The sequence below is a fragment of the Kineothrix alysoides genome (genome assembly GCF_000732725.1).
GTDB classification, from domain to species: Bacteria; Bacillota; Clostridia; order Lachnospirales; family Lachnospiraceae; genus Kineothrix; species Kineothrix alysoides.
In genome coordinates, this window is the sequence record NZ_JPNB01000001.1 from 57,672 (window position 1) to 173,014 (window position 115,343).

General features: G+C 44.8%; 98 protein-coding genes and 1 riboswitch (2 of these 99 cut by a window edge). Of the genes, 86 read left to right on the forward strand and 12 right to left on the reverse strand.

Annotation, left to right across the window (positions count from 1 at the left end; translation table 11 throughout):
* A protein-coding gene (locus CC90_RS0100235; protein WP_035315058.1) for a polysaccharide deacetylase family protein crosses the window boundary here: on the forward strand, positions 1 to 450 show its 3' portion. The gene continues 402 nt to the left of window position 1, outside the view; the window shows 450 of its 852 coding nt (coding positions 403-852); the start codon falls outside the window, past its left edge; the stop codon is at positions 448 to 450.
* Positions 451 to 459: 9 nt separating this feature from the next.
* Here CC90_RS0100235 and CC90_RS0100240 read toward each other — a convergent pair whose 3' ends face one another.
* Positions 460 to 2,502 (reverse strand): methyl-accepting chemotaxis protein, encoded by a 2,043-nt coding sequence (locus tag CC90_RS0100240; protein ID WP_081905823.1) that lies wholly within the window; start codon positions 2,500 to 2,502, stop codon positions 460 to 462.
* A 308-nt stretch (positions 2,503 to 2,810) separates the two neighbouring features.
* On the opposite strand from CC90_RS0100240, the gene CC90_RS0100245 reads away from it, so the two are divergent.
* The 14 genes from CC90_RS0100245 (at position 2,811) to CC90_RS0100305 (ending at position 18,913) form a co-directional block, all read left to right on the forward strand.
* Entirely contained in the window at positions 2,811 to 5,036 is a 2,226-nt protein-coding gene (locus CC90_RS0100245) for a bifunctional diguanylate cyclase/phosphodiesterase (protein WP_051869209.1), read from the forward strand.
* A 4-nt stretch (positions 5,037 to 5,040) separates the two neighbouring features.
* Positions 5,041 to 6,162: an acyltransferase family protein gene (locus tag CC90_RS0100250; protein ID WP_051869210.1), complete on the forward strand. Its 1,122-nt coding sequence runs from the start codon at positions 5,041 to 5,043 to the stop codon at positions 6,160 to 6,162.
* A 93-nt stretch (positions 6,163 to 6,255) separates the two neighbouring features.
* Complete coding sequence (locus CC90_RS24130; protein ID WP_157837516.1) at positions 6,256 to 6,411, forward strand: hypothetical protein; 156 nt, start codon at positions 6,256 to 6,258, stop codon at positions 6,409 to 6,411.
* Positions 6,412 to 6,630: 219 nt separating this feature from the next.
* Positions 6,631 to 8,922, forward strand: a complete 2,292-nt coding sequence (locus tag CC90_RS0100255; protein WP_031388838.1) for a hypothetical protein — start codon at positions 6,631 to 6,633, stop codon at positions 8,920 to 8,922.
* A 136-nt stretch (positions 8,923 to 9,058) separates the two neighbouring features.
* A complete protein-coding gene (locus tag CC90_RS0100260) occupies positions 9,059 to 9,916 on the forward strand; it encodes a basic amino acid ABC transporter substrate-binding protein (protein ID WP_031388839.1) in 858 nt (285 codons plus the stop codon).
* Between the two features lie 160 nt (positions 9,917 to 10,076).
* Positions 10,077 to 10,748, forward strand: a complete 672-nt coding sequence (locus tag CC90_RS0100265) for an amino acid ABC transporter permease (protein WP_031388840.1) — start codon at positions 10,077 to 10,079, stop codon at positions 10,746 to 10,748.
* Positions 10,735 to 11,457, forward strand: a complete 723-nt coding sequence (locus tag CC90_RS0100270) for an amino acid ABC transporter ATP-binding protein (RefSeq protein WP_031388841.1) — start codon at positions 10,735 to 10,737, stop codon at positions 11,455 to 11,457. The genes CC90_RS0100265 and CC90_RS0100270 overlap by 14 nt, the downstream gene beginning before the upstream one ends.
* A gap of 146 nt (positions 11,458 to 11,603) precedes the next feature.
* Positions 11,604 to 12,626: a glycosyltransferase family 2 protein gene (locus tag CC90_RS0100275; protein ID WP_031388842.1), complete on the forward strand. Its 1,023-nt coding sequence runs from the start codon at positions 11,604 to 11,606 to the stop codon at positions 12,624 to 12,626.
* A 47-nt stretch (positions 12,627 to 12,673) separates the two neighbouring features.
* The gene (locus CC90_RS0100280; RefSeq protein WP_031388843.1) at positions 12,674 to 13,741 is read left to right on the forward strand and encodes a pyridoxal phosphate-dependent aminotransferase; all 1,068 of its coding nucleotides are present in this window, start codon (positions 12,674 to 12,676) and stop codon (positions 13,739 to 13,741) included.
* The gene (locus CC90_RS0100285; protein WP_031388844.1) at positions 13,725 to 14,549 is read left to right on the forward strand and encodes a class I SAM-dependent DNA methyltransferase; all 825 of its coding nucleotides are present in this window, start codon (positions 13,725 to 13,727) and stop codon (positions 14,547 to 14,549) included. The genes CC90_RS0100280 and CC90_RS0100285 overlap by 17 nt, the downstream gene beginning before the upstream one ends.
* Positions 14,542 to 15,411 carry an Hsp33 family molecular chaperone HslO gene (gene hslO / locus CC90_RS0100290; protein ID WP_031388845.1) on the forward strand — a complete coding sequence of 290 codons (870 nt, stop codon included), beginning with the start codon at positions 14,542 to 14,544 and terminating at the stop codon, positions 15,409 to 15,411. Before CC90_RS0100285 ends, hslO begins: the two co-directional genes overlap by 8 nt.
* A 41-nt stretch (positions 15,412 to 15,452) precedes the next feature.
* A complete protein-coding gene (locus CC90_RS0100295) occupies positions 15,453 to 17,375 on the forward strand; it encodes an NAD(+) synthase (RefSeq protein ID WP_031388846.1) in 1,923 nt (640 codons plus the stop codon).
* A gap of 171 nt (positions 17,376 to 17,546) precedes the next feature.
* A complete protein-coding gene (locus CC90_RS0100300; RefSeq protein ID WP_031388847.1) occupies positions 17,547 to 18,104 on the forward strand; it encodes an RNA polymerase sigma factor in 558 nt (185 codons plus the stop codon).
* Positions 18,105 to 18,106: 2 nt separating this feature from the next.
* Complete coding sequence (locus CC90_RS0100305; protein ID WP_031388848.1) at positions 18,107 to 18,913, forward strand: hypothetical protein; 807 nt, start codon at positions 18,107 to 18,109, stop codon at positions 18,911 to 18,913.
* A gap of 55 nt (positions 18,914 to 18,968) precedes the next feature.
* Here the strand turns inward: CC90_RS0100305 and CC90_RS0100310 are convergent, their stop codons facing one another.
* Positions 18,969 to 19,439 (reverse strand): hypothetical protein, encoded by a 471-nt coding sequence (locus tag CC90_RS0100310; protein WP_031388849.1) that lies wholly within the window; start codon positions 19,437 to 19,439, stop codon positions 18,969 to 18,971.
* A gap of 262 nt (positions 19,440 to 19,701) precedes the next feature.
* Here CC90_RS0100310 and glnA point away from each other — a divergent pair, with 262 nt between their 5' ends.
* From glnA to CC90_RS0100340, 5 genes are all read left to right on the forward strand, one after another.
* Entirely contained in the window at positions 19,702 to 21,033 is a 1,332-nt protein-coding gene (gene glnA / locus CC90_RS0100315) for a type I glutamate--ammonia ligase (protein ID WP_031388850.1), read from the forward strand.
* A 107-nt stretch (positions 21,034 to 21,140) separates the two neighbouring features.
* On the forward strand, positions 21,141 to 21,686 hold the full coding sequence (locus tag CC90_RS0100320) for an ANTAR domain-containing response regulator (protein WP_031388851.1): 546 nt from the start codon (positions 21,141 to 21,143) through the stop codon (positions 21,684 to 21,686).
* Positions 21,687 to 22,129: 443 nt separating this feature from the next.
* Entirely contained in the window at positions 22,130 to 22,969 is an 840-nt protein-coding gene (gene dapF / locus CC90_RS0100330; RefSeq protein WP_031388853.1) for a diaminopimelate epimerase, read from the forward strand.
* Between the two features lie 36 nt (positions 22,970 to 23,005).
* Positions 23,006 to 24,220 carry an LL-diaminopimelate aminotransferase gene (locus CC90_RS0100335; protein WP_031388854.1) on the forward strand — a complete coding sequence of 405 codons (1,215 nt, stop codon included), beginning with the start codon at positions 23,006 to 23,008 and terminating at the stop codon, positions 24,218 to 24,220.
* Between the two features lie 36 nt (positions 24,221 to 24,256).
* Complete coding sequence (locus CC90_RS0100340) at positions 24,257 to 24,838, forward strand: cyclase family protein (RefSeq protein ID WP_031388855.1); 582 nt, start codon at positions 24,257 to 24,259, stop codon at positions 24,836 to 24,838.
* 203 nt (positions 24,839 to 25,041) lie between these two features.
* Here the strand turns inward: CC90_RS0100340 and CC90_RS0100345 are convergent, their stop codons facing one another.
* On the reverse strand, positions 25,042 to 25,434 hold the full coding sequence (locus CC90_RS0100345) for a DUF5684 domain-containing protein (protein ID WP_242843215.1): 393 nt from the start codon (positions 25,432 to 25,434) through the stop codon (positions 25,042 to 25,044).
* A gap of 438 nt (positions 25,435 to 25,872) precedes the next feature.
* Here CC90_RS0100345 and CC90_RS0100350 point away from each other — a divergent pair, with 438 nt between their 5' ends.
* The 9 genes from CC90_RS0100350 (at position 25,873) to xylB (ending at position 36,885) form a co-directional block, all read left to right on the forward strand.
* Positions 25,873 to 26,457 carry a GNAT family N-acetyltransferase gene (locus tag CC90_RS0100350; RefSeq protein ID WP_035315061.1) on the forward strand — a complete coding sequence of 195 codons (585 nt, stop codon included), beginning with the start codon at positions 25,873 to 25,875 and terminating at the stop codon, positions 26,455 to 26,457.
* A 591-nt stretch (positions 26,458 to 27,048) separates the two neighbouring features.
* Positions 27,049 to 28,800 (forward strand): aspartate--tRNA ligase, encoded by a 1,752-nt coding sequence (gene aspS, locus CC90_RS0100360; protein ID WP_031388858.1) that lies wholly within the window; start codon positions 27,049 to 27,051, stop codon positions 28,798 to 28,800.
* 39 nt (positions 28,801 to 28,839) lie between these two features.
* On the forward strand, positions 28,840 to 29,133 hold the full coding sequence (gene gatC / locus CC90_RS0100365) for an Asp-tRNA(Asn)/Glu-tRNA(Gln) amidotransferase subunit GatC (RefSeq protein ID WP_031388859.1): 294 nt from the start codon (positions 28,840 to 28,842) through the stop codon (positions 29,131 to 29,133).
* An 11-nt stretch (positions 29,134 to 29,144) separates the two neighbouring features.
* The gene (gene gatA, locus CC90_RS0100370) at positions 29,145 to 30,614 is read left to right on the forward strand and encodes an Asp-tRNA(Asn)/Glu-tRNA(Gln) amidotransferase subunit GatA (RefSeq protein WP_031388860.1); all 1,470 of its coding nucleotides are present in this window, start codon (positions 29,145 to 29,147) and stop codon (positions 30,612 to 30,614) included.
* A gap of 18 nt (positions 30,615 to 30,632) precedes the next feature.
* The gene (gatB, locus tag CC90_RS0100375; protein WP_031388861.1) at positions 30,633 to 32,063 is read left to right on the forward strand and encodes an Asp-tRNA(Asn)/Glu-tRNA(Gln) amidotransferase subunit GatB; all 1,431 of its coding nucleotides are present in this window, start codon (positions 30,633 to 30,635) and stop codon (positions 32,061 to 32,063) included.
* 193 nt (positions 32,064 to 32,256) lie between these two features.
* Entirely contained in the window at positions 32,257 to 33,108 is an 852-nt protein-coding gene (locus CC90_RS0100380) for an AraC family transcriptional regulator (protein WP_031388862.1), read from the forward strand.
* A gap of 90 nt (positions 33,109 to 33,198) precedes the next feature.
* The gene (locus tag CC90_RS0100385; protein ID WP_031388863.1) at positions 33,199 to 33,816 is read left to right on the forward strand and encodes a DUF4867 family protein; all 618 of its coding nucleotides are present in this window, start codon (positions 33,199 to 33,201) and stop codon (positions 33,814 to 33,816) included.
* A gap of 29 nt (positions 33,817 to 33,845) precedes the next feature.
* Complete coding sequence (locus CC90_RS0100390) at positions 33,846 to 35,333, forward strand: L-fucose/L-arabinose isomerase family protein (protein ID WP_031388864.1); 1,488 nt, start codon at positions 33,846 to 33,848, stop codon at positions 35,331 to 35,333.
* A gap of 85 nt (positions 35,334 to 35,418) precedes the next feature.
* A complete protein-coding gene (xylB, locus tag CC90_RS0100395; protein ID WP_031388865.1) occupies positions 35,419 to 36,885 on the forward strand; it encodes a xylulokinase in 1,467 nt (488 codons plus the stop codon).
* A 250-nt stretch (positions 36,886 to 37,135) separates the two neighbouring features.
* Here the strand turns inward: xylB and aroC are convergent, their stop codons facing one another.
* Positions 37,136 to 38,236 (reverse strand): chorismate synthase, encoded by a 1,101-nt coding sequence (gene aroC, locus CC90_RS0100400; protein ID WP_031388866.1) that lies wholly within the window; start codon positions 38,234 to 38,236, stop codon positions 37,136 to 37,138.
* A 147-nt stretch (positions 38,237 to 38,383) separates the two neighbouring features.
* On the opposite strand from aroC, the gene CC90_RS0100405 reads away from it, so the two are divergent.
* From CC90_RS0100405 to CC90_RS0100455, 11 genes are read left to right on the forward strand one after another with little or no spacing between them, the layout of a single operon-like run.
* Positions 38,384 to 39,862 (forward strand): BglG family transcription antiterminator, encoded by a 1,479-nt coding sequence (locus CC90_RS0100405; protein ID WP_051869211.1) that lies wholly within the window; start codon positions 38,384 to 38,386, stop codon positions 39,860 to 39,862.
* Positions 39,863 to 39,870: 8 nt separating this feature from the next.
* The gene (locus CC90_RS21990) at positions 39,871 to 40,353 is read left to right on the forward strand and encodes a PTS sugar transporter subunit IIA (protein WP_051869212.1); all 483 of its coding nucleotides are present in this window, start codon (positions 39,871 to 39,873) and stop codon (positions 40,351 to 40,353) included.
* Positions 40,354 to 40,378: 25 nt separating this feature from the next.
* Positions 40,379 to 40,789, forward strand: a complete 411-nt coding sequence (locus CC90_RS0100415) for a PTS sugar transporter subunit IIA (RefSeq protein ID WP_031388869.1) — start codon at positions 40,379 to 40,381, stop codon at positions 40,787 to 40,789.
* A 1-nt stretch (position 40,790) separates the two neighbouring features.
* Positions 40,791 to 41,273: a PTS system mannose/fructose/N-acetylgalactosamine-transporter subunit IIB gene (locus CC90_RS0100420; RefSeq protein ID WP_031388870.1), complete on the forward strand. Its 483-nt coding sequence runs from the start codon at positions 40,791 to 40,793 to the stop codon at positions 41,271 to 41,273.
* A 40-nt stretch (positions 41,274 to 41,313) separates the two neighbouring features.
* Positions 41,314 to 42,072: a PTS mannose/fructose/sorbose/N-acetylgalactosamine transporter subunit IIC gene (locus CC90_RS0100425; protein WP_031388871.1), complete on the forward strand. Its 759-nt coding sequence runs from the start codon at positions 41,314 to 41,316 to the stop codon at positions 42,070 to 42,072.
* Positions 42,065 to 42,928 carry a PTS system mannose/fructose/sorbose family transporter subunit IID gene (locus tag CC90_RS0100430; protein WP_242843216.1) on the forward strand — a complete coding sequence of 288 codons (864 nt, stop codon included), beginning with the start codon at positions 42,065 to 42,067 and terminating at the stop codon, positions 42,926 to 42,928. The genes CC90_RS0100425 and CC90_RS0100430 overlap by 8 nt, the downstream gene beginning before the upstream one ends.
* Positions 42,929 to 42,953: 25 nt before the next feature.
* The gene (locus CC90_RS0100435) at positions 42,954 to 44,093 is read left to right on the forward strand and encodes an iron-containing alcohol dehydrogenase (RefSeq protein WP_031388873.1); all 1,140 of its coding nucleotides are present in this window, start codon (positions 42,954 to 42,956) and stop codon (positions 44,091 to 44,093) included.
* A gap of 44 nt (positions 44,094 to 44,137) precedes the next feature.
* Positions 44,138 to 45,184 (forward strand): zinc-dependent alcohol dehydrogenase, encoded by a 1,047-nt coding sequence (locus CC90_RS0100440; protein ID WP_031388874.1) that lies wholly within the window; start codon positions 44,138 to 44,140, stop codon positions 45,182 to 45,184.
* Between the two features lie 15 nt (positions 45,185 to 45,199).
* Positions 45,200 to 45,463, forward strand: a complete 264-nt coding sequence (locus tag CC90_RS0100445) for an HPr family phosphocarrier protein (RefSeq protein WP_031388875.1) — start codon at positions 45,200 to 45,202, stop codon at positions 45,461 to 45,463.
* Between the two features lie 22 nt (positions 45,464 to 45,485).
* Positions 45,486 to 47,192, forward strand: coding sequence for a phosphoenolpyruvate--protein phosphotransferase (gene ptsP / locus CC90_RS0100450; RefSeq protein WP_031388876.1), 1,707 nt, complete (start codon positions 45,486 to 45,488; stop codon positions 47,190 to 47,192).
* Positions 47,193 to 47,210: 18 nt separating this feature from the next.
* Positions 47,211 to 48,098 carry a class II fructose-bisphosphate aldolase gene (locus tag CC90_RS0100455; protein ID WP_031388877.1) on the forward strand — a complete coding sequence of 296 codons (888 nt, stop codon included), beginning with the start codon at positions 47,211 to 47,213 and terminating at the stop codon, positions 48,096 to 48,098.
* A gap of 140 nt (positions 48,099 to 48,238) precedes the next feature.
* On the opposite strand, the gene CC90_RS0100460 is transcribed toward CC90_RS0100455, so the two are convergent.
* Entirely contained in the window at positions 48,239 to 49,420 is a 1,182-nt protein-coding gene (locus CC90_RS0100460) for a DUF5301 domain-containing protein (protein WP_031388878.1), read from the reverse strand.
* A 241-nt stretch (positions 49,421 to 49,661) separates the two neighbouring features.
* On the opposite strand from CC90_RS0100460, the gene CC90_RS22810 reads away from it, so the two are divergent.
* The 13 genes from CC90_RS22810 (at position 49,662) to CC90_RS0100525 (ending at position 62,325) form a co-directional block, all read left to right on the forward strand.
* Positions 49,662 to 50,192 carry a MarR family winged helix-turn-helix transcriptional regulator gene (locus CC90_RS22810; protein ID WP_051869213.1) on the forward strand — a complete coding sequence of 177 codons (531 nt, stop codon included), beginning with the start codon at positions 49,662 to 49,664 and terminating at the stop codon, positions 50,190 to 50,192.
* Complete coding sequence (sufC, locus tag CC90_RS0100470; protein WP_031388880.1) at positions 50,146 to 50,898, forward strand: Fe-S cluster assembly ATPase SufC; 753 nt, start codon at positions 50,146 to 50,148, stop codon at positions 50,896 to 50,898. Before CC90_RS22810 ends, sufC begins: the two co-directional genes overlap by 47 nt.
* A gap of 11 nt (positions 50,899 to 50,909) precedes the next feature.
* Positions 50,910 to 52,316, forward strand: coding sequence for a Fe-S cluster assembly protein SufB (gene sufB, locus CC90_RS0100475; protein WP_031388881.1), 1,407 nt, complete (start codon positions 50,910 to 50,912; stop codon positions 52,314 to 52,316).
* A gap of 13 nt (positions 52,317 to 52,329) precedes the next feature.
* A complete protein-coding gene (locus CC90_RS0100480; protein ID WP_031388882.1) occupies positions 52,330 to 53,409 on the forward strand; it encodes a SufB/SufD family protein in 1,080 nt (359 codons plus the stop codon).
* Entirely contained in the window at positions 53,402 to 54,631 is a 1,230-nt protein-coding gene (locus CC90_RS0100485) for an aminotransferase class V-fold PLP-dependent enzyme (RefSeq protein WP_031388883.1), read from the forward strand. Before CC90_RS0100480 ends, CC90_RS0100485 begins: the two co-directional genes overlap by 8 nt.
* The gene (gene sufU / locus CC90_RS0100490) at positions 54,621 to 55,049 is read left to right on the forward strand and encodes a Fe-S cluster assembly sulfur transfer protein SufU (RefSeq protein WP_031388884.1); all 429 of its coding nucleotides are present in this window, start codon (positions 54,621 to 54,623) and stop codon (positions 55,047 to 55,049) included. Before CC90_RS0100485 ends, sufU begins: the two co-directional genes overlap by 11 nt.
* Positions 55,050 to 55,068: 19 nt before the next feature.
* Positions 55,069 to 56,295: an FprA family A-type flavoprotein gene (locus tag CC90_RS0100495; RefSeq protein WP_031388885.1), complete on the forward strand. Its 1,227-nt coding sequence runs from the start codon at positions 55,069 to 55,071 to the stop codon at positions 56,293 to 56,295.
* Between the two features lie 278 nt (positions 56,296 to 56,573).
* Positions 56,574 to 57,194: a superoxide dismutase gene (locus tag CC90_RS0100500; RefSeq protein ID WP_031388886.1), complete on the forward strand. Its 621-nt coding sequence runs from the start codon at positions 56,574 to 56,576 to the stop codon at positions 57,192 to 57,194.
* Between the two features lie 41 nt (positions 57,195 to 57,235).
* Complete coding sequence (locus CC90_RS0100505) at positions 57,236 to 57,676, forward strand: Dps family protein (protein WP_031388887.1); 441 nt, start codon at positions 57,236 to 57,238, stop codon at positions 57,674 to 57,676.
* A 229-nt stretch (positions 57,677 to 57,905) separates the two neighbouring features.
* On the forward strand, positions 57,906 to 58,349 hold the full coding sequence (locus CC90_RS0100510; RefSeq protein WP_031388888.1) for an ACT domain-containing protein: 444 nt from the start codon (positions 57,906 to 57,908) through the stop codon (positions 58,347 to 58,349).
* 34 nt (positions 58,350 to 58,383) lie between these two features.
* A complete protein-coding gene (locus CC90_RS0100515) occupies positions 58,384 to 59,589 on the forward strand; it encodes a homoserine dehydrogenase (protein WP_031388889.1) in 1,206 nt (401 codons plus the stop codon).
* A gap of 47 nt (positions 59,590 to 59,636) precedes the next feature.
* The gene (locus CC90_RS0100520; protein ID WP_031388890.1) at positions 59,637 to 60,839 is read left to right on the forward strand and encodes a cofactor-independent phosphoglycerate mutase; all 1,203 of its coding nucleotides are present in this window, start codon (positions 59,637 to 59,639) and stop codon (positions 60,837 to 60,839) included.
* A 166-nt stretch (positions 60,840 to 61,005) separates the two neighbouring features.
* Positions 61,006 to 62,325 carry an aspartate kinase gene (locus tag CC90_RS0100525; RefSeq protein ID WP_031388891.1) on the forward strand — a complete coding sequence of 440 codons (1,320 nt, stop codon included), beginning with the start codon at positions 61,006 to 61,008 and terminating at the stop codon, positions 62,323 to 62,325.
* 90 nt (positions 62,326 to 62,415) lie between these two features.
* On the opposite strand, the gene CC90_RS0100530 is transcribed toward CC90_RS0100525, so the two are convergent.
* Positions 62,416 to 63,177 (reverse strand): hypothetical protein, encoded by a 762-nt coding sequence (locus CC90_RS0100530; RefSeq protein WP_031388892.1) that lies wholly within the window; start codon positions 63,175 to 63,177, stop codon positions 62,416 to 62,418.
* A gap of 248 nt (positions 63,178 to 63,425) precedes the next feature.
* On the opposite strand from CC90_RS0100530, the gene CC90_RS0100535 reads away from it, so the two are divergent.
* The 8 genes from CC90_RS0100535 to pdxR all read left to right on the forward strand — a co-directional run bounded on the left by CC90_RS0100535 (position 63,426) and on the right by pdxR (position 75,792).
* Positions 63,426 to 63,923 (forward strand): hypothetical protein, encoded by a 498-nt coding sequence (locus tag CC90_RS0100535; protein ID WP_051869214.1) that lies wholly within the window; start codon positions 63,426 to 63,428, stop codon positions 63,921 to 63,923.
* A gap of 257 nt (positions 63,924 to 64,180) precedes the next feature.
* Positions 64,181 to 65,635, forward strand: coding sequence for an IMP dehydrogenase (guaB, locus tag CC90_RS0100540; RefSeq protein ID WP_031388894.1), 1,455 nt, complete (start codon positions 64,181 to 64,183; stop codon positions 65,633 to 65,635).
* 37 nt (positions 65,636 to 65,672) lie between these two features.
* Positions 65,673 to 68,324 (forward strand): sensor domain-containing phosphodiesterase, encoded by a 2,652-nt coding sequence (locus tag CC90_RS21995; protein ID WP_035315065.1) that lies wholly within the window; start codon positions 65,673 to 65,675, stop codon positions 68,322 to 68,324.
* Positions 68,321 to 69,874: a bifunctional phosphoribosylaminoimidazolecarboxamide formyltransferase/IMP cyclohydrolase gene (gene purH / locus CC90_RS0100550; RefSeq protein ID WP_031388896.1), complete on the forward strand. Its 1,554-nt coding sequence runs from the start codon at positions 68,321 to 68,323 to the stop codon at positions 69,872 to 69,874. Before CC90_RS21995 ends, purH begins: the two co-directional genes overlap by 4 nt.
* A gap of 32 nt (positions 69,875 to 69,906) precedes the next feature.
* Positions 69,907 to 71,418, forward strand: a complete 1,512-nt coding sequence (locus CC90_RS0100555; protein ID WP_031388897.1) for a DHH family phosphoesterase — start codon at positions 69,907 to 69,909, stop codon at positions 71,416 to 71,418.
* A 361-nt stretch (positions 71,419 to 71,779) separates the two neighbouring features.
* Complete coding sequence (locus CC90_RS0100565; RefSeq protein ID WP_031388899.1) at positions 71,780 to 73,468, forward strand: glutamine--tRNA ligase/YqeY domain fusion protein; 1,689 nt, start codon at positions 71,780 to 71,782, stop codon at positions 73,466 to 73,468.
* Positions 73,469 to 73,497: 29 nt separating this feature from the next.
* Complete coding sequence (locus CC90_RS0100570; protein WP_031388900.1) at positions 73,498 to 74,352, forward strand: DUF2225 domain-containing protein; 855 nt, start codon at positions 73,498 to 73,500, stop codon at positions 74,350 to 74,352.
* A gap of 15 nt (positions 74,353 to 74,367) precedes the next feature.
* The gene (gene pdxR, locus CC90_RS0100575) at positions 74,368 to 75,792 is read left to right on the forward strand and encodes a MocR-like pyridoxine biosynthesis transcription factor PdxR (RefSeq protein WP_031388901.1); all 1,425 of its coding nucleotides are present in this window, start codon (positions 74,368 to 74,370) and stop codon (positions 75,790 to 75,792) included.
* A 74-nt stretch (positions 75,793 to 75,866) separates the two neighbouring features.
* On the opposite strand, the gene CC90_RS22815 is transcribed toward pdxR, so the two are convergent.
* The gene (locus tag CC90_RS22815) at positions 75,867 to 76,238 is read right to left on the reverse strand and encodes a hypothetical protein (RefSeq protein ID WP_051869215.1); all 372 of its coding nucleotides are present in this window, start codon (positions 76,236 to 76,238) and stop codon (positions 75,867 to 75,869) included.
* Positions 76,239 to 76,440: 202 nt separating this feature from the next.
* Here CC90_RS22815 and CC90_RS0100585 point away from each other — a divergent pair, with 202 nt between their 5' ends.
* Positions 76,441 to 77,055, forward strand: coding sequence for a TetR/AcrR family transcriptional regulator (locus CC90_RS0100585; protein ID WP_132038488.1), 615 nt, complete (start codon positions 76,441 to 76,443; stop codon positions 77,053 to 77,055).
* Between the two features lie 170 nt (positions 77,056 to 77,225).
* Here CC90_RS0100585 and CC90_RS0100590 read toward each other — a convergent pair whose 3' ends face one another.
* The gene (locus CC90_RS0100590; RefSeq protein ID WP_031388904.1) at positions 77,226 to 77,987 is read right to left on the reverse strand and encodes a DUF6062 family protein; all 762 of its coding nucleotides are present in this window, start codon (positions 77,985 to 77,987) and stop codon (positions 77,226 to 77,228) included.
* A gap of 424 nt (positions 77,988 to 78,411) precedes the next feature.
* Here CC90_RS0100590 and CC90_RS0100595 point away from each other — a divergent pair, with 424 nt between their 5' ends.
* The 17 genes from CC90_RS0100595 to CC90_RS0100675 all read left to right on the forward strand — a co-directional run bounded on the left by CC90_RS0100595 (position 78,412) and on the right by CC90_RS0100675 (position 104,860).
* Positions 78,412 to 79,329 carry a carbohydrate kinase family protein gene (locus CC90_RS0100595; protein WP_031388905.1) on the forward strand — a complete coding sequence of 306 codons (918 nt, stop codon included), beginning with the start codon at positions 78,412 to 78,414 and terminating at the stop codon, positions 79,327 to 79,329.
* A 29-nt stretch (positions 79,330 to 79,358) separates the two neighbouring features.
* Complete coding sequence (locus tag CC90_RS0100600; RefSeq protein WP_031388906.1) at positions 79,359 to 80,375, forward strand: dipeptidase; 1,017 nt, start codon at positions 79,359 to 79,361, stop codon at positions 80,373 to 80,375.
* A 152-nt stretch (positions 80,376 to 80,527) separates the two neighbouring features.
* Positions 80,528 to 82,918 carry a GH36-type glycosyl hydrolase domain-containing protein gene (locus CC90_RS0100605; RefSeq protein ID WP_031388907.1) on the forward strand — a complete coding sequence of 797 codons (2,391 nt, stop codon included), beginning with the start codon at positions 80,528 to 80,530 and terminating at the stop codon, positions 82,916 to 82,918.
* A 21-nt stretch (positions 82,919 to 82,939) separates the two neighbouring features.
* On the forward strand, positions 82,940 to 84,355 hold the full coding sequence (locus CC90_RS0100610; RefSeq protein ID WP_031388908.1) for a phosphoglucomutase/phosphomannomutase family protein: 1,416 nt from the start codon (positions 82,940 to 82,942) through the stop codon (positions 84,353 to 84,355).
* Between the two features lie 347 nt (positions 84,356 to 84,702).
* Positions 84,703 to 86,553, forward strand: a complete 1,851-nt coding sequence (locus CC90_RS0100615) for a sensor histidine kinase (RefSeq protein ID WP_031388909.1) — start codon at positions 84,703 to 84,705, stop codon at positions 86,551 to 86,553.
* Positions 86,554 to 86,676: 123 nt separating this feature from the next.
* On the forward strand, positions 86,677 to 87,990 hold the full coding sequence (locus tag CC90_RS0100620) for an ABC transporter substrate-binding protein (RefSeq protein WP_031388910.1): 1,314 nt from the start codon (positions 86,677 to 86,679) through the stop codon (positions 87,988 to 87,990).
* Between the two features lie 85 nt (positions 87,991 to 88,075).
* Positions 88,076 to 88,870 carry a response regulator transcription factor gene (locus CC90_RS0100625; protein ID WP_031388911.1) on the forward strand — a complete coding sequence of 265 codons (795 nt, stop codon included), beginning with the start codon at positions 88,076 to 88,078 and terminating at the stop codon, positions 88,868 to 88,870.
* Between the two features lie 59 nt (positions 88,871 to 88,929).
* Positions 88,930 to 90,999, forward strand: a complete 2,070-nt coding sequence (locus tag CC90_RS0100630; RefSeq protein ID WP_031388912.1) for a methyl-accepting chemotaxis protein — start codon at positions 88,930 to 88,932, stop codon at positions 90,997 to 90,999.
* Between the two features lie 151 nt (positions 91,000 to 91,150).
* A complete protein-coding gene (locus tag CC90_RS0100635) occupies positions 91,151 to 91,336 on the forward strand; it encodes a hypothetical protein (RefSeq protein ID WP_031388913.1) in 186 nt (61 codons plus the stop codon).
* 190 nt (positions 91,337 to 91,526) lie between these two features.
* Positions 91,527 to 92,351, forward strand: coding sequence for an HAD-IIA family hydrolase (locus CC90_RS0100640; RefSeq protein ID WP_242843217.1), 825 nt, complete (start codon positions 91,527 to 91,529; stop codon positions 92,349 to 92,351).
* Between the two features lie 39 nt (positions 92,352 to 92,390).
* Positions 92,391 to 95,828 (forward strand): helicase-exonuclease AddAB subunit AddB, encoded by a 3,438-nt coding sequence (gene addB, locus CC90_RS0100645; RefSeq protein WP_031388915.1) that lies wholly within the window; start codon positions 92,391 to 92,393, stop codon positions 95,826 to 95,828.
* A 54-nt stretch (positions 95,829 to 95,882) separates the two neighbouring features.
* Positions 95,883 to 99,638, forward strand: coding sequence for a helicase-exonuclease AddAB subunit AddA (gene addA / locus CC90_RS0100650; RefSeq protein WP_031388916.1), 3,756 nt, complete (start codon positions 95,883 to 95,885; stop codon positions 99,636 to 99,638).
* A gap of 63 nt (positions 99,639 to 99,701) precedes the next feature.
* Positions 99,702 to 100,253 (forward strand): ECF-type riboflavin transporter substrate-binding protein, encoded by a 552-nt coding sequence (locus CC90_RS0100655; protein ID WP_031388917.1) that lies wholly within the window; start codon positions 99,702 to 99,704, stop codon positions 100,251 to 100,253.
* A gap of 18 nt (positions 100,254 to 100,271) precedes the next feature.
* Complete coding sequence (locus CC90_RS0100660; protein ID WP_031388918.1) at positions 100,272 to 101,984, forward strand: ABC transporter ATP-binding protein; 1,713 nt, start codon at positions 100,272 to 100,274, stop codon at positions 101,982 to 101,984.
* A gap of 2 nt (positions 101,985 to 101,986) precedes the next feature.
* Complete coding sequence (locus CC90_RS0100665) at positions 101,987 to 102,817, forward strand: energy-coupling factor transporter transmembrane component T family protein (RefSeq protein ID WP_031388919.1); 831 nt, start codon at positions 101,987 to 101,989, stop codon at positions 102,815 to 102,817.
* A 44-nt stretch (positions 102,818 to 102,861) separates the two neighbouring features.
* Positions 102,862 to 103,746 (forward strand): patatin-like phospholipase family protein, encoded by an 885-nt coding sequence (locus tag CC90_RS0100670; RefSeq protein WP_051869217.1) that lies wholly within the window; start codon positions 102,862 to 102,864, stop codon positions 103,744 to 103,746.
* A gap of 237 nt (positions 103,747 to 103,983) precedes the next feature.
* A riboswitch (TPP riboswitch) is annotated at positions 103,984 to 104,094 on the forward strand.
* An 82-nt stretch (positions 104,095 to 104,176) separates the two neighbouring features.
* Positions 104,177 to 104,860: an energy-coupled thiamine transporter ThiT gene (locus CC90_RS0100675; RefSeq protein ID WP_031388921.1), complete on the forward strand. Its 684-nt coding sequence runs from the start codon at positions 104,177 to 104,179 to the stop codon at positions 104,858 to 104,860.
* 374 nt (positions 104,861 to 105,234) lie between these two features.
* Here the strand turns inward: CC90_RS0100675 and CC90_RS23500 are convergent, their stop codons facing one another.
* The 4 genes from CC90_RS23500 to CC90_RS24480 all read right to left on the reverse strand — a co-directional run bounded on the left by CC90_RS23500 (position 105,235) and on the right by CC90_RS24480 (position 107,722).
* Positions 105,235 to 105,861: a LysE family translocator gene (locus tag CC90_RS23500; RefSeq protein WP_081905826.1), complete on the reverse strand. Its 627-nt coding sequence runs from the start codon at positions 105,859 to 105,861 to the stop codon at positions 105,235 to 105,237.
* 12 nt (positions 105,862 to 105,873) lie between these two features.
* Positions 105,874 to 106,314 carry an Lrp/AsnC family transcriptional regulator gene (locus CC90_RS0100695; RefSeq protein ID WP_031388923.1) on the reverse strand — a complete coding sequence of 147 codons (441 nt, stop codon included), beginning with the start codon at positions 106,312 to 106,314 and terminating at the stop codon, positions 105,874 to 105,876.
* Positions 106,315 to 107,027: 713 nt separating this feature from the next.
* Entirely contained in the window at positions 107,028 to 107,528 is a 501-nt protein-coding gene (locus tag CC90_RS0100700) for a cupin domain-containing protein (protein WP_031388924.1), read from the reverse strand.
* A gap of 50 nt (positions 107,529 to 107,578) precedes the next feature.
* Positions 107,579 to 107,722 carry a hypothetical protein gene (locus tag CC90_RS24480; protein WP_242843218.1) on the reverse strand — a complete coding sequence of 48 codons (144 nt, stop codon included), beginning with the start codon at positions 107,720 to 107,722 and terminating at the stop codon, positions 107,579 to 107,581.
* 503 nt (positions 107,723 to 108,225) lie between these two features.
* On the opposite strand from CC90_RS24480, the gene CC90_RS22820 reads away from it, so the two are divergent.
* The 7 genes from CC90_RS22820 to CC90_RS0100740 all read left to right on the forward strand — a co-directional run.
* Positions 108,226 to 109,434, forward strand: coding sequence for a collagen-like domain-containing protein (locus CC90_RS22820; protein WP_031388925.1), 1,209 nt, complete (start codon positions 108,226 to 108,228; stop codon positions 109,432 to 109,434).
* 96 nt (positions 109,435 to 109,530) lie between these two features.
* Positions 109,531 to 109,971, forward strand: a complete 441-nt coding sequence (locus CC90_RS0100715; protein ID WP_031388926.1) for a phage holin family protein — start codon at positions 109,531 to 109,533, stop codon at positions 109,969 to 109,971.
* The gene (locus tag CC90_RS23955) at positions 109,968 to 111,173 is read left to right on the forward strand and encodes an N-acetylmuramoyl-L-alanine amidase (protein WP_051869218.1); all 1,206 of its coding nucleotides are present in this window, start codon (positions 109,968 to 109,970) and stop codon (positions 111,171 to 111,173) included. Before CC90_RS0100715 ends, CC90_RS23955 begins: the two co-directional genes overlap by 4 nt.
* The gene (locus CC90_RS22005) at positions 111,173 to 111,394 is read left to right on the forward strand and encodes a hypothetical protein (RefSeq protein ID WP_035315070.1); all 222 of its coding nucleotides are present in this window, start codon (positions 111,173 to 111,175) and stop codon (positions 111,392 to 111,394) included. Before CC90_RS23955 ends, CC90_RS22005 begins: the two co-directional genes overlap by 1 nt.
* A 125-nt stretch (positions 111,395 to 111,519) precedes the next feature.
* Entirely contained in the window at positions 111,520 to 113,295 is a 1,776-nt protein-coding gene (locus tag CC90_RS0100730; RefSeq protein ID WP_051869219.1) for an ABC transporter ATP-binding protein, read from the forward strand.
* A complete protein-coding gene (locus CC90_RS0100735) occupies positions 113,295 to 115,154 on the forward strand; it encodes an ABC transporter ATP-binding protein (protein WP_031388929.1) in 1,860 nt (619 codons plus the stop codon). Before CC90_RS0100730 ends, CC90_RS0100735 begins: the two co-directional genes overlap by 1 nt.
* A gap of 59 nt (positions 115,155 to 115,213) precedes the next feature.
* Positions 115,214 to 115,343, forward strand: partial view of a MarR family winged helix-turn-helix transcriptional regulator gene (locus CC90_RS0100740; RefSeq protein WP_031388930.1) — the 5' portion only. Its footprint extends 299 nt past the window's final position; 130 of the gene's 429 nt are visible here — the first part of the coding sequence; it begins with the start codon at positions 115,214 to 115,216; the stop codon falls past the right edge of the window.

Consider the following 115,343-nt stretch of genomic DNA (forward strand, 5'->3'; position numbering starts at 1 on the left):
CACGACTTGGGAAATCATAGTGAAAGCCATAAGAATATGTCTCAGCTATCCGAGGCTCAGTGCAAGGAGGAAATCATGGAAGCGCACAGAAAGGTTCAAGAGCTTACCGGCTATGAAATGAATCTGTTCCGCCCGCCCTACGGAGATTACAATAATAACGTTATAAGCTGCGCGGCGAAGTGCGGCTACTATTCCGTTCAATGGGATGTGGATAGCCTCGACTGGAAGGATTACGGTACAGACGCAATTATCAGGGAAGTTACGCAGAACGACCATTTGGGAAACGGCAGCATTATTTTGTTTCATAACGGGGCGAAGTATACTGCGGAATCATTGGACAGATTAATAAAGGAGCTGAAAAACCAGGGTTACGAATTCGTACCGGTTTCTCAGCTCATATACAAGGATCATTATCATATGGATATAGAAGGAAGACAGATCAAAAATTGACGGAAGGCCTTATAAGCGGAAGGATGCGATGGCATCCTCCAGTTCTTTGATGTGAAGTGTCAGGCTGTCCGCAGTATCCGACAGGCGCCTGGAGCAAGCGGCCTGGTCGGAGAGAGACTGTCTGATCTGGGCGCCTGACGAAACCGATTCCTGGGAGGACTCCAAAATGCGGTCCATGGAATGGGCGACGGTATGGCGCTTTTTATCTATGTCTTCCATATGAGAGGACACCTCTTCGATATTAGTGATAAATTTTTCCATGTTGCCGCTGATGCAGTGGAAAAGAGAAAAGGTATCTTGAACGGCATTCTCCTGTAAGGCTACGATATTTTCTGCGGACTGTACTGTCTCTGCCGCCGAGGAGGCGTAGTTTTGCACTTCTGAGATCAGAGTATGGATGTCGGAGGCCGCAATGGCAGATTCGTCGGAAAGCTTGCGTATTTGCTCTGCAACAACGCCAAAGCCTGCGCCTTCCTGCCCTACACGGGCAGCCTCTATAGTGGCGTTTAAAGAGAGCATTCTCGTCTGGCCGGCAATGCCCTTGATGCTGTCCACGAACCCTTCCATATCATTAAGCCTCTTTGCCAGCAAGTCTACCTGCTGTCTCACGTGGGCAGTCACATCATATGTTGATTTCGAATGCTCGATGATCCGGTCCATAGAGTCCAGTCCCTGACGGATGGAATCTCTTGTATCTTCGATATACCCTGATACCTCTCCTGTATTTTTATTTACCGTCTTGATGTGGGAGGACAAGTCGTCCATCTGAGTATGACAAGTGGAGATTTCGCCCGCTTCGCCGTCGATGTTCGTACTGATTTCTTCCATTTCAGATCCCATTTTCTCCGTCATAAAGGAAAATTCGTCTACTGCTTCACCGATTTCTTCCGAGGAGGAGGATACCTGACCGATGGTGGCAAGTACGGCTTCTATCAGTTGTCTGGTATTAGTTACAGTGCCGGCGATGGCGGATTGAATCTTTCCGAACTCATCCCTTCTGCTTTTATGTGAGGCGATGCTTAAGTTGCCGGAAGCGACTTCATTTAACTGCTTTACACTTCTCGTGATATTGGCGGAGATGTTGACGATAATGATAAGACTTATAATAAATGCCACGGCTGAGGCCAGAAGTACCATGAAAACGGTCAGGTTTTTAATGCTGTCTGCTTTTGTTGTAACGGTATCTTTAGGAATCATGACAGAAAGGGTGCTTCCTGTAAGAGAGCTTTTTTTCATGATAAAAAAGAAATCGGTGCTGTTATGATTTACATCTGCGGTAAAGGAACTTCCTGCGTCCATATTGCTTAAGGCTTCTTCATAAAAGGACGCGCTCTCAGTTTCGTACTGAGCACCGAGATTGAGGGAACGTCCGTCGGGGGAACGAAATATGATCTGACTTCCCGGTCCGAAGTCCATCTTCTCCATCAGAGCCAGAATGCTCTTACTGTCTGCGTCGATGAGGAGCAGACCGCTGTTTGTGCCCGTTCCGAGACGAAATCCGCAGTACATGAAGTAACCTTCAGAAGAAAGCTTCAGCTTCTCATCGGTGAGTGCGTGAAGGCCGCCCCAGATAATACCTTGCTCGGCAAGGATGGCACTTTCTGCGTCAGAATCTTCTATCTGGGAGATGAATGGGGTGCGTCCGCTGCCGGATTGCATATTTTCTGTGGTGATAATATTCTGGGAGCCGAAAGGGATGATATGTATATTATGTACGAACTCATCCGTAGCTTGAACAGCGAAGAGTTTAGCAGAAATTTCCTTGGATACGGTATTTACCTGAGAGGTCTTTTTATCATAAGCACCCATTCCATAATTCAGTATCTGCGTATCCCCGCCCAGATTGACCGCTGAGGTAACGAGCGGTTTGAATGCCTGGTCCAGACAAGCCATGGACATCTCTACTGTGGAGAGCGCAGAGGTTTTATAGTTATCGATCATGCCTGAGGAGGCCCTTTGGTAAGAAGTGGCGCCTACGATTATAATGAAGAGGATTGGACATAGGAAGCCGAGAATCAATTGAGATTTGATTGTCATCGTTGTTTTTTTCATTTTATCATCAGTTATCCTTTCAGATTGTAGAATTACAGCTTTTATAATCAGTTTATCTGGAAGGAGATTTGGGAAAAAGTATATAAATTTTAAATAGGTATCTGTTTTTTAGTTATATGCGCTATTCTCTGATTTTATTGATACCTGACTGAAATAATAGGGCTGTTTTGCGTTTCTTATAATTTTTTTTTTGGAAATACTTCTATTTTTGTCTTCTTGTGTGGTGTGATAATGTATGGTAATATTGTAAATATTGCAGCTCAATCTGTAGCAGAGAAAGCCGGCACCGTGCGGAGGAAACACTACATATGAAAAAGTTTACGAAAATTTGGAAAAGGCTGTTTACAGGCATATTCCTTTGCAGTGTTTTGTTCGGTATCTTATTGTTTTATGTAAATATACTGGAAAAAGAGTTAAACGATGAAATTATAGATGTTTTGAAGGAAACCTCCGAGCAGAGCGTGGTTATACTGAATAAGGAGGTAGAGGGAGAATTCATTCTGTTAGAAGAGGTGTCCGACAGGCTCTCGGTAAAGAGCGGCTTCGATCCAGAAGCGGCGGTCATGGAGCTTGATAAGGTGGTTAAGCGCTATCCCGTAAAGAGGATGGGAATCGTTATGCCTGATGGACAAGCTTATACTACGGATAAAAAGAAGCTGAATCTGGGCGACAGAGATTTTTTTAAAGACAGCATACAGGGAAAAAGGGGAATATCGGGAAGGCTTCAGGATAAGGACAACGGAGAGGATATCGTCGTATTCAGCATGCCGATTTATGAGGACGAAAGTGTATGTGCGGTTGTTTTTACTACGCATAGAATTGCGGAGATACAGAATCTGTTCACTGTGTCTATTTTTAATGGAGAAGGATATTCCTATATCATAGAAGAGGGTGGCGATATTGTAATGAACACCTCGAATTCTACAGGATTTAGGGGATACAACAATATATATGAGGCGTTAAGTACGGTCTCCGATACCAATGAGGAAGCCGTAAATAAGATGCACATGGATCTGGATAACGAACAGAGCGGATATATCTGGTTCCATAATAAGATAGATAAATATATGTATTATTCGCCTCTTCAGATTAAGAACTGGTATGTTCTGAACGTGGTTCCGGCCGATGTAATGGATTCCACCAGAGATTTTATCATGTTTCTTACGTATGCGCTTTGCGGGGTGATGGGGGCCACCTTCGCCTTCTTTATATTATACATCATAAAGACGGAGCAGAAGAAGAAAAAGGAACTGTCCAATATTTTGTATGTAGACAACGTGACCGGCGGATATTCCTTCGCGCGCTTCAGTGCAGAAGTCAAGATCCGATTGAAGGAGACGAATGCCAATGCGGCGTATATCGTAATGGATGTGGAGCAGTTCAAGATAATCAACGAATTATTCGGTTATGAGGAAGGGAATGATACCTTGCGTTACATATGGCAGATGTGCAAAAAGTACAGCAAGGAAAAAGAGATTTATGCGAGGCGCATAGCTGACAAGTTCGTGGTGCTTTGGTACTTTGACAGCAGAGAAGAACTGGATGGGCGTATTAAGAATTTTTTGGAGGCTTTGCAGAAGAACCGCCCCGAGACAATAGACGGTTATATATTGAAGGTTTCCTTCGGCATTTATATTGTGAAGGACAAGACAGAGGATTCCCAGCACATGATGAACTATGCGACCATGGCTCACTCTTCCATAAAAGGGCAGGACGATGTGCAGTACGCTTTTTACGATGATGATTTCAGGCAAAGGATGCTGCAGGAGAAGCTGTTGGAGGATCAGATGAAGCTTGCCCTGCAGCATGAGGAATTTATCGTCTATTACCAGCCTAAGTATGGTGTGACGACAGAGAATCTGGTAGGTGCGGAGGCCTTAGTCCGGTGGAGGAAGGCAGACGGTTCTACCGTTATGCCGGGCAAATTCATACCCCTGGCCGAAAAGAACGGTTTTATCAGCTATTTGGATAAATATATATTTGCAGAGGTATGTAAAAAACAAAAGGAATGGTTGGAGGCAGGAAAACAAGTAGTTCCCATTTCCGTTAACCTTTCCAGAAGGCATCTGTACAATGACAGCTTCATCGAGGAATACGCACAGATGGTGGAGGAGGCAAAGGTACCGGCGAAATATATGCAGCTTGAGCTGACGGAAAGCGCTATTTTCGAAAATCAGGAAGCGTTATGCCAGATTATCGACAGACTGCACTCCATGGGCTTCAGCATACTGATGGACGATTTCGGAACGGGCTATTCCTCTCTGATGATGCTCAAATCCATTCCTATCGATGTTCTGAAGCTGGATAAGAGCTTTGTGGATGATTTCGACGACCCTAAGGGGCAGAAGATCATCACCAGCGTTATCGAACTGGCGCAGGCTCTCCATATGGAAGTAACGGCGGAGGGAGTAGAGACTAAGGAGCAGTACGAATTCCTTAGGAAGCTGGGCTGTAACACGATTCAGGGGTTTTATTTCGCTAAGCCGATGCCGGAAGAAGAGTTTGAGAGGTTATTAATAGAGGGGATAGGGTAGAGGGATGGAGAAGAAGAGGGAAAATGATGCGTTTCGTATCTTTTCTGCGATAGGAATCATCTTGATCGTGGCGGGGCACGCGGACTTTCATATATTCGATTTGGGAGGACTGTTCCCGTACTATTCCTTCCATGTAGCAGTATTTCTGTTTATTTCCGGCTACTTTTATGATGAAAATGACGAAGTGCATATCGGAGCATATATAAGGCGGAAGGCCCTGCGGCTGCTTGTGCCTTATTTTTTGTGGAATCTTTTTTACGGCGGTCTGGCAGCGGTGCTTAAGCATTTCGGCTTTATTATCGGAGACGGAATCACCTTTAAGACGCTTTTTCTCGATCCGTTTCTGACCGGACATCAGTTCGGCTATAATTTTCCGGCATGGTTCGTTCCTTCACTGTTTCTCGTGGAGGTCATCAACGTCTGTATGCGCAGGGTTCTTACTGCAATACGCCTTAACAAGGAATATTTGATTATGGCCGCTGTTCTTCTGGCAGGAATACTGACGGTATGGTTTGCCATCGGCGGGCATGTCTGGGGATATTATAAATTTCCGGGAAGAATTCTCTTCATGCTTCCTGCTTTCGAGCTGGGGCAGTTGTATAAGAAAAAACTGGAACGAAAGGATACGCTGTCAAATGGTATTTACTTTTCCATTTTACTTGTTATACAGCTCATTGTGGTGTTCTCCTGCGCGGGATTGGCCTACAGCACAGTATGGTGTGCGAGCTTCGCGAACGGGCCTGTCATTCCCTTTGTGACGATGGCTACGGGGATTGCGTTCTGGCTGCGGGTATCGAAGATGTTGTCGCCTCTGCTGCCGGGGATGAAGGGTACCCGGCAAATCGGGACGAATACTTATGGGATTATGATGCACCATGTTCCGGCATTCTTTCTGGTGAAGGGGACATTCTTCGCGCTATCCGTTTTTACTCCGTGGTGTGCGGATTTTGATAAGCCAGCATTTTTAACGGATGTTAATTACATTTATTTATTGAACGGCATGGATGTGAGCAAATGGATTTACATTGCGGCGGGAGTTGTGATACCGCTAGCGATTGGTAAGATGTCTAAGGCAGGATACGGCGCTTTGACAGAAGGATTAGGCAGACTTCGAAGACAGGCTTAATAGAGCTTGAAGAAGGCGGTGCTGCATTTTAGAAAGATTTTTTGGTCATTGCAGGAGGAAGATGGAAATAAAGTTAGAGAGTAAGGGCTCGTTGTGTATGGCACTGGTGGCAGATACCGTCCGCAGATGCTGCTGTTTTCGAAAGGCTCTCTTCGGGATACGATATGTATCTGTATGCCCTATGTCGTGGTAGCGGCTGGTATTATTTCCTTCAACCTTCGTTTGTGGGAAGTGATTTCCCGTTTTTGAAAGATAACCAGATAGCTTCCCTTTCCTATAAAATATTTATGTATGTTTTAGTGGACGACGAGATGTGCGATATGTTATAGTTGTTATATAACTGTATGCGATATGAATTATAAACATTGTGAACCTATCTATTGGAAAAGTAACTCCCATAGATAGGTTTTTTGCGCCTATTGATTAATGCAGAAATGAGCCGGTGAGGCTCAGGAGGGAATAAGGATTATGAAAGGATATATGAGATTAGGAATCGGTACATGTTTTTTTGCGGCAGTGCTGCTATGCACTTCTCCGGATAAGGTAAGAGCCGAGGAGAAGGAGAGTGTTACGAAGGAGATTCATCACATACATAAAGGCGATGCGAAAGAGGGAACCGGCTGTTACAAGGAGGCAGTGAACCATGTTCATACGGGAAGCGCTGAAACGGAAGGGGGCTGTTATACTGTTCCCATCTTCCATGTGCATACGGGGGACTCTTTAACGGGAGGAGGCTGTTACAAGGAGGAAGTCTGCCACGTTCATAGCGGAAGTCCTCAGACCGGAGGCGCCTGCTATACGATTCCGGTACGGCATGTACATAGCGGAACGGCGGTTACGGGAGGAGGCTGCTACGGAGTTCCCGTCTATCATGTGCATTCCGGCAGCGAAGGAAGCGGAGGCGCCTGTTATGAACCGGTGTATCATCAGCATACCGATGCCTGCTATGTTACGGAGAACTGTATCATAATTTATATGGGAAATCTCCAAATTCTTCGGACGCAGAATGACTATTGCAGTCATCATGGAAATACGCAGTTTGCGCAGATAAGCGGACACTACAGCCATTCTGCCTGCGGAGCGGGAATCACCAGCGAGAACCACTACATGTGCTGGACCTGCCAGCACTTCAATAAGTCTCACAGTTATCAGAGAGTGGTGTGTACCAAGAACGAGGGCACAATAGAAGGGTACCGTCTGGTCTGCACCAAGGGGGCACAGACGGTAGACGCATGGACGTTAGGCTGCGGCAAGACGGAACTGGTTGCAGAAAGTTATCAGAATAGCTGTGGGAAGACGGAAAAAAGCATAGATTCCTACAAAAGAAGTTGTGGAAAAGATGAGAAGAGCATAGATGCCTATGCCCTTGGCTGTAAAAAGACAAAGGACACAATAGAGCATTATGTGAGAAACTGCGGGAGAGAAGAAGAAATGGTCTATGCCCTCCTAACCATTACAAACGGAAACAGCGGCTGGACTGCAAAGCCTAAGGAATTGAAGGCGTCCTGCATAGAGCTGGAAAAAGGAGGCCTTCTCCAGTGGGAGGAGCCTCGATTCTTATGGGAGAAGGACGGAGTGAAGGAGGGAGAGGGTGATTCCATAGCGGCAAGCGAGAATGGCAGCTATACGGTAAAGTTGCAAGTCCGCAATGAGGACATCGATCCTTCAGAGCTTAGTCTGTCCATATATGTAGAAAAAGTAGATACTACAGCTCCTATCATAGAAAGTGCCTATTATGACAGTGAAGATAATATGGTGAGAATAAGTGCTAAGGATTTGCAACCGGATGGAAGTGAAGGCAGCGGCCTGGCGGATAAAGCATATTCTTATGACAGAGGAATCACGTGGGACGTAAAGGGCGAGAAGGAAATAGGTGAAGCGGATGAGAAAGAACTGGGGGAAGAGAAGATACTTACAGTAGCAGTTCGGGATGCCTGCGGGAATATCGCTGAAAAGACACTTATAATCCAAAAGAATAAGGCAGAGGAAATCTTGCCGGAGGAACCGAAGGAAGAAACGCCGGAGGAACCAAAGGAAGAAACGGAGAGGAACGAAAAGGAAGGAAACAACGGGGATAATAAAAATGAAGGAAATAATGGTGGAGGAAGCAGCAAAAACAACAGTGGTGGGGACAGAGAAGATAAGGCAATCAACGTAGAGAATAGAGAAAAAGAAAAGCCGCAAACCGGGTCAAGACCGATTGAAATCCCCAAGAAGAACAGGGCCGGGTCCACTGGAACCGCGATAAAAAAAGAAACACCGCCTCAAGATAAAAATCTTGCAAAGCCTCTGACGAAGAAGCTTCCAAAGCTTCAAAAGGAGGAGGAAACAAAAAACCAAGAGTCCCTTGCGGCTGCTCCCATGGCAGAGGAAATAGAAATACAGACAATAAAGGATAAAAATACCAGCACACCAGTTATAAAGGCAGCGGCTTTCACGGTGGGAAGCGTAATAGGCACCGCAGGAATCCTATGGCTGATGTACCTTCTTTTGGGAACGATCAGGATATATCACAGCGACGGGGAGGAGAAGCTTCGTTATGCAGGGAGCTGTATCGTGAAAAAGAAAGAAGACGGTTTTGAGGTAACCATACCCCGCATGATATTGGAGCAGTCTAATACCGGGCAGTACAGCCTCAGACCGGGACGCCTGTTTACCGGCAGGAATAAAGGCAAAGAGCTGCTCGTTACGGCAGGTGGACAGAAGATTTCTGTATGGATAGATGAGGAAATGCCTCTCAGGCTGCCAACCTATGTATAAAGATGCAAAAAAATCATGAAATACGTATATTAATTATTGATTTTAAGGGATGAACATGCTATGCTGACGTATAGTTAAAGTGAAATTGTAGTCGCAGTGAGGAGTCTGCGGTTTACAGGAAAGGTGAGTTTATATTATGAAAAAATGGTTAGCAGCAATGATGGCAGCAGTACTTTGTATGTCCCTTCTGACCGCATGCGGAAGCACAGTAAAGGAAGAAGTTACTGAGGAAACGGCACAGACCGAGCAGGCAGAGACAGAAGAAACGACGCAGGAGGAGACTTCTGCAGAGGATACAGCAGCAGTATCAGAGGCTTTAGCGGATGGAGTACTAAATGTAGGCACGAACGCAGAGTTCCCGCCCTTCGAATATGTGAATGACGCCGGAGAACCGGATGGCTTCGATATCGCGTTGATCAAGGCAATCGGCGAGAAGCTGGGCGTTGAGGTTCAGGTGGACAATATGGAATTCGCATCCCTTGTTTCTTCTATCGGAAGCAAGATAGATGCATCTATCGCAGGTATGACGGTAACAGACGAGAGAAAAGCCAGTGTGGATTTCTCCAATTCTTATTATACGGCTGTTCAGTATGTGATTTTGCCGGAAGGCTCAGCAATTGCAACTGCAGACGATTTAAAGGGCAAAGCTATTGGAGTACAGCTTGGAACTACCGGCGATTTTATTGCGGAGGAAATTGAGGACGCTACGGTTTCCCAGTATAACAAGGCAGTGGACGCTGTTAACGATTTAGTCAACGGAAGACTTGACTGCGTTATTATTGACAAGAATCCCGCCATGGTATTCGAATCCAAATTCGAAGGTAAGGTAACGGCAGTGGACGGAGCGCAGTTTAACTTTGAACCGGAGGATTATGCGATCGCTATGCCGAAGGGAGATACCGTTTTAGTAGAGCAAGTCAATACTGCATTGCAGGAATTGATTGACGACGGTACATTTGATGCCTTAGTAAGTCAGTACATAGAAGAGAATTAATGTACCGGACAGGATGGCAGATGTTATGTGATTTGGAGGATAGCGGATATTCCGCTATCCTCATTAAAATATAAAGTGGGTTACGGGTTACTGGGGAAAAATATCCGATAGGAAAGGATAAAGAGAAGATATGCATGAATGGTTCCAGAAGGTTTCAGTAATGTTTGAAGCCGCATTTATCACCGGAGACCGGTGGAAATTATATTTGAATGGATTGGGAGTTACGTTGGAAATCGCTTTTTTTGCAGCGATATTGGGTATGGTCATCGGTACGCTTCTAGCTTTTATGAAGCTGTCGGTTAGAAGAAATGGGAAGAAATCGATATTGGTAGTGCTTGCCAATGTTTATATAGATGTCATCAGGGGAACACCCTCGGTGCTCCAATTGATGATTATGTGGTTTATCATAATGGCAAATAGTAAAAACGGCGTATTAGTTGCAATCTTGTCCTTCGGCATTAACAGCGGCGCTTACGTGGCAGAAATCGTGCGCGCGGGAATCCTTGCTGTAGATAATGGCCAGATGGAGGCGGGGCGTTCCCTCGGCTTGTCGAAAGTGCAGACGATGATATATATCATCATTCCGCAGGCGGTGAAAAATGTGCTTCCGCCGATTGGAAATGAATTTATCGTGTTGCTAAAGGAGACGGCAATCGTCGGTTATGTAAGCCTGACCGATTTGACTAGAGTTGCGAATCAGATTGCTTCCAGAACCTACGAAGCGTTCATGCCTCTGATAGGTGCGGCGGTGATTTACTTCATCGTAATTAAAATACTGACAATTCTGCTCGCTAAATTTGAGAGGAGGCTGCGTAAGAGTGATAACCGTTAAGGATCTGCATAAGAAATTTGAAGATAATCATGTGTTAAGAGGAGTAAATTATCACGTGCACCAAGGGGAAAAAGTAGTAGTCATCGGGCCGTCCGGCTCCGGAAAAAGTACCTTCCTGCGCTGCATGAATTTGCTGGAGACTCCTACCAGCGGAGAAATATGGGTGGATGGAGTTAATATTACCGATTCGAAGACCGATATAGATAAAGTCAGGCAACATTTAGGGATGGTATTCCAGAATTTTAATCTATTCAATAATCTGACGATTATGAATAACATTACGCTCGCTCCCGCTAAGCTGGGGCTGATGAGCAAGGAGGAAGCCTCAGAAAATGCGCTGAAGCTCTTGGAGAGAGTGGGGTTAACGGAAAAGGCAGATGCCTATCCGAGTCAGCTTTCGGGCGGACAGAAGCAGAGAGTGGCAATCGTGCGTTCCCTCGCCATGAATCCGAGAGTAATGCTTTTTGACGAGCCGACTTCCGCGCTTGACCCTGAGATGGTCGGCGAGGTTTTAGATGTTATGAAGGGATTGGCAGACAGCGGCATGACGATGGTGGTCGTGACCCATGAGATGGGCTTTGCCCGAGAAGTAGGAACGAAGGTGCTTTTTATGGATGAAGGAGTTATAATGGAAGAAAACACACCCCAGGAATTTTTTAATAATCCGAAGAGCCCCAGATTGAAGGAATTTCTATCAAAGGTGCTATAATGAGTAAAGGACACTCATTGTAAAATAAATAATGAGGCTTACGCCTGGAAAAGTGGATGTGTGAAAAATGAGTAAAGAATACTCATAAATGGTCATGTGCTTTTTCCGGGCGTAAATTACATTATGGAGAAAAAGAGGAGGAACGGATGATAACGATAAGTCTTTGTATGATAGTGAAAAACGAAGAGAAGATTTTGGACAAGTGTCTGTCATGTGTCGCTGATTTAATGGATGAAATCATTATTGTGGATACCGGTTCCAATGACAGGACGAAGGAGATAGCGGCCAGGTATACGGATAAGATATATGATTTTACATGGATTCACGATTTTTCCGCGGCCAGGAATTACGCATTTTCCAAGGCGTCCAAGGAATATATATACTCCGCAGATGCGGACGAACTGTTAGATGAGACGAATAGGGAAAGATTCCGTATTTTGAAGCAGGAGCTGCTGACGGAAATTGAAATCGTTCAGATGTATTACACCAACCAGCTTAAGCACGGTTCGGTCTATAATTATGATAAGGAATATAGGCCTAAGCTGTTTAAAAGAGTGAGAAGCTTTACATGGATTGATCCGATTCATGAGACTGTGCGGACGCAGCCGCTTGTCTTCGACAGCGAGATAGAGATTATCCACGAGCAGGAAGAAAGTCATGCATCGAGAGACTTGGAGGCTTTTCGCAGAGTGTGTGAGGACGGGCCTTTATCTTCGCGGCTTCATAATCTTTACGCAAGGGAACTTTTTATCGCCGGAAGTGAGGAGGACGTGATTCTGGCAGGGCCTTTCTTTGAGGCCTCCTGCGAGGATACGCAGCGGTCTGCGGAGGAGATAAAGGAGGCAGCCTGTGTGGCGGCGCGAGCGGCGCGGCTTAAGGGTGATGAGTTGAAGTTCCATAAATATGCAATGAAGGTGGTAGCCTGCGACGGGTGTGCGGAAATCTGCCTGGAGCTGGGATATTTCTATATGTCAGAGGAAGATTACCATGAGGCGGTGGTATGGTTTTACAACGCTGCCTTCGAATCGGAAAGCCTATTGGATATCCGTTGCAGAGGAGAAAAGCCTCTCCATGGAATGGCGGAATGCTATAAGCGTATAGGAATGGAGGCGCAGGCGGCGGAGTATACCCGCATGGCGGAAGAATGGACGGACGGCACTTGCGGATAACCGTCTGAGAGCATATAATACAAAAATAAAAACGAGGTTGATATCATATGAAATGGGAAGAGAATGTTAGACGGGTGGAGCCCTACATACCGGGAGAGCAACCCAAAGAGGCGAATGTCATTAAATTAAATACTAACGAATGTCCGTATCCCCCTGCTCCGGGCGTTAGGGAAAAGCTGCGGCAGATGGATGCGGACAGCTTACGTTTGTATCCGGATACTTCGATCGGAGAGCTGGCAAAGGAGCTTTGTACCTATTACGGTGTTTTGCCGGAACAGCTTTTTATCGGGGTGGGAAGCGACGATGTTCTTTCCATGGCCTTTTTGACCTTCTTTCATTCGGACAAACCGATTTTATTTCCTGATATTACTTACTCCTTCTACGATGTGTGGGCGGAACTTTACCGGATACCTTATGAGCTTCAGCCGTTAGATGACCGGTTCTTTATTCGGAAGGAGGATTATTTTAAGCCGAATGGGGGAATTATTATTCCGAATCCTAATGCTCCTACGGGGGTTTTCGAGGAGGTGGGAATAATGGAGGAAATTATTGCGGCTAACAGAGAGAGCGTGGTTATCATTGATGAAGCATATATAGATTTCGGCGGGGAAAGCTGCCTTAGACTGATCGATAAATATGATAATCTTTTGATCGTACAGACCTTCTCGAAGTCGCGGGCTATGGCGGGAATGCGCATTGGCTTTGCCATGGGTAATCCGAAACTTATCAGTTATCTTCAGGATGCAAAATTTTCCTTCAATTCTTATACGATGAATACACCTTCCATCCTGCTCGGTGCGGAGGCAGTGAAGGATAAAGAATATTTTAAGGAGACCTCGGAAAAGATTATAAATACACGGGAAAATACGAAGCTGAGATTGAAAGAGATGGGCTTTTCCTTCCCCGATTCCAAGGGCAATTTTATCTTTGCGGCACATGAGAAAATACCGGCAAAAGAGATTTTTACCGCACTCAAAGAGAAGAATATTTTTGTCCGTTACTGGGATAAGCCGCGAATCGGCAATTATCTGCGCATAAGCATAGGTACGCCGGAGGAAATGGATGTTTTAATAGAGAATCTGAAAGGCGTGGTTGAGCATGGAGACATATACTGATTTTGCCGGCGTATACGATACCTTAATGGACGACACTCCTTATGAGGAATGGGCGGCGTATCTTTTGGAATTGCTTGGAGCGTACGGAGTCGCTGCACCGAAGACGGCGCAAGCGGATGCGGCGGAACGTAGTATCGTAGTGGACCTTGGCTGCGGAACCGGCACGCTGACGGAGCTTCTTGCAGAAGCAGGATATGATATGATAGGAATTGATAATTCGCAGGAAATGCTGAATATCGCCCTTGCGAAAAGGGAAAAATCAGGAAAGGATATTCTATATCTTCTGCAGGATATGCGGGAGTTCGAATTATATGGAACGACCGGCGCAATCATATGCGTATGCGATTCCATGAACTATCTGCTCGAGGAGAATGAGATAGAGCAGACCCTTCGCCTGGTGAACAATTACCTTTATCCGGGCGGTGTTTTTATTTTTGACTTCAACACGGTATATAAGTATGAGATAGTTATCGGCGATGCGACGATTGCTGAGAATAGAGAGGATTGCAGCTTTATTTGGGAAAATTACTATGACAGCGACAGCGGAATCAACGAATATGATCTTACGGTTTTTGTGAGGACGACGGAGCATGGTGATACGAAGGAGGACGGGGAGATTTTTCGCCGTTTTTCAGAGACTCATTATCAAAGGGGCTATACTCTGGATACGATACGCGCTTTGGTGGAAAAGGCGGGCATGGAGTTCGTGAAGGCTATCGATGCGGATACACATGGTGAGGTATGGGAAGAGAGCGAGCGCATTTATGTGATAGCCAGAGAATGTGGAAAGGAATACGTCAATGAGTGATTATATGGTAAGGGCGATGGCGGCGGATGCACAGATACGCGCGTTTGCGGCAACTACGAGAGAACTAGTGGAGGAAATGAGACAAATACATAATACGAGTCCGGTAGTAACAGCGGCTCTCGGACGGCTTCTGACGGGAAGCGTGATGATGGGAAGCATGTTAAAGGGTGAGGAGGATCTGCTGACGATTCAGGTGAAGGGAGACGGCCCCTTGCAAGGAATGACGGTGACTGCCGACGGAGAGGGGAACGTGAAAGGCTATGCCAATGAACCTCAGGTCATCTTGCCTGCCAATGCAGCAGGAAAGCTGGACGTAGGCGGAGCGGTGGGAAATGGTTATCTGAGCGTGATTAAGGATATGGGATTAAAAGAGCCTTACATCGGTCAGACAGCATTGCAAACGGGCGAGATTGCGGACGATTTGACCTATTACTTCGTTACCTCCGAACAGGTACCTTCTTCCGTGGGATTGGGAGTCTTGATGGAAAGGGATAACACGGTAAAACAGGCAGGAGGTTTTATCCTGCAGCTGATGCCCTTCGCCACTGAGGAAGTGATTCGCACGCTGGAGGATAATCTATCGAAGTTCAGCTCGGTTACTGCAGCCCTGGATGCCGGAAACACGCCGGAACAGATGCTTCAAATGCTGTTAGGTAACTTGGATGTTCAGGTAACAGATACCATGGGGGTCAGATATGCCTGCAACTGCTCCAAGGAGAGAGTGCACCGGGCGATTGTGAGCATTGGAAAAAAAGATATTCAGGAAATGATTGAAGAGGGAAAAGAAGTAGAAGTGAATTGCCATTTCTGCAATAAGAGATATTCGTTCTCGGTGGACGAGCTGGAGAAAATGCTGGATTAATTTCTATCAGACTGAGATGTAAAAGAAAAGAGAGGTGCGCTATGAAGCACGGTTTTATTAAGGCGGCAGCAGCTACGCCGCAGATCAAAGTGGCCGATCCTGTTTACAATGCCGGACAAATTTGTATGGGGATAGACGAGGCAGTGAAAAATGGAGCGAAAATCATTGTATTCCCGGAACTTTGTATTACGGGCTATACTTGCGGAGACTTATTTTTGCAGGAGCTTCTGTTAGGGGAAGCGAAGAATCAGCTTCTGGCGATTGCAGCTCATACTGTGGATAAGGACGCTCTCGTTTTCGTGGGACTTCCCTTAATGAGGGAAAATAAGCTGTATAACGTAGCTGCGGCTTTGCATCGGGGAAATGTTATAGGCCTGATGCCGAAGGCGAATATTCCAACTTATGCGGAATTCTACGAGGGAAGGCATTTTATGTCAGGAAATAAAGAGGCTGTTCCCTATATTCTGCGAAGCGAAGAAGAAGAAAAAACAGTTCCTTTCGGTACCGATATCTTATTCGATGGAGGAGCTATCGAAGGCCTTCTGATAGGATGTGAAATTTGTGAGGATTTGTGGGTTCCGGAAGTTCCTGCGGCTGAGCACGCTATGGCAGGTGCTACAGTCATCGTGAATCTGTCCGCCTCCAATGAGACGGTAGGTAAAGGGGAATACCGGACGATGCTGGTGAAGTCCGCCAGTGCAAGAATGATTGCAGGGTATGTCTATGCCAGCGCGGGGGAAGGGGAATCCACACAGGATTTGGTATTCGGCGGGCACAACCTGATTGCGGAAAACGGAACTCTTCTGGCAGAGTCGAAGCGCTTTGAAAACGGTATTATTTACGCTGACATAGATATACACAGGATCGCCCACGAGAGGCGAAGAATGAGTACCTATAGGCCTGAGACCAGCAGAAAATATACGATAGTTCCGGCGAAGCTTGAGAAGGAGGAAACTGTTCTTACCCGCTCCTTTGGCAGTGCGCCCTTCGTTCCAAGCGATAAGGCACAGAGGGATACGAGGTGTGAGGAGATTCTATCCATCCAGTCTTACGGACTGAAAAAGCGTTATGAGCATACGGGATGTAAGAAAGCGGTGGTAGGGGTCTCCGGTGGATTGGATTCCACTCTCGCGCTCTTAGTCACAGTACGTACCTTCGATATGCTGGCGCTTGATAGAAAAAACATTTTGGCAGTAACGATGCCATGCTTCGGAACTACGGACAGAACCTATGATAATGCGTGCAAACTGGCAAAAGCCCTTATGGCAACTTTGGAAGAGGTGAATATCAAGGAGGCTGTGACTCTGCATTTCAGGGATATCGGACAGGACATGGATAATCACGATGTGACCTACGAGAATGGCCAGGCGAGGGAGAGGACGCAGGTTCTTATGGATATCGCCAACAAGGAGAACGCTCTTGTCATCGGCACTGGAGACATGTCGGAGCTGGCGCTTGGATGGGCCACATATAACGGGGACCACATGTCCATGTACGGAGTAAATGCGGGTGTGCCTAAGACGCTTGTCAGGCATTTGGTGCAATATTACGCGGATATCTGTAATGATGAGAATCTGAAAAAAATACTTTTGGATGTATTGGATACTCCGGTAAGTCCCGAACTTCTGCCTCCTATGGACGGAGTTATTTCCCAGAAGACGGAGGATTTGGTCGGACCTTATGAGCTCCATGATTTTTTCCTGTACTATATGTTGCGGTGTGGATTTGAGCCGGAGAAAATATACCGCATTGCAAAGCTGTCTTTTACCGGACAGTATGACGATGAGACAATTTTAAAGTGGCTGAAAACTTTTTATAGAAGGTTTTTTGCACAGCAGTTCAAACGGTCCTGCCTGCCGGACGGTCCGAAGGTGGGAAGCGTTGCTGTTTCGCCGAGAGGCGATCTGCGCATGCCTTCCGATGCCTGTGCGCGGATATGGCTTGAGAGGTTGGAAAAAATATAACAGATACTTTTATGGACAGCATGCGAGGCTTCGCATGCTGTTTATTTCTGTAATAGGAGTGTGCAAAGCACACTTTTGTTCTCTTAAAATAAAAAATAATGAACCGAGAGGAAGGAAATACACTCTTTATAGTAGGTATACCTAAAGAAAGCAAACAAAGAGGAACGTGACATGGAGCAGCACGAAAGTGAAATAGTAGAAAGAGTCAAAAGAAAAGAGCCGGGCGCATTCGACTGTTTATACGAGCGTTACAAAGACCAGGCGTACCGCATGGCGGTATTTATAACAGGAAATACGGCGGATGCCCAAGATGTGGTGCAGGATACTTTTGTGACGGTCTGTCTGGAAATTGGGCAACTGAGGGAAACGGCGGCTTTTCCGGCTTGGTTTTACCGCATTTTGACAAGGAATGCAATTCAGCTTTCAAAAAGGAAGAAACGTGAATTCCCCCGGGAAGAACTATGGGAAGATTCCATAGACTGTGGGGATGGCGGTATAATGGACCCTTCGAAAGTGCTGCTTGAGAAGGAAGAAAATAGAATTATCAGGGCATCGATCTCGCAGCTGGAGGAAAAATACCGAACCGTGCTGGTTCTATATTACTTCAACGAGTTTTCCGTCAAGCAGATTGCCGGGATAGTAGGCTGCACGGAAGGAACCATAAAATCAAGGCTGCACAAAGCGAGGAAGTTGCTGGAGCGGAAAATACGGATAAAGGAGTTGAAATGAGTATGGCTGTAAAAACGGATAAATACAAAATTGAAGAAGCAATAAAAAATATGTACCGAGAAGAAGCGAATAAGCTCAAAACTCCGGAAAGTATCAAGCAAAGAATCGATGAACGGCTTATTTCTGCAAATGAAAGGAAGGAGAGAATAAAAATGTTTAAAAAGAAAAAATTGGTGCTCGTAGCGGTAGCAGTACTTTTATTTGCATCTATTACGAGCTATGCGGGGGTAAAAGTATCATCTACGACTGGATGGGGAAATGCGGAGCCTGATTCCAAGGTGTTTAGTGACTGTGCGAAGTTTGCAAAGAAAGAGGGATTTAAAATTCATCCGGTAGAGACTTTTTCCAATGGTTACACTTATAACGGAATCAACGTGTCGACCAACCAGGCTTATGACAGTGAAGGGCAGCCTACTGGAGAGCAGTACAAAACCTTGATGCTGGAATACCGGAATGAAAATCAGCAAATTACGATAAGTGTTGAGGATAATGGAAAGGGTAGTGAAAAGCCGGCAAATACTGTGGAAGAAAAGACGATGGACGGGATTAAGGTCTATATGACCGAGTATATTCATATGATGGTTCCGCTGGACTATGAACTGACAGAGGAAGAAAAGCAAATGATAGATGAGGGAAGGCTGGGAACAGGTACGGACAGTCTGGTAACGGAAGTAAGTTCTACGACTTACCGTGGCATTCAGTGGGAAATGAACGGCCTTCTGTGGTATGGGCTTTCCGAAGATACGGCCGGTAACGCGACCGGGGACTTAGAGCTTATGGCGGAGGAATTGATAGCCACAAACAAGTAAAAGAAAGCGAAAAGAATAAGAAGGTGTCCTTTGGGGCACCTTCTTAAAAATGACATTATTGTTCCTCCAAAGAGTTCGCAGCTGCAGCCGACTCGGCTTTATGCAGAGACGCTTTAATGGCATCCAACAGCACCATGGAGGTATATTTGTTATCGTCGGAATATGTAAGGCCATCCAAGGACTGATTTTCACATATCTGAGTTACGAGGTCTTCGAATGCCGGCTCGATAAGAGGGTACATGGTAGCAACCGCTTCGTCAAGGTTGACAATGCGGATACTGTTGATATTGGTTTCATCTACGGTAACCTCAATATCGACTATGTTATCGTTCAGCACGAGAGAGGTCGTATAAACGCCGGGCATATAAGAGTTCGCCGGCTGTATGATATTGGAGTTGTTATCCTTGTTCTTGGGGAGGAACATGATGATCAGAAGCACGATAAAGAGAATCCCCAGAACGGCAAAGATGCCGGTGTATATTAGTTCTTTTAAATGGAGCACAACTATTTTTGTTTTGGAACTCATAACAATATCCCCGTTAAAATTCTTTTTACTATCTTATTATTACGTGCTATATTTTATGCCACTTGTATAATAGAAAATTCCTATATTCCCTATTATACGAAAATCCTTCGGGAAAATGGTGCGCAGTGGCGTGTGGATGTATTTGGGTATTGACAAAGGAGAGAAGCAGTTGTTATTATTAAACAGAGCAAAGGCGTTCTTTTAAGTGAAGGACTGCCTTTTTTTGTATTTTGATAATAGTAAAGGAAGGGAAGGAAGCATGATGAAAAATTACACGAAGGAAGATATTATAAAATTGGTAGAAGAGGAAGACGTGGAATTTATCCGCCTGCAATTTACCGATATGTTCGGCAATCTGAAGAATGTGGCAATTACAGCGAGCCAGTTGGAAAAAGCGCTGGATAATAAATGTATGTTTGACGGCTCCTCCATCGAAGGCTTTGTACGCATCGAGGAATCGGATATGTATTTGTATCCCGATTACAATACTTTTCAGATCTTTCCGTGGAGACCCCAGCAAGGGAAGGTTGCAAGGCTTATTTGTGACGTTTACCGTCCGAATGGAGAGCCCTTCGAAGGCGATCCCCGCTATATATTGAAGTGTGCGGTAAGAGAAGCTGAGAAACTGGGCTATCGTTTTGAAGTGGGACCTGAGTGCGAATTCTTTCTTTTCCATACGGATGAAAATGGGCTTCCGACTACGATTACTCATGAGCAGGCAGGCTATTTCGATTTGGGGCCGGTTGATTTCGGTGAGAATGCCAGAAGAGATATAGTTCTTACTTTAGAGGAGATGGATTTTGTCATCGAAGCCTCTCATCACGAGGTAGCGCCGGCACAGCATGAAATTGATTTCAAATATGACGAAGCTTTAAAAACGGCGGATAACATTATGACATTTAAGCTGGCGGTAAAGACAATTGCAAAGCGCCACGGGCTTCACGCAACGTTTATGCCAAAGCCCAAGTATGGAATAAACGGCTCCGGCATGCATATTAATATGTCGTTATCCAAGGACGGCAAAAATATTTTTGCGGACGCAGCCGATAATTTTGGGCTGAGCGAGGAAGCTTATTATTTTATCGGAGGAATTATGAAGCATATGAAGGGAATGGCGGCGATTACCAACCCTCTTGTAAATTCTTATAAAAGGCTTGTGCCCGGCTACGAAGCTCCGGTTTATATCGCGTGGAGCGCCACGAACAGGAGTCCTCTTATCCGTATTCCTGCTTCAAGGGGGGAAGGTACGCGGGTAGAGCTTCGGTGTCCCGACCCTTCGGCAAATCCATATCTGGCACTGGCTGTATGCCTGCGGGCAGGGCTTGACGGCATTCAGAACAAGATGATGCCGCCTGAGAGTGTAAGCCGTAATATCTTCACCATGTCCGAGGAGGAGAGGAAAGCGGGAAAAATCGAAGCTATCCCGGAAAGCTTGATCGAGGCAGTACATGAGTTGGAAAAAGATGAGTTCATTCAGGGAGTTTTGGGTGAGCATATTTGTGAAAAGTATATTAAGGCGAAAAAAGCGGAGTGGTCGGAATACCGTTCGCAGGTTACTGACTGGGAAATAGAATCTTATCTGAATAAATATTAAAATACTTCCGGCGGGAGAATGTAATTGAACGGATGGAAATATAATAAAAAACGGAATAAATAGGAAACAGAGTAAATTAAGAAATGGCATAAGGAGGAGGTGAGTATATGACAAGCATTATCGTTGCGTTTCCCAAGCTGGAAGATGCGAAGAACATGAAGAACCTTCTTGTAAGAAACGGCTTCTCCGTTGCGGCGGTCTGTACCACCGGCTCGCAGACGATCGGTCAGGCGGATCATCTGAGCAGTGGTATTGTCATATGCAGTTATAAGCTGTCGGATATGATTTACTCGCAGTTGCACGAATACCTTCCTCCCGGATTCGAGATGCTTCTGATGGCATCTCCCCATATACTTGCCGGTTGTCGGAATAACGACATTGTTTGTCTGGAGACGCCTCTTAAGATTTATGATATGGTGAATACGGTGGAGATGATGATACGAGCGTCGGAGAGACGCCGTAAGCATCAGAAATCTAAGCCGAAGGAGCGGGATGAAAAAGAGGAAGCACTGATTGAAGAAGCGAAACAGATTCTTATGCACCGTAATAATATGACGGAGGAAGAGGCGCATAGGTATATACAAAAGTGCAGCATGGACAGCAGCACAAATATGACAGAGACGGCGCAGATGATTTTATTTATGAATGAGTGAGGAACACTTATTTATACGTGAAGAATATTCATAAGCGGATAACACTCATAAATAAAAGACAGTCATATGGAAGTATAAACAAGCGGGTTCGGATTCATTCCGGTCCCGTTTTTTTCTGTAATGGGAAAGTGCCCCTATTACAGAAATCATGAATGCGCAGCCGCGTGAGCGGAACAAAAACTGTGCAGCCGAAGTGTTTGGCTGTGAAGGTGCGCAAAGCAAAAGCTGTGCTGCAGAAATATTTTGTTGCGAGAGTATATGAAGCACACACTTATTTTAAGCGCAAAAGCACTTTTTGCATATTTTTAGGCAATGATTACAATATATATGGCAAAATATATGTGTTATACTAATAAAAACTTTTGAAGTTTCTATAATCAGTTTCTATGATAGAGATGAAGGATAGAAAGCGGCGGGCCTGCCTGCCGGAAGGGAGCTAGAGCATGGAATTTACGAAGATGCACGGATGCGGCAACGATTACATTTATGTGAATGGTTTTACGGAGGAAGTATCGGCAAGGAAAAAGCCTGAGCTGGTACGAAGACTGAGTGACAGACACTTTGGAATAGGCGGAGACGGAGTCATTTTTATTAACCGGTCGTCACAGGCGGATTTCGAAATGGAAATGTATAATGCTGACGGCTCCAGAGCGGAGATGTGCGGAAACGGCATTCGTTGTGTGGCGAAATATGTTTACGATAAAAGCCTGACCGATAAAACTTCTGTCAGCGTTATCAGTTCCGGGCAGATAAAATATTTAGATTTGATCATAAAGAACGTAATGGTAAAGGCTGTGAAGGTCAATATGGGAAGCCCCATACTCAAAGCGGCTGACATACCTGTCATTTCAGAAAATGAGGAAGTAATTTCCGAAATGATAGAAGTAGAGGGTAAAGTTTATGAAATGACATGTGTGTCGATGGGAAATCCTCATGCGGTAGTCTTTATGGAAGATGTGGAAAATCTGGATATAGAGAAAATCGGGCCTTATTTTGAGAACCATGTTCGTTTTCCCAATCGGGTTAATACTGAATTCGTAAAGGTAATCGACAGAAATACCGTGCAGATGCGAGTATGGGAACGCGGGACGGGAGAAACTCTGGCCTGCGGCACGGGAGCCTGCGCCACGGTAGTGGCATGTATATTAAATGGTTTGACGGAGGAGGAAGTTACTGTTAAACTATTAGGTGGCAAGTTGCATATACGATGGGACAGAAGAGAAAATCTTGTATATATGACGGGGCCTGCAGAAACTGTTTTTGAAGGTGAAATCGAGATATAAAATAAGAAATACGAAATGCGTGAGAGGAGAAACAGAATGTTCAAGATCAATGACAATTATTTAAAATTACCGGGAAGCTATCTTTTTTCCACAATAGGTAAAAAGGTAAATGCCTATTCACAGGCAAATCCGGATAAAAAAATCATACGTCTCGGCATCGGTGACGTGACCCAGCCTTTGGCGCCGGCCATTATCGAGGCATTGCACGGAGCGGTGGAAGAGATGGGAAGCGCAGATACTTTTAAAGGCTATGCGCCGGATTTGGGATATGAATTTTTGCGAAGCGCGATTGCGGATAACGATTATAAGGCGAGAGGCTGTGATATAGCAGCGGATGAAATTTTCATTTCGGACGGAGCGAAATGTGATTCGGGAAATATTCAGGAAATCTTTAGCTTGGACAATAAAATTGCGGTATGCGATCCGGTATATCCGGTTTATGTGGACACTAACGTAATGGCCGGCAGAACGGGCGTTTACGATGCGAGGAAGGAGACATGGAGCGATGTGATTTATATGCCTTGTCTTTCGGAGAATAATTTTGCGCCGGAGATTCCCAGGGAAACACCGGACCTTATTTACCTCTGCTTCCCGAATAATCCTACCGGATCCACCATCACGAAGACACAGCTTCAGGAGTGGGTGGACTACGCGAATAAGGTAGGTGCGGTAATTATCTATGATGCGGCATATGAAGCCTATATTTCGGAAGAAGATGTACCTCATACCATCTACGAATGCGAGGGTGCAAGGACTTGTGCCATCGAGCTGCGCTCCTTCTCCAAGAATGCCGGATTCACGGGTGTACGTCTGGGATGCACAGTGATTCCTAAGGATTTGAAATGCGGGGATGTGATGCTCCATTCTCTCTGGGCGAGACGTCACGGCACCAAATACAATGGAGCGCCTTACATCGTACAGCGCGCGGGAGAGGCTGTTTATTCCAAGGAAGGTAAGGAGCAGTTGAAGAAGCAAGTCGATTATTACATGAACAATGCACAGTACATCTTGAACGGGTTAAAGGATGCCGGCTATACGGTATCCGGCGGCGTGAACGCCCCTTATATCTGGCTGAAGGCACCGAAGGGAATGACTAGCTGGGAGTTCTTCGACTATCTTTTGGAAAATGCTAACGTGGTCGGTACACCCGGATCAGGCTTTGGTCCCAGCGGAGAGACCTATTTCAGACTGACTGCTTTTGGCAGCTATGAGAATACGGTTGCGGCGGTAGACCGGATCAAGGCGCTGTAGAAAGACGCAGAAATTGGAAAGGGCATGGATATAGCTATGAAGATTTATGATATTTCTCAGGAACTGTTCACAAGTCATGTGTTTCCGGGAGATGCTGCACCTACTTATGAGAGACGTTTGCAGATTAAGAACGGCGACATCTGTAATTTGACCGAAATTTCCATGTGCGCGCATAACGGCACCCATTTAGATGCCCCGTATCATTTTTATGACGACGGGAAGAGAGTGGATGAACTGGATTTAAGCCGCTGTGTAGGAGAAGCCACTGTGGCAGCCATGGAAGGGAACATAACTGCCGGACAGATACGTCAGATAATGGAAGGCACTAAATGTCATAAACGCCTGTTAATAAAGGGAAAAGCAACGGTAACCTTAGAGGCGGCAGAGGAAATGAACCGTCATGGAATTCTGCTCGTGGGAGTGGAATCCCAGACTGTGGGCCCTGAGGACGGCCCTATGAAGGTGCATTATGAGTTGTTAAAAGAGGAAGTGATTTTGTTGGAAGGTCTGGTGTTAAAAGACGTGCCCGAGGGCAATTACTTACTTAGTGCAGCGCCTATTAATCTTGGCGGTGCAGACGGAGCACCTTGCCGCGCGATACTTATTGAAAGCGAATAGAGTAAGCGCAAAAGTGTGCTTCGGCAGCACCGCCTTTGTTCCGCGCGTAGCTGCGCATCTATTATTTCTGTAATTAGAGCACTTTTCTGTTACGGAAAAAAAGCAGTACATTCATCGGTATATAACCGACTATGTACTGCTTTTTTTGATTTAAACAACGGGCCATTCGCTAAGTGTGTTGTCCGTTGCCTGTATTCTACTAGCTATATATTGTTCGGTCCCACATACTGAGCCTTGCCGAAGCCAAGAATCAACATAAAAATAGTGCTTAAGAACAATAAGCCGAAACCGAAGGCAACACCCTGCCCAAAGGCTTTTGCCAGCTTGAAATACATCATGATACCTACTACGATGTTTACAAGCGGAATAAGCATAAGTAAGAACATCCAGCCGTTACCAAAAGAAATGTCGAACAGACAGTAAACATTGTAAATTGGAACAATTGCTGCCCAACCCGGCTTACCTGCTTTTGCGAACATTTTCCACATTCCTACGAGCGTTATAACTGCGATTACCAGGATAAATACAAGGTACGCTGAAATAAAAGCCATGGCTGCTGCATAGGATGCCTGATCATAATAAATTTCGTTATTCATTTTCATATCTCCCTCTCATTAGTATTCCTTATTATACTAATAGAAAAACGCTATAAAGTCAACCCGATTTATGGAAAAGTTTAAAAACAGTTACAATAAGTTCAATATATAGTGTTCTGTACCACTGACAGATAGTCAAACCTACTGCTTGTTTTGCTGCCCGTTGCATCAGCTTCACTCCAAACAGTTATTGCTTAGTGCCGTACAGTTTTCTTGCATACAGCAAAAGATTCAGCACGGTTTGGCTAAAGGCTTTTGTCCTACGCGTGTAGCTGCGCATTCGTTTGTTCTGTAATAGTTGCATTTTCTTATTACAGAACAAATATGGAAGAATGCTATATGAAAAAATGTTTGCTATATTTGCCGAAAGGATTATAATGATAAACATTATATAACCTAAAGCAAGATTAATAAACTTAAGCTAAGACAGGAGTGTTGATGATGAATGGTGAAATGATAATTAGAGCGGCAAAGGCAGAGGACGCAGCACATCTGCTGGACATTTATACTCCTTATGTGCAAAATACGGCGATAACCTTCGAATATGAAGTGCCTTCTGTGGAAGAATTCAGGAATAGAATGGTGCATACGATGGAAAAATATCCTTATCTCTTGCTGCAGCGGGGAGAGGAAATTCTTGGTTATGCTTATGCGTCCGCATTTAAAGGGCGTTCTGCTTACGATTGGGCGGTGGAAACTTCCATTTATGTAAAAGAAGGAGCGCATGGGAAAGGCATCGGCAAAAAGCTATATGCGGCGCTGGAGGAAATTCTTGCAGCCCAGCATATCATAAATGTCAACGCCTGCATCGCTTATCCTAATCCGGAAAGTATTTCTTTCCACGAAAAATACGGTTATAAAACGGTAGCTCATTTTACGAAGTGCGGCTATAAATTGGGCAAATGGTACGATATGATCTGGATGGAAAAAATGCTGTGTCACCACCCTGAGAAACCGCTGCCTGTTTTAAATGCATCAGAGGTAATGGATGTATACAATAATACAAAATTTAAAAAGTTTTGATAAAAGGTATTGCATTTAAAAAAAAGTTGTGATAGTATGTGGCTATTAAAAGATTATTGAAATGCATTGAAAGAGACTCTTGTTATGAAATGCGACAGGAATACGGCGTCACCGACTGAGAGCGCTGTTTGCGGGAAGTAACAAAGGGAACACTCTGGAGCAGATGTTCCGAACTGCCGATGAAGGCACTAGGGAGATACGTTAACACGCGTTAAGTGTAAGAGTGGGCAAGGCGGTTCACACATCTTGATAGAGATGTCGGCTTGTCAATGCGGGTGGTACCGCGGATTATTATAATTTTAATTATCCGTCCCGGAATGCAGGAGACTGTGTTCCGGGACTTCTTTGCGCGCATAAGCAGAGTAAGGTTGACGGAACAAGACAGAACGGCTTGCAGTTCTGTCTTGTTTTGTCAATCTTACGAGCAACGCGAACTTTAAATTTCTCTGTAAGAGAAATTTAAAGTCTGCTCATGAGGCTAGCCAACGAGACTGGTCAGGAGGCTGCTTACGAGTTCGGTCAGCGAGCTCATTCAACGCCCCCAAAGTGTAAAGAAGTCCCGGAACGTCAAAAAAAGAAGGAGAGAGTATTATGACGATTAAGAACAGTTACAGAGACATCACAGTAAAAGAAATCGACGAATCCTACATCGGAAAAACAGTAAAAGCGGCGGGATGGGTAGAAAATATTCGGGATCATGGAGGCGTATCTTTCCTGGATTTGAGAGATATGCACGGCGTATTGCAAGTAGTGATCCGTACCCCCGAGCTTTTGAAGGAGATTACGAAGGAAGCCTCTATATCGGTGGAAGGATTCATCGAAAAGAGAGATGAGGAAACCTATAACCCAAAGATACCCACAGGGACTATAGAGCTGGAAGCCAGATCCATTGTTATTCTGGGCAAGGTATACAAACAGCTTCCCTTTGAGATAATGACTTCTAGGGAAACGAGAGAAGACGTTCGCCTGAAATATCGTTATTTAGACCTTAGAAACAGTAGAGTAAAAGAGAACATTATTTTCCGCTCTCAGGTAATTTCCTTTTTGCGGGAGAAAATGACGGAAATGGGATTTCTGGAGATACAGACCCCTATTTTATGCGCTTCCTCGCCGGAAGGAGCAAGGGACTATATCGTTCCCTCCAGAAAATATAAAGGAAAATTTTACGCGCTTCCTCAGGCTCCCCAGCAATATAAGCAGCTTTTGATGGTATCGGGATTCGATAAATATTTTCAAATAGCTCCCTGCTTTCGCGATGAGGATGCCAGAGCAGACCGTTCGCCCGGCGAATTCTACCAGTTGGATTTTGAAATGAGCTTTGCCGAACAAGAAGATGTATTTCGTGCAGGAGAAGAGATTCTGGGCGCCGCTTTTGAAAAATTTGCGCCTGAGGGCTTTGAGGTGACGAAGGCGCCCTATCCCGTTATCAGCTATAAGCAGGCAATGCTTGAGTTCGGAACGGATAAACCGGATCTGCGCAATCCTCTCAGAATTATAGATGTAACGGAATTCTTTCAGAAATGTACTTTTAAGCCCTTTATCGGAAAAACAGTGCGCGCCGTCAAGGTACACGGGGAAATGACCAAGGGCTTTCATGAAAAACTGCTTAGCTTTGCAGTTTCTCTCGGTATGGGCGGTCTCGGATATCTGGAGGTGGAGGAAGGATTGAGCTATAAGGGACCCATCGATAAATTTATCCCCGAGGATAAGAAGGGAGAACTGCTGGAAAAGGCTGGCCTTGCAGTGGGAGATACAATCTTTTTCATCGCAGATAAAGAGGAGAGAGCTAATTACTACGCCGGACAGATTAGGAACGAATTGGGCAGCAAGCTTGATTTGTACGAAAAGAATGCGTATCACTTCTGCTATGTGAACGATTTCCCGATGTTCGAGAAAGACCCTGAGACAAAGCAGATTGGATTTACACACAATCCCTTCTCCATGCCTCAGGGCGGATTGAAGGTGCTTGAGGAAGAGAATCCTCTGGATATATTGGCATATCAATATGACATTGTATGCAATGGTATCGAATTATCCTCGGGGGCGGTGAGAAACCATGATATGCAGATAATGATAAAGGCTTTCGAAATTGCAGGATATGATGAAGAAACTTTAAAAAATAAATTTGGAGCGCTCTATCAGGCATTTCAATTTGGTGCGCCGCCCCATGCAGGAATGGCCCCGGGTATCGACCGTATGCTTATGCTGCTTCGAGGCGAGGAGAACATCAGAGAAGTAATCGCTTTTCCTATGAGCGGCTCCGCCCAGGATTTGATGTGCGGTGCACCGAATGATGTGACGGAAAAACAGCTTCGGGAAGTGCATATTAAAGTCAGAGACTAAATGATCAGTGACTTAGGATTTGAAAGGAGCAGGTTCAAAATGGCAAATATAATAAATGATGAAACAATTGAATATATAGGCATCCTTGCAAAGCTTGAGCTTTCCGAAGAGGAAAAGGAACAGGCGAAAAAGGATATGGGAAGAATGCTCGATTATATTGACAAGCTGGGTGAACTGGACACTTCCGAAGTGGAGCCGATGTCTCATGTTTTTTCGGTCCGGAATGTCTTTAGGGAGGATGTAGTCACGAACGGCGACAGTAGAGAAGAAATACTGAAAAACGCACCGGGGGAAAAAGACGGCATGTTTGTGGCACCCCGGACATTCGCTTAGGAGGCGTGGCTATGGATATATTACAATGGACGGCACTGGAACTTGCGGCCGCAATAAAAAGAAAAGAAGTGACGGTAATGGATGCGGCAGCGGCTGTGTTAGACAGCATTGAAAGCCGCGAAGGGCGGTATAACTGCTATATTACGGTGGATAGAGAAGGGGCATTGAAAAAAGCCGAGGATATTCAAAGAAAGATCGACAGCGGAGAACTTACCGGACCGCTGGCGGGAGTGCCGATGGCTATTAAAGACAATATGTGTACGGAGGGAATCTTAACCACCTGTGCATCGAAGATTCTTGGCAATTTTGTCCCTGTTTTTTCCTCAGAAGCAGTTTTAAATCTGGAAAAGGCCGGTGCGCTCATGATAGGCAAGACAAATATGGATGAATTTGCCATGGGCTCTACCACAGAGACTTCTGCATATGGGGAGACGAAGAATCCGTGGGACGAAAACAGGGTGCCGGGAGGCTCCTCAGGGGGCTCGGCGGCTGCGGTGGCGGCGCAGGAATGCTTTTTTGCATTGGGCTCGGATACCGGCGGCTCTATTCGTCAGCCCGCTTCCTATTGCGGTGTGGTGGGATTGAAGCCCACCTATGGAACCGTATCCCGCTATGGACTGATTGCTTATGGTTCTTCTTTGGATCAAATCGGACCTATCAGTAAGGATGTAGCGGATTGTGCGGCAATTCTTGAGGCAATCGCGTCCCATGATGAGAAGGATTCGACTTCCGTAGCCAGGGATACCGATTTCGCCGATGCCCTGACAGAAGATGTAAAAGGTATGAAAATCGGTGTTCCCAAGGATTATTTCGGAGAGGGTCTGGACGGTGAAGTGAAGGAAGCCGTTTTAAAAGCGGCGCAGGTACTGAGAGATAAAGGCGCTATGGTGGAAGAATTCGATTTGAGTCTGGCAGAATACGCAATTCCTGCCTATTATGCCATTGCGGCGGCAGAAGCCAGTTCCAACCTGGAGCGTTTTGACGGAATCAAATACGGACATCGGGCGCAGGAATACGACGGGCTACACAGTATGTATAAAAAATCCCGCTCCGAAGGCTTCGGGGCAGAGGTGAAGCGGAGGATCATGTTAGGCTCCTTTGTACTCAGTTCCGGTTATTATGACGCGTATTATCTGAAAGCGCTGAAGGTAAAAGCTCTTATTAAAAAGGCCTTTGACGAAGCTTTTTCCAAATATGATCTGATTCTCGGTCCCGTTGCTCCTACCACGGCTCCCGGGCTGGGGGAGAGCCTGGCAGACCCTATTAAGATGTATCTGGGAGATATTTACACGATTTCGGTAAACCTTGCAGGACTTCCGGCCATCAGCGTGCCCTGCGGGATTGATTCTAAGGGGCTTCCGATTGGGCTGCAGCTTATCGGAGATTGCTTTCAGGAGAAGAAAATCATTCAGGCGGCTTACACCTATGAAAAGGCAAGAGGTGTCTTTGGCACTCCAACTATAGAAAACGAAGAAAAATAAGGAAAGGTGGTCTAGGATATGGCGAAGCAATATGAAACGGTCATCGGTCTGGAGGTTCACGTAGAGCTTTCTACCAAAACAAAGATTTTCTGCGGCTGCTCCACTGCCTTCGGCGGTGCGCCCAATACACATACCTGTCCGGTCTGCACCGGTATGCCGGGCTCTCTTCCGGTGCTGAATAAGCAGGTATTGGAATATGCCATAGCGGTAGGGCTGGCTACCGAATGTGCGATTACGCAGTACAGTAAATTCGATAGAAAAAATTATTTTTACCCCGACAATCCTCAGAACTATCAAATATCCCAGCTCTATCTTCCTATTTGCAGAAACGGCAAGGTGGAAATAGAAACAGAAGTAGGAAGTAAGACGATAGGAATCCATGAGATCCATATGGAGGAGGATGCGGGCAAGCTGATTCACGATGAATGGGAGGAATGCTCCCTCGTGGACTATAACCGTTCCGGCGTTCCTCTTATCGAAATCGTATCCGAACCGGATATGCGAAGTGCGCAGGAGGTAATAGCCTATCTGGAAAAACTTCGCCTGACGCTTCAATATCTCGGCGTTTCCGATTGCAAGCTTCAAGAGGGTTCCATGAGGGCGGATGTAAACCTGTCTGTCAGAGAGGCAGGTGCAAAAGAATTCGGTACGAGAACGGAAATGAAGAACCTGAATTCCTTCCGCGCAATAAAGCGTGCCGTGGAGAACGAGCGGGAAAGGCAGATAGATCTACTGGAGGCTGGAGACGAAATAATTCAGGAGACGAGAAGATGGGATGATAATAAAGGAGAGTCCTATGCGATGAGAAGCAAAGAGGATGCTCAGGACTACCGGTATTTTCCTGACCCTGACCTCGTGCCTATCCAGGTCAGCGATGAGTGGATCGTTCAGATTAAAGAAAGACAACCGGAAATGAGGGCGGAGAAGATAACGCGCTATAAAAAGGAGTACGATATTCCCGAGTACGATATAGAGATTATTACCAGTTCTAAGCATATGGCGGATATATTTGAGAAGACCACAGTTCTTTGCGGGCAGCCCAAAAAAGCGGCGAACTGGCTTATGGTAGAAACGCTTCGTTTGTTGAAGGAGAATGGTATGGAGCCGGAGGACATCCGCTTTTCTCCCGAGAACCTGGCAAAGCTTATCGGGCTTACGGAAGAAAAAGTAATCAATAGTTCCGTAGCGAAGGAGGTATTTGAGATCATGTTCGATACCAATATCGATCCGCAATTATATATAGAAGAAAAGGGATTGAAGACGGTAAACGACGAAGATGCGCTGCGCAGGACGATAGAAGCGGTAATAGGCGCCAATCCTCAATCGGTCGAGGACTATAGAAGCGGCAAAGAAAAGGCAATTGGATATTTGGTAGGACAGACGATGAAAGCGATGCATGGCAAAGCGGAGCCGGGTATGGTGAATAAACTTTTGAAAGAACTCTTGTAGAAAGATATGAAATAAAAGCAGCCGATTGGTTAATAAATGACCAGTCGGCTGTTTTTATTGTCGGCATAAGGATTTATAGCTGCCGGACATGCCTAAAACACATATATCTGCAATGTTGATAGTGCTTTGTATACATGCTAGAATATTATAAGTACATTTACTGTTTTTCACATCCAAAAAGGAGCAAAAATTCATGGATTTAAAACGTGAGCTCGTATTACCTAATGATGATCTCCCATTTAAAATGTTTATATTTGAGGGAAGAAACGGCAATTACCGTGTGACAAAGCACTGGCACGACAGTATAGAGATATTTCTCGTTTTTGAAGGAGAAATTGATTTTTACATTAATACCTCCTATTATGGTCTATCCAGAGGAAAATTCATCATCGTTAATTCCAATGAGGTGCACTCTATCGACGTACCGAAGGAGAACTTTACAATCGTATTGCAGATACCGCCGGAAGAATTCCACAAATATAAGGAAGAAGAATACCTTCTTTTCCGTCATACCTCTGATGGCTACAAGGAAGAGGACGCTCAGTTCGTGCGGTTGATTCGCCGTATGTACACGGCATATGCAGAAAAGCAATATGGGTATGAGCTGGAAGTGCTAAGCGATTACTACAAAATGATGCATTTCCTTTTGACACGTTATCGGGAAAGAAATGTGGATAAGGAGAGGGTGAAACAGAGCAGACAGATGGAAAAGCTGTTCAAGATCACTTCCTATATACAAGAGCATTTCAGGGAAGATATTACGCTGGAGCATGTGGCGGAAATCTTCGGATTTTCTTCCACCTATCTGTCCCGAATCTTTAAAAAATATGCCAATGTGAACTATAAGACTTACGTCTTAAACGTACGGGTGGAGTATGCCTTTAAGGAGCTTTTGAATACCGACCGGTCGGTAAATAAGATTGCGGAGAACAATGGCTTCCCCGATGCGAGAAGCTTTGCGAAGGCTTTTTCATCTCGTTTTGGAATAACTCCGGACAAGTATAGAAGGGAAATACAAAAAAGGCAAGAAAGTGCTATGAAATAGACAAGTTATTGGTAGAAAAGAGCAAAAAAAACTCCTATAATGAGAACTATAAGAAACATCTTTATAGAAGAATTGGAGGAGTGATACAGGGTGAAGATTCAATCGATCATGGATGAGGCATATAAAGCCTACGGACGGGTTTTGGATGGATTTGACGCTGCGCAGCTTATAAGCGCCATGAAAGAGACGGATGCGCCGGCAGATACGGTCGTATATTATCCGTCGATCGCGGAGTTTGAGAAGCTGCCGATAGCTGCCGACATCAAGAACAGTCTCTTCGGAGGACTGGAGATACAGCTTGGATACTGCAACGGTACGAACAACAAGCTGAATGCGTTGGAGTATCATCGCAATTCGGAATTCGGAGTTGCGGCATCCGACCTTATTTTACTGCTTGGAAAACAGCAGGATATAGAAACGGACTTTTCTTATGATTCCGCAAAAGTGGAAGCCTTTTTCGTTCCCGAAGGCACGGTATATGAAATGTATGCGACGACGCTGCATTATGCACCGTGCAGCGTCGACGGAAAGCCCTTCCGCAATGTGGTGATTCTGCCCGCGGGCACCAATACGGAATTGGAAGCTTCCGACCGTGCATATCCGGAGGACAAATTGCTCATGGCAAAGAACAAATGGCTGATTGCCCATGCCGAGGCTGCGATTGAAGGAGCGGTAAACGGCATCAAAGGCGAAAACATTGCGCTGTAAAAACAGCAGAAAGAATGGAGGATAAGAATATGTTTGATAATTTACCTAAGGTGAAAATCGGTATTGTAGCGGTAAGCCGGGACTGTTTCCCGGAAAGTCTCTCTGTAGAGAGAAGAAAAGCGCTCATTAAGGCTTATGAAGATAAATACGGAAAAAATGACATTTATGAATGTCCTATCTGTATCGTAGAAAGTGAGATCCATATGGTACAGGCGTTGGAGGACGTTAAGAAGGCGGGCTGTAACGCTCTCGTCGTATACCTTGGTAACTTCGGACCGGAAATTTCTGAGACCTTACTTGCAAAGCATTTCGACGGACCGGCAATGTTTGTAGCGGCTGCGGAAGAAAGCGGAGATAACCTGATTGGCGGAAGAGGCGACGCTTACTGTGGTATGCTGAATGCCAGCTACAATTTGAAGCTCCGCAATATCAAGGCTTATATTCCTGAGTATCCTGTTGGAACCGCAGAGGGCTGTGCGGATATGATCCGCGAATTCGTTCCGATTGCACGCGGTATTATCGGCTTATCCGATCTTAAGATCATCAGCTTCGGCCCCAGACCGTTGAATTTCTTGGCATGTAATGCGCCCATTAAGCAGCTTTACAACCTCGGCGTAGAAATCGAGGAAAACTCCGAGCTTGATTTGTTCGAAGCTTTCCATAAGCATGACAATGACCCTCGTATTCCCGATGTAGTTAAGGATATGGAGGCAGAATTGGGTGCAGGTAACCAGAAGCCGGAGGTTCTTCCTAAATTGGCTCAGTACGAGCTGACTCTGCTCGATTGGATAGCGGAGCACAAGGGCTATAGAAAATATGTCGCTATCGCAGGAAAATGCTGGCCGGCATTCCAGACCCAGTTTGGATTTGTTCCCTGTTATGTAAACAGCCGTTTGACGGGAATGGGTATTCCGGTATCCTGTGAAGTGGATATTTACGGAGCGCTCAGCGAATTCATCGGAACATGTGTGAGTGAAGATATGGTTACGCTTCTTGACATCAATAATACCGTACCTGCAGATATGTACGAAGAAAGCATAAAGGGTAAGTTCAACTATACACATAACGATACTTTCATGGGCTTCCACTGCGGAAACACGAATTCTAAGAAACTGTCTTCCTGTGCTATGAAATATCAGATGATTATGGCCAGAAACCTTCCCGAAGAAGTAACGCAGGGAACTCTGGAAGGAGATATCTTACCCGGTGAAATCACTTTCTACCGCCTGCAGAGCACGGCAGATTCCAAGCTGCGCGCTTATATTGCACAGGGTGAAGTGCTTCCGGTAGCTACAAAATCCTTCGGAGGCATCGGTATCTTTGCGATACCTGAAATGGGACGCTTCTACCGTCACGTATTGATCGAGGGGAACTATCCTCACCACGGTGCTGTTGCGTTCGGACATTTCGGAAAATCTTTGTATGAAGTCTTCAAATATATCGGCGTGCCGGTAGAAGAAATCGGCTATAATCAGCCGAAGGGAGTAAGATATCCTACGGAGAATCCTTTTGCATAATATTATAATATTGCTTGGGAAGCTTAAGATCTGGCTTTCCAGGCAATAATTGATGCATCGGCATCGTATAGGAGGAAATAAAAAAATGCTTTATATAGGAATAGATTTGGGAACCTCTGCTGTTAAGCTTCTTCTTATGGCAGCGGATGGAAAAATAGAAAATATCGTATCCAAAGAATACCCCCTTTTCTTCCCGCATCCGGGCTGGTCTGAGCAGAATCCTGAGGATTGGTGGACCGCGGTTGTGGAAGGATTGAAAGAGCTGACCGTCTCCTGCGACAAATCGCAGGTGGCGGGAATCAGCTTCGGCGGACAGATGCACGGTCTCGTTATTTTAGATGAAAAGGACGAGGTCATCCGCCCTGCGATTCTTTGGAATGACGGAAGGACGACGAAGGAGACAGATTATCTGAATCAGGTAATTGGCAAGGATAAGCTGTCCAAGTATACGGCGAATATCGCATTTACCGGCTTTACGGCGCCGAAGGTTCTCTGGGTGAAAGAAAACGAACCGGACAATTTCGCCAGAATAAAGAAAATCATGCTGCCCAAGGACTACATCGCATACAAGCTTTCCGGTACGTTCTGTACGGACGTATCCGATGCTTCCGGTATGCTGCTCTTCGATGTGGAGCATAAATGCTGGTCTGAGGAAATGATGGAAATCTGCGGAGTGACGGGAGAGCAGTTAGCCGGTATCTATGAAAGTGCGGATGTCGTAGGAACATTAAAAGCCGAGGTGGCGAAAGAACTGGCACTTCCTGAAACGGTGAAGGTCATCGCAGGCGCCGGAGACAATGCTGCTGCTGCAGTGGGTACGGGCACAGTAGGGGATGGGATGTGTAACATTTCCCTCGGAACGTCGGGTACGATATTCATCTCCAGCAATCAGTTCGGCGTAGATAAGAACAATGCGCTGCATGCATTCGCTCATGCGGACGGCTATTACCATCTGATGGGATGTATGCTCAGCGCAGCTTCCTGCAACAAATGGTGGATGGATGATATCGTAGGAGAGCGCGATTATGCGAAGGAACAGTCGGCGATTACGAAACTGGGAGAGAATAACGTATATTTCCTGCCTTACTTAATGGGCGAGCGTTCTCCGCTCAATGATCCTTATGCGCGAGGAACCTTTATCGGACTTACCATGGACACGACCCGGGCGGATATGACCCAGGCGGTACTGGAAGGAGTTGCTTTTGCTATTCGTGATTCTTTCGAAGTAGCACGTTCTCTCGGAATCAATATCGAGCGTTCCAAGATCTGCGGAGGAGGGGCGAAGAGTCCTCTCTGGCGTAAGATTATCGCTAACGTACTGAATATTAAGATTGACAGAATAGAAAGCGAGGAAGGGCCGGGATACGGAGGAGCTATGCTGGCGTCGGTAGGCTGCGGAGAATACGCGACAGTCGAGGAAGCGGCAGCAACGCTTGTGAAGATTGTGGACACGATAGAGCCGGAACCGGAGATTGCAGCGAAGTACGAGGAAAAATACCGTAAATTTGCAAAAATATATCCGACGGTAAAAGAATTGTTCCGTCAGATATAAGAGTATAGTATATAAGAACAATGAGCAGTGCGCCTGGCGAATTGCTCTCATATTCAATAAATAATATTCCGGGGATTAGAACACTTTCGTTTCTAGTCCCCGGAGTTTTTGTTTGAGAATTTTTATTTGGAACAAAAGTGAGCGTCACACACTCCCGTAGCCAAGAACTTTGTCAGCACAGCTTTTGTTCCCCGCGCGCAGCTGCGCATTGTTCGCCCGAAGGCTTTTATATAATAGGCACACTTTCCTATTACTTAAAAAAGCAAATTACGTCTTCCATTTGGGATGTCATACTGGAAAAGAGCATGTCAACGACAGTCAGGGCAGCCATGGATTCCACGACGACAACAGCTCTTGGAACGATTACCGGATCATGGCGTCCTTTTATGTTTATGGAAATGTTTTCTTTGTTTTTGTTCACGGTCTGTTGGGTGGCGGCAATGGAGGGAGTAGGTTTTACTGCAGCCCGGAATACAATATCGCAGCCGTCGCTCATTCCGCCTGTGATACCTCCGGCATGATTGGTGACTTTTTTAATGTTTCCTTGTTCATCAGCCTGATAACTGTCATTATTTGATAATCCGGTGGCAGCGGAAACCAAAAAGCCGTCGCCTATTTCAAAGCCTTTTACGGCACCGATAGAAAGGATCGCTTTTCCCAGATTGGCTTCCAGCTTTTCGAATACCGGATCGCCTATGCCTGTGGGCATACCGTGAATGACACATTCGATAATACCGCCGGAAGAATTCTTTTCCTGCATACATTTTTCCAAATACTCGGCAGCCTTTTCGGCGGCAGCCAAATCCGGCATATAAAGAGGATTCTGCATAATAGCATTTTCGTCAAAGTTCTTTTTGTCAATGGAAATGGGACCGATAGACAAGGTATACGAGGAAAGGGTAATACCCAGCTGCTTTAAAATCTTACAGGCAATAGCTCCTGCTGCCACACGTCCAATTGTCTCGCGTCCTGAGGAACGGCCTCCGCCTCTATAGTCCCGAAATCCGTATTTTGTATCGAAATTGAAATCGGCATGTCCCGGTCTGTAATACTCGGCAATCTCATTGTAATCGGCAGTATGCTGATCCTTATTATAGACAATGAGCGAAATGGAAGTCCCTGTAGTCTTTCCTTCAAAGACCCCCGACAGAATTTCTACGGTGTCGGATTCCCCCCGCTTTGTGGTGTATCGGGATTGTCCTGGTTTTCTTCTGTCAAGATACACCTGGATATCTTCTTCCGAGAGAGAAAGACCGGCAGGGCAGCCGTCAACAATAACACCAAGACCTTTGCCGTGTGATTCCCCCCAGGTAGTTATTTTAAATATATTGCCGAATGATGAACCAAACATAAAACATCTCCTTTGTATTATATATTATACACTAAAACTTCTCTAACCTTAGGGAAGTTGTTTGGTATTTTGCCCTAATATTTTTATTGATATAATGTCAATATAGTAATAATAAACAACTCTATTTAAATTAAGAGGTTAAGATAAATGAATAATTTAAGTAAAAGAGAAGTAGATTTTATTTACTTGCTTCTTGGAGAAAGTGAATATCAACCTATTTCATATTATGCTAAAAAATTGAATGTTTCAACTAAAACATTGCAGTCAGATTTAAAAAATATAAGAAATTATATGAAAAAGTATGAAATAAAAATAGATGCACGGCCGGGCAGGGGCCTTTTGACTTGTGCCAAAAAAGAAGACAGCGAAAAATTATTGAATGAAATAAGCCTGAAGATACCAAAGGCGGGAGAAGAATCGTCTACGGAAAGAAGAGAATTGATTTTAAAAGAAATGCTTCTTAAAACGAATGAGATGACTTCCATACAAAAGCTTTCCGACTTGTATTATGTAGGAAAAACCAGCATTGTCAATGACATGAAATATATAGAGGAATGGATTCAAAAATATAATCTCACTTTTAAGAAGACAAAAGAGGGTACTTGTATTAACGGGAGCGAAACAGATATCAGGAAAGCGATTGCCGGCATTGCCATTCGCGAGAATACAAGAAATGGCCTGCTTGAATTATTCCAAAAGGAGGATATCGATTTTATAGAGAAGCTCCTTTCCGATATCGGGAAAAAGAATTTGGATATCGGTGATATATATTATGCAAATCTGCTGACACACATTTTGATTTGTATTAAAAGGGTCAGGGAAAATATTCATATTGAAGACAGCGAAGAAAGCAGGATGATTCATGTCCATACACTGGAACAGTATGGAAAGGCCAGAGAAATAGCGGAAAAAATCAATGAGCACTATAACATTCAGATAGGGGCAGGAGAAACCTACTATATTTACCAGTATCTTATATCCTCCGGTTTCGAAGAAAGAGGGATGAAGGAAGGCCGGGAACGGGGAAATGACGATAAGTGTACGGAATTTGCCAGTAAATTGACCAAACGCCTGTCAGAGAAGTTTGGCATACGTTTTGAACAGGATACGGATATGATGCAAGGCCTAATCCTTCATATAAGGCCAATGTTAAACCGATTGGAATACAACATCCAGATACAGAACCTGCTGAAGGAAGAAATAGGCAGGCAATATCCCCAGATGGTTGCACAATGCAGCGAGGTACTGAAAGAGCTTGCAAAGGAATATTGTTTGCCTGAAATCAGCAGGGATGAAGTGGTCAATATAGCCATTTACTTTCAGACTATGCTGGAAAAAAAGACAATGAGAAAAAAAGTGCTTGTAGTCTGTCACAGCGGATATGGCACATCGCAGCTGCTGGCGGCTAAATTAAAAAATGAGTTTGCTTTTATGCAGATTGTTGATGTTGTCTCCGGCAGAAAAGTGAAAGATATGGATTTGACAGGCATCGATTATATCATAGCGACCGTACCGATTGAAAGGGACGATGTACCTTATATTATAGTTTCTTCCTTGCTGTCGGAACAGGATATTAAAGCAATCAGAAATAGTTTCATGAATAGGGAGCAAAATGAGGGGGAATAGGGTGGCATATGGATATACGGGAAATTTTATCGGAAGAAAATATACAATTGAATTCTGGCATTGACACGAAGGAACAGGCGCTGAAGGCAATGGCAGAAATGCTCTTTCGAAGCGGAAAGATTGAAAACGCAGATATATTTTTACGAGATGTATGGGAACGGGAAAAAATGGGATTTACCGGCGCCGGCAATAAAATAGCAATCCCCCACGGAATATCCGGGCAGGTTAAAAAGGTAGCAATCTCTATCGTAAGGACCCAAAAAGATATTCTATGGGAATCAGAACAAGAAAGTATCCCCAAAGAAGCAAAACTGGTGCGTTTCATAGTTCTTTTTGCAGTTCCTGAGAAATCGCCTAAGGACGGAGAAATTAAGTATATAGAGGCTTTAAAGGCTGTTTGCCGGAAGCTGGCAGACCGTCAGGCGACAGAAGGATTGCTGAAGGCGCATGAAGCATCGCAAATAATTGAAATCATAAATTATAATAAATAATAAAAACATACGGAAAGGAGAAAGAATGGTTGAAGTAATCGTAGTATCTCATGGCAGCTATGCGAAGTCGCTGGTAGAAAGCAGTGAACTTATCATGGGGCAACAGGAACAAGTGCATGCTTTTGGATTTTTTCTGGGAGAAAATGTGGAAGAATTGCGGGAAAAGGTGGAACAGAAAATCAAGGAAATCAGAGAGGAAGATCAAAATAAAGAAATTTTGATTTTGACGGACATGAGGTCCGGAAGTCCTTTCAATGCAGTAACCCTGCTCATGCAAAATTATCATTTTTATCATATCGCAGGAATAAATCTTCCGATTTTTCTTGAGATTCTGGGAACGAGAGAGTTTCAAAAGGCGCAGGAATTGAAAGATATGGCAATGTCCATTGGCAGAGACACCATTGTGGATGTGAACAAAATGATGGAGGGTTATTAAGATGAAAAATATCGTACTTTGCAGAATTGATGACCGGCTGATTCATGGACAGGTTGTGACATCCTGGGTCAAACAGACAGGTGGAAATAAGATTATCGTAGTGGATGACGCTCTGACAAAAGATTTATTCATGCAGAAAATATTAAAAGCGGCGGCGCCTCCTGATGTGAAAGTGGAGGTCTTGGGAACTCTCGATGCAACGGATGTATTAAAGGAAGATGCGATGAACGGGGAAAAGGTTATTATTCTTGTGAAAGTACCGCAGATTCTGGAAAAATTAATAGAAGGAGGTGTAGCATTACCTAAAATTATTTTAGGGGGAATGGGAGCCAAAGAAGGAAGGAAAAAGTTTAACAGGAATGTTTCCGCCAGCAGTGAGGAAGCAGAATCTATGAGAAGGATCATAGAATCAGGAACAGAAATCCTCTATCAGCTGGTTCCTACGGAAGCCCCTGCGGATGTAAGCAAACTATTATCAGAATGATTATTATCAAACATGATAAGGGAAAAGGAGAAGGTAGAATATGAGCGTATTTCAAGCAATGCTATTGGGAGTTTTGTACTATTTGGGGAATAGTTCTATAGTGGCCGGACCGGTGGGTTATTATACCATTTACAGACCGCTCATCGGCGGATTTTTGACAGGACTTGTATTGGGAGATCCTATAACAGGAGTTATCGTAGGTGCAACCATTAACTTAATGTATATCGGTTTTATATCCGCAGGTGGTGCCCTGCCTGGAGATATGTGTCTTGCAGGTATTTTGGGTGCGGCACTTGCTATCACGGGAGGACTCGATACAGAGGCAGCTTTGGCGATTGCTGTTCCGATCGGTTTGATCGGCACACTGCTTTGGTTCGGAAGGCTGACACTGGATTCTTTCTTCGCGCACTTGGCGGACAAGTATGTGGAAAAAGGAGAGTCGGGGAAAATATGGATTGCCAGCGTGCTGCTGCCGCAGGCTATGCTGTTTGTCATGACTGCTATCCCGTGTTTTCTGGCAGCATATTTTGGAGCCGGATATATTCAGGGAGCAATTAATGCGCTGGGCGGAACGGTACTGGGAGTACTGATTATTATCGGAGGTATGATGCCTGCGCTCGGTATCGGTCTGACATTATTGTATATTTTTAAAGGAGAAGCAAGAATATTTTTCTTCGTAGGCTTTTTACTGGCGGTTTATTTTGGACTGAGTATGATTGCTGTCGGTTTCCTGGCACTTTGCAGTGCAGTTGTTTATACGCAGCTTAGAAATGCAAAAGGAGGAGAAGCAAATGTCTGATATGAATCATAAAGAAATAAAAAAAGAAACGGAAGGTTCTTATATCTTATTGTCAAATAAAGATGTGAAACGTTCCTGGATCAATTGGCTGTTTAACAATCAGGCAAATTACAATTATGAGCGAATGATGGGAACGGGTTTCCTTCATGCAATGGTTCCGATCGCAAAGAAATTATACAAGGACGACATGGAAAAGCAGCGTGAAATGCTTAGGCGTCATACGGGCTTCTTTAACTGTGAACCCTGCATTGGTTCGGCGATTGCCGGGCTTACGGTAGCGATGGAGGAACAAAAAGCTGCCGGAGGAGAAATAGAGGGTGAAGCGGTCACTTCCATAAAAACAGGACTTATGGGTCCTCTATCGGGTATCGGCGACAGTATTATCCAGGGTGTTATTGTCCCCCTGCTCCTGGCATTTGCCATTGATATGGCGAGCGGAGGAAGCGTTGTAGCACCTATCGTATATTCACTCGTCATGATTGCGGTTGTGTTCGGTATTTCTTATACCTTATTTATGACCGGATATAAAAAGGGAAGCGGCGCTATTTTAAATATCCTTGAGAATGGTATCGTCAATAAAATCATTGCGGGGGCAAATATCATGGGATGTATGGTGTTGGGAGCACTTGTAGCAAACTACGTATCCATGAGCTGCGGTATCCAGATTCAGCAGACAGCAGATAGTGTATTCAGCGTGCAGGAGCAGCTGTTCGATACGATCATACCGAAATTGCTTCCCCTTCTGCTGACACTGGGAAGTTATAAAATGCTGAAAAAAGGCTGGTCATCCGTTAAAGTACTGCTGCTTATCGTTATCATCGGTGTCATTGGCGGCGTAACGGGAATTTTAGGTTAAACAAAAAAACAGGGAGGCATAAAAGATGCAGTATAAAATGTTTAAAACCACGCAATATGTGCTGGGAAATGGAAGTATCGAAAAATTAGGAGAGTACATAGACAAAAAGATAGCTTTCGTGGTAGACGAAGGAATCATGCGGGCATTGGAGCTTGATAAGCTGATTTTCGACAATATGCTAAAAGACGCAAACTATAAAATAGTATGCAATATGAAGGCAGAACCTCATATGTACATGCTGGAAACTCCTATAAATGAAATACGGAAGTTTGAACCGGACGTAATTGTAGGAATCGGCGGCGGGTCCGTAATGGATACCGCAAAAGCATTATGGCTGTTTTATGAACTCCCTGATTACGATTGGGAAAAAGCAACAAAAGCTTACGAGGTGGAACCGTTCCCCGGTAAAGCAGAACTTATTGTGGTACCGACAACGAGCGGAACGGGATCTGAAACAACCGGCTGTGCCGTCATAAAAGACGAGCATAAGAAAAAGCGCATGATTTTGAGCGATGAAATCATTCCTGACCTGGCCATTATGGATTTTGATTTATTAAAAAGTCTTCCTTCCGGAAATATTGCATTTTCGGGAACGGATGCTCTGGCTCATGCGCTGGAAGCCGGCGTTAGCAAACTGGCGAGTACAATGGTCAGGATGCAGTGTATCCAGGCTGCGGTAACAATTATAAAAGAACTGCCGAAGTCTGTGAGAGGAGATATGGAGGCCAGGGAAAAAATGCATGTGGCTGCGACCATGGCGGGAGCAGGAATCAATAATTCTATTACGGGAATGGCGCATGGTATGGATCAGGCGGGAGGGGATTTTGGAAAGCCTCATGGCCTGATGACAGGACTGCTGCTGCCTTATACGATGGAATATCTTATTCCGCAGCCTGTTTATGAAGAAGTGGCAGATCAGCTTCAGATAACCGGTTCTTCGGAAGAAAAACAAAAGAAGCTGGTAAAAAGAATTTGGGAAATGTATGAGGAAATCCAGATGCCTTTGACTTTAAAAGAAACGGGAATTTCCGAGCAGGAATATCTGGATAAGATTCCTTCTTATATAAAGGCGGCATCTCAGGATGCGAACATTATGTTTGCACCGAAAGAGCTTGCACAAGAGGAACTCAATAATTTGTACCGTTCCTTTTATTACGGAGAATAGGTTTATATTTCATAATACAGAAAAGAAAAAGGAGATTACATCATATGGGCGAGAAAATGAGAGTGGTAGCAATCACAGAAGAAAAAAAAGTGGAGGTAAAGGAAGTAAGAATGCCGCAGCCTAAGGAAAACCAGATTCTGATGCGAATAAAGGCGTGCGCTATCTGTACTTGGGAACAGAGAACCTTTACAAGGGAATCACATATGCCGCTGCCGTTCGTAGGAGGGCATGAAATTGCTGGAGAAGTTGCGCAGTTGGGAAAAGGTGTTAATCCGGCAGAGTTTCCTGTGGGAGGGAAAATTGTCGCGAGATTGATTAATGTATGCGGAAAATGCTATTTCTGCCGTAGGGGGGAAGAAAACCTCTGTGTGGAATTAAATAATCTGGACAGCTCGGAGATGGAAATTATGGGAACAGGCGGTATGGGAGAATATCTTGCCATTAATGCTTCTCAGGCTTACCGCATTCCCGATGAACTGCCGGATGTAAAAGCAGCTTTTGCCGAGCCGCTTGCATGTGTCCTCAACAGCATTGAAAAAGGAAAAATTGAGCTTGGTGATGATGTGGTAGTTATTGGCGGAGGCATCATGGGTATGCTCCATGTTATGAGTGCCAAACTGAGCGGTGCCAGAGTCATATTAAGCGAGCCTGATCCGGAAAGAAGGAGAATTGCCGAGGAATTAGGCTGCGATATCACTTTTAACCCTCTGGAAAAAAATCCGGTAGAATATGTCCGTTCTTTAACTGAGGGAAGAGGAGCCGAGGCGGTATTTAACACCACGCCTATTTCGGCAGTTGCCAAACAGGCAGTGGAAATGACCGCACCTATGGGCCGCTGCATTATGTATAGCTCCCAGCATCCTGACAAGCCTTTTGAAATAAGCCCCAATTGGCTTCATAATTCGGAAACCATCGTTACCGGAGCGGTCAGCCCCAGCGTGCGTTCCTTTAACCGGTCGGTGAATCTGCTGGCAAAAAAGATTATCGATCCGGAGAAGCTTGTGTCGGGAACCTATCCGTATGGAAACGCACAGGATGCATTTGAAGCTGCCGTACGTCCGGATACATTCAGAATTATTGTTACTTTTTAATGGGGGGATGAACTTATGGTAAAAAGAAAAGTAGTGGTTGTAGCAAAGGCGGGACTGCATGCCCGGCCCGCAAACTTATTAACAAAAGAAGCACAGCATTTTCATTCCTCCGTTGAAATATCTGTAGGCGGCTCGCTTTACAATGCAAAATCATTGATTGGCATTTTGGCGGCTGGCGTTGACTGCGGTACGGAAATAGAAGTGGTTTGTGATGGGACAGATGAAAAAGAAGCTTGTGAAGCGGTTACTAATTTGATTACCGGCGGAATGGGTGAATAAGGGATAAAGGGGGCAAGTAGGTATGCACGGATATGGGGTTTCTAAAGGCTTATGCTACGCAAAAGTTTTGGTATTGAATGAAGAAGCCATTGCGTTCCCCGTAGAAATCGGGAGCCCTGCGGAAGAAGAAAGAAAATTTATGGATGCGCAAGCTGCTGTGCTCGAAGAAACGATCAGGCTTAGGGATAAGACAAATGAGACAGCGGGTGGAAATGCCGCAGATATTTTAGATGTCCATTGTTCCTTGCTAAAGGACAGCGGTTTAATAGAGCCGATTAAGGAAGAGATTGCAAAGCAAACGGGTGCGGCACTGGCTGTAGAGAAGGTAATGAATAGAGTCATTGCACAGTTTGAAGTGATGGAAAATGAGTACTTCGCCCAAAGAGCATTGGACATGAAGGATATTAAAGATAATTTGATATGTGAGATATTAAATATAAAAAAGCCGGATGTCAGTTCATTGCCGGAACCTACGATTATTGTAGGAAGCGATATCCCACCTTCCACCACAGCCGGAATGGATTTAAAAATGGTTTCGGGTATGCTGATGGAATTGGGAGGAATCACTTCACATACTGCGATATTGGCAAGAACACTCGACATCCCGGCAGTAGTGGGAGTGAGTGGCCTTCTGACAAAAGTAAAAACCGGAGATTTGATCGGTTTTGACGGTGAGACAGGAGAAATATTCCTTAATCTGAAGGAAAATGAAATAAAATCTTTGAAAAAGAAAATCGAGGAGCAAGACGAGGAAAAGTCCAGATGGAATAAATTCTCCGGAGAACCTGCTGTTACCAGCGACGGGAAAAAGTTTGATATCTTCGGAAATATTGGATCTCCTGATGATGTGGAAAAAGTCTTGGAAAGAGGAGGGGAAGGAATAGGATTGTTCCGGTCGGAATTTCTGTATCTTTCTTCGAAGATTCTGCCTGACGAAGAAAAGCAATATGATGCTTATAAAAAAGTGCTGGAGAAGATGGACGGGAGACCGGTCATTGTCAGAACCCTGGATATAGGGGGGGATAAGGATGTTCCGGCGCTTCGGCTGGCCAAAGAAGCTAATCCCTTCCTCGGACTTAGGGCGCTTCGGCTGTGCAGGCGGAAAGAAGATGTATTTCATACTCAACTGAGAGCTCTTCTTAGGGCATCGATATACGGTAACTTGAAAATCATGTTCCCCATGATATCTTCCATGGAAGAATTAATCTGGGCAAAAGATAAGCTGAGACAGTGTCAGGAGGAACTACAGAAGGAAATGGTTCCGTTTAAAGAGAAAATAGAGATAGGCATTATGGTAGAAATACCCGCAGTGGCAGTGATGGCGGAGTGTTTTGCGGGAGAATGTGATTTTTTCTCCATAGGAACTAATGATTTGACCCAGTATTCGCTGGCCGTGGACAGGGGAAATGAGACGGTTGCAGATCTTTATACGTATTACCATCCGGCGGTTATCCGATTGATCAAAATGGCTGTTGACGGAGCTCATAAAAACAACATTATATGCGGAATGTGCGGTGAAGCTGCAGGTGATCCGAAGATGATTCCCCTGCTTGTGGGAATGGGATTGGATGAATACAGTATGGCGGCGGCATCCATACCGGAAGTTAAGGAATGGATCGGTAAGCTGAACACGGAAAAATGCAAAGAACTTGTGGAACAGATTCTCAGGCTGAGTACAGCAAAGGAAATAGAAGAGATGCTGCGCAAATTCTATATACAAAATAAGTAAAGGAAAAGGAGAGATAAGATGTTAGTATCAATGGCGGAAATATTAAAAAAAGCAAGAAAAGGCGGTTATGGAGTTCCTGCCGTGGCAGCAGTAAATGAATTGTCTGCGAGAGCGTGTGTCGCGGCAGCAGAAGAAACGAATTCTCCGTTAATCATGCTCTGCGGTTATGGACACAACCCTGATATGGATTACTTTGGAAGAATTCTAAATGATATGGCAACAAAAACATATGTGCCTGTGGCATTGATTTTAGACCACAGCGCTACATATGAAGAGGCGGTGAAAGGAATACGTGCCGGATTTAATACAATTATGGTCGACCGTTCCAAGCTTCCGTATGAAGAAAACATAGCACAGGTAAAAGAATTGGTTCGAATAGCACATGCTGCAGGTATTGGAGTAGAGGCTGAACTCGGTCATGTGGGAGTTGGGGAAAACTATAAAGTTGACGGAATCTCTGCTCTGACTGTTCCGGAAGAAGCGGTGAGATATGTGGAAGAAACAGGTGTTGACTGCCTCGCTGTTGCAATCGGTACGGCGCATGGTGTTTATAAAGGGGAACCGAAATTAAGATTTGACTTATTGGAAGAATTGGCAGAGAAGGTACCCGTTCCGCTTGTTCTCCACGGCGGTTCCGGCACCGGAGATGCGAACCTTGCACTGGCATGCAGAAAGGGTATCAGTAAAGTTAATATAGCCAATGATTTGTTTAAGGGAGCATACGATAAAATTCAGGAAGTAGGAATGGAAGGCAATAATATCTATGCATTGTTTCCAATGCTTGAACTGGGATATAAGGAAACGGCAAAACACTATATGAAGACTTTCGGATGTGCCGGACAGGCATGGACGGGCAAACAGTACGTTTCGACGGATTCCATTCCTGACATAAACGAAGCAAAGTAAGAGAAAGATGAAAAGAACTGCCCTGCTGACTGAAATTAAGTCAGCAGGGCAGTTCTTGTGCCGATAAAAATGCTGCAATCTAAGTAAAAGTACAAGACCACCTGCTCACCGGAAAACTGGATACTAATTATATGATTGCTCTATTCATAAAGGCTCCCCGCCGTAAGATTACTCCACAATTCTGATAGTTCCGAATAAAGCTCCTGCGATAGTATTGAGTACCATCCGTCTTTACCGGACTGCAAGACTGCCCGGCCATCCTCCAGCAGATAGGCATAGAAGTCATGGCTTTCATTTGCTTCAGGGAATGTCTGATGAATCTGAAAGCACTCCTTCAGAGTGGAAATGTCAATTCCCTCCCATGCTGCTGACTTTACCATAACATCCATAATGACTGTGTCCGCAAGCTCGCTGCTCTCAAGCGGATACTCCGATATAATCTTTCCGTTTTCCAGCTTTGCCATGCTGTACAATGGTGTTTCTGCTATAGGAAAATCAATAAGTATCTGAATCTGCTCCGGGCTTTCTGCATATTTCCGCACGTCACTGCCGACAAGCTCATCGGCCTGCTGGCGGGTATAATGATAGACTGTGTCGTCATCTGACAGATTGCCGATCGTCACATAAAAATCCTCCAGATTGTCAATCAGAGCAAAAAGGAGCAACGCATTTTTATCAAGCTGCCGAAGGCTATAGGAAGTATTGTCCTCTTCTATAAGAATCCACTCTACACCGCGTTCATTTCCAGTGGTGCGCAGTTCAAAATGGTCATGAAGCAAACCGCCCGGAAGAGGAAGCAAACTGAGTAGTTTGCCCACCGCAGAACTATCCCCCACATAGGGTGTCCTGGATTTCCACAACTCTTGTGCATTTATGGAAACGCCACTATTTGCAGTGTAAATCTTTACGATGGCAGTACCCGCTTCACGAGTTGTCTTATAAATTCCGGCATAAGGTTCTTCAATATAGTATTTTTCATTATCGTTGTACAAGTAGAACCTGCGGTCGTTTATGCTTTCGATGTTAATCTGAAAGTAATCGTTCCGGTTGGGTGCGTCATTGACGGACTGCTGAAGCGTCTTATCGGTGTTCGCCAGCACATTCAGTACAGCTTCCACATCCGTTTTTTGGGAGATGTGGATTGTGCCGGAACTTTCGCCCTCGTTTATCTGTTCAATCGTAATGCTCATTACTTCGCTGCTTTGCGGCAGGGGAACAGGAACCTTCCTCGCGGCGCCCCCAAAGATTAAGGCAGCTGCTGCCACAGCCATTATCATGATGACGAACAACGTTATCACAGGCGTATTAATTTTGTTTGCCATTATAAACCTCCACTGCAGGACATCACCATCGTTTGACAAGGTCACACACGGCCGAAGAAGATCTTGTCAAACGATGGCAGCCGTTCTTGTTAGCATAATATCACTTTGCATGGCAGCTGTCGAACTTTATATTTATTATATTTAGATACTGCGAACCAATATTGTTTAGTAGATAAATAATATTGACTTTTTGTTTGTTTGGACATATACTAAAGTCGAGTAATGAAATGGGAGGTATACTATGAACTGTAAAGTGACAGAAAAAATATTTGAGGTAATGAATATGCTTTTGGAAGAACAAAAAAAGCCGCGGGAATATGGCGGGCAGCTTTTGTATCATTCAGAGGTTGTTTTCTTAGATGTTGTCCATAGGTTTCCGGAATTGAATGTCAGCGAAATGTCCAGTCTTTTACGAATTACAAAAGGAGCTGTCACTCAATTTTCCGTGAAGCTTTCTAACAAAGAGCTTTTGGAGATTTATACGAAGACCGGGAACAAGAAAGAAAAATATTTCCGTCTGACGACAGCAGGAGAAGAAGTTCGCAAAGAACATCTAAGTTTTCACGAAAACACAAATAGGAGTTTGTGTAATTATTTGAAAACTTTAGGTGCGGATGAAACGAAGACGATTTTTAATTTTTTAAATCATTTAAAAGATTGCGTACCGTTTTGCGAATTCGATTGTATGTGCAGTTCTGGAAATGAAAAAGGAGGAGAAAACGAAAATGAGCCAAACATTGTTGAAGATAAACAATTTATATGCAACGCTTGAGTCGGATATAGAAATTATCCGCGGACTGGATTTAAACATTGATACGGGGGAAACTCATGTAATTATGGGTCCTAACGGTGCAGGAAAGTCCACGCTTGCCAATGTAATCATGGGACATCCGGATTATATTGTGAGGTCGGGCAGTATATGCTGGCAAGGCGAGGACATCGTTGATCTGGCTACAAATGAGAGGGCTAAGAGAGGCATCTTTTTGTCATTTCAGACACCGGAAGAAATCGACGGAATAACTATGAGGGACTTTCTGAAATCTGCGAAAGCGGCCACGGATGGGAAGCCGATGCCTATGCTGGCATTCAGAAAACAACTGGAAGATACATTAAATATGCTGCAAATGGACAAGGCTTATGCCGATAGGTATGTAAACTTTGGCTTTTCCGGCGGAGAAAAGAAGAAAAGTGAAATCTTGCAACTGTTGATGATGGATACCAAGCTGGCCATTTTAGATGAAACCGACTCAGGTCTCGATGTGGATGCTGTAAAAACGGTAAGGGAAGGAATTGCTCATTACAAGAATCAGGATAAGGATCATTCCCTTTTGATTATCTCTCATAGTACGAAGCTGTTAAGGGATTTGCCGGTGGATTATGTTCATGTTTTGGTAAACGGTAAAATAGTCCATACCGGAGGAAAGGAACTGATACAGAAAATTGACCGAGAGGGATTTGCAGATTTCCTCCAAAAGTGAGGTGAATTAGGTTGGAAAAGAAGAAAACACAAATAGAAGAATTTGAACGTAATATTTATGACATATATGATACAGATAATATTGATTATCAGGTAAAACGAGGACTTACCGAAGACATTGTGACTGAAATCTCGAAAAATAAAAATGACCCTGAGTGGATGCTTGCGCTTCGCAAGAAATCTTTAAAGATATATAACGAAACGGAACTTCCCAAGTGGGGACCTTCCCTTCATGAACTCGATATGGACAATATTGTAACTTACGTGCGTCCAAAGGCCGTTATGACCGATGACTGGAAGGAGCTGCCGGATGATATTAGGGGTACGTTCGAGCGTCTGGGTATTCCGGAGGCAGAATGGAAATCTCTTTCGGGCGTGGGAGCGCAGTATGATTCTGAAGTGGTTTATCATAGCATGAGAGAGCAGCTGCTGGAACAAGGTGTCATTTATACGGATATGGAGACCGCGCTGCGCGAATATGAAGATATTGTAAAAGAGTATTTTATGAAGCTTCTTCCGGCGACGGAACATAAATTTATGGCCCTTCATGGTGCGGTATGGTCGGGCGGTTCTTTCGTATACGTTCCGGAAGGCGTTAAGGTAAATATGCCTTTACAGTCTTACTTTCGCCTGAATGCGCCGGGGGCCGGGCAGTTTGAGCATACCTTGATCATATGCGAGAAAAATTCCAGTCTGCATTTTATCGAAGGGTGCTCCGCCCCGAGGCACAATACGATAAACCTCCATGCCGGTGGTGTAGAGCTGTATATAAAAGAAGGAGCCACACTTCGTTATTCCACCATAGAAAACTGGTCGAAAAATATGCTTAATCTAAATACAAAACGGGCGCTTGTTGAAAAAGACGCCAAAATCGAATGGGTTTCGGGAACCTTTGGCTCGCACATCACCATGTTGTACCCGATGAGTATACTGAAAGGAGAAAACGCCAAGAGTGAATTTACAGGAGTCAGCTTTGCAAGCAGTAACCAGTATCTCGATACGGGGTCAAAGGTAGTTCATGCGGCGCCGAACACATCTTCCACGATTTCTTCCAAATCCATTTCCAAGAACGGCGGAAATGCTACTTATCGCAGCTCGGTGACCATAATGCCGCAGGCGAAGAACAGCAAATGCAGCGTTATTTGCGAGTCACTTATGTTGGATGATAAGTCGCGCTCGGATACCATTCCCGTTATGGATGTGAGGAATGATAAGGCAGATATCGGGCATGAGGCTAAAATAGGAAGAATAAGCGAAAAGTCTATCTATTATCTTATGACCCGCGGATTGAGTGAAGAAGAAGCAAAGGCCCTTATTGTAAGAGGGTTTGTGGAACCCGTAACAAAAGAACTGCCGCTGGAATATGCGGTGGAAATGAACCGTTTGATCGGCCTTGAATTAGAAGGAAGCATTGGATAAAGGAGGAAGGACGTTGGGGATTTCATTTGCAAATATTAATCAATTGCCGGTACCTACATGGAACCAGCTTAAAATAAACAGCGTTTCTCTCGATGTCGCAGAGGATGGCTTGAACAGTTATTCGAAGGAAGCCAAGCTTACTTTGCCGGAAAAGGTGCAGGCCGACCGTTTTTTTGTCGAACCGGAATCTGCGAAAATTCCCGGTTCTATGAAACAAAATTATGATTTTGTCTCAAAAAATCATAACAGTGTCTTTGCATTAACGATTCCGGAAGGTGCTACGCCGGATTCGCCGGTTATCATAGAGTATTCTTTGGATAAAAACAACAGCTTGTTAAATGATTATATATATATTAAAGCGGAAAAGGGCTGCGAGGTTACAGTTATTATAAAGTATGGCAGCAATAACTGCGAAAATGCTTTCCACTGTGGCTTTACATTTTTGGAAGCGGGAGAAAACGCGAAGGTTAAATTAATAAAAGTACAGACGCTGTCTAAGAAGGCCAATCATGTTGATGCGGTGGCGGTATGGTCCAAAGACCGGGCGGCAGCAGATATTATACTGAACGAATTGGGAAGCGAGAGAACGGCCGCTTCGTGCAATATCGTTTTGAAGGGCGAACAAAGCAGCGGGAATTTGGGTGGAATATATATCGGTAAAAATCAGGAAGAAATGGATTTAAACTACCGCATTGAGTTTGCTGCGAAAGAAACAGAAGGAGAAATCACCGTAAGAGGGACTTTGGCGGATTCTTCCAAAAAGACGCTGAAAAGCACCCTGGATTTTATGACAGGAGCTTCCGGATCAAAAGGAAGAGAAGAAGAAATCGTACTCACACTCAGCGATAAAGCTGTTAATCTTTCCGCACCGCTTTTGCTTTGCGGCGAGGATGATGTGGAGGGCAGGCATGCGACTTCTACGGGAAGACCCGATCCGGGCAAGCTGCATTACCTTATGTGCAGGGGATTTGACAGAAAGGAAGCCGAGCGATTGCTTGTAGAAGCCTCCTTTACGCCTCTGTTAAATAAAATTGAGATGCCGAAAATCAAACAGGAAATCAAGGAATATATTGGAGCGAGCATTCATGGATAATAATTATAGAAAAGACTTTCCTCTGCTGCTCACCCGCGAAGAAAAGGGCAGGCGGCTGGTATATTTAGACAGTGCGGCAACCAGCCAAAAGCCTCTTTCTGTGATAAAGGCAATAGAGGGATATTATAGAAATTATACTGCAAATCCGCACAGAGGAGCCTATACTTTGAGCGAGGATGCAACAGGATTATACGAGAAAGCAAGAGAAAAGGCAGCGCATTTTATTGGCTGCAATAATCCGCAGGAAATTGTATTTACCGCGGGAACGACAGAGGCTATTAATATGGTCGCCCTATCATATGGCAGAGCGGCTGTAAAAGAGGGTGACGAGATATTGATAACTGTTGCCGAGCACCATAGCAACCTCTTGCCCTGGCAGCGTCTGGCAAAGGAAAAGAAAGCGGTTTTGCGCTATGTATATGGAGATGAACAAGGGCAGATATCCCTTGGGGAATGGGAAGAAAAGATAAACAGTCGTACAAAGATTGTAGCTCTGGGGCACATATCCAATGTGCTTGGAGGTATTAATCCGGTAGAAGAGATTTCCCGTATGGCCCATAGACATGGAGCTGTTGTTGTGCTGGATGGAGCGCAGAGCGTTCCCCATATAAAAATAAATGTAAAAGAACTGGATGTGGACTTCCTGGCGTTTTCCGGGCATAAAATGCTGGCACCTGCAGGAATTGGCGTATTGTATGCCAGAAAGGGCCTCCTCGACTCCATGGAGCCCCTTATGCTGGGAGGCGGGATTGTAGAAGAGGTGGGGGAGCAGTCGGTAGTTTTTATGGATGCTCCCTGGAAAATGGAGGCAGGAACCCCGAATGTGGAAGGTGCGGCAGGACTTGCGGCAGCGATAGATTATTTGAATCAGGTAGGGTGGACAAATATCCATAATATAGAAAAACAACTGCTGGAATATGCGCTGGAAAGATTGAACGGGCTGAACGAGGTGGAGGTGTATGGTTCCAAACATCCGGAAAATAGAGCGGGAATCCTTGCCTTCAATGTGAAAGATGTACATCCTCACGATGTCGCCAGCATTTTGAATAGCTATGGAGTAGCGATTCGGGCCGGACACCATTGTGCCCAGCCGCTGATGAAGCATTTGGGCGTTTCTTCGACATGCAGAGCCAGTTTTTACCTCTATAATACATTGGAGGATGTGGATATTTTTATCGATGCTTTATCAAAGGTAAGAGAGGTGCTTGGATATGGAACTTAATGAATTATATTCGGAGGTAATAAAAGAACACAGCATTTCAGGCCATAATAAAAAACATCTTCCTTATGCAACTATTGTGGCACCCGGCAGGAATCCCAGCTGCGGAGATGAAATAGAACTTGAACTACAGATGGAGAATGGTATAATAAAAGATAGTGCTTTTACCGGAGTAGGATGTGCAATTTCACAGGCATCTATTTCGATTATGATAGATTTGGTGCGTGGCAGGACTGCCCAGGATGCCAGGAGACTGGCGGAGCTGTTTCTGAAAATGGCGCTTAGACAGCCTCTTTTGCCTGACGAGCTGCAGGAACTGGAAGATGCGGCAGCATTACAGAACATTTCCGATATGCCGGCGCGGGTAAAATGTGCCACTATGCCATGGCATACTCTGTTAAAAGCATTGGACAGCATTTGATAAAAGGAGATTACTGAAAATGGAAGTGGTAAGGAATATTACGCAGGATACGATATGGGTGGGCGGCGGCGATGTACGTCTGGCTCTGTTTGAAAACATGTTTCCGCTGGAGAACGGAGTGAGCTACAATTCTTTTCTTATATCCGATGAGAAAACGGCGCTGGTCGATACGGTAGATGAATCGGTAGGAAGACAGTTTATTGAAAACATAAAGGCTGCACTGAACGGCCGGACACTTAACTACCTTATCATAAATCATATGGAACCCGATCATTGTGCGAATATTGATGAAATTTGCCGCTTGTTTCCTGAAGCTCAAATTGTAGGCAATAAGAAAACCTTTCAAATGATAGAACAGTTTTATGATATCGATATAACGGGACGTACACTCGAGGTTAAGGATGGGGACAGCCTTACACTGGGGGTACATACTCTTCGTTTTATCTTTGCGCCGATGGTTCACTGGCCGGAGGTCATGTTTACCTATGACGCTTATGACAAGATACTTTTTTCGGCGGATGCGTTCGGTACTTTCGGCGGATATACAGGAAATCTGTTCAGCGATGAAACCGATTACGAGGAACTGTATTTAAACGAAGCGAGAAGATATTATGCGAACATTGTCGGTAAGTACGGCGTACAAGTACAAGCTGCGATGAAGAAAACGGCAGATTTGGATATTCAAATGATCTGTCCTCTGCACGGTCCGGTACTGCGCGGGGCACAGATGAGCGAACTGCTGGACAAATATGCTGTCTGGAGTTCCTATCAGCCGGAGGAAAGAGGCGTATTACTGGTGTATGCATCCATGTATGGCAATACGGAAAATGCGGTAAGACTATTGGCAAATTTTCTTGCGGGGAACGGTGTTAAAAACATAAGGATTTACGATGTGTCCAAGACACATTTTTCTACGATTGTGGCGGATGCGTTCCGTTTCAGCCATCTGGTATTCGCATCTCCCACCTATAACCTGAAGCTTTACGGGGCTATGGAAAATGTGATTAAAGATTTGGCAGCCTTAAATCTGCAAAACAGAGATGTCAGCGTCTTGGGCAACGGTTCATGGGCGCCGGCAGCAGGCAAAGCCATGGCGTGTATGCTGTCTGAAATGAAGGACATGCGCCTTATCGGTGATGTCTTCGAAATAAAATCAGCGCTGAAAAAAGAGCAGTATTCTGCGCTGGAGGACTTGGCAGAATCAATTTCATCATCAGTTTTATCTGTGGATAGGGAACCGGCATAAGCGGTAACTTAGTTACTGTTCACACAGTAGCTTAACACTTGCTGTTAAGCTACGTAAGAATATGATGCAAGAGATGATTTCTGCATCGCGGAGCGAATTTAAATGCAGAAATCATGCGTTACTTAGAGCGGAGTGAACAGTAACGTAACTTATATCCATACGGCAATTAAATATTTTTTAGTATTGATATATAAGAGGTTTTTTGATATAATGTAGTTAGTTATAACTAACTTGAAAATTATTAATTATTAGTATGTAAATGATAAAGGAGGTTGCTTATGTATAAACAATACCAATTAACTTATGATTTTAACTCTCTGGAACCCTATATTGATGCGCTGACCATGGAAACGCACTATTCCAAACACCATGCAGCATATACGAAAAATCTCAATGATGCTGTTGAAAAAGCAGGCATTGAAAACAAAAGCATAGAAACACTGCTTGCTTCTCTGGGGAAGATTGGCGATGATAAGCTGCGTACTGCAATCCGTAATAATGGCGGCGGCTTTTATAACCATAATCTTTATTTTTCGACGATGAGCCCTAACGGGGGAGGAGAACCTGAAGGCGATTTAGCCAAAGCAATAGCTGACAGTTTTGAGAATTTCTCTTTATTCAAAGAAAAACTGACCGCTCTTGCATTAGGTCAATTCGGCTCCGGATGGGCATGGTTATCTGCAGGGCCGAATGGTGAGCTGAAACTTTCCGCCAGCCCGAACCAGGATAATCCGATAATCGAAGGCAGCAGTTATATTCCTATTTTGGGAATTGATGTCTGGGAGCATGCTTATTACTTGAAATATAAGAATATAAGAGCCGATTATGTAAAAGAGTATTTTAATGTTATTGATTGGAAGAGTGTGGCAGAATATTATAAACGTGCAAGAGATATTTAGAACAGTTTGTGTAAAACATTAAAACCGAAGGAGGTACAAATATGTCGAATAAATTATATGAAAAAATGAATTTGTATCTGGCTAATCAGGAAGTAAATTATTTAAAGCTTTTAAATTTACATTGGTATGTAAAAGGACGTAGTTTCTTTACACTTCATTCGAGGCTGGAAGAGCTTTATGGTCATACAGCATCTGTTATAGACAGTGTTGCTGAACGATTGCTCGCCTTAGGAGAATCGCCTGTTGCAAACATGCAATCGGCACTGAATGCAGCGACTATTAAAGAGCGCAGCGATACTCCTATTTCATCGGATGAGACAGTTGAACTCTTAATTACAGATATCCGGTATTGGATTAACGATACACAGGAAATTGTAAGGCTGGCAGAGGAAGCCGGCGATGGTGTTACGGCAGACCAATTTAATGATTATTTGGGCGAATACCAAAAGTTATTGTGGATGCTGGAATCCTATGTTTCATAAGCAAATAGTTGAAGACCTGATGCCCCGGTACATGCCGGGGCATTAAGTTCGTGTTGTATTATTTGGAAATTATTTTAGAAAAAGTTCATATTTTTTATTGCCTTATTTTGTGTAATATGCTACAATATCCCTCGTCGACACACAAGTGTCCGCGAGATAAAAACACTCAAATACAAGTGTATTCATTAGGCGGACATAAAATTGGAAACGAAGGATGAAAGGTGTTTGTATGGATACGGCAAATGGGTATTTTGTTGTTAAAAAGAAGGCAATCCCGGAAGTGCTTCTGAAAGTGGTAGAAGCGAAACGCCTTTTGGAGACCGGAAAGGTACAGAGCGTGCATGAGGCCACGGAGCAGGTTGGTATCAGCAGAAGTTCCTTCTATAAATATAAGGACGATATCTTTCAGTTCCACGACAACGCGCAGGGAACGACGATTACGCTTACGTTTCAGATGGATGATGAACCGGGACTGTTATCGGATGTGCTGAAGGTAATCGCGGATTTCAAAGCGAATATTCTTACGATTCACCAGAGCATTCCCATCAATGGAGTAGCGTCTTTAAGCATCAGTGTGCAAGTGCTTCCGACAACCGGCGATGTGTCGGAGATGCTGGAGTCGCTTGAGAAAAAGCAGGGAGTCCATTACGTAAAAGTATTGGCGAAAGAATAAAAGTCCGAAGACAGGACAGAGCGGAGGAGATCAAATGATAAATGTAGCAGTTTTAGGATATGGCACGGTAGGCAGCGGAGTCGTAGAGGTAATTGGTAAAAATAAAGAGGAGATAAGTAAGAAAGCGGGGGAAGAGCTGGGTATCAAGTACATTCTCGACCTTAGGGAGTTTCCCGGTGACCCTTATGAAGATAAAGTTGTACACGATGTGGATGTTATCTTGACCGATCCGGACGTTAGCATTATTTGCGAGACGATGGGCGGTATAGAGCCTGCGTATACTTTTTCCAAGAGGGCGCTTATGAGCGGTAAGAGCGTATGTACTTCCAACAAGGAACTGGTAGCCAGCCACGGGCCGGAATTGATTCGTCTGGCGAAAGAAAATAACTGCAACTATCTCTTCGAAGCCAGCGTAGGCGGCGGTATTCCGATTATCCGTCCCATGAACTATTCCCTTACGGCTGAGAAGATCGATGCCATTACCGGTATTTTAAATGGCACGACCAACTATATCCTCTCCAAGATGGCGGCAGAGGGAGCTGATTTCGAAGATGTGCTGAAGGAAGCGCAGGAAAAGGGATATGCGGAGCGCAACCCTGAAGCGGACGTGGAAGGCTATGACGCATGCCGCAAGATTGCAATTTTATCTTCCTTGATGACCGGGAAAAATGTAAGATATGAAGATATATATACAGAGGGAATTACGAAAATAACAGCGACAGATTTCGTATATGCCAAAGCCATGGGACGTTCCATTAAGCTATTGGCCCTCAGCAGGGAAAACGGCGGTGATTTTTATGCGATGGTGGCACCTTTTATGATTCCTGTAAGCCATCCCCTTTACAGCGTGAACGACGTGTTCAATGCGGTGTTCGTTCATGGCAATATGCTCGGGGATTCCATGTATTACGGACGCGGTGCAGGTAAGCTTCCCACAGCCAGCGCGGTGGTATCCGACGTGGTGGATTGTGCACGCCATGCGGGCAAGACCATTATGTGCTTCTGGGATACGGAGAATGTGAAACTTACCGATGTAGCACAGGTGAAGCATAAATTCTTCGTCCGTACAAAGGCGGAGCTTGAGAAGAAGGCCCTGGAGGTGTTTGGTTCCGTTGGAGTAATAGAAGCGGATGTAGCAGGGGAGTTCGCGTTTGTAACAGACGAAATGACGGAGAAGGAATTTGCGGGGAAAGCGGAAGAATTAGGTTGTGTGCTTAACAGAATCCGCATAGAGAGCTAATAAGCACATTGCTTGCCGGAATACGTAAAAGAAAAGAGGATTCAGAAATGAAATATATTATCGTTCTGGGAGACGGTATGGCGGATGAGCCGATAGAGTCTTTAGGGAATAAGACTCCGTTGGCTTATGCCGATACACCTGTTATGGACAGGCTCAGTAAGAAATCGGAAATTGGAATGGTACACACGATACCGGAGGGAATGAGCCCCGGCTCGGACACGGCGAATCTATCAGTACTTGGCTATGACCCTAAGGTTTATTATTCGGGAAGGTCGCCGTTAGAGGCTTTAAGTATCGGCGTTCCCATGAAGGATACAGACATCGCTCTCAGATGTAATATCGTAACGATATCGGAAGAAGACATTCCCTTTGAGGAAAGAACGATCATAGATCATAGCTCCGGCGAAATCAGCACGGAGGACTGTGCGGTTCTGCTGGAGGCCGTAAGGAAGGAACTGGAGACGGATATTTACAAATTCTATGTAGGGACGAGCTACAGGCACTGCCTGATTTGGGACAAAGGGACAGTGGTGGAATTGACGCCTCCCCACGATGTACTTACCCAGGTCATCGGCAAGTATCTTCCGGAGGATGCGGTTCTGCGCGAGATGATGGAGAAGAGTTACCATATTCTGGCAAACCATCCCATCAATGTAGAAAGAAAAAAGAAGGGGCTAAATCCGGCCAATTGCTGTTGGTTCTGGGGAGCAGGGACGAAGCCTATGCTCAGCTCCTTCGAGGAGAAGACAGGGAAAAAAGGAATGATGGTATCAGCCGTGGATTTGCTTAAGGGAATTGCGGTGGGCGCAGGAATGGGAGTCAGCATCGTAGAAGGCGCCAATGGCGGCTTACATACGAATTATGAGGGAAAGACGCAAGCTGCCCTGAAAGCCATTCTTGAGGACGGATATGACTTCGTCTATATCCATATTGAAGCGCCTGATGAAATGGGCCATCAGGGAAGCACAGAGCGCAAGGTGTTGGCAATCGAATATCTGGATGAGAAAGTGCTTAAGCCCCTGACGGACAAACTGGATGAAGAAGGAACCGACTACCGCCTTATGGTGCTGCCGGATCATCCCACTCCGGTCCGCATAAGAACGCATACGTCGGACAGTGTGCCTTATCTGCTCTATGACAGCAGCAGACCCCTTAAGTCGAACCGGAGGTATAATGAAGAGGAAGCGAAGGCCGGCGGCATCAATATTGCGCAAGGGCATGAACTGATAAATCATCTCTTTGAGCAATAAGAGGGCAAATGGTTAGGATATTATTTATTCGGCATCAGCGTAGACGATGTTCGGCAAATATGGATTTCCATAGAATATATTATCAGGGTAAATGCACGTAGGTTTATCCTGATATTTATGAGATATGAGATTTATAATAAGCATAAAACGAGGAGAAGAAGAGATTATGACGAAGGTAGTGAAGTTTGGCGGAAGCTCTTTGGCCAGCGCAGAGCAGTTCATGAAGGTAGGGGATATCATCCGTTCCGATGCGGAGAGAAAGCTTGTGGTGCCGTCAGCACCCGGGAAACGCGATTCCAAGGACACCAAGGTAACGGATATGCTCTATGCCTGTTATGCGGCTGCGGAGGCAGGAGAGGATTTCAAGGCTCAGCTGAAAGCGATAAAGGCGCGATATGAGGAGATTATCAAGGGATTGCATCTGGATTTGTCTTTGGAAGAAGAGTTTAAGGTGATTGAAAAACAGTTCAAGGAAAAAGCAGGTGATAATTATGCGGCTTCCAGAGGAGAATATCTGAATGGCATCATCATGGCGGCGTATCTTGGCTATGAATTCGTGGATGCGGCAACGGTAATTTTTTTCAATGATGATGGCGAATTTGACACAGAAAAAACCAAAAAAACTTTATCGGAACGCTTAAAGAAAACGGAAAGGGCTGTTATTCCCGGATTCTACGGAGCATATGAGGACGGAAGAGTAAAGACATTTTCCAGAGGTGGCTCCGATATTACAGGTTCTATCGTAGCGGGTGCGGTAAAAGCGGATGTATATGAGAACTGGACGGACGTATCGGGATTTCTCGTGGCGGACCCCAGAATCATCGACACGCCTCCTGGAATCGATACGATTACTTACAGGGAGCTGAGGGAGCTTTCTTATATGGGGGCTACCGTTCTCCATGAAGATGCAATTTTCCCTGTACGAAAGGAAGGTATTCCGATTAATATCCGCAACACGAATTCTCCCCTCGATGAAGGAACCTGGATTGTGGAAAGCACCTGTCAGAAATCGAAATATGTAATTACGGGTATTGCAGGAAAGAAAGGCTTCTGTGCGGTTAATATCGAGAAAGATATGATGAACTCGGAAATTGGCTTCGGAAGGAAGGTTTTGCAATCGTTCGAAGATAATGGAATTTCCTTCGAGCATGTTCCTTCGGGAATCGATACGATGACGGTGTTCGTTCATCAAGATGAATTCATGGATAAGGAGCAGAAGGTAGTATCTTCGCTTCACAGGCTGGCTGATCCGGATATGGTAGATATCGAATCGGATTTGGCGTTGATTGCGGTAGTTGGACGGGGAATGAAATCTACGAGAGGAACTGCGGGCAGAATATTCTCGGCACTGGCACATGCGAATGTAAACGTCAGGATGATCGATCAGGGGTCCAGTGAGCTGAATATTATTATCGGAGTTTCGGATGAGGATTTTGAGAGCGCGATACGGGCGATATATAATATTTTTGTGGAAGTACAGTTATAAAAAAAGTGTCCGAAGAAATTAGACCTTGCGGTTTGCTTTCCCCGGACACTTTTTTATGTAATAGGAAAGAGCTCCTATTTGTTCTGATAATTACTCTTCCATTAAATACTGCAGGAAGAGGTGAGCGTTTTCCTTCTTTGCGGAGGTGACGACGAAGCCCAGGACAGGAGGCGTCTCGTCGGTGGTGTAGCATTGATACTGCGCCAGCTTGGCGGAGTCCTTAAGGTAAATTCCTACAGGCATCGGGTCTGCCATAGCGGAAGGGTCTGAGTGGTCGATAGAGTCGTCGGTGACTACGGGCATCCCGCTTTCGTCATAGACGAGTTCATCGTCGGAGTCCAGGGTAGCCGCATCGATGTAGAAGAAATCGGGCTCGTACTTTTTATATTCTTCTGCAGTCAATTCTTCACGCAAATCGAAGAACATCATTCCCTCCGCGAAGTTTGAGAACGGGGTGATGTCGCTGATGAGCACGTCGAGGCCATCGGTTTGGGACATGGCGATTATTTTTTGGGAAACTGCAAGATCCATCTGGTCCATGGAAGCGTAGGATAGGATGGAAGCCGTATCGATATAGCAGTCATACGTATTTAAATCGATATTGGCATATCCGGCGAATTCTGTCTCCAGTATATCCTGGCTGTCACTGCCGTAAGAGTTGAGAAGAATGGCGGAAAAGGCATGGTCTTTTGCAGTTACGGCATCATGAATAAAGACGCCGCCCACAATGATTACGGCAAGGGTTACGATTGTGTGAACCTTGTAATAATCCCAGAAATAACTGAGCTTTTCTTTAAAGGTCATATCCTTCGTTTTTTTTTGCTGATCCCGGATTTCTTCATGTATCGACATAGCATACTCCTCGCTTTTTGTATATTATTGGTAATTACTGTTGGTATATTCATAAACTTATTACTTTGATAATGATAACGTTTTGGAAAATGAGTGTCAATGAGACTATGCCAATAATGTATGAAAAAAGAATAAACAATTTATAAAGGTTAAAAAAACTGGAAGGTATGCGGTGTATATCCCTTGAAACTTTGGGGAATTTGTAATATGATATTACGTAATAATAGAAAGAGGATGGTAAAGATAATATGATAAGTGATACATACGTAGAATGTCTCGTTAAGAAAAAAACAAATACGCTGTTTCTGCTGCTTCGGATTCTTTCCGTTATGCTTACCGTCGTTTTCATACTGCTTGGACTGATTCTCTGGCCGGCGCTGATTGTTGGAGCATTAACCGGAGTTGCCGCGTATTTTATTTATCTTAATTCCGATTTGGAATATGAATACCTTTATCTGGATAAAGAAATTACCATAGATAAGGTAATGGCTAAGACAAAAAGGAAAAGAGTGGCGAAGTACGATGTGCAGCGCATGGAGATTCTTGCTCCCATGAACTCTTATCATTTGGGTGATTATAAGAACAGGACTGTGAAGACCTATGATTATAGCTCCGGTGAAGCAAAACAGCCGGAGGCAAGATATGTAATGTATTATGAAGGCGGACAAAAGGTTATTCTGGAGCCCGGCGCCGAGTTGGTGAAAGCGATTAAAAATGTGTCGCCCAGAAAAGTATTTACTGATTGACATAATGGTGTAAGTTTGGTAAACTTTTTCAAACTTACATCATTTATTATGATTATTTTTAATCATTATGAATGCTTTTTATGTAATAGGAAAGTGCTCCTATTACATAAAAAAATGGATGCGCAGCTATGCGCGCGGAACAAAAGCTGCGTTGCCAAAGTATTTGGTCGCGAGAGTGTGCGAAGTACACTTTTGTTCCTTTATGAGTGTTTTTACTCATTGTATACTGCACAAATAAACGAATAGGAGGAAGAAAAATGGGTCAGATAATTGGCGAAGGAATTACATTTGACGATGTACTGCTGGTGCCGAGCTATTCGCAGGTAATTCCCAATCAAATCGACTTAACAACATGGCTTACAAAGAAAATCAAACTCAACATTCCGATGATGAGTGCCGGAATGGACACCGTTACCGAACACCGCATGGCGATCGCTATGGCAAGACAGGGAGGTATCGGCATCATTCATAAGAACATGTCTATTGAAGAGCAGGCGGAAGAAGTAGACAAGGTAAAACGTTCGGAAAACGGCGTTATTACGGATCCCTTTTCATTGACTCCAGATCACACGTTGGCAGACGCGGATGCGCTCATGGCCAAATTCAGAATATCAGGTGTGCCTATTACCGAAGGAAGACGGCTGGTAGGTATCATTACAAATCGTGACTTAAAATTCGAAACAGATTTCACCAAAAAAATTAAAGAATCCATGACTTCTCAGGAGCTGATTACGGCCAGAGAAGGCATTACGTTAGAATCAGCGAAGCAGATTCTTGCAAAGGCGAGAAAAGAGAAGCTGCCGATTGTAGATGAGAATTATAATCTGGTAGGGCTTATTACCATAAAAGATATAGAAAAGACGATTAAATATCCTCTGTCAGCGAAGGACGGGCAGGGAAGACTTCTGTGCGGTGCCGGTGTAGGAATTACGGCGAATGTCCTGGATCGTGTAGGGGCGCTGGCCGATGCAAAGGTGGATGTGGTCGTACTGGATTCCGCACACGGACATTCAGAGAATGTACTCCGCTGTCTGCGCATGATCAAAGAAAAATATCCGGACATGCAGGTAATTGCAGGTAACGTGGCGACGGGAGAAGGCGCAAAATCGTTGATCGAAGCGGGAGCGGACGGTGTAAAGGTGGGTATCGGCCCCGGTTCCATCTGTACCACCCGCGTTGTGGCCGGTATAGGTGTGCCCCAGATTACGGCGATTATGAATGCTTACGAGGTGGCGAAGGGGTACGGTATTCCGATTATTGCCGATGGCGGTATCAAGTACTCCGGCGATATGACGAAAGCCATCGCAGCAGGAGGCAACATCTGCATGATGGGAAGTATTTTTGCGGGCTGCGATGAGAGTCCGGGAACCTTTGAGTTATTCCAGGGAAGAAAATATAAGGTATACCGCGGTATGGGTTCCATCTCAGCTATGGAAAACGGAAGCAAGGACCGCTACTTCCAGTCGGATGCCAAGAAGCTCGTTCCCGAAGGAGTAGAGGGAAGGGTAGCATATAAAGGAACAGTGGAAGATACTGTGTTCCAACTTTTGGGCGGCTTGCGTTCCGGTATGGGATACTGTGGTACATCTACGATAGAAGATTTGAAACAGAACGGAAGATTTATTAAGATATCTGCGGCATCATTGAAGGAAAGCCATCCACATGACATTCATATCACAAAGGAAGCTCCAAATTACAGCGTGAATGAATAGAGGCGAGCAAAATGTATTGAGGCTTGGGAGGTAACATGTGCAGAACTTAATCGATGAGAAGACACTAAAGAGATGGCAGGATAAGTTTTGTAGTGCAACGAATGTATACGCGTATTGCATTGATTCGGACGGACAGCCAATTACCGAAATATCGGGAAGAGATACGGATATTGAGCAGATAAAGCGGGCGGTTTCAGAGGAAGCGCTTCGCAGCATTTTTAAAAGAGTAACGGAAGGCGGCTTGGAGGAGCAGGCGGTGGAAAACACCTCCGCCGCGAATCTGCGCCTTGCAGCAGCTTCTATTATGTTGGAGGGAAAGGTCGTAGCGGTCTGGATCGTCTTCGGGATTATTACAGACGAGGAAGAAAGCGGCGGTGGGGATGAACTCTTTCATGACTTCGAATATGAAGTGACGGAACGAGAGTTTTATTATGCGTTAGATTTGCTGAGAGATACCACATACTCTCTGCTGAAGATCAGATTTTCCATGCTGGATGCGGAAGCGGAGACGAGAAGAAGCCGCTACTCAGAGCATGAGATGAGCGCTTCCTTAAAAAGAGGTGAAGCGATAGCCGATGTGGTACAGCTTCTCGAAAGCGATGACACGATCGAGGCGATTATGACAGACGTACTTAGAATATTGGGAACCTATCTCGATATCAGTACGGCTGTTCTTTGTCGTGTTCATAAGGGCGGAGAGCTGATGGATATTGCCGCGGAATGGTGCAACAAGGGAGTCGTGTCCAATTTCGACAAGACGAAGGATTTGCCTTGCGGAGGGGTGCTGAAGACGGATAAGGTGCTGGTGATTTCCTCAGGCAGCGTATGGGATGCAGGAGAACAGGATAAAATGACGTTCTTCCGTGTAAAGGCGCTGATCGTCATTCCCATTGTTATAGGCGGAGTGATAAGCCTCTATGCCTGTTTCGGAGAACATGCAAAGGAAAGGCAATGGCGGGTGGAGGATGTTAAGTTCTTAAACGACGCCGTTAAAATATTACAGGGTATCATTACGAAGAGAATCCAGAAGAATTCGCTCACAGGTTCCTATGCTTCGTTAGAGATGATTCTGGACAACGTAGGAAGCTCTATTTATGTAAGGGATATGCAGACGGGCGAGGTATTATTCGCCAATAGAGGCTTGCGCAACAACTTTTCTAAGGAGATTAAAAATCAGACGCTCGACCTTCTTTTTGAAAAGGATTTGATCAAGGGTAACAGAAGGGGAAAGCAGGAGATTTACCAAGAGGAGAGGGAACGTTGGTATGACTTGTACTATACCCATATTACATGGGTGGACGGACGGCCTGTCACCCTTTTTGCCATCTATGATATTACGGAGAAAAAGGTATATCAGAAAAAAATTGAACAGCAGGCCTACACGGATTTCCTTACCGGACTATACAACAGATTATGTTGTGAAAGAGATTTGGCACGTCACATCGATGAAGCGAGAAAAGACGGAAGTAAAGGAGCTTTGCTTTATTTGGATCTGGATGACTTCAAGCATATCAATGACGGCTTGGGCCATCAGTATGGGGATGTTTTGCTTAAGGCAATTTCTCATAGCTTACAGCGTGTGGAGGAAATCGAGAATTCCTGTTACCGCGTAGGCGGAGACGAATTCATCATTATCATTCCACCGAAAAGCCGGAGTAAATTCGATCAGATCATCTCAGATATCAAGCAGATTTTCGTTAAACCATGGTTTCTGAAGGATGCGGATTATTACTGCACCATGAGTATGGGAATCGTAGATTTCCCCGATGAAGGGGAGAGCGTCCATGAGCTCATAAAAAAAGCCGATATCGCTATGTATGAGGCGAAGAAGCTGGGTAAGAACCGGGTGACCATGTATTCGGATAAGATAGATTCCAGCTCTAACAGACGTCTGGATATGGAAAAGAATATGAGAGATGCGGCGGTTTCAGGATATAAGGAATTCGAGGTTTATTTTCAGCCGATCATGGACATTCAATTGCCGGGAACGCCTTGTACGGGCGCGGAGGCACTCATCCGCTGGAACAGCGAGGAGCTGGGTTTCATTACGCCTGGTGAATTCATTCCTCTGGCGGAATACCTGGGTCTCATCAATCCTATCGGAAACTATGTGCTGAGGCAGTCCTGCTTTTACTGTAAAAAGTGGAACGATAACGGGTTCCCCAACTACAAGGTAAATGTGAATTTATCGGTGGTGCAGCTATTGCAGACAGACATTGTGGAAATTGTCGCCCAGACATTGAAGGATACCGGAATTAATCCAAGGAATCTTACGCTGGAGGTAACAGAAAGTCTTGCGATCAATGATATGGAGCGTATGAAATCCATACTTGGCAAGATCAAGAAATTGGGGGTGCGCATTGCACTGGATGATTTCGGCACCGGCTATTCGTCTTTAAATCATATAAGGGAGATTCCCTTCGACGTAATAAAGGTAGACCAGAGCTTCGTGAAGGATTTGGCGGGGGATGCTTATTCCCAGTCGTTTATCCGTATGGTGGCGGAGCTTGCCGATGCGATAGATGTGTCCATCTGCGTGGAAGGAATCGAGACCAAGGAGCAGTATAAGGTTTTGGAAGGCATGAAGGTACGTCTGGTACAGGGCTATTATTTCGATAAACCGTTGCCAAGGGTGGAATTCGAGAAAAAATATATGAATACTAACAAAAACGAGGAGGAGAAGAAATGAGAGCATTGATCAGTGTTTCGGACAAAACGGGCGTAGTGGAGTTTGCCAAAGAGCTTGTGGGTTTGGGAGCCCAAATTATTTCCACGGGCGGCACTTATGCCAAGCTGAAGGAGGAGGGGGTTCCTGCGGTAGAAATTTCTGAGATTACCGGTTTCCCGGAGTGCCTGGACGGAAGGGTAAAAACGCTTCATCCGGCAGTGCATGCAGGACTTTTGGCGATGCGTTCCAATCCGGAGCATATGAAACAGCTCGAAACTTTGAATATTGAACCTATCGACATCGTGGTGGTGAACCTCTATCCTTTTAAGGCAACGATCTTGAAAGACGGAGTGACGAGGGCGGAAGCGGTAGAGAATATCGATATAGGCGGACCCACTATGCTTCGAAGTGCAGCCAAAAATTATCAGGATGTTGCGGTTGTGACGGACCCTTCCGATTATGAGAAGGTAATTTCCGAGCTCAAGGCGGGCGGCAGCGTATCTCTGGATACGAAGTTCTATTTGATGCAGAAGGTATTCATGCATACCTCCAATTACGATACGATGATTGCGGATTATTTGAAGAAGGAAAGAGATGATCACGGATTCCCGGAGACGCTGACCATGACCTTCGAAAAGGTGCAGGAAATGCGCTACGGCGAGAATCCCCATCAGAAAGCGGCTTTCTACCGTGAAATAGGCAAGAAGAAGGGCTCTCTCGTGGACGCGAAGCAGTACAACGGAAAAGAGCTTTCCTTCAATAACATTAACGATACTAACGGTGCGCTGGAGCTTTTGAAGGAATTCACGGAGCCTACTGTCGTAGGCTGCAAGCACGGCAATCCTTGCGGCGTAGCCAGCCGCGACAACATTTACGATGCGTGGGCCAGCGCTTACAGTGCGGACAAAACCTCTATTTTCGGCGGTATCGTGGTGTGCAATAGAGAAGTGACTAAGAAAATGGCTGAGGAGATGAATGAGATTTTCCTGGAGGTAGTGGTAGCGCCCTCCTATGAAAAGGAAGCATTGGAAACGCTCTGTTCCAAGAAAAATATTCGCGTACTTGAATTGAAAGATATTGAAATCAGCCAAGATCCTAATGCATATGATATGAAGAAGGTAAACGGCGGATTAATTATCCAGACCATTGATTCCGAGCTTTATAACGAAGAGGACTTCAAGGTCGTTACGAAGACACAGCCGACCCGGAGCCAGCTGGAGGATATGAAATTCGGCATGAAAGTAGTCAAATTCGTAAAATCGAACGGCATCGCTGTAGTAAAGAATAAGCAAAGCATCGGTATCGGCCCCGGACAAGTGAATCGCATATGGCCGACGAAGCAGAGCTTCGAGCATGCGGAGGAATTGATCGGACCGGATGCGATCAAGGGAGCGGTACTTGCCTCAGATGCATTCTTCCCCTTTGACGATATCGTGGAAGCTGCTTATCAGGCCGGAATCACGGCGATTATTCAGCCGGGAGGAGCGATGAGAGACCAGCTCTCTATCGATAAGTGTGATGAATACGGCATCGCCATGGTATTTACAGGAATGAGACATTTCAAACATTAATAAATTGGGATAATAAATTAAGAGGAGAGGACATGCGGCTGAAGGATTTGGAGGGGTATAAGCATATCGTGATACAATGTCACGATAACCCGGACGCGGACGCCATCGCTTCGGGCTACGGCCTTTACTGCTATTTCAAGAGCAGAAATAAGGACGCGGCTCTCATTTACAGCGGAAAGAACCGGATACAGAAGAAGAATCTGGAGCTTATGATAGAAAAACTTCAGATTCCCATTCAATATTGGGATAAGAACGAGGCGGTGGAAGGACTGCTCATCACGGTGGACTGTCAGTATGGGGCCGGTAACGTGACGAAGCTTACGGCTTCTCAGGTAGCGATTATCGACCATCATCAAATCGAAATCGAAGGTGTCCGCCTTAGTGAAATCCGCTCTAACCTTGGAAGCTGTTCTACCTTAGTATGGAAAATGATGAGCGACGAGGGCTTTGATTTTGCGGAAGAGAAGCGGCTTGGAACGGCGTTGTATTATGGCCTGTATTCCGATACAAATCAGTTTTCAGAAGTCTACAACCCGCTGGACATGGATATGAAGGACAGTGTGCCTTGTGAAAAGAGTCTGATTAATTTATTCCGCAATTCCAATCTGTCGCTAGAGGAGTTGGAAATAGCGGGAATCGCTATGCTTCGTTATATCTATAACGACGACCACTTATATGCGATTATCAAAGCCCAGCCCTGTGATCCGAATATTCTCGGACTGATCAGCGATTTTTTGCTTCAGGTGGACGGGGTGAATACATGCGTGGTCTATAACGAGCAGGAGGAACGGTATAAGATTTCCGTAAGGAGCTGCATCAAAGAGGTCAATGCCAGTGAGCTGGCGGCATTTTTGACCGAGGGCATCGGCTCCGGCGGCGGACATAGGGAGAAGGCGGGAGGAATCATATCCAAGAGGCTGTATGCCGAACATTTTCCCACTCTTCATTCGGAGGCCTATTTCAGTCAGCGGATGAACGAATATTTTAATGACTGTGAAATTATAATCGCAGGAAAGGTGCCGATGGTTCACGGATCGATGAAGGATTACAAAAAAAAGAGAATCCCGGTCGGCTATGTAAAGGCGGCGGAGATACTGCCTGAGGGCACGCCTATCATGGTCCGCACCCTGGAGGGTGACATAGACATGGTGGTGGAACCGGATCTGATTATTATGATAGGCATAAAAGGAGAGGTTTATCCCATAAAGGAGAAGAAGTTTCTCCAGTGCTATCAGGTGCTTGAAGAAAAATATAATGCTTCGATGTATACGGCGGAAAATGAATATGTCCCTACCGTAAAAAACATACTGGACGGAAGCAGCAAGATACTGACCGATTATGCGAAGACCTGTATTACAAGCGGAGAGACGTATATTCATGCGATGGCTTTAGATCATAGGGTGAAGATATTTACCGCATGGGACAGTGAGAAATATATTCTCGGAAAGCCCGGAGATTTTCTGGCAGTCAGAAGCGAGGATGAGGACGATATTTATATTGTGGAAAAGGATTTGTTCCACAAAAGTTATGAGGAGATAATGTAATAATTCCCGCGAATGCGGGAATTATTACATTTAAAAGGGGAGTTTTTACATGGAGAAAAAATTGGATGGAATATGTGATAATATTTTGTAGTTCAATTGTTTATTATTTTTATTCTTAGAGCAGTATAAGCAGACGGCATGGAAAAATGCCCCCGTTTGCAGCGCGTGAGAAAAGGACTGTTTACACAGACAAAACAGTCCTTTTTTCGTTACATTTTTTGTGAGGAAGAAGGAAAGTCCTTTATTATTTCTTGTTTTTGTGCTAAGATAGGTGTGTTAGCAATTTTGCTTGCAGTCAGCATTGAGGAGGTAGCCTGTTACAGATATTTATACCATAATTTTAACAGGCAGAGAGTGAAAAATGAGCGAAATAATAAAGACAGAAAATAAAGAAAACGGTTCCAGAAATTTCATCGAACAGATTATAGAGAAGGATCTGGCGGAGGGCGTTTACGATACCGTACACACAAGATTTCCGCCCGAGCCTAACGGCTATCTGCATATTGGACATGCCAAGAGTATTCTTCTTAATTATGGTCTGGCACAGGAGTATAACGGGAAGTTCAACATGCGCTTCGATGACACGAATCCCACGAAAGAGAAGACGGAATTCGTAGAATCAATCAAAGCGGACATCACATGGCTGGGAGCAGACTGGGAGGACCGTTTGTACTTCGCCTCCGATTACTTCGAGCAGATGTATAAAGGAGCTGTGAGATTAATTGAAAAGGGAAAGGCATATGTTTCCGAATTGACTGCGGAACAGATGCGTGAATATCGGGGTACTCTTACGGAGCCCGGCAAGGACGATCCCAACAGGGACAGAAGCGTAAGTGAGAATCTGGAGCTGTTTGAAAATATGAAAAACGGCCTTTATAAGGATGGCGAAAAGGTGCTGCGGGCTAAAATCGATATGAAATCGCCTAATATCAATATGCGCGATCCGATTATTTACAGGGTGGCACATATGACGCATCACAATACGGGAGATAAATGGTGCATCTATCCGATGTATGATTTCGCTCATCCCATCGAGGACGCTATCGAGGGCATTACCCATTCCATCTGTACGCTGGAGTTCGAGGATCACAGACCACTTTACGACTGGGTGGTGAGAGAACTGGAATATCCTCATCCTCCCAAGCAGATTGAATTCGCTAAGATGTATCTGACCAATGTGGTAACGGGGAAGAGATATATTAAGAAGCTGGTAGAGGATGGAATTGTAGACGGCTGGGACGACCCGAGACTGGTATCCATCGCAGCTTTGAAGAGAAGAGGCTTTACACCCGAGTCCATTAAGATGTTCGTGGATTTGTGCGGCGTTTCCAAGAGCAATTCTTCTGCTGATTACGCGATGCTGGAATATTGCATCAGGGAAGACTTAAAACTGAAACGGCCGAGAATGATGGCTGTACTGGATCCGGTGAAATTGATTATCGACAATTATCCGGAGGGTCAGACAGAGATGATGGCCGTTCCTAATAATTTGGAAAATGAGGAATTGGGAACGAGAGAGGTTCCTTTCGGAAGAGAACTCTATATTGACCGCGAGGACTTTATGGAAGAGCCCCCTAAGAAATATTTCCGTTTGTATCCCGGCAACGAAGTGCGTCTGATGAATGCTTATTTCGTGACTTGCACCAGCTTTGTCAAGGATGAAAGCGGCAAGGTGACTGAGGTTCATTGTACCTACGACCCTGAGACGAGAAGCGGCTTGGGCTTTACCGGAAGAAAGGTAAAGGGTACCATTCACTGGGTGCCTGCAAGGCAGGCGGTAAAGGCGGAGATTAGATTATACGAGAACATTATAGATGAAGAAAAGGGCGTTTATAATGAAGACGGCAGTTTGAATTTGAATCCCAATTCTCTCGCCATATTGAAGGATTGCTATTTGGAGCCGGCATTAGCGGCGGCGAAGGAATTAGAGAGCTTTCAGTTCGTGCGTCAGGGATATTTCTGCGTGGATCATAAGGATTCGAAGCCGGACGGCCTTGTGTTTAATAGAATCGTATCCTTAAAAAGTTCTTATACACTGCCTAAGGACTAAAGGAAAAAAATAGATATTGGAGGTTGAGTATGTCTGGATTATTATCGGGATTGGAGCAATTTGGTCTGAGCGGCTTGGAGAATATGGATTTATATGAGAAGCCGAAGCAGGAGGAAGAAGCAAAGGCGGAAGTCGAACAGGTCGTTCAGGAGCAGGATTTTTTATTTGATAAGACCTTTACCTGTCCTATTTGCGACAAAGAGTTTAAGACGAGAACTGTTAAAATCGGTAAGGCAAAATTAATAGGAACGGATATGGATTTGCGTCCTAAATATGAGCATGTGGATTTGCTTAAATATGATATTATCATGTGCCCCAGCTGTGGTTATGCGGCGCTCAGCAGATATTTTAAATTTATCACATCGCCGCAGGCTAAGAGAATTAAGGAAGCAATTTCCAGCAAGTTTAAGCCGATTAACGAATATAAAGAAATCTATACTTATGATGAAGCATTAGAGCGCTATAAGCTGACGTTGGCTAACGCTATCGTGAAGATTGCCAAGCCCAGCGAAAAAGCATATATCTGTCTGAAAACGGCATGGCTTCTGCGCGGAAAGGGAGAAGCTCTGGATAAAGAAGCCCCTAATTATGCGGAGGTGAAGAAGAAGACAGACGCCGAAGAAGCAGAATTCCTGAGAAATGCACTGGACGGATTCCTTGCGGCAAGGCAGGCGGAGAACTTCCCGATGTGCGGCATGGACGAGCCTACGGTGGACTATTTGATTTCAGTAATCGCTATTAAATTCGAGCAGTTCGATGTGGCGTCGAAGCTGATTTCACAGATTATCGCATCTCAGACTACGAACCCTCGAATGAAGGAGAAGGCGCGTACCCTGAAGGACCAGATTGTAAAACAGATTAAGCTGAAAAATGCAGGAAAGTAAGAAAGATAAGAAACGATGAACGATTTGGCCATTGAACTTCGCCAGGACGGCGAAACACATTTATATGAGCAAATCTATGAACATATTAAACAAGAGATAAGAAAAGGGAAGCTTCCCAAAGGTGAGAAGCTTCCCTCTACGCGTTCTTTAGCGGAATTTCTCGAGGTATCACGGGGGACGGTGGAAATTGCCTACGGGCAGCTTCTGTCCGAGGGATATATAGAATCCAAACCATACAAAGGCTATTTTGTATGCGGGATAGACGAGATATTTTTTCTGGAAGGAGAAAGCGGAAGGAAGATAAGAGAACTGCCCAAGGAAGTAATGGGGCGAGAAGAGAGGAAAACTCCCTATGTATTCGACTTCTCACCTAACGCTATCGATATGACGGCTTTTCCCTTCGCTACCTGGAAGAAAATCACAAAGAACATTCTGGTAGATGCCAACAGTGAGATGTTCGCCTCCGGCTCTCCGAAGGGAGACTGGAAGCTTAGGGAAATCATTAGCCGCTATCTGCATTCCTCAAGAGGGGTGAACTGTATGCCGGAGCAGATTATTGTAGGTGCGGGCAACGATTACCTTCTTATGCTTTTAGAGAAGATATTGGGGCGGCATGTGAAGATAGCCATGGAGAACCCTACTTATAAGAGAGCATACCGTATTTTCGATTCTTTTGCATACCAAATCAGCCCGGTGGAACTGGACGCAGGAGGAATGAGCGTAGAGAAACTCAGGGAAAGCGATGCACAGGTAGCCTATGTAATGCCCTCCCATCAATATCCTACGGGAATTGTTATGCCTATCGGGAGACGGATGGAGCTGCTTAAGTGGGCGGAGGAGAAAGAGGAACGTTATCTGATTGAGGATGACTACGACAGCGAATTTCGATTCAAGGGAAAACCGGTACCATCCCTTCAAGCCTCAGATTGGGCAGGGAAGGTGATTTACATCGGAACGTTTTCCAAAGCTATCGCACCCGCCATTCGTATCAGCTACATGGTACTCCCTCCGCCCCTCTTGGAGCGATATGAGAAAAAGTGCTCTTTCTATTCCACCACGGTATCCAGGATCGATCAGCGCATATTGGGTGAATTTATTGAAAAAGGGCATTTCGAACGCCATTTGAACAAGATGAGGAAAATATACAGAGAAAAGCATGATCTGCTTCTTAGCGAATGTAAGGACATGGAAGAGTGCTTCCAGCTATCAGGAGAGGGAGCGGGGCTTCATATCCTCCTTCGGGATAAGGCAGGACGGGGGGAGAAGGAGCTGTTAAGGCTGGCTGCCGCAGAGGGGGTGAGAGCATATGGGCTCTCAGAGGCTTATATTGGCGAGGCCGTACCGAAGGGAAAAGAAGATATGATAATTTTGGGATATGCCGCCCTAAGCAAGACCCAGATCAGTAAAGGGCTTGAGATATTAAAAAAAGTCTGGATATGATTCCAGACTTTTTACTTCTTTAATTAGGAAAGAGCTCCTATTAAAGAAAAATGGATGTGCAGTTTTTGTTTTTATTATATGGAATTGTCGTTATCGTCGTCAAAAAATTCTTCTACCTTGGATTCGGCAGTTTCCACTGCATCCTTCACAGTATCCTTTACGACCGTCTTAGCAGTGTCGGCGGCTGCAGCAGCGGCGTCACTCAAATGGTCTACGGCATCGGAGGCTGCAGTTTCTGCTTTTTCCAAATGAAGGTCAACATAGTTGCGTTTGCTGTCTCCTTTTTCTGTATCGTTGTCAAGGTCGTCGCCAAAGTCATCGAAGTCATCGTCATCCAAATCGTCAGAATAAGAAGAATTCTTATTTTGTAAATAATAATAAACACCGGCAGCGGCAGCGCCTGCGACAGCAGTAAACATCAAAAATTTACCGAATTTTTTTGCCATATAAGTACTCCTTTCAATTTCGAGGTTATAGAAACATATTAATACTATTTTGTCAAATTGAAAAGAGAATATGTATAAAAAAACCATAATTTTTTTGTTAAATATAAAATATGCAACTTTATTGAATCTATCACGGAAATGTGGTATATTAAAAATCGACCGATAAAGTCAATAACTGCGGAAAAGGGACTTGGAAAATACTGTGAATGAGAAATTTTTTGATTTAAAAAAAGAAAAACAAGATAGAATGATAAATGCTGCTTTAAAAATTTTCGCGGAGAACGGTTATAGACATGCCAGTACCGACGATATTGTGGCAGAGGCTGGAATCAGCAAGGGATTGCTGTTCCATTATTTTACGAGCAAGCTGGGACTTTATGAGTTTCTCATCGATTACAGCGTGCGCTTTATGTCTTTGGAGCTTTCCACCCGCGTAGGTAAGAAGGAGGAGGACTTTTTTCGCCTGTTGAAGCAAATGGAAGCTGCTAAATTTCAGGTGCTTAAGAACTATCCGTATATGCAGCAGTTCATAGACCGCACCAGATACGAGGATGTGAAGGAAGCCCTATTGGCAGCCGAAGAGAAGAAGAACGTCCTTGAGGAGGCGAGGGAGGCCATTATGGATAGGGCGGACTTATCTCCATTTAAGCAGGGTGCGGATCCGGCAAAGCTTTTATGTATGATTGAATATACGATTCAAGGCATAATGAAAAGGAGCTTTTTTGAAGGCACTTTCCACCCCGAAATGGTAAATGAAGAGATTAACGGCTATTTGGATATGATAAAGCAGCTAGTATATCGTCCTCAGGTCAACTAGCACCATTAACTTACCTAAACATTCAGATGCGGCATTTAAAAAGCCTCAACGTAACCCCGCTACTCCTACGTTTTTTGAATGCCGCATCTGAATGTTTGTCCCATGTACTTGGCCTGGTTATTTGCAGGATGATATGCCAGCCAGCAAGCAGAAGGAGCTATCTCTTGGAATTACTTGTTCATTTTATAGGTGGGGGCGGCAGGATATCCTCCCTTTAATTTCTGCATTCCCCTTTGGATGGCATCCTTGGAATCCTTCCAATCTGCCTCTTTATTCCGGTAATCGAATTTTTCGACAAGCCAGGCTACGTCATCAGCCATGCGCTTCATATTTTTCTCCATAAGGGAGAACATCGCAGGGTAGAAGGATGTTTTTTCCTTATCGCTAAGCTTGCTTTCAGCGGCTTCGCACAGGTCCCCGAAGTGGTGAAGACAGAAGCCTTTGCTGTTTTCTATTTTTTCCCGAAAGGCGTTGTCCTTTCCATATAGAATGAAGAAGGTGTCCATATATCTGTCATAGGTTTCGCTGAACTGTTTGCAGATATAGCAGGAATTCTCCTTTTCTTCCGTCCAGATGCCGATAGGATTCTGGCGACCCTCACCTTTTTTGTGCCCCTTTAAAAAGAAGGACTTTTTAGGAGAGAAGGTCTTGAACTGTTCTGCCATTTCCTGATTCATGCGAACATAGTGGGTCTTTAGAATCCAGCCGTTCCCGAGAGTATTTCCATAGTCAAACATTTTCTTGAAATGATTCCTGCAAAACCCCGCCGTATCCGTCATGCCGCGCACATCGCTTTCCATATAGGAGGAGCCGGAGCCCAGCACGAAATCTAATAAATCCTGCTCCACATTTCGCTCTATAAGGCAAAAGGGGCACTCGTCGTTTGCGTTTACCGCATCGTTTAAGGGAATCGTATATAATTTTTCTTTCATAAGTCAAAGCCTCCAGTCATTTTTCAAGTGTAAGATGTCAATCTATATTTCTATAATAAAGGGAATTGTATATAAATTATGTTTTGATTATGCATTTTTAATTATACATGAAAAATTCGTTCCTTGTCGACTATATTTGGAACGTATGGTATAATATTGCTATAGTTCAGCAATCCATGCCGCGAAGCCAAAATTGCGTTTCTATGCAATTTTGCGAGGGCTGAAAGCGCTAAAGTGCAGTTTTATCGCGTTTTATGTGTATACATGTTGGAGTTTAGCCGAAGGCTGATGTAACATAATATTTATAGGAAGATGTGTTAAAATACGAATGAAATGAGCATGTGAATAATATACGAATGGGGTTATTACCCGCAAAAGAATAAAATTCGCATGAAATAAAATGTGTAACGGAGAAGGGGTAGGTATGAGTAAATTTTTAGTGGCGGGAATTGTACAGAAAGAGACGATCATCAAGGTGGATAAGATTCCGATCGAATACAGCGGAGTGACAAATAAGCCGGGCACCATCTTTATCAGTGCCGGAGGAGATGCTTATAATGAATCTTTGGCGTTAAAGTGGCTGGGGAATTCGGTTGATTTTATGTCCATGGTAGGCGCCGATGAGAGCATGGAGCTGGTCAATCCCAAGGGAAGCGAAGTGACATTGGTGACCGATTACATACTTCCCAGGCTTCAGAATACTCCTACTGCTGCTGTGTTTTATGATGAAGAGAGAAAGCAGCAGATTTTTGAGGATATTAAGGATTTGCGTGAGACCGCTTACGACATACATTTATTTGAGGAGCGGGCGGCGAGGGCGGAGATGCTCGTGTTGTCCAATGCCAATTTCTGCCGTCCTCTTATTGGGATCGGCAAGGAACTGCGCAAACCTATCGCAGTAAATATCAGGGAATATCAGGAAAGCAAGGTCTGCTATAACGAGGACTATTTGAAGGCTGCCGACATTCTGTATGTCAGCGATGATCATTTGATCGAAGAACCATATGAATTCGTGAAGTCTCTGGCGGCAAAATATCGGCCGGAAATCATTATCTTAGGTCAGGGAGCGGATGGCCTCATATTATATGATAAGAACAAAAACATCATCGCTCATTACAATACCGTGAGGACCCATGGGCTGGTGAATACGGTTGGCGCCGGCAATGCACTGTTTTCCTGCTTCCTTCATTTTTATAATAAGACCCAGGATTCGGTGTTCGCAGTGAAGAATGCGCTCCTTTTCGCTTCCTATAAAATAGGCTTTATGGGAACCTCTAATGGATTCCTGACAGAGGAGCAAATTGTACAATGGCGTAATTTGATCTGGAGAGACGGAAGATAGAAATAAGTCAGAGGTGAGGAAATAGGTAAATGAAAGCTGTGGATATGCATTGCGATACGATTTCCGAATTATATAAAAAAGCAAAAGAGGGTCAGGACGAAAGCCTGCGCAGGAGCAACTGCCACATCGATTTAGGGAAGCTTAAAAAAGGCGATGCCCTTGTGCAGAATTTCGCTGTCTTTATTCATAATGGAAGGACGGAGAATCCCTTAGAAGAATTCCTGCAAATGGTGGACCTATATTATAACGAATTGGAAAAAAACAGGGACATGATTGCTCCTGTTTTTTGCTGGAAAGATATTGAGAAAAACTGTGCCGAAGGCAAGATATCGGCACTGCTCACGGTGGAAGAGGGAGCCGTCTGCAAAGGGAACCTGTCTTATCTTAGAGATATGTACAGACTCGGCGTGCGCATGATGACCTTGACATGGAATTACCCCAATGAGATAGGCTATCCAAATGTGCGGGCAGGGAATTACGAAGACCGTCAGGTACAGGGCGAAAGTGTTCCTTTTTATAAGATTGCGGATACGATCAATGGACTGACTGAGCAGGGGATGGAAATTGTTGCCGAGATGGAGCGCATCGGGATGATCATCGATGTCTCCCATCTGTCTGACAAAGGCTTTTACGACGTGCTTGAAGTTACAAAAAAGCCCTTTGTGGCCAGCCACTCCAATGCCAGAGCAGTTTGTCCCTGGGTAAGGAATCTGACGGACGATATGATACGTAAGATAGCGCTGCGCGGTGGGGTGATAGGGCTTAATTTCTGCCCCGATTTTCTGACGGAGGTATCAAAAGGGGAAAGAAATACAGGTACAATTGCTGCAATTGTGGAGCATGCGAAATATATTGCCAATGTCGGAGGTATTGAATGTCTCGGCCTTGGAAGCGACTTTGACGGAATAGAGGGGCACGGGGAACTGCCCGACTTTTCCCATCTTCCGCAGCTCTCGGAAGCCCTTTTCCGAGCAGGCTTTTCGGGAGATGAGGTAGAGAAGATTTTCCATAGAAATGTTCTGCGGCTTTATAAAGAGTTATTGTAAGAGGGAAAGCAATCGAACAACAAAATACAAATATTAACATACTTAGCAATGTGCCCATTCTCCTTGGCGATATATAATCTAAGCATAGAAAGTTACGATATATCCTCTGACTCTGCTTGGAGGTATACCGATTAGATTAGGAGGATGAGTGGATGCAGTACGGACATTTTGACAACGAGAAGCGGGAATATGTAATCGACAGAGTGGATATACCCACATCGTGGACCAATTACCTCGGCGTGCAGGATATGTGCGTGGTGGTAAATCATACGGCCGGGGGCTACATGTTCTATAAGACTCCGGAATACCATAGGGTGACGAGATTTCGCGGCAACAGCATACCCATGGACAGACCGGGTCATTACGTATACATAAGGGATAATGACAGCGAGGACTATTGGAGCATATCTTGGCAGCCGGTAGGAAAGTCGCTGGAGGAAGCGAAGTACACATGCCGCCACGGCATGTCTTATTCGACTTACGAATGCGACTACAGCAAAATCAAAGCGACCCAGACCTTGGTCGTGCCGCTTAACGATGCGGTGGAGCTTTGGGATGTGACAATTAAGAATGAAGATGATAAGCCGAGAAATTTAAGCCTATTTTCTTATTGTGAATTTTCATTCCATCATATTATGATTGACAATCAGAACTTCCAGATGAGCATGTACTGTGCAGGATCTTCTTATGGGGACGGTATTATCGAACATGACTTATTCTATGAAGAGTTCGGGTATCAGTATTTTGCCTCCAATTTCGAGCCGGACGGCTATGATTGCTTAAGAGACAAGTTCCTGGGGCTTTACCATACGGAGGACAATCCGGTGGCAGTGGAGAGGGGTAAGTGCAGCGGTTCTCACGAGCTTGGAAATAACCACTGCGGTTCTTTACAGAAGAACATCGTATTGCAGCCCGGAGAAGAAGTCAGGGTTATATTCATGCTGGGCGAGGGCAGAAGAGAGGAAGGAAAGAACGCGAAGGAGAAGTACAGCAATCTTTCCACAGTGGATAAGGTATATGAAGATTTAAGGGAATACTGGAACAATAAATTTGAGAAGCTTCAGATTAATACTCCGAATGAAGGTATGAATACGCTGATTAATACATGGACCTTATATCAGGCGGAAATTAACGTGATGTTCTCCAGGTTTGCGTCCTTTATAGAGGTGGGCGGACGAGTAGGATTGGGATACCGTGATACGGCGCAGGACGCTATGACGATTCCTCACTCCAATCCGGAGAAATGCAGACAGCGTATTGTAGAGCTGCTGCGCGGCCTCGTATCGAAGGGATATGGACTGCACTTGTTCCAGCCGGAATGGTTCGAGCCGGATCATGAAGAAAAGCCGTTCAATTCGCCGACTGTTATCCCTTCTCCTGATAAGGACAATATCGTACACGGCTTAAAGGATGCGTGCTCCGATGATGCATTGTGGCTGGTATCCTCTATCGTGGAATTCATAAAAGAAACGGGAGACAAAGCCTTTGTAGATGAAGTGATTACTTATGCGGACGGGGGGAAAGGAACCGTTTATGAGCATATGATGCGTATTCTGGATTTTTCGGCCGAGCAGGTAGGAGCTACGGGAATATGTAAGGGACTTCGTGCGGACTGGAACGACTGCCTGAATCTGGGCGGCGGTGAGAGTGCTATGGTATCATTCCTTCATTACTGGGCAATCGAGAACTTTCTGGAGCTGGCAAAATATTTAGGCAGAGAAGAAGAAATTGTAAAATATACCGAAATGTCCGAAAAGGTCAAGAAAGTATGCAATGACGAGCTGTGGGATGGAGAATGGTTTATCCGTGGCATTACCAAGAACGGCAAAAAAATCGGTACCCACTCCGATAAGGAGGGTAAGGTTCATCTGGAGTCCAATTCATGGGCGGTTCTTTCGGGAGCTGCTGATTATGAGAAGGGAATCCGTGCCATGGACAGTGTGGATGAATACCTCTATACTCCTTGGGGAATCATGTTGAATGCGCCTTCTTACACGGTACCGGACGAGGACATCGGCTTTGTAACGAGAGTATATCCGGGCGTCAAGGAAAATGGTGCGGTATTCTCCCATCCCAATCCTTGGGCTTGGGCAGCAGAATGCAAGCTGGGACGAGGCGACCGTGCCATGAGATTCTACAATGCGTTATGTCCTTATTACCAGAACGATAAGATCGATATAAGAGAGGCAGAGCCATATTCTTACTGCCAGTTCATCATGGGACGGGATCATACCGCCCACGGACGTGCGAGACATCCGTTTATGACAGGAACGGGCGGCTGGGCTTATTTCTCAGCAACCAGATATATGCTGGGCATGCGTCCGCAGTTCGAACACTTAGAAATCGACCCTTGTGTCCCTGCTGACTGGAAAGAATTCTCCATGCAAAGGCAGTGGAGGGGCGTGGATTATCATATTGAAGTGGTGAACCCTGACGGCGTCATGAAAGGGGTAAAGGAGCTTTACCTGGACGGTGAGTTGGTACAGCGCATTCCGCTTATGGATAAAGGAACGGCCCATCAGGTAAAAGTGGTGATGGGGTGACAAAAGAAGGGAGAGGACGAAATGATTAAGTTCGGAACGGGCGGCTGGAGGGCTGTCATTGGAGATGAATTTACGAAAGCGAATATTCAGCTTCTGGCGAAAGCGCTTAGCGATAAGATGAAGGCAGAAAATATGGCAGAGGAAGGAATTGTCATCGGATATGACAGAAGATTCCTGGCAAAGGAGGCAATGCAGTGGGCCGGCCGCGTATTTGCAGCGGAGGGTATTACCGCTTATCTAATCAATAAGTCTTCGCCGACGCCGCTTATCATGTTTTATGTGATGAAGCATGAGTTTCCTTATGGAATGATGATTACTGCCAGTCATAATCCGGCTATTTATAACGGAATAAAGGTATTTACAGCGGGAGGCAGGGATGCCAATGAGGAACAGACCAAGGAAATAGAAGAATATATTGACAGGCTTTCACCGGAAGATGTGAAAGAAATGGAATATGACGAGGCTGTGGAAGCAGGTTTGATTCGGGAAATTTATCCGCTGAATGAATATTTGGATGACATCATCGCGGCGGTGAATATGGAGGCAATCAGAGGCTGTGGACTGAAGGTAGTGCTGGATCCCTTATACGGCGTAAGCGAGACCTCTCTTTCTACCATACTCCTTACTGCAAGGTGTGAGGTTATTACGATACACGACAGACACGATACACTGTTTGGCGGAAAGCTCCCCTCACCTTCGGTTGCGACACTGCGTCCTTTGCAGAATGCGGTTATTGATAACAGGGCGGACATCGGAATCGCTACGGACGGCGATGCCGACCGCATCGGTGTTATCGACGATACGGGACGTTTCCTTCACCCCAACGATATTTTGGTGCTGCTCTATTACTATCTTGTAAGATACAAGGGCTGGGAGGGACCGGTTGTAAGAAACATTGCGACTACTCATATGTTAGATAAAGTGGCGGAGAAATTCGGGCAGAAGTGCTACGAGGTTCCCGTAGGATTCAAGCATATTTCTTCTAAGATGTACGCCACAGGTGCCATCATCGGCGGAGAATCTTCCGGCGGTCTGACGGTGCGAGGCCACATCAACGGTAAGGATGGTATTTATGCGGCAGCGCTTTTAGCGGAGATGATCGCGGTCACAGGGAAGAAACTGTCCGACATTTATAAAGAGATTGAAGAGGAATGCGGCAGTATTTTCATGGAAGAGCGGGATTATAAATTCACGCAGGAGAAGAAAGAACAGATGCACAAGCTTCTAATGGAGGATAAACAGCTTCCCAAGCTGCCATTCGAGGTGGAAAAGGTGTCTTATTTGGATGGAAGCAAAGTGTATTTTAAGAACGGAGGCTGGGTAGTGGGAAGGTTCTCAGGAACAGAACCGCTGATCAGAGTGTTCTGCGAAATGCCGAATTTAGAGGATGCCAAGAAGGTATGTGAGATTTATGAGGAGTTCCTCGGACTGAAATAATAAGGCTTTGTTCAGAAATTAAGAAAGGATTGCTCGAAAGGGCAGTCTTTTCTTGCATAATAGGAAAATGTTTTTGTTGCAGAAACAATATGTGCAGCTACGCGCGCCAGGCAAAAGTGGTGCTGCCGAAACACACTTTTCTTGATTTATGAAAAGTGGCGTGTTACTGTAAAGGGGCAGACATAATTGATTATAGACGGTGAAAATATGGCACATAGCATGCATGAGGTATTCTATGTTGTTGTGAAAGCGAAATAACAATATTTGCGTGCAGGATAGGATAATTTTGCGTACCGGATAGTTTCTGCGGGCAGTGGGTAATTAAGAGAAGGAATGGGGAATGCGGGATGGGCATTTTATCGGGTAAGAATATAGATGAGAATATAGATGGGAATATAAATAATAAAGCGGAGAGAAAAGCGGAGAAGAAAGCGCGGCGGGAACAGAAGAGGACACCGCTTAAGTGGAGCATGATACTGGTCCTTATTTTGTGCTGGATACTGCCGCTTTCTATCATAGCGTATGCGATGCTGTATGTGACGACGAGCAAGATCAACAAGCAGATAGAGCGGACCATCGTCACCTCTGCGGACAATGCGATAAAGATAAGCGAAATGCAGATGAACGCGGCGATCACCGCTTCGAAGAACGCCTCCTATCTGCCTACGATAAAGGAAAGCTGGCGTCAGTATAAAAAGGATGAGAATAAGACGGCTCTTTACGGAGAGGTAATACGATTTTTGGAGCAGCATTACCGATATGATGAGCACTTTTTATTCACCACCCTAATGTTTACGGAACAGCCTTACGAGCCTTATTTTACATCATTTTCGGGAAGTGCCAACAACGTCGCCTACCGGACGAATCTATATTTTATGGAAAAGGTGCATCCGTTAATCATGGACATATATCCTGATTTGGATACAGATGTGAAGCTGATCAACGTGGAAGGGCATATTTATTTAATCCGCAATATGATGGACTCAGCCTACCATCCTTTCGCGGTAATTGTCATGGAGCTGGACAGGGACAATATTTTTGGAAGTTTGGAAAGCGCATGGGGCTATACAGGAAGTCAGGTCTATGTGGACGGAGAACTGTTATTGGAAGATGAGAACAGCAAAATAGAAGCAGATATGGAAAATTTTCAGACAAACAGCAGAATGTCGCGGTTGATTCAGGAGGATGGGGAATATAATGTCTATACGGTAAGGAAGCCGGACATACATTATATGGAGTATGTCATATCGCTGAATAAGCAGCTCATCATCGATGAGACGGCGGCAATCAAATATGTCTGCGCTTTTTTTGTCATCTTCATGATTCCGCTGACGATCATCGTATTCATCTTCTTTCATAGGAAAGTGACGAGGCCCATAGAGGGCTTGATTAAGGCCTCCCATATCATAGAAGAGGGAGAATTCGGCTATCAGATAGAACGGGCTGGGAACAGTCAGGAATTCAAGTACCTGACGGAAGCGTTCAACAGCATGTCAGAGAAGTTAAAGCATCAGTTTGAAACTATATATTCGGAGGAGCTTGCACTTAAGGATGCCAGAATTATGGCGCTTCAATCCCAGATCAATCCTCATTTTCTCAATAACACGCTGGAGATCATAAATTGGGAGGCAAGAATCAATGAGGACTATAAGGTGAGCCAGATGATAGAGAACCTGTCCATTATGCTGGAGGCTACTATGGACAGAAGACACAGACGATTTGTCACTCTGGTGGAAGAGCTGTCCTATGTGGATGCCTATTTATTCATTATTTCTAAACGTCTGGGGGAGCGCATGCATGTGGAGAAGAATACGGACGATACGCTGTTCAACGTGAGAGTTCCCAGACTGATCATACAGCCTATCATCGAGAATGCGGTGGAGCATGGAATCATTGGGCAGCCAAGAGCGAAAGTAACCTTAAATGTCTTTGCGGATGAGGATAAGCTGGTAATAGAGGTGCGCAATACCGGCACGATGTCGAAGAAAGATGAAGAGAAGATAGAGCAGCTTTTAGGAGATGAGCAGGAAGTGGGTGAACTTAGCTCCACGAGTCTCGGAATAAAGAACGTGAATAGGAGAATCAGGATTATATATGGAGAGGAGTGCGGACTCACTGTAAAAAATGCCGAAAATTATGAGACAGTGAGCAGAATTACTGTCAAATTGGATATGACAACAATAAAAGACAATAAATAGCAATTCTGGCAATTTTACTATTTCTTAAGTTTTAATAGAATAAATAGTATAGGAAAGCTGAAATTTGCTATGAACAATTCAAGGAAGATCATCGCATATCCATATATATGGGAGGTTTCAGATATGAAAAAGGTATTAGCAGCGCTAATAGTGGGGGCAGGAATTTTTGTAATGGCAGGTTGCAGCGCGGATTCGGCGAAGAAGGCGCAAGTGTCTGCCGGAGAGCTTCCGGTTACCCTCAATGTAGTTACTACGTTCGCAGGTGAGGACACCAATGCCGGGAACTATCAGGAAGCGATTGCCAAATGGCAGGAGGAAACCGGAAACGCTATCAACGACGCTTCCGGAACTGTAACAGAGACCTTGAAAGCGAGAATAATATCGGATTTTGAAATGGGTTCTGAGCCGGATGTGCTGTTTTATTTTAACGGTATGGATGCCAACCCCTTCGTCGAAGGAGGAAAGGTTATTTCTATCGATGAAATCCGCGCGGCATATCCCGATTACGCGTCCAATATGAAGGACGGTATGATGGGTGCGTCGCCGGTAGACGGCAGGAATTATTCCGTACCCATGAACGGCTATTGGGAAGGCTTATTTGTTAATAAAGAGGTATGTCGGGCAGCGGGGGTAAAGATACCTACCTCTGATACCACATGGGAGGAATTCATGACGATATGCCAAGCGATTAAGGATGCAGGGTATACTCCGATTGCGGCATCCTTTGCAGAGGTTCCCCATTACTGGTTTGAATTCTGCATTTATAATTATTTGGACACTGCATCCCACAACATCCTTCCGAAGGCTATTGATGATGAGCAAGGGACGGCGTGGGTTAACGGTATTATGGACATGAAGAATCTATATGACAGAGGATTTTTGCCCGCTAACACATTGTCTGCCACCGACGGGGAAACATTCCAGCTATTTGTGGACGGAAAGGCAGCATTTTTAATTGACGGCTCATGGAAGGTGGGCGGTATTGAGGAAGCGACGGAGGATATCGATAATTTTACGGTTACATATGTACCCGCTAAGGATAAGCGCAAGTCTACGGATATTGTCGGAGGATTGTCCTCCGGTTGGTATATTACGAAGAAGGCATGGAACGACCCGGAGAAACAGAAGGCATGTGTGGATTTCATTACCTACATGACCAGCGATGAGATGGTAACCAAGTTCGCTTCAGTGGCGACCACAGCTTTAAAGGAAGGTACGCAGGTGGATAAGAGCAAGCTGTCTTCGCTTGCGGTGGCCGGATTGGAAATGGTGGAAGGGGCTACCGGTATGGCTTCTGCGCTTCAGGACCAGCTTACACAGGAGCAGCGGGTGCCGGTATTCAATTCCATGGCGGATATTCTGACGGGTAAAGAGGAGGTGAAGGATGCTGTGGTGCAGCTCATCGATTTGGTGGAAGAAGCGCAGATGCAGGAGTAGCCTTTTACGATTTTTTGCTTTTAAGATGCTTTTCTTGTCGAGCTTTTTGTGATAGAATCCATATATGATTATGGAGGTATCACGCATGTATAAAGTAGTGATTATTGATGATGAACCGATTATAGTAAGGGGCCTTAAGAAAGCGGTGAAGTGGGAGAACCTCGACTGTCTGGTGGTGGGAACCGCGGGGGATGGAGTGGAAGGCTTGGAGGTAATCCGAAGAGAAAAGCCGGACATACTAATATCCGATATTTCTATGCCTAAAATGGACGGGCTTAGCATGATAGCTGCTTTGAAATCGGAATTTCCCGACATGGAGGTTACGATTCTCACAGGCTTTCGCGATTTCGACTATGCGCAGGAGGCAATCCGGCTGGGAGTATGCCGTTTTTTGTTAAAACCATCGAAGATGGAAGAACTGGATGAAGCACTTTTTGCCATGCTGGCAAATCTGAAGAATAATCCTTCTGTAGTAAAGCGTTTATTGGAAGGCCGGGACGAGGCAGCAGAGGAAAATGAAGAGGTGCTCGATAGTGCGGCAAGCAGCTTTATTGTCAAAAATGCCCTCGCGTACATAGAGAAGAATTATAAAGAGAGGCTTAAGCTGGCGGACGTTGCGGACAACGTGTATGTAAGCCAGTGGCATTTGAGCAAGCTGTTAAATAAATATACCGGACAGAATTTTTCAGAGATATTGAACAATGTCCGGATGGAGCAGGCAAAAAGGCTGCTTACCAATCCATCTTTGAGGATTGGAGATATTGCGGAAGAGGTGGGTTTTTTGGATATGGCCCATTTTTCCAGAGTGTTTAAAAAACAGGTGGGGATATCTGCAAATGAATACCGCAATACGGTATTATGCGATGGAAAGGATTCGTAAAGAGTCCTGACGTGAAAGATTTCCCCCAAGCCGTAAGATTACTATTGGGAGGAAACAAAATGCGTAAAATTTCTACATCGATTATCGTTTCTATCATCGCTTGTGTTTTAGTCGCATCCATCGCGGTGGGGGCTATCAGCACAAAGGTAGCGGTGAAGGAAATCAATAAGGAGGCCAGAGAAAAGCTGAGTGCGATGTCTCTGCAATATGCAGGAGACATCAATATGAAGTATCAGAATCTGGAAAGCCTTGCGGAGAGTATATCGTCGTATATCGTGGGTACCTATGAGCCGATAAGGCTCAGCGATAAGGCTTATAACAAAGCGTATATGAAGAAACTGGGCGGCTATCTGGCACGTATTACGCAGCTTCATCCAGAGGTCGCGAGCATGTATGCCTACACCGAACCTGAGGTACAGCTGGGAGTTACCGGAACATGGTATAGTCAGGGAAAACTGGTGGAAATGGATGCTGTTTCTGAGTACGATAATTATTTGAACCGTGCTGCAAACTGGGAATGGTATTATCAGACGAAGGAAGCGGGAGAAGCGATTTGGCTTGATCCCTATTATAAAGAAGCTTTTGACAAATCCTGTGTAAGCCGTTGCGAACCGGTTTATGTGGAGGAGAAGCTGGTAGGCATCATCGGTGTGGATGTGGATTTCAATGAGATATCTGATATGATACGCGGAATCTCCATTTATGATACCGGAAGGGCGTTTTTGCTCAATACGAAGCAGCAATTTCTTGTGGATGAAAGCTATACGATAACGGATACGCTGGAAAGCGTAGGCTATATCGGCTTGATGGAGGCTCTTAAAGAGAACAGCACCGGAGTGGTGGAGATGGATCTGGGAGGCGTAAAGTCATTGGTAAGCTTTGTAAAGCTGGATAATGGATATACGCTTGTGCTCTTGGCGTCGGTTTCAGAGGTGGAAAGCGGAATCGCCTCCATGCAAAGAAGTGCGTTCTTTGTCATATTGTTCGTGAGTTTATTCATATGTATCTTCGCCTTTATGATAGGAGGCACTATATCCAATCCTCTTAAAAAGATGGTGGTGGATTTAAAGAAGATGCAGGAGAGCGATTTTACCGGCAGCGAATATGTGAAGTATTTGAATAAGAAAAACGAAATCGGCAAGATTGCCATCGCCATAGATAAGGTACAAAAATCCATGGGGCATGTGATTGAGACGATGTCCGGTGAGGGAAAAGGAATTAGAGAGGCGTCGGGCAATCTGGGCAGCATTATTGACGATTATAACAATATGGTAACGAATATTTCTTCTGTGTCTCAGGAGCTGGCGGCGGGAATGCAAGAAACTTCAAACATGGCGGACCATCTGGGAGAGACATCGAAACGCATGGAGGAATACGTTGCTGTCATGGAAAGGCAGAACGGGGAAGGTATTGAAAATATAGCGGCGATTTATGATAGAGCAGGAAGGCTGAATAAGGAATCTCAGAGTGCAGAAAAGGAAAACGAGATTCTTATCGATACTACCAAGAAGCGTCTGGAAGAGGCAATTACGGATTCCGGTCAGGTAGAGCAGATCAACGAGCTGACGAAGGCTATTCTCAGCATCTCTGATTCCACTAATCTTCTCGCCCTCAATGCATCCATAGAAGCGGCCAGAGCGGGCCAGGCGGGAAAGGGATTTTCGGTAGTTGCGGAGGAGATCAGGAAGTTAGCAGAGAGCTCCAAGGATACCGCCGGAGAGATTCAGCGGATTACCCAAATGGTAACGGAAAGCGTGAAACATTTGTGTGACTGTGCTACGCAGGTCCTTTCCTACATGGATACCAATGTTAGAAAGACATATCAGCATCAGGTGGAAATCAGCAAGCAGTATCATGAGGATGCGGAAAATATCGACGGTATTTTGAAGCAGTTCTCTGATGTGGCGAAGAAAATAAGCGGAGAGAATGAAGTCATTATGCAGGTTATCGACAGCCTGCAGAGGGCTACCACGGATGGAGCCGTAGGTACAGAGGAAGTGGCCCATAGTGCGGAGGGAATGCTGCACGGTACGCAGGGCTTGCAGGAGGCAGGCGTTAAGCTTCAGGAAATCGTGCATGAGATGGAAGCGACTATTGCGGCGTTTCATGTGCCGCAGGAAGAAGCGTAATATTGTATGGGGGACTTTGATCTGTGGGTTCCTGATGTAAGATGAAATATAAATGAATAGCGGGGAATGAAAGTAAGAGGGTGGAGTCACCCTCTTACTTGTTTTTTAGGGTGGGGGAACGTATAATGAAGTGTAGGGGTGGGGGAATTTTATGTGTAATTTGGGAGGTTGTGAAAGGCTTTCTTCGGTGGATTGGGTTTCTGTTCTGACGTTCGCGGCTGTATTTTCTAAAGAAAACCGTGAATGTAATGAGGACGGACGGGCCGGCAGCAAAGTACATCCATGTACTATGCTGCCTAAACGCCGCATCCTTGCGGCGTTTTCCCTGGGTGCCTAGGGTTTTCTTAAGAAAATGCAAGCCGCTCACTAAAAGAACTGAAACCCAATCCACCGAAGAAAGCCTCGGCAAGGTTGTAAAAGCGTATATAAAATTAATGAGGTTAGGGAATGAAATTGTATATAAAATTGGTAAGGTTATGGACTATATAATTGTTTAAATTTATATAAAGGACGGGAGATAATAAGAGATGGGCGATTGGACGATGCTTCCTGAGGTAAATGAGGATAGAGAGGGAATTTTGGCGGGGATTGAATGTTTTGCATTGGATATGGATGGAACGGTTTATTTGGGGGAACGGTGGATCGAGGGGGCGAGGGAATTTTTAAAGAGGATTGAAGATTCGGGGAAGAGGTATGTGTTCCTGACGAATAATTCTTCCAAGAATGCACAGGTATATGTGGAGAAGCTGCGCCGTATGGGGCTTGAGGTGGGGATGGATAAAGTAGTTACATCGGGGCAGGCGACCATTTATTATTTGAAGAGGTATTTTCCGGGGAAGCGGGTGTTCTTGCTAGGGAATGATATGCTGGCTGAGGAATTTGAGAAAGAGGGAATCGTGCTTGTGGAGGAGAAGCCGGAGGTGGTAGTGACTGCTTTCGATACTACGCTCACCTACGCGAAGATGTGTAGGGTGTGTGATTTTGTGCGGGAGGGGCTTCCCTATATTGCTACTCACCCTGACTATAACTGTCCTACGGAAACGGGATTTATTCCGGATGTGGGGGCGATTCATGCGTTTATTCATGCGTCTGCGATGCGCTATCCGGATAGAATTATCGGAAAGCCGAACGCGGATATGATGGATTATTTGATAGAGCGGACCGGGGCGGACAGGGCAAAGACGGTAATGGTGGGGGACAGGCTTTATACGGATATTGCGGCGGGAAGGAATAATGGCTTATGGAGCATTCTTGTTTTGAGCGGTGAAGCTTCTATGAAAGATGCGGAGGAATCGGAGGTAAAGCCTCATCTTATTTTTGATTCGGTAAGGGAGATTATGCGGTATTTGTAGCAGGAGGTTGCTATTCACAGCAGGAGAGGAGTATGACAGATGGGATTGCGTTTTTATTTCGGAGCTTCGGGTGCAGGAAAGAGCACGAGGCTGCATGAGGAAATGGTGAGGCGGGGAATGGAAGAGCCTGATACCAATTTCCTCATTATTGTACCGGACCAGTTTACCATGCAGACGCAGATGGATTTGGTAAAGGCACATCCGAGGAAAGGGATTATGAACATTGATGTTCTTAGCTTTGGAAGGCTTTCTCACAGAATTCTGGAAGAGGTGGGGGCGGACAGGCGCGCGGTGTTAGATGATACCGGGAAGAGTCTGGTCCTTAGAAAGGTAGCGGAGGATATACAAGAAGAGATGCCGGTAATCGGAAGTAATCTTCGTAAAATCGGGTATATTCATGAGGTGAAATCCGTGATCTCGGAGTTCATGCAGTACGGAATCGGAGAAAAGGAACTCGGTGAGCTTGCGGCCTACGCTGAAAAACGGGGGGCGCTTTATCATAAACTGAAGGATTTGGAACTGCTTTATAAGAAATTTCTCGAATATATACGGGATAAATATATTACTACAGAGGAAACGCTGGATTTGCTCTGTGAGCTGCTTCCAAAGTCCAGGCTGGTAAAGGGGAGCGTGATAGCCTTCGACGGCTTTACGGGCTTTACGCCGATTCAGAACAGATTGATCCAGCGGTTGATGACGCTGGCGGGGGAGGTCATCGTTACGGTGGTGATGGACGCCGGTCAGGATCCGTATAAGCCGGATGGAGAGCAGAAGCTTTTTTACTTAAGCAAGAAGACTACCGCAGACTTAAGGAAGCTTGCGGCGGAGGCAGGCGTGCCCTTTGGAACAGACGTGTTCTTGAAGGAGGAGCGGCTGCCAAGATTTCAGAACAACGAAGAAATGCAGCATCTGGAAAAGTATTTGTTCCGGTATCCTGCCAAGGTGTATGGAAAGGATAGCGAAGCGCTGCATCTTTTTGAGACCTCTTCGCCGGGAGAAGAGATGAGGCAGGTATGCATCGAGATAAAGCGGCTCATTAGAGAGAAGCATTATTGTTACCGGGATTTTGCCATCGTAACGGGAAATATGGAGACTTATGCGGGACATGCCCAGACGAAAGCAGCGAAGTTCGAAATTCCCGTATTTATCGATCAAACAAAGGGAATCTTGTTAAATCCCTTTATCGAATATATAAGAAGCGCACTTAAAATTGTTATGGAGAACTTTTCCTATCAATCTGTGTTTCATTATCTGCGCAGCGGTCTTGCCGACTTTACGAGGGAAGAGACGGACCGGATGGAAAACTATGTAATTGCCAGAGGAATCAAGGGTAAAAAAAGGTGGATGGACATTTTCACAGGAAAGGAAGAGGAAGGCGAGGAAGAAGAGCTTGCTCGACTGAACGGTATACGTGAGAGGTTTGTAGGACAGATCATCCCTCTTACCCGAAAAGCGGACACCGCCGGGGAAAAAATAAAGGCGTTGTATGGGTTTATAACGGAGAATAAGGTTCAGGAGAAGCTGGCAGCATATGAAAAAATGTTCGAGAGGAAAAATGATGCCGCCAGAGCCAAGGAGTACGGGCAAATATATCGCCTGGTCATAGATTTGCTGGATCAGATTGAAAGTCTGCTTTCGGATGAAAAAATGAATATGAAAGAGTTCGCCGATATTCTGGATGCGGGTTTTGGAGAAATAGAAGTAGGAATGATTCCTCAGAATGTGGACCGGGTTGTAGTAGGTGACATCGAGAGAACTCGTCTGAAGGAAATCAAGGTGCTCTTTTTCATAGGGGTCAATGATGGAAATATACCCAAAAATGCTGGAATGGGTGGAATTATATCCGATATCGACAGGGAATTCCTTCAGGAATCGCCCTATGCGCTGGCACCTACGCCAAGGCAGCAGATGTACATACAAAGGTTGTATCTTTATATGAATATGACCAAGCCCTCGGAGTACTTATATCTTTCCTACTGCAAGGTGAGCGGAGAGGGTAAGAGCCTGCGCCCTGCATATCTGATTGATACGCTAAGCAAGCTGTTTCCTCGCCTGAAGGCACAGAAGCCGGAGCTTAAGAATCCGGAGGAGAAACTGGAAACGAAGCGGGCGGGGCTGGACTATCTGACGTCCATGCTGAGGGAATATGCAGCAGGGAAGCTGGGAGAGGAAGACAAAAGAAGGTTCTTTACGGTTTACCGCGCTTACCTTGGGGATGAGGTATATAAAAGCCGTATTGGAGAGCTTATCGAAGCGGCATTTACCTATTATCGGGAAAAAGGTCTGGGTAGGGAAATTGCCGGAGCTTTGTACGGAAATCTCTTGGTCAGCAGTGTAAGTCGTCTGGAAACTTATGCGGCTTGTGCCTATGCCCACTTTCTGAAATATGGCCTTTCTCTGGAAGAAAGGGAGGAATACAGCTTCGAAGCGGCTGATATGGGAAATGTGTTTCATGGAGTACTGGAGCTATTTGCCGGAAAGCTGCAGGAGCAGGGCTATACATGGTTCGATTTCGGCGAGGAGGAAGCGGAGGAAATGCTGACTCAGGCCATGGATGGCTATGCGGCTGCCTATGGGAATACGATTTTATACAGCACTGCGAGGAACGAATATGCCATAGACCGAATGCGCCGCATTTTAAAACGCACGGTGCTCACGTTGCAACACCAGCTGAGAAAGGGAAGCTTTATCCCTGAAAACTTTGAGATGTCCTTCCAGATGGCAGACAATCTGGAGTCAGTGAATATCGCCCTTTCGGGGGAAGAGAGGATGAAGCTGCGGGGGCGGATTGACCGTATCGATACTTATGAGGATGAAGAGCATGTGTACGTAAAGGTAATAGACTATAAATCGGGGAACAGAAAGTTTAACCTGGCAGCGCTTTATTACGGGCTGCAGCTTCAGCTTGTGGTATATATGAACGCTGCCGTAGAATTGGAAAAGAAGAAATATCCGGATAAAGAAGTTGTTCCGGCAGCGCTATTATATTATCATGTGTCAGATCCGATGGTGAAAGCGGAGGGGGAGGTAACGCCGGAGGAAATCAATGAGAGACTTCTGAAAGAGCTTAGAATGACCGGTGTAGTCACTGGAAATGACACAGTTATCAGTTTGCTTGATGGAGAATTCTCGGATAAGTCTGATGTTGTGCCCGTAGAACGGAAAAAGGACGGAAGTTACAGCTCGAAATCGAGTGTCATAACTGGAGATGACATGGAAGAAATATCTGGTTATGTAAACTATAAGATCAAACAAATCGGTATGGATATCATGCAGGGAAATATAGAAATCAATCCTTACGAGCAAAGCGGGGGGACTTCCTGTGATTACTGTGAATATAAAAGCGTCTGCGGCTTCGACGAAGGAATAAGCGGATACGGATATAGGCGGCTTGAGAATCTGGAGGCGCAGGAGGCGATGGAGAGAATCAGAGAGGCGAATTCGAAATCCGGATATGGAGTCGAAATCCAGATATGAAGTTGAAATCCGAAGATCAATTCAGATAGGAATTCGAATAGGAGACAGAAAGATATGGGCATTACTTATACGAAGGAGCAGCAGGAGGTTATTGATACGCATGGATGCAATATATTGGTATCTGCGGCTGCCGGATCGGGAAAGACAGCGGTGCTTGTAGAGCGTATCGTGAAGATGGTCAGCGACGAAGCTAAGCCTATAGATATCGACAGGCTTTTAGTGGTGACCTTTACGAATGCGGCTGCTGCAGAAATGCGGGAGAGAATTGGAAACGCAATAGCAGCGCGGCTGGAGGAAGAGCCTTGGAACGAGCATCTGCAAAAGCAGGCGGCGCTCGTTCATAATGCGCAGATTACCACGATCGATAGCTTCTGTATGTTCGTGATAAGGAATAACTTTAACGACATCGGTCTTGACCCCGGCTTTCGGGTGGCAGATGAGGGAGAGCTGAAGCTGTTAAAAAAAGATGTAATGGCGGAGCTGTTGGAACAAAAATTTGAAGAGGGAAACGCATCCTTTCTGCACTGCGTGGAATATTTCAGTACCGGCAATCACGATAGAGCTGTCGAAGAGCATATTTTGAAGCTTTATCAGTTTGCAGAAAGTTACCCTTGGCCGGAGGAATGGCTTCTTGATAGAAAGCACGACTATGAAATAGACTCTCTGGAGGCGTTAGAAGAAAGAAATGACGGCTCATGGATTACCTTTTGCATGGAGCAGATAAGGAGCCTGACACAGGACTGTGTGAGGAAGATGGAGGAGTGTATTCTTATTTGTGAACAGCCTGACGGCCCATATATGTATGCCGAGGTCCTGGAGCGGGAGAAGCAGCGGCTTGAACGTTTGACCCTTTTGACGCGATATAGCGAAGGTTATTCTTTTTTTGGCGGAATGACGTTCGACCGGCTTCCTTCCAGGAAAGATGACAGTGTATCCGGTACAAAGCGTGAAATCGTGCAGGGAATACGAAAGGAAATCAAGGAAATATGCAAGGACCTGTGTGCCAAATATTTTCCTGCCCAGCCGGAGACTGTGCTTAAGTATATGAAGGGCAGCAGCGCGGCTGTTGCAGAGCTGGTGGATCTGACGTTGGAATATAAGGAGGCTCTGGATAAAAAGAAGCGTGAAAGTAATATCATAGATTTCTCAGATATGGAGCATCTGGCGCTCTCCATCCTGATAAAAAGGAGGAACAATGAATCTTCCTATTGTATGGAAAACGGCGATGAGCCGTCTCGATATCCGAAGGACATTGAGATTACGAAGACAGCTCTGGATTACCGTGCGTTCTTTACGGAAATATTGATTGACGAATATCAGGATAGCAATTTGGTTCAGGAATATTTGCTGGAGAGCGTTTCGGGAGAGTCAGAGGGTGCCTTTAACCGATTCATGGTAGGCGATGTGAAGCAGAGCATTTATAAGTTCCGTCTGGCGAGGCCGGAGATTTTTATGAAAAAGTATAATGATTACAAGGCCGGCTCGGATACGGAAAGAAGAATAGACCTGCATAAAAACTTCAGAAGCCGCAAGGAGATATTGGATAGCGTGAATTATATCTTCTCCCAGATTATGGGAAGGAAACTGGGCGGTGTGGAGTACGACGATAAGGCAGCGCTGTATCCTGGAGCGGTCTATCCCGCGGTGGAACAGGATGAGGAGGGAATATCCCAAAACTGCACGGAGCTTTTGCTGATAAAAAAGCAGGAGTCGGAGGAAGGAAAAATGACCGTCCGCCAAAGGGAAGCCTATGCTGTAGCAAAGCGCATTAAAGAACTGGTAGGGCACTTTCCCGTAACGGATAAGGAAAGCGGTGCGCTTCGCCCTGCGCGGTATCAGGATATCGTAATTCTGCTTCGTACCAATGCGGGTTGGGACGAGGACTTTAAGAGTGTGCTGAAGGAGGAGGGAATTCCTTCCCACGTAGCATCGAAGACGGGATATTTCGCAGCAAAGGAGATACAGACCTTGTTGCAATTGCTGCGGATATTGGATAATCCTCAGCAGGACATTCCGCTGTTCGGCGTTCTGAAATCATATTTCGGGAACTTCGATGAGGAAGAAATCGCGAAGATACGAGCGGTCTTTTCCGATAAAAAGAAAAAGCTTTACTTATGTTTAAAGGAATTCGAGGCTGATGATGCAGCCCTTGGAGAAAAGGTAAGGAACTTTCTTGAATTCTTGGAGGAATACAGAGACAAGACCGTATATATGCCGATTCATGAGCTGATGCGGGATATCGCCATAGAAACGGGTTATCTTCATTACGTAACGGCTCTGCCGGGGGGAGAGCAGCGAAAGGCTAATGTGGAAACACTGTTAGAGCGGGCATCGGCCTTCGAGCGGACCAGTTATTACGGATTGTTTCATTTCATACGATATATGGAGCAGCTTGAGAAATACGATGTGGATTATGGAGAAGCCAACATTCTGGATGAAAATGCGGACGTGGTAAGAATCATGAGTATCCATAAGAGCAAGGGGCTGGAATTTCCCATTTGCTTTGTTTCGGGTCTGGCAAAGTGGTTCAACATGATGGATACAAACGGAAAAATGATTGCCGATATGGATATGGGAATCGGTGCAGATTACGTGGATGTGGAAAACAGGCTGCAAAGCAAGACACTTCGCAAGAATGTCATAGCGGAAAAGATGCGTCTGGACAATCTGGGAGAAGAGCTGCGTGTACTCTATGTTGCGCTTACAAGGGCGAAGGAAAAATTGATAATGACCGGAGCAGTCGATAAGTTGGAAAACAAGCTGAATGCTCTCGTTCCCATGCGCCTATCGAAGGAACCACAGCTATTTTACAGCGAGCTTACCGGAGCAGGAAGCTACCTCGATTTTATTTTGCCCGCACTTGTAAGGCATTCTTCTTTTGCTTCAATTTGGAAAGAGTTCGGATATGAAGATGTCACGAACAGCTCAGACATCTCGTACGTTATCTCTAAAGCCGGGCTGTATGCCGGCGATGCTCAAATAAGGGTAAGGCTTATCGGAGATGAGGAGTTGGCTGGGGCAGAGATAAAAGAGCAGATACAGGCGGAAGGAGCCAGACGGAGATTGCACCTTTCTGACAGACAGCTTCCCGTAGATGAAAGATTGATGACGCACATGTCAGAAATTTTTGATTATACGTATGAACATGAAAATTTAAAGGATTTGTATACGAAAACTACGGTGTCGGAACTGAAGAAAGCAGGTCAGGAGGAGGAAACAGATTTTTCCTTTCATCTGTACGAGGAGGAAATAGTGATCCCTTATATTCCCAGATTCATGCAGGAGGAAGAGGTCTTGGGCGGAGCCGGAAGGGGAAGCGCTTTTCATAAGGTAATGGAGCTTATGGATTTCACAGACATAGAAGCGAGAGTGCCTGTTGGGGAGCAGATAGCTAAGATGCAAAAGCAAGGTTTGCTCAGCACGGAATATGCCGGAGTGGTCTCCGTTACAGCTATTGAGGAATTCATGAATACCGGCTTGGCGGCGCGTATGGCGGAAGCAGAAAAACATGGCTGCCTGCATAGAGAACAGCCCTTTGTACTGGGCCTTCCGGCAAATGAGCTGAACGAAAAGTTTCCTTCTGAGGAGCTGGTGCTCATTCAGGGAATTATCGACGTCTATTTCGAGGAGGATGCAGAGCTGGTGGTGGCCGATTACAAGACGGATAAGGTGAATGCGCCGGAGGAACTCGTTAAAAGATACGAAAAGCAATTGGATTATTATGCGAAAGCTTTAGAGCAGCTTACCGGAAAGAGGGTAAAGGAAAAAATAATATATTCATTTGGACTTAGGAAAGAAATTATGATATGATAAAGCGTGGACTCATAAAGAGCCCTTAAGGTAAATAGTTCAACGAGTGAGGAGGAAGGAAGCATGAAGACAAGTTTTGGTGTAAAAGAAGTGGTTGCAGTTGGTATTGGAGCAGCATTATTTGTCGCTTTGACTCAGGTACAGATTCCGCTTGGAATCCCGAATACATATTTGCAGCCGAGAGCAGCTCTTCTGGCATTTCTGGCAGCGGTGTTCGGGCCTATAGTAGGCGCGGCGGTAGGTCTTATCGGTCATGCGGTGGGAGACATGTTCTTCTACGGAAGTGCATGGTGGAGCTGGGTATTTCCCGAGGCGGTATTCGGAATTATCGTAGGTGTATTCGCGAAGAAATATGCCATCAAAGAAGGCGGATTCGGTAAGAAAGAAATTATCCATTTCAACGTGGTACAGATTATTGCCAACGCAGCGGCGTGGATTTTGGTAGCTCCCGTTTTGGATATAATTATTTACAAGGAGCCGGTGAATAAAGTGTTTTTGCAGGGTGTGGCAGCATGGCTCGGCAACGTGGTGATCATCGCGATTCTAGGTACGCTGCTGGCTGTGGGATATTCGAAGGTCGGCGCAAAATCCTCCAGCTTAACGAAAGAGGATTAAAAGAGGATTAGATGAAAGATGACACCGATTATCGAATTTAAGAATTATACGTTTAAATATCGATCACAGGTAGAACCTACTCTCCGGGATATCAATTTAAAGATTTATCCCGGGGAAAAGGTCTTGATTGTGGGACCATCCGGTTCGGGCAAATCAACGATTGTCCACTGCATAAACGGCTTGGTTCCATTTTCATTTGCCGGCGATGTCACGGGAACGCTGAGCGTCAAGGGAGAGGATCCTACGAAGCTGGGCGTGTTTGGAATGTCTAAAATTGCAGGGACCGTACTGCAAGATACCAACGGCCAGTTTGTCGGACTGACGGTAGCAGAGGATATCGCATTCGCCTTGGAGAACGATATGGTGTCTCAGGAGGAGATGTTCAAACGAGTAGAAAAGGCGGCGCAGGTGGTGGATGTGGAGACGTTACTCACTCATGCGCCGTGGGAGCTGTCGGGTGGACAGAAGCAGAGGGTTTCCATGGCGGGCGTTATGGTGGATGACGTAGAGATACTGCTGTTCGACGAACCTCTTGCTAATCTCGACCCGGCGACGGGAAAAAGGGCCATCGATTTGATCGATCGGATCAGCAAGGAAAGAAAGGCAACGATTTTAATTATCGAGCATCGGTTGGAGGATGCTCTGTACCGTGATGTGGACCGAATCGTGGTAGTAGGAGAGGGCCGCATTGTGGCGGACTTGAAGCCCGACGAGCTGCTTTCTAGGGATATTCTCATTGAGCAGGGAATCAGGGAGCCGCTTTATATCGCGGCGCTGAAACATGCAGGCTGCCGGATCACGGAGGAAAGCAAGCCCCAGCATATAGAGACCATGGTTTTAGATGCATATAAGGAGCAGGTAAAAGAGTGGTTTCGCACATCGGGGTATGAAAAGGGAAAAAGGGCGGAAGAAAGTGTGCTGACTGTTAATGACTTATATTTTTCCTATACTGAGGGAAAACAGGTATTACAGCACATTCATTTCGATATACATAAAGGGGAAATGGTAAGTATCGTGGGAAAGAACGGCGCAGGGAAATCTACGCTTGCGGGAATCATCTGCGGATTCATGAATCCTGCGAAGGGAAGCATTTTTTTGAATGGTCAGGATATGGAAGGCCTGTCGGTAAAGGAACGCGGTGAAAAAATAGGACTGGTAATGCAAAGCCCCGGTCAGATGATATCCAAGCCGATGATTTATGACGAGGTAGCCTTGGGACTTACGGTGCGGGGAGTGCCGGAGGAAGAAGTAAGGGAGAGGGTATACCGCACGTTAAAAATATGCGGGTTGTATCCGTTTCGCAATTGGCCGATATCGGCGCTTAGCTACGGGCAGAAGAAGAGAGTGACCATAGCGTCTATTCTCGTTATGAACCCGGAGGTCATCATTTTGGACGAGCCTACGGCGGGCCAGGACTACAGGCATTATACGGAAATTATGGAATTTCTCAAGGAAATTAATGAAAGCTATGGCATCACGATCATAATGATCACCCATGATATGCACTTGATGCTGGAATATACGGATCGGGCCATTGTGATCGCAGATGGGCATCTTATTGCGGACGATACCCCTGCCAATGTGCTCACGGACGAGACAATAGCGGATCGGGCCTATCTGAAAAAGACTTCTCTCTACGATCTTGCCATAAGGTGCGGCGTAGAGAATACTTCTGAATTCGCAGAACGTTTTATTCATTACGAAAGAGCCAGACGGGAGGGAAATAAATAGTTATGGCCAGAATATTGACCTATGAAGAAAAGGACACATGGATTCATAGACTTTCCGGCGTTACAAAGCTTATATTTTTCCTGCTGTGGACGCTGATAAGCATGCTGTCCTATGATACGAGGGTGCTGCTTTCAATGGTACTCGGAAGTCTGATTATTTATAAGATGTCCAAGATTAAGTGGAGACAGGTGGGAACAGTCTTTATGTTCATCTTGTTTTTTCTCGTCTTTAATTTAATTGCCATTTTTGTGTTTTCGCCTTATGAGGGAGTGAACATTTATGGCAGCAGGACGGATATCATGCATTTATTCGGAGGATATTTTCTGACGAAGGAGCAGCTTTTTTATGAATTTAATGTCATGATAAAATATGTTACGATCGTGCCTGCGGTATTTATGTTTATCATAACTACTAATCCCAGCGAATTTGCCGCTTCCTTAAACCGTATTGGAGTCAGCTATAACGTGGGTTATGCGGTAGCTATTACCCTCCGGTACATACCCGATGTTCAGGACGATTTTACGAAGATAAAGCATGCGCAGGAGGCGAGAGGCATCGAGATGTCAGGAAAAGCCTCTTTGTTCGGCAGGATAAAGAATATTGCCTCCATCATATTTCCTCTTATTTTCACAAGTATGGAGCGCATCGATGTGGTGAGCAACGCCATGGAGCTGCGCGGCTTCGGAAAGCATAAGAAGAGAACGTGGTATGCGGGGAAAAAGTTAAAAAGGGCGGACTATATCGTAATCGGAGTTATTGTGGTCATTACGGTAGCGGCGCTTATCATTACTTTTCACGATGGGAATCGTTTTTATAACCCCTTCATGAAATAGAAAGGTTAATTAGAAAATTGTATTTTGGAACAGGAGATGAAGTGTTGGAAAATGTAGGAATTATATTGGAAGGAGGAGCCATGCGCAGCATGTTCTGTGCGGGTGTGCTGGATTTTTTTCTGGACAATGACATACAGATTCCCAATGTGATGGCGGTATCGGCGGGTGCATACGCCGGTATGAATTACGTATCGGAACAGAGAGGGCGTGTAATGGAAGCTATTATCGAGCCGATGGAGAACGAGAAATATCTGGGATTTTCTACTTTTTTAAAAAAAGGTACCTTTTTTGATATGGATTTATTGTTTGATGAAATTCCGAAAAGGAGAGCTCCCTTCGATTTCGAAGCATTTACAGCTTCCGCAAAGCGATTTATTACCAGCACGGTAAACTGCGTGACCGGGGAATCCGTTTATCATGATAAATTCAGCGATGAGGATGATTTTCTGAAAATATGCAGGGCGGCTAATTCGCTGCCGTTTATCGGGAAAGTGACCAATATCAACGGGATTCCCATGCTGGACGGCGGTATGGCGGATGCGATTCCGATTGGTAAGGCGTTAGAAGAGGGCTGGAAGAAGGTGATCGTAGTCGTTACGAGGAATACGAAATACCGCAAAAAGCAGAGATATTTCTATCTTGCTATGATCAGGCTCTTATATCATAAATATCCCAAGTTCATTCATCTGGTAGCCGGGCGGGCAGCCAGATACAACCAATCCCTCGACATGCTGGAGCATATGGAGAAAGATGGGCGGGCTTTCGTGTTGCGCCCTTCAGATGACATGTACTTGATTAACAACGAGACAGATGCGGCGAGACTTAAAGAGTATTATCGGCATGGGTATGAAGTGGCAGAGGAAAAAAACGCGGAATTGAAGGCTTTTTTAGCTGAAGAAAACGAAGGGCCGGAAAAGCAGGCTGAGTGAAACGACATTGAATACGAAGGCTGAGCGGAAAGAATCTTGAAGGCAGGCGGAATGAAGCTGAGTCTTGTTACTATGAAGCCGATAGGCTGAATGGTGACAGATTTTGATAAGGACTCTGAAGGTGTCCGGAGGAAGAGTCGGAGAGTATCCTGATGAAGAGTGGGAAAGTGTCCTGACCAAGATTGAGAGAATGTCTTGACAAAGATAATGGTATGTCGTATATTGTATACAAATTAAATAAATCGCTAGGGGAGCAATAGCTGAGACTGAATTGGCCTGTAAGACGGATTCTAACCCTCATAACCTGAACCGGGTAATACCGGCGTAGGAAAGCACTTTTTTTGTAAATACGAGTGTTATTTTTTTGTATTTGCGAAAGAAAAATTTGAGCCCCTCCATGTGATTTAAAAATTACAAGGGAGGATTTTTTATGTCATTTTTTGCAAAAGAAGTAGTAGATCAAGAGTGGGGAAATTATTTCGAACTCACAGGAGCAGGCTATGCAGTGTTGGTAGCTGCTATGCTGGCGATTTTGCTGGCGGCAAGCTTTATTTCAGGTAAGAGCGGGAACAAGAGGTTCAGCACGAGGCAGTTGGTTTTTTCTGCTATGGCTATGGCACTGGCTATGGTAACGTCGATGCTTAAAGTGGTAGATATGCCTATGGGAGGTTCGGTTACTTTTTTCAGTATGCTGTTTATCTGCCTGATCGGCTATTGGTTCGGCCTTAGGGGCGGGCTGATGGCGGCTATCGCATATGGCGTTTTGCAGCTTATTGTAGATCCGTATATTATTAGTATTCCTCAGATGCTTACTGATTATATTTTTGCTTTTGGGGCGTTGGGGCTTTCGGGAGTATTTTCCAATGCGAAGCATGGATTGATAAAGGGGTATTTGCTGGGGGTATTGGGACGGTATTTCTTTGCTTTTTTGTCGGGGATGATATTCTTTGGAAGTTATGCTTCGGCGTATAATATGGCAGCACCGGTTTATTCATTGGTGTATAATGGGGCTTATATTGGATTGGAGACGTTGTTTACATTGGTGCTTATTGCTATTCCGCCGGTTAGTAAGGGGTTGGCTAGGGTGAAGGTGATGGCAGTTGGGGAAGTGTAAGGAAGAGGTAGGGATGTGAGAATTTTATGTGCAATTTTCGGGGGTTATGAAAGCCTTTCTGCGGTGGATTTAGCTTCTGTTCCGGCGCGCGCGGCAAGGATTTTCTAAATGAAACCGGGAATGTATTGGAAACGAACGGGCCGGCGGCAAGGTGCATCCTTGCACCGTTCCGCCTAAACGCCGCATCCGTGCGGCGTTTTCCCTGGGTGCTGGAGGGTTTCATTAATAAAATTCATGCCGCGTGCTAACGGAACGGAAGCTAAACCACCGCAGAAAGGCTTTGGTAAGGTTGCGAAATTGCACATAAAATTAGCCGAGGTTATGGTAGGGAGTAATGAAATGAAGGTTAAAACTGTATCCGGAAGGATAAGTAGTTAAGTGGTTGCTTTATGACTTTCCTTTTTATATAGAAGATTTATTCCGAAGAATATTAGAATAATGCCAACTGTTACGTTCAGGATTTGTATGATGATCTGCGGTAAAAAGCCGCTTAATATACTTCCCAGAAATGCAATAGACGTTAGGAAGACTATTGTGGACAGAACACAGCCGGTTGCGAACAAAGAAAGCTGTTTTTTGGTCCATTCATTTTCTAGCATTTGTGTTGAGAACATGCCGCTCCAAAAAATAATGGTCAAAGGATTTGATGCTGTCAACAATAATCCTTGTATTAATAAATTTTTACTTGATGGGTTGGAGAACAAGGCAATGTGGGGCAGAAAAGAAAAGTTAAAAATACCTGATATGGTATTTACACCAAACAAGATCAAAACAAAACAGCCTAATAGCTTTATCATTTTTTTAATTCTTGCTTTGTTAATAATAGCAGCAACGCCGACACAGGATAGTGTGATGTACAGGGCGTCAATAAGGGCAATTGCAAAAACAAGATACAAACTGTAAATAAATCCGTATGTGGCGGAGGTGTTAAAAACCATGAAGCACATGGGGCCAACTGCGAATTGTAATAACATGCCAAACCGAAAGCCTTTTAGAATCATAACACTGCCTTTCTATGAATTAAGTTCTTCTTTTAGAGTGGTTAAGGTAATAATTGTGTTTGAATCAGAAACGCCTTTGATTGTTTTTAATGTATTAGATAGAAAGTATTCCAGAGCCTGGGTATCTTCCATAACTACTTTCAGCAGATAATCGTACATACCGGCAATATGATGACATTCCAGAACACAATTATGCTGCACAATGGCATTTCGAAAGCTATTAATGTTTTCTGTTTTATCTATGTTAACAAAGATGAATGCCAATAACCGCTGTTCTATTTTTCTACGGTTTATTTTAATCGTATATTGTTGAATTATTTCTGCACGTTCTAATTTTCTGATTCGTTCCGTAACGGCAGGAATGGATAAATTTACTGTTTTGCTGATTTCGGAAGCAGAAGCTCTTCCATTTTCTTTCAGTACATTGATAATGGCATAATCAATCGTATCCATCGCTATCACTCCTTTAAAGTAATCTTATCAAAAACCTTTTTATAAGTAAATGATATCTGTAAATGCAATAAAATATTAAGTTATTAAGCTGTTATGTTAAATATAGAAAGTGATATATCGTTATTTTATATCAAAAAATACAAATTGGAAGGTCACATATGTTTCTTCTATGCAACATTATCCATGATTTAATTATGATTTAATTTTATCTGTCCTTATGGGATATCCGGTATAATATTGATAACTTTATATCTTATTTATACATTTATGTGGCGTCGCTTGTCCGGTAGTTTCATAATTATAAACGCTCCAACCGGAGCGGTGGGCTCTCAAAAGCCGATAGGTGAGACATTCTGCGTTTGCTGCAAACTTAACTACGAGGGAAGTTATTACACGGGAGATAACACCGAGTGGTGTTTATATGGAAGCCGGAAAGAATCTATCCTGGCTCGCAACACTTGTATAGCAGAAGAGAAACACGGACGGCGGAAAAATGCAGCGCTGTGGGCCGGTCATAGACTGTGAGGAGTATATACTTGTATGCCAATATTTGCAGGATGCTGTTTCGGCGTTAGTAGATCGGGCATATGATATATGAATTTACATATATCTGATTGGAAAGGGACTTGCTGATGATGGTGCATATGTAACTGAAGGTATGGACTACATTTTGTGTATTAGGCTTCCACTATGAAGAAATCCGATGCCTTGCATCACAGAAAAGTATTGTTATTTTGAGTATTGGACTGATTATCGGAATTCGGATTGGGATACCAGGAGGTATCTAGCTGTGTGCCGCTGAAAATGCGTTTCGTGCCGTTGGATTTTTGCATGTACATATTTTCATCGGGATAGTAGCAGGTGTCTTCCGTTTCATTCGTTCCGGCATCTAAGATGGCGAGAGTTTCTTCGCCGGAGTTATAGAAAGTATGGGCAATGTCCTTTCCTGCCGGCTTTGCAATGAAATCGCCTTGCTTTATGAGATGCTCTGTACCGTTTAAGCGAAGGGTTCCCGTTCCTGAGAGAATCAGGAAGAATTCCTCCTGCTGGGAGTGGCTGTGGTATCTTGTGCTGTATGCTCCTGGAGGAACGTAGTCGATATTTACATAAATTTTCTGACTTCCTGCGGCTTCTCCCAAGGACTTTGAAATTAGTCCGGCGGAATCTTCCCATAGGCATTCTTCGGGTAAGTTATCTATATTATTAATGTCCATTTTAAAGCCTCCCCTATATTTGACTTTTATTTAGTTGGCGTTGTTACATGTTACAGTGCTCTATAGTTCTCTGCAACTAATTCCATAGCCGCCGGGGCCGCATTGGCCGATTCCAAATCCGTATCTGATTTCGTGGTCTTTCCCATCAATTTGTGCAATGGCGTTTCCATTTTTTGTTCCATCTTTAAATTCATATGGAAGTCCGTTCTTTTCACAATAATCTGTAATGAGAGCCTCAGCCTCACTGGCAGTCGGGCATTTTAAATTATTATCATAAGGTATAGCATAGGATTTCTTGAATATAATTTTACCTTTCTTCCGCAGACATCCATTCTTTTTTCATCATACAATAAAATCTGTCAACTAACAACATTGGATTTTCGATGTATAGATGTGCGGCAAGTTCCGATTCATCTATTGTCCGTTGTGTTAACGATTGGCAAATCCAATTAAAATGCTTGTCACTATTTAGATCAATGTTAGTTTTGTTTATATTGATGCGGCTACATTTATACCGAACCCAATTACCCAAAACACGATAAAAAAGGCATATAAAGATTAAAATACGCACATAAAAAATTGTCTTATCATTTTGTTGGTTTTTACTATTGAAATAATCGAACACATGTTCTATATTATGGTTAACACATGTGAGAGAATTATCAACCGACAAATTTTAAAACGAAAGGAAAGTATTATGCAAAAAGGATTTCAGAAAGTGTACATTCATAGTTGTGGCGATGGCGTTATTGCAACGCCGGTTATTGGAGAAAATGGAAATTGGTATGTTGGAAATGACGATACCGGCGTAAAAGCAGAAGGATTTGATGGAAAAGACGGCGAGGTGGGTCCGGTTGGCCCTCAGGGGCCGAAAGGTGAACAGGGTGATGTTGGGCCGGAAGGACCTCAGGGTCTAAAAGGTGATACCGGAGCAGAAGGCCCTCAGGGACCAAAGGGTGAAATGGGTGAACAGGGAGAAGTAGGACCGCAGGGACCGATGGGTGAGACGCCCGAGTTGGCCGCAAACTTAACTACGACGGTTGCAGGCAAAGCTTTAGACGCAACAATGGGGAAAGTGCTTGACGATAAAATTAAAGGTTTAGACACTGAATTTGGAGGATTTAAAACGTCTTTTCAGAATGGCTGTAACACAATTGCTGGGAAAGTGACAGAATTGGGATGTGTTACAGCCGGTAATGCAGGTCCCAATGTTATCGCGCAAAATATTGAGATAGTGGCAAATAAAAAGTATAATGACGGCGTTGCGGCTACAAAAGTCGGAACGGCAACGGCAGGGCATGTATTAAGTGGATATACCTTTACAAATAGTAGTGGCGTAGGATTATCCGGAACAATGGCGAACAGGGGAGCGGTAAACGCGTCGCTGAATGCAGGACAATCTTATACTATTCCGATTGGATATCATAATGGATCCGGTAGTATCTTGGCTAATTCGTTGGCAAGCCAGACGTCTGCTACGGCAACAGCAGATAATTTAAGTGCTGGCAAGACTGCATGGGTAGATGGAGTTAGGCTTGCTGGAACAGGTGCCGATAGTACAGCACAATATAATGCAGGTTATAATGCAGGAAAATTAAGTATGACAAAAACTAAGCTGACACTCAACGGATTAGTCAGCATTTTCCAAACTGATAATCCTGATTATTTCGGAGGTAATGCTCCTGGAACAAAGGGCGCATTTATTGCGGATTTGAGTGTAATACCCAATTACCGTAATTACACTCTCGCAGGTTTTATTATTGTACCTACAGTTTTTCAAGAGAACGGTGGATTTATAGAGCTAGGTTATAATTACATACCTTCTACAGGTAAGCTTTATGTGTATAGTGTAAGCGGATCCCGTATTGCAAGAAGTAGTGAAAATAAAATAGATATATATTATTGATATTATTAGTTTCTAGGTATTCAGTAAAAAGGAGAAAAAGAGCCGATAGAGAGAAATCTTTACCGGCTCCAGCATTTTAAGAAAGGAGGAAAAACAATGGAAAAAATAAACACATTAAAAGGATTTCTTGTCTTAGTAATCGGGGGTTTAGGAGGCATGATTACCAACCTGTTTGGCGGATGGACCGATGACCTTACCACACTGCTCATTTTCATGGGCGTAGACTTTGCCATGGGACTTTTGATAGCAGCCGTATGGAATAATAGTGAGAAATCAGAAACTGGCGCCTTAAGCAGTGTCTCTGCATGGAAGGGACTGTGCAGAAAAGGAGTATCGCTCCTTGTAGTGCTGGTAGCACACCGTTTGGATGTGACGCTGGGAGTAAACTACATAAAGACTGCCGTCATTATCGCATTTATCGCTAATGAAGCAATCTCTATCGTGGAGAATTTGGGAGTCATGGGAGTTCCGCTGCCAACTGCCGTAATAAAGGCCATTGACATACTGAAAAACAGGGTGGAAGGTGATAAATCATGACAATAGGAATAAACTGCGGCCATACGATAGGCGGTGCTGGATATGGAGCAGTAGGTCTTATCAAAGAATCAAATCATACGAGGCTTGTCGGGTATGCCCTCATGGAAAAGCTAAAAGCTGCAGGTGTTAAGGTGGTGGACTGTACCATAGATGAAGCCAATACGCAGGCAGAATACCTTGCGGCGGCGGTGGCGCTGGGGAATAGGGAGGATTTGGACTGGTTTATCAGCCTCCACTTTAATGCTTCGGCAGCTCACACCGGACAAGGAGTGGAAGTCTATACCTACGAGGGCAGACAGTATCAGGATGCTCTTGACGTATGCAGTAATATTGCCGCCTACGGATTTAAGAATCGGGGCGTAAAAGCCGGCACGGGTCTGTACGTAATAAAGAATACCAAAGCAAAGGCCATGCTTATAGAAGTATGTTTTTGTGATAACCAGGCAGATGTCGACCTTTATAATCGCATAGGTGGCGCTGATACCATCGCGCAGGCTATTTTTAACGGCATTTACGATTATGTGGTAAAGCCGGAGGATATGTCGGCAGAAAAACATGACATTCCCTTGGAAGATTTTATGGAGTTTGTAGGGGAAGTTGCAAGGCAGGATTGGCTGGATCGTAAAATCATGCTCCCTTCGGTCGTGGTAGCGCAGGCGATTAAAGAATCCGCAAGAGGCACTTCGGAGTTGGCGCAGAAGGCGAATGCTTTGTTCGGAATCAAAAAGAACGGATGGACCGGCAAAACTTATAGGAAAGCTGCCACAGAGCAGCGGTCTGACGGAAGTTATTACACGGTAGACAACACCGAGTGGCGATCGTATGGAAGCTGGAAAGAATCCATCCTCGACCACAACACTTATATAGCAGAAAGAAGTACGGACGGCGGAAAAACGCTGCGCTACGGGCCGGTCATAGGCCGTGAGGAGTATGTACTTGCATGCCAGTATCTGCAGGATTTAGGCTATGCGACATCATTAACTTACGCGGAGTCTCTTATCAATGATTACATAGAAAAGTATAATCTTACAAGATTTGATACGGCAGATGATGAGATTGCCCCGGAAGGGAAACTTTGGATCGTACAGCTTGGTGCATATAAAAGCCGAAATAATGCGGAGAGCTTTATAAGGAAACTCGAAACGATGGGTGTGATTTCTATGTTAAAATTATATGATACGAATGAGGAAGCCTCTATGTAATGAAAGGTATTTTTGCGTATATTTCTCCGAGTCATACGCATACTACTTCAGAGGTGAATCGCATGGATAAGAGTATAGACAAGAAAAAGCAGGAAAAACAAAACCGGCAAAAGAATCATGATAAGTATAATAGTATTACGCAAAAGACAGAACCTGAAAATCAAAATTCAGGACACAATGTCAGAGAAGAAGGAATACACCCTATAAACCAGAAAAGATGAGAAAAAGGCGGACGGTAACGACCGCCTTTTTCTCTTGACTATCCATATACATAGTATTATAATTATTGCTGTTACAATTGATGCATATGCAACAGTTGTGGTAGCAATAATTAGGAGAATCTATTATGAAGAAATTTCTTGTCTATACCAAGGACTATAAAAAGGAACTGATTCTGGCAATTATTTGTATTGAGGTAGAGACGGTATTTGAGCTTATCATTCCTATGATCATGGCTGATATCATCGATGTTGGAATTGTGAACAGGGACAGAGGCTACATTTTGTGGAAGGGCTTTCAGATGGTGGCCTGTGCGGCAATTTCTCTATGGCTTGGTATCTTATATGCCAGATTTACTGCGGCCTGCGGCAACGGAATAGGAGCGGCTATCCGGGCAGCGGAATTTAAGAAAATGCAGACTTATTCCTTTCCCAATACGGATAAATTCAGCGTTCCATCTTTGGTTACCAGACTTACTAGCGATGTTACGACCATTCAGAACTCTATTACCAATGGTCTGCGGCCGGGATTTAGGTCTCCGGTCATGTTGTTTATCGCAATTTTTCTATCCTTTAAAATCAATGCGGCACTGGCGGTAGTTTTCTTGATTGCAGCTCCTATGCTTGGAATCAGCCTGTTCTTTATTGTCAAAAATGTCCGTCCTTTATATGCGAGAATGCAGGCGGCTGTAGATTATGTAAATCGTATTATTCAAGAGAATCTGGCAGCGATTCGGGTAGTAAAGGCTTATGTCAGGGAGGATTATGAAATCGCCAAATTTGAAGAAGTAAATCAGAATCTCAGAAATAATTCTGAAAAAGCTTTTTCTTTGGCAGTTCTTAACATGCCCGCATTTCAGTTCGTGATGTACGTAACGATTATAAGCATTCTCTGGTTCGGAGGAAATCTGGTGGCAATTGGCGGGATGAAGGTGGGGAGCCTTACCAGTTTCTTAAGCTATGTTCTTCAAGTGTTAAATTCTCTTATGATGTTTTCCAACGTGTTTTTGATGTTCACCCGTTCCCTGACTTCGTGGAGGCGAATTGAGGAGGTAATGGAGGAGGAGCCAGCCATCAAAGATGATCTGGCCAAGGATATTGAAATGAAAAACGGCAGCATCCGTTTTGAACACGTATATTTCAAATACAAGGAAACGGCGAAGGAATATGTACTGTCCGATATTTCTCTGGATATTCAGTCCGGGCAGACTGTGGGTATCATCGGTCCTACCGGCTCCTCCAAGAGCACACTGGTTCAGTTAATACCGAGACTTTATGATGTGACTGCGGGAAATATTATGATCGATGGGCATCCGATTTTCGAATTTACTCAAAGAAATCTGAGGGATTCTATCGCTATGGTACTTCAAAGAAATACGTTATTTTCCGGCACAGTAAGGGAAAACCTCTTATGGGGCAAGGAGGATGCGACCCCGGAGGAGATAGAGCGTGCCTGCCGTATTGCCTGTGTAGATGAATTTATCGGTCGTTTGGAAGATGGATATGATACGGAACTGGGGCAGGGAGGCGTTAACGTATCCGGCGGGCAGAAGCAGCGATTATGTATCGCCCGCGCCATACTGAAAGCACCCAGGGTATTGATTCTCGACGATTCGACCAGCGCTGTGGACACGGCGACGGAAGCCAGAATCAAGGAGGCACTCAATAAGGAGCTGCCGGGAATGACAAAAATCATAGTTGCCCAGAGGATTACCTCTATTATGGATGCAGATCAAATCATAATTCTTGACGACGGTAAAATAAATGCGATAGGAACTCATGAAACGCTGTTAAAGAGTAATGAAATCTACCGCGATATTTATTCGCGCGAAGGGAATGAACCAACGTCAGACTCTCTTGATTTTGGTGATTGTCTGCGGCAGCAGCAAGGAGGTAACTTATAATGGCCAGACCTACGTCTAATGTAAAACCGAAAAATGCCAAAAAAGCCTTGCTGCAGCTTCTTCGTTATTTGGGGCGGCATAAAGCTTCTTTGCTTGTGATTGCGATATTTGTCTGTATAAGCTCTGCTTCCGGCATTGCAGGCACCTATTTATTAAAAACGGTGGTAAACGATTATATTATGCTGGGTGATATACCGGGGCTTATGAAAATGATAGTTATCATGGGAGCCATATATGGGGTGGGAGTGTTGACCTGCTATTTCTATAATAAGCTCATGGTTCATATTTCACAAAAGGTGGTGTCAGAAATCAGAAGCGATTTATTCGAGCATACGCAAAAGCTTCCGCTGCGCTACTTTGACTCCCATACCCACGGCGATTTGATGAGTCATTTTACAAATGATGTGGACACTATATCGGAGGCGCTGAACAATAGCTTCACGCTGCTTATTCAAAGCTTCATAACCGCTGTTGGAACAATCGTTATGCTAATCGTTCTGGACCTGCGGCTGTCTCTTATTGTTATAGTGTTTTCGATTGTTATGCTTTTATATATCCGGCATAACGGGAAGATGAGCAAAAAGTATTTCTCTGCCCAGCAGAAGAACTTAGGAGCAATCAACGGATATGTAGAGGAAATGGTAGCGGGACAGAAGGTAGAGAAAATCTTCAATCATGAGGAACAGGACTTTATAAGGTTCAGCGAGCTGAATGAAAAATTACGGGTAGCCTCTACGAAGGCCTTTACCTATACAGCAAAGACCATACCTACCATTGTAGCGCTTTCCTATATCAATTATGCTGTTTCGGCCTGTGTGGGAGGACTGTTTGCCTTGGCGGGCCTTACGGACATCGGAACTTTGGCTTCTTATCTAGTATATGTGCGGCAAAGCGCAATGCCCATGAATCAGTTTACTATGCAGATCAATTTCCTGATGGTAGCGTTAGCCAGTGCAGAGAAAATATTTGCAATGATGGAGGAGGAGCCGGAAGTCGATGAAGGAATTATTACATTAAAAAAAGTAAGAAGAGCGGATGACGGTACGCTTCAGGAAAGCGATACGTATACGGGAGCCTTCGCATGGAGGATCCCGCAGGCAGACGGTGGCTTTTCGTATGTGCCTTTAAAAGGTGACGTGCGTTTCCACGATGTCGTATTCGGGTATACAAAGGAACATACAATCTTAGACGGAATTAATCTGTACGCAAAGCCCGGTCAGAAAATAGCTTTTGTAGGTTCTACCGGAGCGGGGAAAACAACCATTATCAACCTGGTCAATCGTTTCTATGAAATAGAAGAGGGGCAGATTACTTATGACGGTATCGACATCAGAGATATTAAAAAAGCGGATTTAAGGCGCTCCATTTCCCTTATTATTCAGGATACCCATTTATTTACAGGGACGATAGCAGATAATATCCGTTACGGAAGACTTCTGGCGAGCGAAGAGGATGTAGTAAAGGCTGCCAAGTTAGCCAACGCACACTCCTTTATCCAGAGACTGCCCGGGGGCTATGATACTTTGTTAGAAAGTGACGGAGCGAATTTGTCTCAAGGGCAGAGACAGCTCTTGGCGATTGCCAGGGCAGCAATTTCTCAGCCCCCTGTGCTTGTAATGGATGAGGCTACCAGTTCGATCGACACTCGTACGGAGAAGCTGATCGAAAAGGGGATGGACACCTTGATGGAGGATCGCACCGTATTCGTAATCGCCCATAGGCTGTCTACCGTCCGCAATTCCAAGGCGATTCTTGTTCTGGAAGAGGGCAAGGTCATAGAACGAGGAGACCATGAAGAGCTGCTGGCGCAAAAAGGGCGCTATTATCAGCTTTACACCGGTCAGTTTGAATTGAGTTGAGGAACCTGCCATAAGTGAAAATAATAAGAGTACAAATCTAAGAGAGGAAGTGAACGATAATGAGTAGTAGTATAAGAGAACTTTTTATGCGTGAAGAAAAGGCGAGGAAACAGTTGATTTCTCCGGTGCTTCTGGATAACGGGCTGACGCCCGGGCAGGGTCAGGCCGGCATCTTGAATAACCTTTTAA

Excerpts from the sequence above, each read along its gene's own strand:
- CC90_RS0100240 (WP_081905823.1), bottom strand. The coding sequence starts at position 2,502 with ATGAAAAAAACAACGATGACAATCAAATCTCAATTGATTCTCGGCTTC.
- CC90_RS0100245 (WP_051869209.1), top strand. The coding sequence starts at position 2,811 with ATGAAAAAGTTTACGAAAATTTGGAAAAGGCTGTTTACAGGCATATTC.
- CC90_RS0100250 (WP_051869210.1), top strand. The coding sequence starts at position 5,041 with ATGGAGAAGAAGAGGGAAAATGATGCGTTTCGTATCTTTTCTGCGATA.
- CC90_RS0100255 (WP_031388838.1), top strand. The coding sequence starts at position 6,631 with ATGAAAGGATATATGAGATTAGGAATCGGTACATGTTTTTTTGCGGCA.
- CC90_RS0100260 (WP_031388839.1), top strand. The coding sequence starts at position 9,059 with ATGAAAAAATGGTTAGCAGCAATGATGGCAGCAGTACTTTGTATGTCC.
- CC90_RS0100265 (WP_031388840.1), top strand. The coding sequence starts at position 10,077 with ATGTTTGAAGCCGCATTTATCACCGGAGACCGGTGGAAATTATATTTG.
- CC90_RS0100275 (WP_031388842.1), top strand. The coding sequence starts at position 11,604 with ATGATAACGATAAGTCTTTGTATGATAGTGAAAAACGAAGAGAAGATT.
- CC90_RS0100280 (WP_031388843.1), top strand. The coding sequence starts at position 12,674 with ATGAAATGGGAAGAGAATGTTAGACGGGTGGAGCCCTACATACCGGGA.
- CC90_RS0100285 (WP_031388844.1), top strand. The coding sequence starts at position 13,725 with ATGGAGACATATACTGATTTTGCCGGCGTATACGATACCTTAATGGAC.
- hslO (WP_031388845.1), top strand. The coding sequence starts at position 14,542 with ATGAGTGATTATATGGTAAGGGCGATGGCGGCGGATGCACAGATACGC.
- CC90_RS0100295 (WP_031388846.1), top strand. The coding sequence starts at position 15,453 with ATGAAGCACGGTTTTATTAAGGCGGCAGCAGCTACGCCGCAGATCAAA.
- CC90_RS0100300 (WP_031388847.1), top strand. The coding sequence starts at position 17,547 with ATGGAGCAGCACGAAAGTGAAATAGTAGAAAGAGTCAAAAGAAAAGAG.
- CC90_RS0100305 (WP_031388848.1), top strand. The coding sequence starts at position 18,107 with ATGGCTGTAAAAACGGATAAATACAAAATTGAAGAAGCAATAAAAAAT.
- CC90_RS0100310 (WP_031388849.1), bottom strand. The coding sequence starts at position 19,439 with ATGAGTTCCAAAACAAAAATAGTTGTGCTCCATTTAAAAGAACTAATA.
- glnA (WP_031388850.1), top strand. The coding sequence starts at position 19,702 with ATGAAAAATTACACGAAGGAAGATATTATAAAATTGGTAGAAGAGGAA.
- CC90_RS0100320 (WP_031388851.1), top strand. The coding sequence starts at position 21,141 with ATGACAAGCATTATCGTTGCGTTTCCCAAGCTGGAAGATGCGAAGAAC.
- dapF (WP_031388853.1), top strand. The coding sequence starts at position 22,130 with ATGGAATTTACGAAGATGCACGGATGCGGCAACGATTACATTTATGTG.
- CC90_RS0100335 (WP_031388854.1), top strand. The coding sequence starts at position 23,006 with ATGTTCAAGATCAATGACAATTATTTAAAATTACCGGGAAGCTATCTT.
- CC90_RS0100340 (WP_031388855.1), top strand. The coding sequence starts at position 24,257 with ATGAAGATTTATGATATTTCTCAGGAACTGTTCACAAGTCATGTGTTT.
- CC90_RS0100345 (WP_242843215.1), bottom strand. The coding sequence starts at position 25,434 with ATGAATAACGAAATTTATTATGATCAGGCATCCTATGCAGCAGCCATG.
- CC90_RS0100350 (WP_035315061.1), top strand. The coding sequence starts at position 25,873 with ATGATGAATGGTGAAATGATAATTAGAGCGGCAAAGGCAGAGGACGCA.
- aspS (WP_031388858.1), top strand. The coding sequence starts at position 27,049 with ATGACGATTAAGAACAGTTACAGAGACATCACAGTAAAAGAAATCGAC.
- gatC (WP_031388859.1), top strand. The coding sequence starts at position 28,840 with ATGGCAAATATAATAAATGATGAAACAATTGAATATATAGGCATCCTT.
- gatA (WP_031388860.1), top strand. The coding sequence starts at position 29,145 with ATGGATATATTACAATGGACGGCACTGGAACTTGCGGCCGCAATAAAA.
- gatB (WP_031388861.1), top strand. The coding sequence starts at position 30,633 with ATGGCGAAGCAATATGAAACGGTCATCGGTCTGGAGGTTCACGTAGAG.
- CC90_RS0100380 (WP_031388862.1), top strand. The coding sequence starts at position 32,257 with ATGGATTTAAAACGTGAGCTCGTATTACCTAATGATGATCTCCCATTT.
- CC90_RS0100390 (WP_031388864.1), top strand. The coding sequence starts at position 33,846 with ATGTTTGATAATTTACCTAAGGTGAAAATCGGTATTGTAGCGGTAAGC.
- xylB (WP_031388865.1), top strand. The coding sequence starts at position 35,419 with ATGCTTTATATAGGAATAGATTTGGGAACCTCTGCTGTTAAGCTTCTT.
- aroC (WP_031388866.1), bottom strand. The coding sequence starts at position 38,236 with ATGTTTGGTTCATCATTCGGCAATATATTTAAAATAACTACCTGGGGG.
- CC90_RS0100405 (WP_051869211.1), top strand. The coding sequence starts at position 38,384 with ATGAATAATTTAAGTAAAAGAGAAGTAGATTTTATTTACTTGCTTCTT.
- CC90_RS21990 (WP_051869212.1), top strand. The coding sequence starts at position 39,871 with ATGGATATACGGGAAATTTTATCGGAAGAAAATATACAATTGAATTCT.
- CC90_RS0100415 (WP_031388869.1), top strand. The coding sequence starts at position 40,379 with ATGGTTGAAGTAATCGTAGTATCTCATGGCAGCTATGCGAAGTCGCTG.
- CC90_RS0100420 (WP_031388870.1), top strand. The coding sequence starts at position 40,791 with ATGAAAAATATCGTACTTTGCAGAATTGATGACCGGCTGATTCATGGA.
- CC90_RS0100425 (WP_031388871.1), top strand. The coding sequence starts at position 41,314 with ATGAGCGTATTTCAAGCAATGCTATTGGGAGTTTTGTACTATTTGGGG.
- CC90_RS0100430 (WP_242843216.1), top strand. The coding sequence starts at position 42,065 with ATGTCTGATATGAATCATAAAGAAATAAAAAAAGAAACGGAAGGTTCT.
- CC90_RS0100435 (WP_031388873.1), top strand. The coding sequence starts at position 42,954 with ATGCAGTATAAAATGTTTAAAACCACGCAATATGTGCTGGGAAATGGA.
- CC90_RS0100440 (WP_031388874.1), top strand. The coding sequence starts at position 44,138 with ATGGGCGAGAAAATGAGAGTGGTAGCAATCACAGAAGAAAAAAAAGTG.
- CC90_RS0100445 (WP_031388875.1), top strand. The coding sequence starts at position 45,200 with ATGGTAAAAAGAAAAGTAGTGGTTGTAGCAAAGGCGGGACTGCATGCC.
- ptsP (WP_031388876.1), top strand. The coding sequence starts at position 45,486 with ATGCACGGATATGGGGTTTCTAAAGGCTTATGCTACGCAAAAGTTTTG.
- CC90_RS0100455 (WP_031388877.1), top strand. The coding sequence starts at position 47,211 with ATGTTAGTATCAATGGCGGAAATATTAAAAAAAGCAAGAAAAGGCGGT.
- CC90_RS0100460 (WP_031388878.1), bottom strand. The coding sequence starts at position 49,420 with ATGGCAAACAAAATTAATACGCCTGTGATAACGTTGTTCGTCATCATG.
- CC90_RS22810 (WP_051869213.1), top strand. The coding sequence starts at position 49,662 with ATGAACTGTAAAGTGACAGAAAAAATATTTGAGGTAATGAATATGCTT.
- sufC (WP_031388880.1), top strand. The coding sequence starts at position 50,146 with ATGAGCCAAACATTGTTGAAGATAAACAATTTATATGCAACGCTTGAG.
- CC90_RS0100485 (WP_031388883.1), top strand. The coding sequence starts at position 53,402 with ATGGATAATAATTATAGAAAAGACTTTCCTCTGCTGCTCACCCGCGAA.
- sufU (WP_031388884.1), top strand. The coding sequence starts at position 54,621 with ATGGAACTTAATGAATTATATTCGGAGGTAATAAAAGAACACAGCATT.
- CC90_RS0100495 (WP_031388885.1), top strand. The coding sequence starts at position 55,069 with ATGGAAGTGGTAAGGAATATTACGCAGGATACGATATGGGTGGGCGGC.
- CC90_RS0100500 (WP_031388886.1), top strand. The coding sequence starts at position 56,574 with ATGTATAAACAATACCAATTAACTTATGATTTTAACTCTCTGGAACCC.
- CC90_RS0100505 (WP_031388887.1), top strand. The coding sequence starts at position 57,236 with ATGTCGAATAAATTATATGAAAAAATGAATTTGTATCTGGCTAATCAG.
- CC90_RS0100510 (WP_031388888.1), top strand. The coding sequence starts at position 57,906 with ATGGATACGGCAAATGGGTATTTTGTTGTTAAAAAGAAGGCAATCCCG.
- CC90_RS0100515 (WP_031388889.1), top strand. The coding sequence starts at position 58,384 with ATGATAAATGTAGCAGTTTTAGGATATGGCACGGTAGGCAGCGGAGTC.
- CC90_RS0100520 (WP_031388890.1), top strand. The coding sequence starts at position 59,637 with ATGAAATATATTATCGTTCTGGGAGACGGTATGGCGGATGAGCCGATA.
- CC90_RS0100525 (WP_031388891.1), top strand. The coding sequence starts at position 61,006 with ATGACGAAGGTAGTGAAGTTTGGCGGAAGCTCTTTGGCCAGCGCAGAG.
- CC90_RS0100530 (WP_031388892.1), bottom strand. The coding sequence starts at position 63,177 with ATGTCGATACATGAAGAAATCCGGGATCAGCAAAAAAAAACGAAGGAT.
- CC90_RS0100535 (WP_051869214.1), top strand. The coding sequence starts at position 63,426 with ATGATAAGTGATACATACGTAGAATGTCTCGTTAAGAAAAAAACAAAT.
- guaB (WP_031388894.1), top strand. The coding sequence starts at position 64,181 with ATGGGTCAGATAATTGGCGAAGGAATTACATTTGACGATGTACTGCTG.
- purH (WP_031388896.1), top strand. The coding sequence starts at position 68,321 with ATGAGAGCATTGATCAGTGTTTCGGACAAAACGGGCGTAGTGGAGTTT.
- CC90_RS0100555 (WP_031388897.1), top strand. The coding sequence starts at position 69,907 with ATGCGGCTGAAGGATTTGGAGGGGTATAAGCATATCGTGATACAATGT.
- CC90_RS0100565 (WP_031388899.1), top strand. The coding sequence starts at position 71,780 with ATGAGCGAAATAATAAAGACAGAAAATAAAGAAAACGGTTCCAGAAAT.
- CC90_RS0100570 (WP_031388900.1), top strand. The coding sequence starts at position 73,498 with ATGTCTGGATTATTATCGGGATTGGAGCAATTTGGTCTGAGCGGCTTG.
- pdxR (WP_031388901.1), top strand. The coding sequence starts at position 74,368 with ATGAACGATTTGGCCATTGAACTTCGCCAGGACGGCGAAACACATTTA.
- CC90_RS22815 (WP_051869215.1), bottom strand. The coding sequence starts at position 76,238 with ATGGCAAAAAAATTCGGTAAATTTTTGATGTTTACTGCTGTCGCAGGC.
- CC90_RS0100590 (WP_031388904.1), bottom strand. The coding sequence starts at position 77,987 with ATGAAAGAAAAATTATATACGATTCCCTTAAACGATGCGGTAAACGCA.
- CC90_RS0100595 (WP_031388905.1), top strand. The coding sequence starts at position 78,412 with ATGAGTAAATTTTTAGTGGCGGGAATTGTACAGAAAGAGACGATCATC.
- CC90_RS0100600 (WP_031388906.1), top strand. The coding sequence starts at position 79,359 with ATGAAAGCTGTGGATATGCATTGCGATACGATTTCCGAATTATATAAA.
- CC90_RS0100605 (WP_031388907.1), top strand. The coding sequence starts at position 80,528 with ATGCAGTACGGACATTTTGACAACGAGAAGCGGGAATATGTAATCGAC.
- CC90_RS0100610 (WP_031388908.1), top strand. The coding sequence starts at position 82,940 with ATGATTAAGTTCGGAACGGGCGGCTGGAGGGCTGTCATTGGAGATGAA.
- CC90_RS0100615 (WP_031388909.1), top strand. The coding sequence starts at position 84,703 with ATGGGCATTTTATCGGGTAAGAATATAGATGAGAATATAGATGGGAAT.
- CC90_RS0100620 (WP_031388910.1), top strand. The coding sequence starts at position 86,677 with ATGAAAAAGGTATTAGCAGCGCTAATAGTGGGGGCAGGAATTTTTGTA.
- CC90_RS0100625 (WP_031388911.1), top strand. The coding sequence starts at position 88,076 with ATGTATAAAGTAGTGATTATTGATGATGAACCGATTATAGTAAGGGGC.
- CC90_RS0100630 (WP_031388912.1), top strand. The coding sequence starts at position 88,930 with ATGCGTAAAATTTCTACATCGATTATCGTTTCTATCATCGCTTGTGTT.
- CC90_RS0100635 (WP_031388913.1), top strand. The coding sequence starts at position 91,151 with ATGTGTAATTTGGGAGGTTGTGAAAGGCTTTCTTCGGTGGATTGGGTT.
- CC90_RS0100640 (WP_242843217.1), top strand. The coding sequence starts at position 91,527 with ATGGGCGATTGGACGATGCTTCCTGAGGTAAATGAGGATAGAGAGGGA.
- addB (WP_031388915.1), top strand. The coding sequence starts at position 92,391 with ATGGGATTGCGTTTTTATTTCGGAGCTTCGGGTGCAGGAAAGAGCACG.
- addA (WP_031388916.1), top strand. The coding sequence starts at position 95,883 with ATGGGCATTACTTATACGAAGGAGCAGCAGGAGGTTATTGATACGCAT.
- CC90_RS0100655 (WP_031388917.1), top strand. The coding sequence starts at position 99,702 with ATGAAGACAAGTTTTGGTGTAAAAGAAGTGGTTGCAGTTGGTATTGGA.
- CC90_RS0100660 (WP_031388918.1), top strand. The coding sequence starts at position 100,272 with ATGACACCGATTATCGAATTTAAGAATTATACGTTTAAATATCGATCA.
- CC90_RS0100665 (WP_031388919.1), top strand. The coding sequence starts at position 101,987 with ATGGCCAGAATATTGACCTATGAAGAAAAGGACACATGGATTCATAGA.
- CC90_RS0100675 (WP_031388921.1), top strand. The coding sequence starts at position 104,177 with ATGTCATTTTTTGCAAAAGAAGTAGTAGATCAAGAGTGGGGAAATTAT.
- CC90_RS23500 (WP_081905826.1), bottom strand. The coding sequence starts at position 105,861 with ATGATTCTAAAAGGCTTTCGGTTTGGCATGTTATTACAATTCGCAGTT.
- CC90_RS0100695 (WP_031388923.1), bottom strand. The coding sequence starts at position 106,314 with ATGGATACGATTGATTATGCCATTATCAATGTACTGAAAGAAAATGGA.
- CC90_RS0100700 (WP_031388924.1), bottom strand. The coding sequence starts at position 107,528 with ATGGACATTAATAATATAGATAACTTACCCGAAGAATGCCTATGGGAA.
- CC90_RS24480 (WP_242843218.1), bottom strand. The coding sequence starts at position 107,722 with ATGAATTTAAAGATGGAACAAAAAATGGAAACGCCATTGCACAAATTG.
- CC90_RS22820 (WP_031388925.1), top strand. The coding sequence starts at position 108,226 with ATGCAAAAAGGATTTCAGAAAGTGTACATTCATAGTTGTGGCGATGGC.
- CC90_RS0100715 (WP_031388926.1), top strand. The coding sequence starts at position 109,531 with ATGGAAAAAATAAACACATTAAAAGGATTTCTTGTCTTAGTAATCGGG.
- CC90_RS23955 (WP_051869218.1), top strand. The coding sequence starts at position 109,968 with ATGACAATAGGAATAAACTGCGGCCATACGATAGGCGGTGCTGGATAT.
- CC90_RS22005 (WP_035315070.1), top strand. The coding sequence starts at position 111,173 with ATGAAAGGTATTTTTGCGTATATTTCTCCGAGTCATACGCATACTACT.
- CC90_RS0100730 (WP_051869219.1), top strand. The coding sequence starts at position 111,520 with ATGAAGAAATTTCTTGTCTATACCAAGGACTATAAAAAGGAACTGATT.
- CC90_RS0100735 (WP_031388929.1), top strand. The coding sequence starts at position 113,295 with ATGGCCAGACCTACGTCTAATGTAAAACCGAAAAATGCCAAAAAAGCC.